Origin of the sequence: Rhodococcus wratislaviensis (assembly GCF_900455735.1) — a bacterium.
GTDB lineage: Bacteria > Actinomycetota > Actinomycetes > Mycobacteriales > Mycobacteriaceae > Rhodococcus_F > Rhodococcus_F wratislaviensis.
The window spans coordinates 1-115,343 of the sequence record NZ_UAUI01000011.1 but is presented as its reverse complement, the minus strand read 5'-3'; the positions used below and the strand labels follow the sequence as shown (position 1 = coordinate 115,343).

Here is a 115,343-nt window from a genome sequence, read left to right as displayed (position 1 = left end):
GCGAAGAACGGGGCCTTGTTCTCCCAGTAGAGACGAGCCGCTGACAACGCCGTGTTCGTCAGCCAGAACAGGGTGATGTTGTCGAGTACATCGTCTCGCGTCAAGCCTTCGGGCTGTCCCGCGAAGACCCGCGAGATCAGCGCCAAACTCGCCGGGTCGTGGTCGATCATGAAGGCCGCCAGACCGACCGGTGAATCCGCCAATCCGATCAGTGTCTCCGGGCGTGACCCCATCTCCACGGCGTAGCCGATGTGCTGATAGAAGAATGCCAGCTGGTCGCACGCAGCCTGTTCGTCGTCGGACAGATCGGATGGCACGGGATGCCCGGTGAGGAGCGCCTGGTCGATCTCGGGTGGAACCACCTTAGCCATGTTGGTGTGAATGCCGAGCAGTTCCGGCGGTGCCTGCACCGCCATCGCCTCTGTCACGATCGCACCCCAATCCCCGCCCTGTGCCACGTAGCGGTTGTACCCGAGGCGTTTCATCAGCTCCACCCAGGCACGTGCGATGCGGTCGGGGCCCCAGCCGGTCGTCGTGGGCTTTCCCGAGAAGCCGTAGCCGGGCATCGACGGAATCACCAGATGGAAAGCATCCGATGCGTCGCCACCGTGGGCGGTGGGATTGGTCAGGGGGTCGATGATCTTCAGTTGCTCGACGATCGAACCGGGCCACCCATGTGTGACGATGAGCGGCAACGCATCCTCGTGCTTCGAGCGGACGTGAATGAAATGGATGTCCAACCCGTCGATCTCGGTGATGTACTGCGGCAGAGCATTCAGCTTCGCCTCGACCTTGCGCCAGTCGTATTCCGAGGCCCAGTACTGCGCCAGTGCCTTGCTCGTCGCGAGCGGTGTGCCCTGCGACTGATCGGCGACGGTCTCCGTTTCGGGCCAGCGGGTGGCCTCGATGCGCTCACGCAGCGCCTCGAGTTCGGTTTCGGGGAACTCGACTGTGAACGGCCGGATGGTGACGTCGGTTGTGAAAGACATGGAGGTTTCCTTGCTGTGTTGGTGTTGGTCGAGAAGGGGTTTCGTTGCATTGGTGACCCTGGCGGGACCAGGGAGCGATGACGTTGGTTCGGCCCTCGGGGAGCCTTCGACGGTGCGACCGTCTACCTTGGGTTGCTGCTGATCCAGCCGTCGAGGATCTCGTTGCCGATGGTGAGTTCGGCGCGGCGGTCCTGCCTCTGCTCGCGTTGACGGTCGTGCCGGCGCTGCTGCTGCATGGGGTTGTCGTGATCGCGGGGGATGTCGTGGCTGACGACGGCCGCGAGGGGGATGGGTGCCGGTGTGCTGGTGGATGCGGCCGAGACGCCGGCGGGGATGATGCCGACTGCGGCGGCGGCGACTCCGACGGTGGCGAACCGCTTCCAGGAGGTGCCGGTGGTGTGTGCCTTGGCTTGGTGGGGGTGTGTGCTGTTCATGCCGATAAGACTCGCAATTGCTGGGCGAGTGGAACGGCGAAGATCTACGTGCTTCACTACCCGCGTTTCCTACGCAGGTACCTGCGGGGACCAGCGAAGCCTTCGATGACTTCAGCCCGATCAGCACCCAACGCATCGGGTGGTACTGCCCGAATTACGGATTTCGGGACTCGATGCTCTCCTGGCGGGCGATCCAGGCGGCAAGCTGCGCGCGGGATCGATGTCCGGTCTTCGTGAGGATCCGATCTACGTGTCCTTCTGCGGTGCGGGGCGAGATGACCAACTTTTCCGCGATCTCCTTGTTGGTGAGTCCCTGGGCCACCAGCTTTCCCACTTCTTTCTCACGAGGTGTGAGTTTCACCTTCGCTGAAGGAGTGACCGGCGCCGCTGGCTCGGACGTGCGCTTGTGCAACGCGAATTCAATCGACGCGAGGTGTTCGAGACGTTCACCGGCCCGGGATTCTTTCTCGAATGCGGCGTCACCCAGCAGCTGACGGGTGCGTTGTTCGTAACGAGTCCGCGTGCGGATCAACGTGTCGTTTCCGAAGAGTGGAGAGCTCCCCATCTCGCCGCACAGTGTGCGCCCGATACCGAGCAGGCGGGCGGATCGGACGGGGTTTGCTTCCTCGATCGCGATCCACGCCAGAATCTCGGTGCATGTACTCACGCCCAACCAGTCACTCAATGACTGCTTCAGTTCGAGCGCTTCTTTCAACGAGTCCGAAGCGTCCGGGTACTTGCGCTGGGTCCAGAGGGCAAGTCCGCGGGCCCACAGCGCCCATGACGTCGAGAAGTGCTCCTTCAGCGACTTACCTGCGGCGATGGTTTCGTCCGCCCAGGCAAGGGATTGTTCCAGGTTTCCGGACAGGCAGTGCACTAAAGCGAGCTGAGCGCCGCCCAGCAGTGTCAGAGAATTGACTTCTCCTGACTCGGCGTGAAGTGCCATGCCTGCAGTCAGGTACTCCAGTGCGACGTCGAGATTTCCGTTTCCGAGCATCTCCGCCGCACCCCGGAACTGAACTGCAAACGCCTGGGCGGTTCGATCACCGATCGCTTCCGCGACGGCGCTGCATTCCAGCAAATACTGCTTGGAGGTCGGGTTGTCGCCCTGAACCATGGCGTTCCACGCGATCACCCAGAGCGCTTTCGCCCTCTCGCTGCTCGCCTCCCGGTCTGCCTCCAAGGCCCGGGACAGCCAGTACCGCCCGTCGCGCAGCAGACCACTCGCGTTCCAGAAGAACCACAGCGCACCCGCCATCCGGAGACCGATTCGGGCCTCCCCTGGCGTGGACAGGCAGTACTCCAGCGCCGACCGCAGATTCGCCCGCTCGTGCCGCAGTCGACGGTTCCATACCAGCTGCCCTGATCCCAGTGACTGCGCCTCGCTGCGTTCGGACAAATGCAGGAAATAGTCTCGATGATTCCTGCGCCACGTGTCCTCGTGGCCTTGCTCGGCAAGTTTCTCGGCCGCGTAGTCCTTGATGCTTTCCAGCAGTTTGTATCGAACTGTCGATCCGGATTGGACGGTGGAAATGACCGATTTTTCGACAAGACTGGAGATCAGGTCAAACGCGTCCGGAACCATTTCCTGATCTGTGCAGACGCTCTCGACCGCATCGAAATCGAAGCCGCCCGCGAAGACGGACAGCCGCGCCCACAGGACTTGCTCCTCCGGCGAGCATAGATCGAAGCTCCAATCGATGGCGCCACGCAGCGTTTGATGGCGCACCGGCCCGCCACGGTTTCCTCGGGTCAGAATTTCGAACAGTGCTCCCTCGCGCGACAGGACGCGGTCGAGGGGAAGGGACCTGATCCGGACCGCTGCGAGTTCGATCGCCAGAGGGATGCCGTCCAGCCGCTGGCACAGGCGTGCAACCTCCAGGCGGCTCACGTCGTCGAGGGTGTATCCGGGGACTACGGAGGCAGCGCGTTGCTCGAAAAGATCGACCGCCTCGGAATGAAAGCTCTTGGCGTTCTGTCCGTCGGCGAGTTCAGCTTCGTCGGGGACCGGCATGGGGGGTACCTCGAACACGGTCTCACCCAGCACACCGAGAGGCTCCCGACTGGTTGCCAGGATCTCCACGCGGTCCGACCGCCGAACAATCTCGGCGGCGACGCTTCCGCTCGCCTCGATCAGGTGCTCGCAGTTGTCCAAGACGATGAGTGCATGTCTTCCACCGAGGAATTCGAACAGGAAGTGACTACCGTCCGCATTCATTCCGTCTCGAATGTCGAGCGCCTCTGTAATCGCGCTGACGACAAGGTCTGGGGTGGAGATCGAGGCGAGATCCACAAACCAGACGCCGCCGGTGTAGGTTCTGCGCACTTCCGAGGCGACCCGGCACGCCAGCCGGGTTTTCCCTACCCCACCAAATCCGGTGAGGGTCACTATCCGAGAATCCGACAGACGCGCCTTGACTGCGGCTACTTCATTGCGGCGTCCGACGAAACTTGTCACCTCGCGAAAGAATTCGTGTGCATGGGAGACGAGTTGGTGAGGCGGCGGCACCATCACGTTCTCCTTTGGCTGCACCGTTCCCGCCTCGGCGTACAGTGCCATCTCGTCGACGGGAAAACCATGGAGGCGTTGAGATGCTCGGAGTTGCTGACCGAGTTCCGTGGCGGAGGGGCGGCTCGCCGGGGTGCCGGACATGGCACGTTCGATGATCGTGCTGACGTCCTCGGGGACACCGTGCTTTCGTGGGTCCGGACCAGGCTCGGCGGCGATCCTCAGGAACTGGGCAACCACCTGCTCCCCGCTGCGGCGTTCGAAGGCAGCGTGACCGGTCACCGCAGCGAACAGCGTGGCACCGAGGCCGTACACGTCGGCAGCAGCACTCGGGGGTTCGCCGGTCACCACCTCGGGGGCGGTGAACGCCGGCGAACCCGTCACGACGCCGGCGGTGGTTTCGAACCCGCCGGCGATTCGGGCTATGCCGAAATCTGACAGTGCCGGCTCCCCGTAGTCGGTGAGCAAGATGTTCCCGGGCTTGACGTCGCGGTGCAGGATCCCGAGGCGGTGGGCGGTCTCGAGGGCACCGGCCATTTTCACCCCGAGCCGCAGCGCTTCGTCGAGCGGGAGCGGTCCGTGGCGCCGAATCCGCGCGTCGAGTGAGTCCTGGGCGTGATACGGCATGACGATGTACGGCCGACCGTTATCGGTGACACCCACATGGAGCACATTGACGACATTGGGGTGCCCGGTCAGCCTGCCCGCCGCGCGCTGCTCGCGCACGAATCGTTCCCGGTTCTGCTCGTCGAGGTCTGCGGTGAGGACCTTGATTGCCACGGTGCGGTCGAGCGCCGCCTGGGTACAGCGGTAGACGACGCCGAAACCACCGCGCCCGATCTCTCGAGCGTCCTCGAATCCGGCAGCCGCCAGGTCGGCCGTCACCGAACCCGACGCGTCGCGTTGCGTCGCGAAGGGATCGATGTCAGTCATCGACTACATCGATTCTTACGGCCCGAGCCACTGTCGAAGGAAATACACCACTGCTGGCCTCTCGAGGATGTACCAAGGATATCGCCGACTACGCCCACTCGGGGCGGGGTTCTCTCGGGATTCCCTTCAAGGGGCGACGACGCCTCCGACTTCGGGGAACGCCGACTGCATCGCCACCCGCAAAGTTCGTGTTACGCGCAACTAAACACCCGCGCACTCGTTCCCGGGGCCTCGCGCTCTCGTGCGCGTCCGGCGGGGTCACTCGGGCGAAACTTTTCCTGCCCGAAGCGAGTAGCCCCGCACGTCGGCGGGTACCCGGCATCCACGCTGCCCCGGGCTCGACGGCCCCGAGTGGCAGCCAGGCCCCCTGACCGGTCCCCCTCGGCTGGGAGGCCGTCCGCCGCTCGTGGCCGGGGACGCCCCCCTCTTCCTCGGCCGCGGGCGGCTCCTCGTGCATCGCGCGCGGTGCTGTCAGGACGAGGCACGCTGTGCTGGCGATGGGGCGAGTGCCGCCCGAACCATGTGTAACAACTTCGCCGACAACAGAAGTGGAACATTCCGGCACTACCGGATACGGTCAGGGGCGTCAGATTTTCGCCGGACTCCAGTCGGGCGCCTCGACGAGGGCGACCTGCTTCAGGAGGTTCGCCGCCCGGCCGACGCCTTCGAGGGAATTGACGAGTGCGTCCTCGTGCTCGATGTTGAGGGTGCCGTCGTATCCGACCGCGCGAAGGTTGTAGACGAAATCCGCCCAGAACGTGGCGCCGTCCGGGTGGCCGAGACCGAGGGTGACGTAGTTCCAGGCCCGCCCCAGCGGATCGGTCAGGGGCCCGGTGTCGAGGAGTCCGTCGCGCTGCGCGGTCCAGGCGTTGATGCGAATGTCCTTCGCGTGCACGTGGAAGATCGACGTTCCGAGGGCGCGAATGACGGTGGGGATGTCGGCGCCCATCCACATCAGGTGGGACGGGTCCAGGTTCGCGCCCACCACGTCGGCGCCCGCGCTGTCGATCAGCCGGAGCATCGCCGAAGCGCTGTGCACGAGTTGGCCTCCGCACGCTTCGACGGCGAGCTTGACGTTGTGGTCCCGGGCGAAGGCGGCGAGTTCCTTCCAGTAGGGGATTGCGACCTCGTTCCACTGGTAGGCGAGGACGTCGAGGTTCTCCGGCGGCCACGCCGTGGTGATCCAGTTGGGGTTCGTGTCACCCTTCGCGCCCGGCAGTCCGGACATGAGGACGACGGTCGGGACGTCGAGTGCGCTCGCGAGTTCGACGGTCTTGCGGATGACGGCGTCGTGCGCCTTTCCCGAGACCGGATGCAGTTGGTTGCCGTTGGCGTTCAGGGCGCTCAGTGTCAGACCCCGGGTGGAGATCTTCTCGGCGAACTCGGCGCGGGCGTCCGCGGACGAGACGAGTGCGTCGAGGTCGGCGTGCGGCGCCTCCGACCAGTTTCCCGTTGCGACCTCGACCGAGTTCAATCCGTGTTCCTGCGCGAGGTCGAGTGCTGTCTCGAAGGGCAGATGGCTGACCGAGTCGGTGATCAGTCCTATTTCCATACCTGTTCTTCCTCACACTCGGCGTCCTACAACTAGTACGTTCTAGTCCTCCTATTTGTCAAGACATTCTCAGCTGTGACTGTGCAGTGGTGTTCCCGCGAGAGCGAGGTGTGCCTCGCCGAGCGCTTCGGCCTGGGTGGGGTGCGCGTGCACGAGGGTGGCGACCTCGTCGGGGTAGGCACCCCAGTTGACGATCAGTTGGGCCTCGCCGATCAGTTCGCCCACGCGTTCCCCGACCATGTGGATACCGACGACCGGTCCCTCCGTCGCTCCGGCCCGCACCAGTTTGACGCCGCCGCTGGTTCCGAGGATCTGACTCTTGCCGTTGCCTGCGAGGTCGTAGACGACGGTGGCGACGTCTCCGTGCCGCTCGCGGGCCTGGTCTTCGGTGAGCCCGACCGACGCGACCTCGGGGTTGGAGTACGTCACCCGGGGGATGCCGCTGTCCTCGATCGAGGTCGGGCTCAGGCCTGCGATTGTTTCCGCGACGAAGATGCCCTGCTGGAAGCCGCGATGCGCGAGTTGTGGTCCGGCGACGATGTCACCGACCGCGTACACGTCCGGCTGTGAGGTGCGCAGCGAGTCGTCGACCGTGACGAAACCGCGGGAGTCGAGTGCGACGGAGTTCTCGGTGAGTCCGATGCCGGCGGTCCGGGGTCCGCGGCCGACCGCGACGAGGAGCAGGTCCGCCTCCATTGTGTCGCCCGATTCCACGGTGACGCTGACCGTGCTCTCGTCCTGGACCGCTTTCGCGAATCGGGTGCCGGTCATGATGGTGATGCCGCGTTTGCGGAGGGCCCGGGTGAGTTGCTTCGAGGACCACTCGTCCTCGGCGGCGACGAGCCGGGGCAGCGCTTCGACGATCGTGACGGCCGCGCCCAACGATGCCCAGATACTGGCGAACTCGACTCCGATCACGCCGCCGCCGAGTACGACGACGCGCTTCGGGAGCTCGGGAAACGTCAGTGCTTCGTCGCTCGTGAGGATTCGGCCGCCGATCTCGAGTCCGGGCAGGCTCCGGACCTGCGACCCGGTCGCCAGGACCAGCGAGGCGCCGGTGATCGTGCGGTCGCCCGCGTGGACGGTGCGGCCCCCGCCGTAGCGGCCGGTGCCGTGCACCACCTCGATCTTGTGGCTGCGAACCAGCCCCTGCAGACCCTTGTAGAGGCGTTCGACCGTCGCGTTCTTGTAGGCGTGGACACCACCGAGGTCGATCCCGTCCAGCGTCGCACCGATCCCGAGGGCCGACGCGTGCGTGACGGTGTCGGCGACCTCCGCCGCATGCACGAGCGCCTTGGTGGGGATGCACCCTCGGTGCAGGCAGGTGCCGCCGACCTTGTCCTCTTCGATCAGGGTGACGGTCTTGCCCAGTTGCGCGGCGCGGAAGGCGCAGGCGTACCCGCCGGATCCACCGCCGAGAATCAGGACGTCCGGTTGGTCGGACATGGGAGAACTCCCTCGGTCGGGCACGCCATGGGACGTGCAGCAAAGGTCGAGTGGACTGGTTTCAGCTCAGTGCGATCAGGGTCAACGGGTCCGACAGGATCTGGCCGATGGCCGCGAGGAATTTCGATCCCTGCTCGCCGTCGACCAGTCGATGGTCGAACGACAGGCTCAGTGTGGTGACCGACCGCAACGCGATCTCTCCCTGGTATTCCCACGGCTGCCTGCGGATCGCCCCGAAGCACAGGATCGCCGCCTCGCCGGGGTTGAGGATGGGTGTGCCCGCGTCGATACCGAAGACACCGACATTGGTGATCGTGATCGTGCCGTCGGCCAGATCGGCGGGCCCGGTCTTGCCCTCCTTCGCCGTGGTCGTCAGGTCCGACAGGGCGATCGCGAGGTCGCGCAGACCGAGGGTGTGGGCGTTCTTGATGTTCGGCACCATCAGCCCGCGCGGGGTGGCGGCCGCGATGCCGAGATTCACGGCGCGTTTGAGGACGATCTCCTGGGCGTCCTCGTCCCAGGACGAATTCAGGGTCGGGTTGGTGCGCAGCGCCACGAGTAACGCCTTGGCCACCAACGTCAGTGGGGTCAGCCGCACGTCGGTGAAGTGTTTCGTTTCGCGCAGCTGATCCAGTAGGTCGAGCGTCGGGGTGACGTCCACCGTGACGAACTCGGTGACGTGCGGGGCGGTGAATGCGCTGCGGACCATCGCTGCGGCAGTGTGTTTGCGGACGCCCTTGATCGGGATGCGTTCCTCGTCGGCGTCCGGCGGGACGGCAACCGGCGACGTCGTCACCGGGGTGGCGGTGCGATGGCGCTCGAGATCGTGCCTGGTGACTTCACCGCGCACCCCGGTTGCGTCCACTTCGGCGAGGTCGACTCCGTGTTGTTTCGCGGCGAAGCGCACGGGCGGAGAGGCCAACGGCCGCAACGGAGCCGGGGCAGCTGTGATCCCGGTTTCCGCCACCGGACGCCGCTGCCGGCGCCGGCTGGACGAGTCCTCGGCCACGCCGTAGCCGACCAGGACCGGGGTCCGCTCGGCCGGGGCTGCGGGCGCGCTCGGCTCGGGTGCGTCCGCCGGGTCCTCGCCGGCGACGGCGACGTCGATGAACGGGCTGCCGACGTCGACGGTCGTCCCTTCCTCGGCGCGAACCGCGACGACCGTTCCGGCGTAGGGCGAGGGCAACTCCACGGAGGCCTTCGCCGTCTCGACCTCGGCGATGATCTGGTTGAGCGTCACGGTGTCGCCGACCTTCACCAGCCAGGTCAGCAGTTCGGCGTCGGTGAGGCCCTCGCCGAGGTCGGGCAGCAGGAATGTCTTGACAGTGGGCATGGGAAACTCCTGGTCCTACGCGGTGAAGGTGCGGTCGACGGCGTCGAGGATGCGGTCGACGTCCGGCAGGAAGTGCTCTTCGAGTTTCGCCGGCGGATACGGGACGGTGAAGCCGCCGACGCGGGCCACCGGCGCTTCGAGGTGATAGAAGCAGCGCTCGCTGATGCGGGCAGCGATTTCGGCACCGATCCCGAGGAACACGGGTGCCTCGTGCGTGACGACCAGGCGTCCGGTGCGCTGCACGGACGCGGCGACGGTGTCGACGTCGAGCGGGGAGAGGGAGCGCAGATCGATCACTTCGATCGATCTTCCCTCGCCCGCGGCGACTTTCGCGGCTTGGAGTGCCGTCGTCACGAGCGGTCCGTACGCGACGACGGTGGCGTCGGTGCCCGGGGCGACCACCCGGGCCTTGTGCAGGGGGCTCGCCTCGGCAGCCGGGTCGATCTGCCCCTTTTCCCAGTAGCGGCGCTTGGGTTCGAAGAACAGCACCGGATCATCGGACGCGATGGCCTGCTGAATCATTGTCTGCGCATCGGCGGCATTGCTGCAGGTCACCACGCGAAGACCCGCGGTCGCGGCGAAATACCCCTCCGGCGACTCGGAGTGATGCTCGATCGCGCCGATGCCGCCGCCGTACGGGACGCGGATGGTGATCGGCATCTTCACGTTGCCGCTCGTGCGGTAGTGCAGTTTGGCGACCTGCGAGACGATCTGGTCGAAGCCGGGGTAGATGAACCCGTCGAACTGGATCTCGCACACCGGCCGGTATCCGCGCATCGCGAGACCGACTGCGGTGCCGATGATCCCGGATTCAGCGAGCGGGGTGTCGATGACACGGTTGGGACCGAAGTCCTTCTGCAGTCCATCGGTGATGCGGAAGACGCCGCCGAGTTTGCCGATGTCCTCTCCCATGAGCACGACCTTCGGGTCGTTCTCGAGGGCGCGGCGCAGGCCGGCGTTCAGCGCCTTGCCGAGCGGGAGCGTGGTCGGGACGGCCGCGGAGATCGCTGTGCTCATGCGTCGGTTCCTTCGAAACTGTCGAGGTAGGCGGCGAACTGGCGCCGCTCTTCGTCGACGAGGGGATGGGGTTCGGCGTACACGTTGTCGAACAAGGACATCGGCTCGGGTTCGACGGTCTCGAGGCAGCCGCGGCGCAACGCCGCTGCGGTGTCGTCGGCGCGCTGCTGCACGGCGGCGAGGTAGTCGTCGTCGATCGCGCCTGCCGAGTCGAGAAGGGCGCGGATGCGGTCGAGGGGATCCTTGCGTTTCCATTCCTCGTCGAGCGCGGCCGGCCGGTACCGGGACGGGTCGTCGGACGTGGTGTGCGGGCCCATCCGGTAGGTGACCGCCTCGATCAGGGTGGGTCCGCTGCCTTCCCGTGCCCGTTCGAGCGCGGCCCGGGTCACGGCGATCACGGCGAGGACGTCGTTGCCGTCGACGCGCACGCTGGGAACACCGAAGCCCCGGCCCCGCGCGGCGATACTCACCCGCGATTGCAGACTGACCGGTTCGGAGATCGCCCACTGGTTGTTCTGGCAGAAGAACACCACGGGCGCGTTGAAGCTCGCGGCGAACCCGAAGGCCTCGGAGATATCGCCCTGACTGGTGGCGCCGTCGCCGAAGTAGGTGATCGCGGCGCCGTCGGAGCCGTCGAACTGCATGCCCATCGCATACCCGGTGGCGTGCAGCGCCTGCGCGCCGACGATGATCGCGGGGGTCGTCATGTTGTATTCGAACGGGTTCCAGCCCGAGTGCGTCGACCCTCGCCAGAACCTGAGCATGTGGGTGGGATCGACGTCGCGGCAGTACGCGACGCCGTGTTCGCGGTAGCTGGCGAAGACGAAGTCGTCCGGACCGAGGGCGCGCGCCGACCCGACCTGCGCCGCTTCCTGCCCCAGCAGCGGAGCCCACAGACCCAGTTCGCCCTGACGCTGCAGCGCGGTCGCCTCCGCGTCGATGCGCCGCACCACGACCAGGTCTTCGTACAGCGCGCGCACCGCAGGTATGTCGACATCGTCGACGTACCGGGAGTAATCCGGATGATCCACTCGCGCACCGGCTTCGGTGACCAGCTGCACTACATCGTCATTGTCGAACACGAAAACCTCCGAAAGAGATGTCGCGGGAGAGTGGCCGCCCGCGGGTGACCGCTTCGGTCAGAATGTTGCATTCACACAATCATCAGGATTCATCATGCGCAAGTGGTGTCGTACAAAATGAGCAGAATGCTCAACTATCAAGCTACGAACTCTGGAATACTGCGCTACATGACGAAACTCGATCGGACCGACGCCCGACTGCTGCTCGCCCTGTGCGACGCGCCTCGCGCCACCGGGGTGCAATTGGCATCCCTACTGGGAATGGCACGGAATACCGTGCAAGCAAGGATGTCTCGCTGGGAAGAGCAACGCGTGCTCGCACCCGTCGACCGCTGCGTGTCACCCCGCGACCTGGGATACCCCCTGCAGGCGTTCGTCACCGCGGTGGTCGACCAGCATCGCCTCGAGGATGTCATCGAACACCTGCGGGACATCGCCGAGGTCGTCGAGGTCGTCGGCATCTCCGGTGCGGCGGACCTGCACATCGGCGTGGTCGCAGTCGATGCAGACGATCTGTACCGGGTCGCCGGTCTCATCCTCGCCGTGCCCGGGATCGAGCGCACCACGGTGTCCGTCGCGATGCGCGACGCCATCCCGTACCGAACCCGTCCACTGCTGGAGCGGATCGCCGAGGAGCAATGATGAAGGCGCGGCCCACAGTTGGGCCGCGCCTTCGCGAGTTCACCGGCTCGCGGCGACAACACTCCCGCTGATGTCTTCGTCGCTGCGAGTGGGACTTACCCGCGATCTGAGCACGAGAACCAGCACCACGGCGACGAGCATGACCGCCCCGACGACCCACAGGCCTGCGCGTGAGTTCCCGGTGGCGTCGAACAGCCACCCCGTGACGTACGGGGCGCCGAAACCGCTCATGTTGCCCACGGAGTTGACGACGGCGATACCTGCGGCGGCACCCGCGCCGGTCAGGAACGTGCTGGGCAGGTACCAGAACACCGGCAGGGCGCAGAACACACCGACCGCATTGACGGTGACCGCGATCATCGTCGTGAGCGGCGACTGCATGTACAGGGCCACCGGAATGGAGACGGCTCCGATCAGGGTGGGGACGGCGACGTGCCAGATCCGCTCACCGGTCCGGTCGGAGTGCCTGCTCCACAACACCATTGCGACGGCACCGACCGCGAACGGGACCGCAACGATCAACCCGGTGGTGAACAGCGAGAAGTCGGTGTCGAACGTCTTCTTGAAACCGGCGACGATGCTGGGCAGGAAGAAGCTGAGCGAGTACAACCCGTAGGTGATTCCGAAGTAGACGAGCCCCAGCATCCACACGCGCGAATCTGTCAGCGCCCGGCGCACCGACCCGCTGATATGGGAACCGGATTCGGATGCCTCGGATTCGAGTTCGCGAGTGAGCCACACCTTTTCGTCCTCGTCCAACCATGTGGCCTGCGAGGGCCGGTCCGTCAGGTAGAACCAGGTGACCACCGCGAGCACGAGGGCGGGGATCCCTTCGAGCAGGAACATGACACGCCAGCCGGACAATCCGAACAGCCCGTCCCAGTATTGAATGATGGCGCTCGACAGCGGGGCTCCGAGCGCCGACGAGACGGGGAGCGCGAGAAGGAACAGACCCATCAGCCGGACCCGATAGGCACGGGGAAACCACAGCGTGAGGTACAGCAGGACGCCGGGAAAGAATCCCGCCTCGGCGATACCGAGCAGCATCCGCAGCGTGTACAGCGAGCCGGCATTGGGCACGAAGGCCATCGCCGCCGCGATGATTCCCCACGTGAGCATGATCCGGGCGATCCACCGGCGTGCCCCGAACCTGTGCAGCGCGAGATTGCTCGGCACCTCGAACAGGAGATACCCGATGAAGAAGAGACCGGAGGCCAGACCGAACATGGTCTCGGTGAGCCCGAGTTCCTCGCTCATGGTCAGCTTCGCCAGCCCGATATTCGTGCGGTCGAGGTAGTTGACGAAGTAGGCCAGGCCGAGGAACGGAATCAGCCGCCGAGCGACCTTCCGGACCACCCTCGCCTCGATCTCGGGTTTCTGCAGTACAGACGACATGAATGACTCGGCTTCCTGAAGAGTGGGCGCCCGACCGGGCAACGTGATGCAGACCACTGTATGAGCCGGATCGCGTGGAAACCATGGAGAAATCACCCACACCGCGACAGGATCAATGGAGAGAATCACCGCCTTCGGCGACCAGGGTGTGCATCACGCCGTCGAGGCGTCGGAGTCGCCGCGTCCGACGAGCCCGTGCAGGAGTGAGTCGACGAGGAGCTCGGGTAGCTCCGGGTCGAGAGGTTCGCGGGTGAGCACGACCTTGAAGTGCATTGGGGCGACCAGCATTTCGATGGCGAGTCGGACATCGGTGGTCTCGGGCAGCTCACCCCGTCCGATTGCCCGCTTCACGATCTCACTCGACCGCGCGAAGCGCGTCTCCCAGTACCGGTTGCGCGCCTCGGTGGCGGCGGGGTCGTCGCCGGAGGCAGCCAGCGCCCTGTCGAAGGCGGAGCCGACCGGGCTGGTCAGGTAAGTCACGAGCCGACCGGCGTAGGCGATCAGATCGTCGCGAAGCGATCCGGTGTCGGGCACCTGGCCCCATTCTTCTGCTTCCTCGAGCAGCGCCTCGATCATCAGGTTCTCGCGCGTGCCCCACCGACGGTAGATGGATGTCTCGTGTACGCCCGCCCGGGACGCGACGTCCGCGACCGCCATGCCCGCCATGCCGTGCTCGTGCAGCGCGTCGAGAGCGGCATCGAGGACTGCGCGGCGGACTCGAGCGGAACGGCCACCGGGTCGACGCTGGGCTCCTTGATCACTCATGACCCCACCTTAACGCAAGACCCTTGCGTTTATGACGTGACTCAGCTCATACTGTTAATGCAAGTTTCTGGACTTAAGAAGGTGGGTAGTCATGACATCGCAAACCAGTGCGGAGATCACCGAGCGCAGCGAGACGGCGGACGGAATGCGCATCGACTGGGACGTACCCGTACCGATGGCGGACGGCACGATCCTGCGGGCCGACGTCTTCCGGCCCGACGACGAGGGCCGACACCCGGTGCTGATGACTCTCGGGCCGTACGGCAAAGGCTTGGCGTTCCAAGAGGGATTCGGGCCGATGTGGCAGCAGCTGATCAGCGCGTATCCGGAGGCAGCGGCCGGGTCGAGCAACCGCTACCAGGTGTGGGAGACCGTCGATCCGGAGAAGTGGGTTCCGGACGGATACATCTGCATTCGGGTCGATTCCCGCGGCGCCGGCCGCTCGCCCGGACTGTTGGACATGCTCAGCGAGCAGGAGGCCCGCGACTACTACGAGGCCATCGAATGGGCCGGCACCCGAGACTGGTCGAACGGCCGGGTGGGACTGCTCGGGATCTCCTATTACGCGGCCAACCAGTGGCTCGTGGCGGCACTGCGTCCGCCGCATCTGACGGCGATCTGCCCGTGGGAGGGCTTCACCGACTTCTACCGAGACCTGAACCGGCACGGTGGCATCCTGACCCGGTTCGGCCAGGCGTGGCAGGAGCACCAGATCTTCACCGTCCAGCACGGGGCCGGGGAGCGGGGCCGACGCAATCCCAACACCGGTGAGTTGGTCGCCGGACCGCCGACACTGACCGACGACGAACTCGTCGCGAACCGGGTCGACTCGATCGGGGAGGGGAAGCGCCGGGCGCTGCTCGACGAATTCGCGCAGGCCCGCACCCCGGACCTGACGCGGATCGAGGTCCCGGTGCTGTCGGCGGCGAATTGGGCGCACCGGTTGCACACCCGCGGCAATTTCGACGCCTACGCCCAGGTGTCCTCTTCACAGAAGTGGCTGGAGGCGCACGGTCACGAGCACTACGCGGAGTTCTACACCGACTACGGCGTCGACCTGCAGAAGCGATTCTTCGGCCACTTCCTCAAAGGCGAGGCGACCGGCTGGGGAGACCAGCCCCCGGTTCGACTGAACGTGCGCCACCTCGACGGCTCGTTCGAGGGCCGCGACGAACAGGAATGGCCGCTGGCCCGCACGCAGTGGACGCGGTTCCACCTCGACGCCGCGTCCGGAGCGATGAGCCCGACCGAACCACCGGCCGAGGGCACCGCCGAGTTTGCGGCGCTGGGGCCCGGTGTCGACTTCTGGACCGCGCCGCTGACCGGGCCGTTGGAGATCACCGGACCGGCCTCCGCCCGCGTACGTCTGGCGTCCTCGACCACCGACGCCGACCTGATCGTCACCCTGCGCGTGCAGGACCCCGACGGGAACGAGATCTCGCTGGTGGACGCGATCGATCCCCACGGTGCGCTCGGCGTGGGCTGGCTGCGCGCATCCCACCGCGAGCTGGACGAGGAGGCCAGTCTGCCGTACCGCCCGTGGCACCGGCATACGAGCAAGCAGCCGCTGACGCCGGGCGAGGCCGTCGATCTGGAGGTCGAGATCTGGCCTACTTCCATCGTCGTGCCCACCGGCTACCGGCTCGGCGTCACCCTCGCCGGCCGCGACTTCGACATGCCCGGCGACGGACCGTGGCCGGTGATCTACGGCATCGAGATGCGCGGCAACGGATTGACCCCGCACGACGATCCGGACGACCGGCCCGCCGGCATCTTCGACGGCACCACCACAGTGCACACCGGCCGGGACGCCGGCACCTCCCTGCTCCTTCCCGTGATCCCGCAGTAAGGGCCCGAAATCATGCGACGAATCATCGATCTGTCCGTGTCATTGCAGGCAGGTATTCCCTCCGACCCACCCGGTCATCGACCCGAGATCGACTACCTGGACCACGAACACACACGTGGTGATCTGCTGCAGTTCTTTCCCGGCGCTCGGGTCGACAACCTTCCCGACGGGGAAGGGTGGGCCATCGAGCGCGTCCAGCTGTCCACCCACAACGGCACCCACCTCGACGCCCCCTACCACTACGCGTCCACCATGGACGGCGGCCAGCGGGCCATCACCATCGACGAAGTCCCGCTCGAGTGGTGCTTCGGGCGCGGCGTCAAACTCGACTTCCGGCACTTCGACGACGGCTACGTCGTCACCACCGCGGACATCGACCGCGAACTGGACCGGATCGGACACACCCTCTCCCCGTTCGACATCGTCCTGGTCAACACGAGCGCCGGCGCCCGCTACGGCCACGACGACTACGTGAACACCGGCTGCGGCATGGGCCGCGAGGCGACACTGCACCTGCTGCGCCAGGGCGTGCGGGTCACCGGCACCGATGCGTGGGGTTGGGACGCACCGTTCGTTTACACCGCCCAGCGGTACGCCGAGACCCAGGACGCCGGCATCATCTGGGAGGGCCACCGTGCCGGCCGCGAAATCGGGTACTGCCACATCGAAAAGCTCGGCAATCTCGAGTCGATCCCGTCCTCGGGTTTCCAGGTGGCGTGCTTCCCCGTGAAGATTCACAAGGCCTCGGCCGGATGGACCCGCGCCGTGGCCATCTTCGACGAGGAGCCGGCATGAGAATCGGTTCCCTGGTCGTCGACGGTGTCCAGCGCTACGGCATCGTCGACGGTGACCACATCACGCTGCTGGCGGAATCCGCCGACGTCTTCGGCGTGCTCGCCGCCGACGACCCGAAGGCGGCCCTGACCGGTCACCGGCTGCCCTGGGATCCGACCACCGAACTGGCGGTGCCGGTTCCGGTCGGCAGCATCCGTGACTTCATCACCTTCGAACAGCACACCGCCGGTTCGCTGCGCGCGGTCACCGGAGCCGGCGCGATCCCGGACGCCTGGTACGAGGCACCCGCCTTCTACTTCACCAACCCACATGCGGCGATCGGCTCGGGCGCAACGGTGCCGATGCCGCCGGGCTGCGAGGTACTCGACTTCGAGCTGGAAGTCGCCGTCGTGATCGGCGCAGCCGGTTACAACCTGACCGTGGATGAAGCCTTCGATCACGTTGCCGGGTTCACCATCCTCAACGACTGGTCCGCCCGCGACCTGCAGGGCCGGGAGATGCGTGTCGGGCTCGGACCGGCCAAGGGCAAGGACACTGCCACCACCCTCGGACCGGTGCTGGTCACCGTGGACGAGTTCGTCGACCACGAGGTCGATGGTCGCTTCGACCTGAACATGGACGTCTTCGTCAACGGCACCCGCATCGGCGGCGACACCCTGGCGAACATGGCGTGGACCTTCGCCGAGTTGATCGCCTATGCCAGCCGCGGCACCTGGGTGCGGCCCGGTGACGTACTCGGATCCGGAACCTGCGGGGGCGGCTGCCTCGCCGAACTGTGGGGATGGCGTGGAAATCGACAACCACCGCCGCTGCGCATCGGTGACACCGTCAGCATGACCGTGGAAGGCATCGGCAACATCCACAACACCGTGATCGCCGGACCACCACTCCACGAGGTTCCACCAGCGCGCCGCCGGCCCTCTGTCAGTGCGTCGTTCGGCGACGACCGCCGCGGAGAGGCTGCTCGGCTGTGAGCCGTGGGCTTCTCGCCGCCCGCTGATGGGCGGCGAGAGGCCGAATCAGAGAGTAAGGGCAGGCTATGCTCGCCCCATGGAGATTTCCGACTCTCCCTCCCCGCGGCTCGGCGAAGGGCTGTCCCTGCGCCGGATGCCTGCCCACTGGATGCTCGGGCGACTCGGCAAACGCGTCATGAGGCCGGGCGGACTCGGCCCGTCCCGGCGCATGATCGACACACTCGGCATCAGCGCGGACGACGACGTCGTGGAGATGTGGCCCGGTCTGGGACAAACCACCGCACTGGCGCTCACCGGCGAACCTCACTCGCAGCCTTCCTCGGCCGCGCCCTCGCACACCCCACCGTGCTGCCACGACTCGCCGACATCTGGCGGACCTTCCACCGTTACCGCGACCACCTGGGCGCCATCACCCTCGTCGCCGAACGAACAGAAGGAAGCTAGACGGACTACTCGAAGATCTTCCCGGGGTTCATGATTCCGCGCGGGTCGAGGGCGTTCTTCACCGCTCGATGCATGCCCAGGACGACCGGATCGAGTTCCTGGGCGAGGCCGTCCATCTTCAGGAGACCGACACCGTGCTCGCCGGTGACCGTGCCGCCGAGTTCCAGTGCCGCGTCGATGATGTCCGCGAAGGCGGCCTGTGCCCGGGCGCGGGCCGCCTCGTCGTCGCGGGGTGTGATGAGCAGCGGGTGCAGGTTTCCGTCACCGGCGTGTGCGATGTTGGCGATGGTGGTCGCGTGGGCGATGCCGATCTGTTCGATACGCGCAAGCATTTCGGGGACAGCCCGTTTCGGCACGCACACATCTTCGGTGAGCACCGGTCCGAGTCGCTCCATCGCGGGGTAGGCCAGACGACGCGCCGCGAACAACGCGTCCGCCTCCTCCTGGTCGGTGGAGACGGCCGACCACGTGGCTCCGGCTTCGTCGAAGCACGACAGCATCTTTTCCGCTTCCTGGTCGCCGACGACTCCCGCGGTGTCGATGCGGCCGAGCAGAACGACGTTCGCCTCCACCGACAGGCCCATCTTCTTCCAGGCGTCGACGGCGATGAGGCACTGCTTGTCCACCAGTTCGAGCGCCGACGGGGTGAGCCCCGCCGCGGCCACCGCGCTGACGGCCCGGCCCGCGTCGACTATGGAGTCGAAGTAGCCGGCCACCGTGCGCTGCGGGTCCTGGAGTGGGCGCAACTTGACGGTGATTTCGGTGATGACGCCGAGCGTTCCCTCGGAGCCGACCATCAGGCCCGCCAGATCGTAACCGGCCACACCCTTGGCGGTCTTGCGTCCGAGGCGCACGAGGTCACCGGTGCCGGTGACGATCTGCATGCCGAGCACGTAGTCACGGGTGACGCCGTACTTGACGCAGCACAGTCCGCCCGCGTTGGTGGCGACGTTCCCTCCGATCGTCGACCACGGTGAACTGGCCGGATCCGGGGGATACCAGAGTCCGTGTTCGGCGCACGCGGCGCGGAGATCGTCGTTCACCACGCCGGGCTCGACGACGGCGTACCGCTCGAGCGGATCGATCTCCTTGATCGCGTTCATGCCCTCGAGCGCGAGGACGACGCAGCCGTCGGTCGCGTTGGCTCCGCCGGACAGGCCCGTGCCGGCACCCCGCGTGACGACGGCGGTGTCGTGGTCGAGGCAGGCGCGCACGACCGCCTGGACTTCGAGGGCCGTTCGGGGCCTGACGACCGCGACCGGGGCGGCGTACGGCGCCCACTCCGCTTCGTCGTGCTGGTACTTGGCGACAACGTCGGGGTCGCGCACGACGCGATCCGCGGGAAGGGCTGCCAAGAGCGCATCGATCAACATGACGAAAACCGGTCCTTTGCGGGCGAGAAGGTGATGTCTCGAATCTAGCTGTGATCTGGATCTCGGCCAATGTAGATTTCATCTATCAAATCCAGTTGCCCATGGATGGAGGCACCAGTGAGTACTGCCGATCGCGGCTGGATGGAACTGCTGCTCGACGACGCACCGATCGACGAACTCGATGCCCTCCGGCGCACGTTGATCGAGGAATCCGGCGCGTCCGACCGGGCCGCGGTCGAACGCGAAGCCAACGCCGCACTCCGGCTCCGGGCGCAACTCGACCAGCGCCAACAGCGCAGTAGGGAGTTGGCGGCGCTCAACGACATCGCCGTCCGTTTGACGACGGTTCGCGACGACCGGGTGTTGCTGCAGGAAGTGGTCGATCAGGCGCGGCAACTGCTCGGCGTGGATCTCGCCTACATGGGATCGGTCTACGACGAGGAATTCGTCATCGAGGTCACCAGCGGGGCCTTGACCCCGAACCTCGTCGGAATCCGACTGTCCCTGGACGAAGGACTCGTGGGCCTGATCGTCCGCAGGTCCGCGCCGGAGTGGACGCCCGACTACCAGAGCGAACCGGCGGTCCGGCACATCACCGGAGCCGACAGTGCGGCGCGGTCGGAGAACATGCGCGGCCTGCTCGGGGTGCCCCTGCGCGTCGCCGATCGCGTCATCGGCGCACTGTTCGCGTGCAAGCGTCAGGAACGGGCCTTCACCGAATCCGAGATCGCGCTGTTGTCGGCACTGGCAGCCCATGCGGCGATCGCGATCGAAAACGTGCGCTCGTTGGAACGTGAGCGAGACACCGTCGCACGGCTCGAATCGGCGAACACCGAATTGTCGCAGCGCACAATCGAGCTCGAACAGATATTGCAATGGGATCGGACCCTGACTCAGGTGGTGCTGCTCGGCGCGGGGGTGCAGCGGCTGGTCCAGGAGGTCGCTCAGCTCTCCCGGCAACCGGCCTATTTCGTGCAGGACGAATCCGCGTTACCCGTCGACCTGATACCGCACGCCGACGACGTGTCCGCGGCGGTCGGTGAACTACGCGCGGGCGGGAAGGACCACGTCGAACGCGGCGAGGTGATCGCGCAGCGCGTCGCGGCGGCCGGCGAGATGCTCGGCGCACTCCTGTCCGTGGGAGCCGGGCAGCCGACCACGCGCCTGCTGCTCGAACGCGCGGCACCCGCGATCGCACTGTCGCTCGCCGAGGAACGTGCCGCGGGGGAGGCGACGCGGCGCGCACGGGATGCGTTTCTCGTCGACCTGCTGACCCATCCCGCCGCCACCGCACAGGACGAGCGCCGCCAACTGCGGTTGGCCGGGCTGAACCCCGACACGACGTACTGCATTGCCGTGGCGATCACCACGGGCCAGAACACGTCGGTCCGCACCGCCCTCGGGACGTTGCCCTTCCCTTCGGGAACCGTTGCAGCGGAACATGGTTCACGGGCACTGGCAGTCGTACCCGCCAAGGATTCCGCCTCGGTCCGGGGGGTGTTCACCGCCGGACGGCTCGACGCGACGATCGGCATCGCGGAGCCCGCACGCGGTGCGAAGGCGCTCGCCGACGCGTACGTCGAAGCCCAGCAGACCGTCGACGTGCTCGACACATTGGGTCGCGCGGGCGAGGTCTCGTCCGCGCGCGGTCTGGGCATCTACCGGATCCTGCTGAGCCACCTGGCCCGCGAGCACCTCGACGAACTCACCGAGGCCCAACTGGGGCCGCTGATGACGGAGCAGGCCAAACGCGGAGTGCCACTGCTGGAAACACTGTCGGAGTATCTGGCTCACGGCCGCCACCATGCGGCGACCGCGTCGAGTCTCGGCGTGCACGTCAACACCCTCTACCAGCGTCTCGACGCGATCGATCGCCTCCTCGGCCCGGACTGGCGTAACCCCGACAAGGCTCTCGATCTGCAGGTGCTGATGCGGTTGCGCAGAACCGCGGAACTCCTCGGCACTCGCACTCGGTGACCCGGTTCAGGCGCTGATGCCGCCGGTGAGGATGGCCGCGAGTTCCGCGTAGGCGTGCGCGTCGTCGAGTCCGGTGCTGTCGCGGACCCCGCGCTGCTGGATGCGGACCATCATGGTGGCGGCGAGATCGGCGGCGAACGCGGCGTGCACGTCGCGGAAGTCCCCGCCGGCGACACCTTCGGTGATCAGCTCCTGGACCCGCGCGGCGGCGAACTGGGTGTTCCGTTCGTACACCTCCCGGGCCGGCGGGAAGGCGTCGAGGTCGGCCATGAACTGGTCGGATGCGGCGGAGAGGGCGTTGCCCACGGCCGACAGATAGGCGGTGATCCGCGCACGGGCCCCGGTGATCGGCTCGATGTGAGACTCGACGTCCTCGGTCGCGCGGCGGAAGAAGTGCACCGTGGCGGCCCGGACCAGCTGTTCTTTGCTGCCGGCGAGGGTGTACAGCGTCGACTTCGAACAGCGCAGCCGGTTCGCGATCTCGTCGAGCGTCAGGTGGGCGAACCCCTCGACCAGGATGAGGTCGACGAGGGCGTCGAAGAGCTGGGTGCGCCGTCGGGTGGCGAAACCGGTTCGGGTGGGCTGCTCCATGACAGAAATAGTACTGGGCGATGCCTTGCAGTACTATTTCGCAATCAGTACCCTGGGGCGTAATCCAGTACTGTTTTCCGTAGCCTTCTCGAGGAGAAACCGTGGCCGTCGATCGCTTGCTGCCTACTGACGAAGCCCGTGACCTGATCCAGCTCACGCGGGACGTCGCCGACAAGGTCCTGACGCCGATCGTCGACGAGCACGAGAAGGCGGAGACCTACCCCGAAGGGGTGTTCGCCACCCTCGGCGAGGCCGGACTGCTGAGCCTGCCGTACCCGGAGGAGTGGGGCGGCGGCGCACAGCCCTACGAGGTGTACCTGCAGGTGCTCGAGGAGATCGCCGCCCGCTGGGCCTCCGTCGCGGTGGCGGTCAGCGTCCACAGCCTCGCCTGCCACCCGCTGATGGCGTTCGGCACCGACGAGCAGAAGCAGCAGTGGCTCCCGGAGATGCTGGGCGGCAACACCGTCGGCGCCTACAGCCTGTCCGAGCCGCAGGCCGGGTCCGATGCCGCTGCACTGACCTGCAAGGCCACCGCGACCGACGGCGGGTACGTCGTCAACGGCGCAAAGGCATGGATCACCCACGGCGGCATCGCCGATTTCTACAACCTCTTCGCCCGCACCGGTGAGGGATCGAAGGGAATCTCCTGCTTCCTGGTCCCGAAGGGCACCGAGGGACTGACGTTCGGCAAGCCCGAGGAGAAGATGGGCCTGCACGCCGTGCCGACGACGTCCGCGCACTACGACGACGCCTTCGTGCCCGCGGAACGACGGATCGGCGCAGAGGGTCAGGGTCTGCAGATCGCGTTCAGCGCACTCGATTCCGGCCGGCTGGGCATCGCCGCGGTCGCCGTCGGTCTCGCGCAGGCCGCCCTCGACGAGGCCGTCGCCTACGCCCAGGAGCGGACCGCGTTCGGGAAGAAGATCATCGACCACCAGGGCCTCGGCTTCCTGCTCGCCGACATGGCCGCCGCCGTCGACTCCGCGCGCGCCACCTACATCGACGCGGCCCGCCGCCGCGACGCCGGCCTGCCGTACTCGCGAAACGCGTCCGTCGCCAAGCTCGTTGCCACCGACGCCGCCATGAAGGTCACCACCGACGCCGTCCAGGTGCTCGGCGGCTACGGCTACACCCGCGACTTCCGCGTCGAGCGGTACATGCGGGAAGCGAAGATCACGCAGATCTTCGAGGGCACCAACCAGATTCAGCGCCTGGTCATCAGCCGCACCCTCGCCGCGAACTGACGCACCCACCACCCGAGAAAGGCTCTTCGCCTCATGCCCACCTCCGTGATCGTCGCCGGCGCCCGTACCCCGATCGGCCGTCTGCAGGGTTCTCTCGCCGGTTTCTCCGGCGCCGACCTCGGCGCCATTGCCATCGAGGCGGCGCTCGGCAAGGCCGGTGTCGCCCCGGACCGGGTGCAGTACGTCATCATGGGGCAGGTCCTCACCGCCGGCGCCGGGCAGATGCCCGCCCGTCAGGCCGCCGCGAAGGCCGGCATCCCGATGAGCACCCCGTCGCTGAACATCAACAAGGTGTGCCTGTCCGGGGTCGAGTCGATCATCCTCGCCGATCAGTTCATCCGGTCCGGCGCGTTCGACGTGATCGTCGCCGGCGGCATGGAGTCGATGAGCCAGGCACCGCACCTGCTGCCCGGTTCACGCAGCGGTTTCAAGTACGGCGACGTCACCCTCGTCGACCACATGGCCCTCGACGGTCTGCACGACGCATTCACCGATCAGCCGATGGGGCTGCTCACCGAGGCCGGCAACGACAGGGACGTCATCGCCCGCGAAGACCAGGACGCGTTCGCTGCCCGCTCGCACCAGTTGGCCGCCAAGGCCTGGGACAACGGGATCTTCGACGACGAGGTCGTCCCGGTCGAGATCCCCGCCCGCAAGGGTGAGAGCACCTGGCTGCGCCGCGACGAGGGCATCCGCCCCGACACCACCGCCGAAACGCTGGCGCGGTTGCGCGGCGCGTTCCGGGACGGCGGCACCGTCACCGCGGGGAACGCGTCGACGATCAACGACGGCGCCTGCGCCGTCGTGGTGATGAGCAAGGAGCGCGCCGAGGCCGAGGGACTGACCTGGCTGGCCGAGATCGGCGAGCACGGCATGGTCGCCGGACCGGATTCGGGTCTGCAGCTCCAGCCGTCCGGCGCCATCACGAAAGCCTGTGATGCAGAAGGTATCTCGGCCTCGGAGCTGGATCTGATCGAGATCAACGAGGCGTTCGCCGCGGTCGGGATCGCCTCCACCCGCGAACTGGGTGTCGACCCCGACCGGGTCAACGTCAACGGCGGTGCCATCGCCCTCGGTCATCCGATCGGCATGTCCGGCGCCCGCATCACCCTGCACCTCGCGCTCGAACTGCAGCGCCGCGGCGGCGGCACCGGCGCCGTCGCCCTCTGCGGCGGCGGCGGACAGGGCGACGCCCTGATCCTGCGCGTCCCCTGACTCCCCCTTTCCTATCACTGCCGCAACCACATTCGAGGAGAACTTTGTGAAGATCGATGGAGCCGTCGCTGTCGTCACCGGCGGAGCATCCGGGCTCGGGAACGCCACCGCCCGTGCCCTGCACGAGCGCGGCGCCCAGGTCGTGCTGCTCGACCTCCCGTCGTCCGACGGGGAAGTGGCCGCCAAGGAGATCGGGAAGGGCGCCTACTTCACGGCCGCCGACGTCACCTCCGCCGGTGACGTCACGTCCGCGATCGACTTCGCCGCGTCGCTCGGCGACCTCCGCGTGCTGGTCAACTGCGCGGGAATCGCCACGCCCGGCAAGGTTCTCGGCAAGGCGGGCGCCCTTCCCCTCGCGGACTTCGAACGCGTCGTCCGTATCAACCTCGTCGGCACCTTCAACGTCCTGCGCCTCGCCGCGGAGAAGATCGCCCAGACCGAACCCGTCGACGGGGAACGCGGCGTCATCATCGACACCGCCTCCGTCGCCGCGTTCGACGGCCAGATCGGCCAGCCCGCCTACGCGGCATCCAAGGGCGGCGTCGCGGCGATGACACTGCCGATCGCCCGCGAACTGGCCCGCCACCTCATCCGCGTCGTCACCATCGCACCCGGAATCTTCGAAACGCCCATGATGGCCGGGCTCCCCGAGGAGGCGCAGAAGTCCCTCGGACAGCAGGTGCCGCACCCCTCCCGGCTCGGCAAGGCCACCGAATACGCCGCCCTCGCCGCGCACATCATCGACAACGCCATGCTCAACGGCGAAACCATCCGCCTCGACGGAGCCATCCGCATGGGTCCCAGGTAGGCGACCGGCGGTTGCTGCCGGCGGCACCGAGTCAGCGGGTGATCTGATCGGGCAGTGTGCGGGTGATGATCTGCCGAGCCTCGGTGAGGATCGAGCCGACCACCTCCTCGCAGCTGCCGATGTCGTCGATCAGGCCCTGGGCCTGACCGGCCCACCACATGCCGCCTTCGACGTCACCGTTGCCGTACACCTGCTCGCGGCCGCGGGCGCCGCTGGCCAAATGGGCGATGTCGTCGAAGGTCGCACCCGGTTCGCGGGAGAGGGTCGCGATTTCTTCGGAGACCGAGTTGCGGGCAACGCGGGCGGAGTTGTGGAACTCGCGGAAGACGATGACGGTGTCGCGTTCGGTGTTATCGACGATCTGTTGTTTGACGTTGTGGTGGATGGGCGCCTCGGTGGTCGCCATGAAACGGGTACCCATGTTGACCGCGGATGCGCCGAGCGCGAGGGCGGCGACGAGTCCGGCGCCGGTGGCGATTCCGCCGCTGGCGATGATCGGGATCGACAGTGCCCGGGCCGCGGCGGGGATCAGCACGAGCCCGGGGACGTCGTCCTCGCCGGGGTGCCCGGCGCACTCGAAGCCGTCGATGCTGACGGCGTCGACCCCGACTTGCTGCGCTTTGAGGGCGTGCCTCACCGAGACCGCCTTGTGGATCACCTTCACACCGGCCGCCCTGAAGGTGGGTAGGTGCGGCCCAGGGTTGCCGCCTGCGGTTTCGACAATCCGGATGCCGCTGTCGACGATGGCGTCGCGGTATTCGTCGTAGGGCACCGGCTGGATGGTCGGCAGGATCGTCAGATTGACCCCGAACGGCTTGTCGGTGAGGTCGCGGCAGCGGGCGATCTCCTTGACCAATGCCTCGGGCGTGGGCTGGGTCAGGGCGGTGAGGAATCCGAGTGCCCCGGCGTTGGCCACGGCGCTGATCAGATCCGCGGTGCCGACGGCGGTCATGCCGCCGCACACGATGGGGTGCTCGATCCCGAAGGTCTCGGTGAAGGTGTTGGTGAACATGTGCTTTCCTAGCTGTTGCGTTGTCGGTCAGGAAGGGAGTTTGAACGCACGGATTGCGTTGTCGCGCAGGAATGCTGTGCGGGTCGGCTCGTCGAGTTCGAGTTTGTCCAACCCCGCGAGGCAGTCGGGTGCCGGCCAGGCGGGGTGGTTGGAACCGAACAGCACCTTGTGCCGGCCGTGCCCGCGAAGGTAATCGACAATCTCCGCCGGATAACGGGACGTCTTGTACGCGGAGGTATCGATGTAGACGTTCGGGTACTTCGTGGCCAGAGAAATCGCTTCACCTGTCCACGGCACGCCGATGTGACCGGCGATGATCCGTAGTTCGGGGAATTCGAGTGCCACGCGATCGAGATACGGAATCGGACGCCCGGGTTCGGAGGGGCACAGCGGGCCGGTGTGGCCGATCTGGGTGCAGAAGGCGATGTCGAGGTCGCAGCACGCCGCGTACAGCGGGTAGTACCGGCGGTCGTCCGGCGGCAGGTCCCACAGCCACGGCAGGATCCGCAGTGCGCAGGCACCGAATTCCTCGACAGACCGGCGCAGTTCCCGGACTGCTTCCATCGGCTGGTGGAGGTTGACCGAGGCGACCATGACGAAGCGGTCCGGGTGCCGTTTGACGATGTCCCCGACCTCGTCGTTGCTGATCAGCGGTCCCGTGGGGCCGTGCCAGGCGCTGAGCAGGCCCAGGTCGACGCCGGCTTCGTCCATGCGGTCGAGCGTCCACGACACCGGCGGTTCGGCATCGGGGATGGTTCCCTTCGACCAGCGTCGCAGGGAGTCCAGGAACGGCATGTCGAGCCATCGCCGGGTCGGGTGTTGCATCCAGGAATCGATCGTGTCGGTCATCATATTGACTCTCGAAGTGCCTTCTTCTCAAGCGGTTTCGGCAACCGGACGGGACGCTCGGCTGACGTCCCCGGTTCCGATCTCTTCCATGTCGCGGTGCCGAGTTTCGGGCAGGGCGAGCGCGCAGGCGAAGCTGAGGAGGCCGAAGCCGGCGAGCATCCACCCGACCGCGGTGCTGCCGTATCGGGAGGTCAGTTCCGCGGCGAGCATGGGTGCGGTACCGCCGCCGATGACTCCGGCGATGGCGTAGGCCATGCCCGCGCCGGTGTAGCGGTATTCGGTGTGGAACATCTCCGGCAGCAGTGCCCCGGCAGGCCCGTAGGAGACGCCCATGATGACCAGGGCGAGGGCCAGGCCGGCGAGGAACGCGAGCGGGGAGCCGGTGTCGAGGAGGGGGAAGAGCACCAGCCCGCCGGGGATCGCCACGAGGCAGGAGGCGAGCACCATCTTGCGGCGGCCGATTCGGTCGGAGTAGATGGCGGACAGGATGATCGCGGCACAGAAGACGGCGGCGGCGATCAGGCCGAGGGAGAGCACTGTGGTGCGGCTGAGACCAAGGGTGGCGGTGCCGTACGACGTGAGGTACGCGGTGCCGATGTAGAAGAACGCGAACATCATCGCCAAGGATCCGGCGGCGACGAGCAACTCGCGGGGCTGGCTCTTGAAGACTCCGAGGAGCGGCCCCGCACCGGCGCGGCGGGCCCGGGTGGCCTGCCGGGCGAACATCGGGGTCTCCTCCACCTTCAGCCGGACATAGAGGCCGATCAGCACGAGGAGGGCGCTGGCGATGAAGGGAATCCGCCAGCCGTAGTCGAGGAACGCCTGCGAGGTCTCGCCGACGAAGAGGTTGACCGCAAGGAAGGTGCCGTTGGACAACGCGAAGGCCAGTGAGGGCCCCAGTTGCGGGAACACCGCGTACAGGCCCCGTTTGCCGGTGGGGGCGTATTCGGTGGCCAGCAGGGTTGCCCCGGCCCATTCACCGCCGACGGCGAGGCCCTGCGCGATCCGAAGCGCGATCAGGGCAAGTGGTGCGGCCACGCCGATCGTGCCGGCGCCGGGCAGGAGTCCGATGAGGACGGTGCTGATCCCCATGAGCAGCAGTGTGCTGACCAGGGTCTTCTTGCGGCCGATCCGATCACCGAAATGGCCGAAGATCGCGGCGCCGAGGGGGCGGGCGACGAACGCGACGGCGAACGTGGCGAAGGAGGCGACGGTGCCGGCGGCCGTACCGAGGGCGGGGAAGAAGACCTTCGGGAAGACCAGTGCCGCCGCGGTGCCGTAGATGAAGAAGTCGTAGAACTCGATGGTGGTGCCGGTGCAGCTTGCTATGGCGACGCGACGCATCGGGGTGGTCGGTGGGTTTTTCACCGGATCGACGGTTCGGGACATCTGAGATCTCCTGCTCGGTGGGCCCGTCCGCCCGCTGGCGGAGGACTGAGTACGACGAGCAGTGTGAGCGCCGTTACACCCAGCGCAACACCCTCCTAAGTGGGTTGCATACCGGGACAGCTACTTTCGGGGGTACGGTCCACGCTGCGCCACGCCCGCATCGCGGCAGGGTCAGCGGAGGAAACCGCGCTCGCGGGCTGCGAGGATCGCCTGCACACGGTTGGTCGCGTGCAGTTTGCGCATGGCGCTCTTGAGGTAGGACTTCACCGTGTTGGGCAGCAAGCCGAGGGCCTCGGCGACCTCGCGGTTGCTCAGACCACGCGCCACGTGTTCGAGCACGTCGATCTCGCGGGGCCGGAGCAAGGTCGGTGGATCCTGGGATCCGGCCGGCGTCGGGACGGGTGCGAACCGGTTCCCGACGGCCTCGACCCGTGCGCGCAGGGTGTCGTCCTCGATCTGGCCGGCCAGGTCCGTCAGTTCCTCGGCGATATCGTGCAGGTCGGCTCGGCTGAGCACCATCCGGTCGGAATCGGTGTTGTTTCGCATCAAGCTCAGCCGCCGCCGTACCTCGTCCTCGACCGCGATGTCGCGCTCCAGCCGACGGACCAGCGGTGTGAAGCTGTCGAACCAGCGGTCGCCCAAGCGCACGTGGGTTCGGGCCGCCAGGTAGACGAGGATCCGGGGTACACGGTCGACGATGATCGGAAGCGCGGCCAGGGTCTCGATCGCCTCCGGTCGCACGGCGTGGTCGTAGACGTGGGTGATGCCTTGCGCCGTGAAATAGTCGGCCACCGACACCGGTCGCGCGAGCATCAGGGCCTTGCCGCCGAGTCCCTCGCCGTTGCGAACGATCAGGTTCACCGCCGAGCGAGTGCGGACCCCGGTCAGGTCGGTGATCTCCATCGCCGCTGCCCCGTGATGCACCGGCCCACCGAACACCATGTCCATACCGGCGTGCTTGCGGAGAGTTTCCAGCGAGCGCGCGAGGATGCGCCGTTCGATCGGCGTATCGGTTTCGAATGACATGGTCACGTCGGCCTCCAACTAAACATCTGATGCCGAGGCTAGTGAGTGTCGTCACACCGTGGCAACGTCGTACCCACGAAGGTGGGTACGACATTCCCCGACCTACCTTCGGGGGTCCCGCTCCGTTCGTTTCACAGGTCACATTCCTCCCAGAACGGAGGAACACACATGAACACCAGGCTGAGTCATAGCGTCGGTCCGACCGAGCGGGCGCTGCTGGAGATGACGATCGGCGACAACTTCGACCGGACCGCCGCGAGATTTCCCGAGCGCGAGGCTGTGGTCGACGTTCCCACGGGCCGGCGGTGGACGTACGCCGGCCTCCGCGCCGACGTCGATGCGCTGGCTTCTGCCCTGCTCGAAGAGGGGATCGTCCCCGGAGACAGGGTTGCGATCTGGGCCCCGAACTGTCCTGAATGGGTGCTGGTGCAGTTCGCCGCGGCGAAGGTGGGTGCCATCCTGGTGACCCTCAATCCCGCATACCGCTCCCACGAACTCGAGTACGTCCTCACCCAGTCTGGGATCCGGCTGGTGTTCGCGGTCCCGTCGTTCAAGACCTCCGACTACGAGGCGATGGTCACTGAGGTTTCGCCCCGCTGCCCGGGCCTCGATCGGGTGATAATTTTCGGCAGCGACGAGTGGGATTCATTGCTGATCCGCGGAGATCAGGCCTCATCGGAACGGCTCACCGCAGTGCAGGCGGGCCTGTCACCGGACGACCCGATCAACATCCAGTACACGTCGGGGACCACCGGTTTCCCGAAGGGCGTCACTCTCTCGCACCGCAACATCCTCAACAACGGGTTCTTCGTCGGCGAGTTGCTCGGCTACACCGAGCAGGACCGGATCTGCGTGCCGGTGCCGTTCTACCACTGCTTCGGCATGGTCATGGGCAACCTCGGGGCCAGCACGCACGGCGCGTGTGTCGTCATTCCGTCACCGTCGTTCGACCCGGTCGCCACGCTGACAGCCTGTGCGCACGAGCAGTGCACCTCGGTGTACGGGGTTCCGACGATGTTCATCAGCATGCTCGATGTCCCGAATTTCGCGTCCTACGACCTGTCGTCGGTCCGCACCGGCGCGATGGCGGGCTCACCGTGCCCGGTGGAGATCATGAAGCAGGTCACCCAGTGGGTACCGGAGGTGGCAATCGCCTACGGAATGACCGAGACATCCCCTGCCTCCACACAGACCTGGGTGGACGACTCCCTGGACCGTCGGGTGTCCACCGTCGGCCGCGCCCACCCCCACGTGGAGGTCAAGGTCGTCGATCCTGCAACCGGCGAGACCGTGCCACGGGGGCGGTCCGGTGAATTGTGTATCCGGGGCTACTCGGTGATGCTCGGTTACTGGAACGAACCCGAGAGGACCACCAAGGCCATCGACGCCGACGGCTGGATCCACAGCGGCGACCTCGCGGTCATGGACGAGGACGGGTTCGTCGCCATCACCGGGCGCATCAAGGACATGGTGATCCGCGGTGGGGAGAACATCTACCCGCGGGAGATCGAGGAGTTCCTCTACACCCATCCCGACATCCTGGACGCGCAGGTGATCGGGGTACCCGACTCCAAGTACGGGGAAGAGCTGATGGTCTGGCTGCGGCTGCGCGAGGGAGCCGAGAAGATCGACGCGTCGAGCCTGCGGGAGTTCTGTAAGGGCAGAATCGCGCATTTCAAGGTCCCGCGCTACGTGCACTGCGTCGACCAGTTCCCCATGACCGTCAGCGGCAAGGTCCGCAAGGTGGAGATGCGGGAACAAGCCCTTCAGATCCTCGGGCTGTAGGCCCGAACACGCCCATACTCGAACCACATTCACGACAATCTGTACGGAGGAATTTGCATGAGCTGGACAATCGAACGGCGTGGTCGCGTCGCCGTGGTGACGATGAACACCAACCCGGTCAACGCGCAGAACCGCGCATTCTTCGCCGACCTGCACGACGCGTTCGACCGACTCGAACGCGACCACCCGCAGTCCCCGGTGGTGCTGACCGGGACTGGTACCCGATTCTCGGCCGGACTCGATCTCGGAGAACACTTTCCGCTCTTCGCCGGGGACACCGAGGCGGTCGCGTCCTGGTTCCAGGACTACCGGGCGACGAACATGCGGCTGTTCACCTATCCGCGGCCGACGGTGGCCGCGGTGAACGGGCACGCGTTCGCCGGGGGCCTGATCACCGCCGCCGTGTGTGATCGCCGCGTCGCCGTCCCCGACGGCGCCCGATTCGGGATCAACGAGGTGCCGATCGGAATCCCGATGCCCGCGGTGTATCTGCGGATGCTGGCCTACGCCTGGGGAGAACCCGTGGCGTCGCGCACCTGCTTGCAGGGCGAGATCTTCACCTCGGACGAGGCGTACTCCATGGGCATCGTGCACGAACTGGTGCCGGCGGAGGAACTACTCGATCGGGCCGTCGCCATCGCCGAGTCGACCCCCGAGGACTGCATCGAGAACTACGCCTACACCAAGCGGGCCCTGCAGGCCGCAGCCCTGCGCGACATCGCGGACCTCTCCGACCCACTGGACCGGAACGAGCTGGCCGCAGGCATGACGAGCGAGCCGTCCCGGCGCGCCCACCGCCGGTACTGGGAACAGCTCAAGGGCCGCCCCGCGGAGTGGTGAGCGGGGTGGACAGCGGCGCGGATGAACGGTTGCCGGACTGGGTGATCTGGCGGCAGCGGCCGTTTCCCGATGCCAACCTGCTGCTGATCGACGGGCGGGAACCGGCGCTCGTCGACAGCGGCTTCGTCGGGCACGCGCAGCGGACAGCCGAATGGGTGCGCGCGCACAGCGGCAACCTCACCCGGGTCGTGAACACGCACTGGCACGCCGACCACGTCGGCGGCAACGGTCTACTGCAGGCGGGGGGCGCCGGCATCGCGGCCGGCGCCCCGGACGCCGACGCCATCGCCCGACGTGACCCGGGCTGCTGTGCAGCGGAGTACCTCGACCAGCCGGTTGCCCCCTATACCGTCGACGAGCCGCTCGACGACGGGCAACTACTCCGGCTCGGTGACGCCGACTGGGAGGTCCTCCACACGCCGGGCCACACTCCCGGCCACGTGGCGTTGTGGCAACCCGAGGAGCGACTACTGGTGGTCGGAGATGCGCTGTCCGACTACGACGTCGGCTGGGTCAACCTCGCCCTCGACGGGCCTGACGCCGCGACTACCGCTGTCGCCTCGCTGCAACGACTGGCCGACCTCGAGCCGCGGGTTCTGTTACCCGCCCACGGCCCGATTCCCGCCGAACCCACCGCCGCATTCGCTGCCGCACTGCGTCGCGGCCGGCGTCTCGTCGACGACCCGGACGGCGCAATATGGTACGGCGCCCGGCGAATATTCGCCTTCGCGTTGATGATTCGCGGCGGCATCTCCGCCGACGAGGTCGAGTCCCACCTGCTCGCGCGTGCGTGGCTCGTCGACGCGGCCGCGCTGCTGCGCAGGACACCCGAAACCCTGGCCGCCGAACTGATCGACACCATGATCCGCAGCGGCGCCGTCGTGGTTCGGGACAACCGACTTCACGCGGCCGCCGAATACAGCCCGGTCATGCCGGAAACGCTGCAGGCTCCGTTCCCTCGGGCCTGGCCGGCGCCGGCAGGCCGGCGAGGCCTGTGAACATACCGCTGTCGCCGAGGCTATCCGGCCACGCGCTCGAACAGCAGCACTACACCGATCACGATCATCGCCGCCCCCGACACCCAGGTCACCACCCGCGCCGCGGCTGGTCGTGCCCGCAGCACCACCCGCGCCCCGGTCCCCACCCCCGTGTAGACGACCGCGCAGCTGGCCGTGTGCACCAAACCCAACAGCACAATCTGCAGCGCGAGCGGCCACCGCGCGCCCGCGTCGGTGAACTGCGGCAGCAGCGCCAGAAACAGCAGAAACACCTTCGGGTTCAGTCCACTGATTCCCAGTCCTTTGACCGCCTGCCGAACCCACGATTCCGACGCCTGTTCCGCCCCTGCCTGCGGCAGCGCCACGGGGTTTGCGAGCATCGCGATCCCGAGCCACACCAGGTACGCCGCCCCGACCGCCGTCAACGCGGTCAGTACCAACGGCGAGCGGGCCACCAACGACGCGACGCCGGCGGCCACCACCACAGTCATCGCCACATGGCCCGTCAACAGTCCACCCACCGCGGGCACCACGGTGCGATGCCGCAGCCCCGCCGCGATCGCGTACGCCCAATCCGCCCCCGGCGTCAGCACGAACAGAAAAGACACCGCCCAGAACGCAGCAACGGTACCGATCGCCATGATCTCACTCATCCTTCACACTCTCCGAACACCAGAACGCCCGGCGGTCCCGATAAGAAAGATTAGAAAGAACGGGGGAGAAAACGTTGCCAAAGATTCCCTGAACACCACCGTGATGGGGGAAAATCTTCCACATGGATAACGTAGACAGGAAAATTCTTGCCGAGCTCCAGCAAGATGGTCGACTCACCCTCACCGAACTCGCCGATCGAGTCCGACTCAGCATCTCGCCCTGCCACCGCCGCCTGCGCGCACTGGAGAGCTCCGGCGCGATCAGCGGTTACCGCGCACAACTCGACGCCCGCGCACTGGGCCTCACCTTCGAGGCGCTCGTCTTCGTCACCATGCGTGCCGCCGACCGCGACACCATCGAGGAATTCGAACAGGCCGTCGCCGCCATTCCCCATGTCCTGCAGGCTCAACGATTGTTCGGCGACCCCGACTACCTCCTGCGGGTCATCACCCGCGACCTACCCGGCTTCCAGACGCTTTACGACGAAAGCCTCGCCACCCTCCCCGGCGTCCAGCGCCTCAGCTCCACCCTCGTCATGAAGAGCGTGGCCGACAATCGACCCTTGCCTCTCTGAGGGATCGATCAGCTTCAGCGAATCACGCGGACAGGGCTGATCGAACCCGACCCCATGGCTACCGCGTGATCGTCGGGAGCATCGGCCGGGACCGGTCAGCGACCTTCAGTTTCGAGTTGATCGAGGATCCAGGCGGCGGCGTACGGACTGGAGCGCAGGCTGGAGTGGTCGACCGCGGGCGCGTCCGGGTAAGCCTCTTCGAACAGCGTGTTCGTCACTCCGGGCTCGGTGATGAACGAGCACGTCCCGGCGGGTGTCGCGATCTCGTCGTTCGCAGTGGCCAGCACGGAATAGCTGACACCGGGTTGTGTGATCGGCCCGTCGCCGAACACCGTCGTGTGCACTTCCGAGCCGGGTGCCAGTTGCAGGGCGACCGCCAGCTCCGATGAGGCGTGCCCGAGCAGCGGCGACAGAAACGGCAGCGCCTGCAGCGCCTGCACCGGGGTGATGGGCGGATTGTGGATGCCGAACGTGGCGAGGAAGCCGGTACCGTCGCAGTCCCGTCCCTCCGGTGCCAGGAAGACAGCATGCGTCACGTCTTGCGCACCGCCGAGCACCTTCAGGTAGTAATTCGACACGACCGTGCCGGCCGAATGCGCGACGAGGTCGACGGTATCCGCACCCGTCGCGTCCTTCACCGAAGTGACGAACGTCGCGAGCTGGGCTGCCTCGTCGGGAATGTTTCCGGCCCAGCGTCTTCCGTCGACGACACCACCCTGGAACACCAGGGTGCAGGTACCTGATTCGCGCAACGCTGACGTGACCGTCGACCACTGGTCCGCGGTATCGGACGTAGTGCCGTCCGCGCCTGGCAGCACGATCACCGGGCGTGGATTCGCGGCGCTGAGACTGCAGTCGATCAGCGGAGTCACCACCTCGCCCACAGGCAGCACGACCGGATCCACGGATCCCGTGGATGGCGCCGCCTGCGCGGCCCCTCCCGCAGTCACAACGAATCCGACCACCACTGCAATGAGAACACTCGTGCGTCGCCCACCCATGTTTCGAAGCCTCCCCACCTCGTATTTCACGCCCAGATGGTAACCCGAACCCACGGGCATCTCGGGTGTGTTCAGTCCGGCACAGCCAGCAGGATTCGCGAGCGGGTGCCGCGGTCGACAAGGTCGTGAGCACGCGCGGCCTGATCGAGGGGGACGGGTTCATCGATGGTGATCGACAGGGCACCGTCCGCCGCGGCGGCGGTCAGATCGGTGGCGGCCTGCTGTTTGGCTTCGGCCGGAAAATCGTCACTACCCAGCAAGCGAATGGTGATGTTGTCGAACAGCATCGGTCAGAACGGGAGACTGGGCCTGCCCTCGCCGGTGCCGTAGGCGGCGATCACGGTCGCGCCGCCCCACCGGGCCAGTTGTGTGGCCATCGATCCGACGCCGCCGAGCACACCGTGCACCAGGACCGTGCGGCCGCGGATCGGGCCGTCGCCGAAGACCCGGGTTCCGCCCTTCCATCGAAGGACGGAACCCGTTGCAGCCGAAGCCTAGAAGCTGGTGCGACCAGCGTCGACGAGTTGTGCGAGTAGTGGTGCCGGGGTCCACGTTCGACCGTGTACGTTCTCGAAGTCGCGGATCTTCTGCAGGGTGACGTCCAGACCGAGGGATTCGGCGTAGTACATCGGCCCGCCGCGGAAGGCGGGGAATCCGTATCCGTCGACGTAGACGACGTCGATGTCGGAGGCGCGTTGGGCGATTCCTTCACCGAGCAGTGTGGCGCCTTCGTTGACGAGGGCCAGTACGCAGCGGTCGATGATTTCCTCGTCGGTGATCGTGCGGCGTTCGATGCCGTCCTCGGCGGCGCAGGTGCGGATGATCTCGTCGACGGCGAGGTCCGGAACCGGTGTGCGGCTGCCCTTCTCATACCGGTAGTAGCCTGCTCCGCTCTTCTGCCCGAACCGTCCGTTCTCGCAGAGGGTGTCGGCGACCCGCGAATACCGGACGTCTTTCGGGCGGGTCGGGGCCAGTCGCTTGCGCGCAGCCCAGGCGATGTCGAGGCCGGCCAGGTCCGACATCGCGCACGGTCCCATGGCGAACCCGAACTGGTGCAGGGCCGTGTCGATCTGCTGCGGAGTCGCACCCTCTTCGAGGAGGAATTCGGCTTCGCGCCGATAAGGGGTGAGCATGCGGTTGCCGATGAAACCCTCACACACCTGCGACAGCACCGGGATCTTCCCGATCTGCTGCGCGAGCGTCAGGCCGGTGGCGACGACGTCGTCGGCGGTGGCTTCCCCGCGGACGACCTCGACGAGTTTCATGATGTTGGCGGGGCTGAAGAAGTGCAGACCGATCACATCGGACGGACGGCTGGTGGCACGTGCGATCTCGTCGAGGTCCAGTCGGGACGTGTTCGACGCGAGGATCGCCCCCGGCTTGCAGACGGCGTCGAGTTTGCCGAACACCTCCTTCTTCACGGTCATGTCCTCGAAGACGGCTTCGACGACGAGGTCGGCCTCGGCGGCGGCGTCGAGATCGAGGTTCGGTTCGATCAACGCGATGCGGTCGCGTGCCTGCGTCTCGGTGAGTTTGCCTTTGGTGGTGGATGATTCGTAGGTCTTGCGCACCAGGGCCGTTCCTCGGGTCAGGGCGTCCTGGTTCTGTTCGATCAGCGTGACCGGGAGTCCGCCGTTTGCGAACGCCATGGCGATCCCGCTGCCCATGGTGCCGGCGCCGATGACCGCCACCCGGGAGATCGGCCGTGCGGACGCGGCGGGAACGCCGGACAGTTTGGGGGCGGTCTTCTCCGCGAAGAACACGTGCCGCAGGGCCGCGGATTCCGGGCCCCGGAGCAGGCCGAGGAAGGCGGCCCGCTCGAAGGCGAGCCCGGCGGCGGTAGGAAGCCGGGTCGCGGTCTCGACGGCGTCGATGGCGGTGAGCTGGGCCAGGCCGTTGCGGGTGCTGGGCCGCACCGTACGGCGGGCGGCGTCGAAGTCGACACCTGTTGTGTCGGCGGGCGGCAGACTGTCGACCGCCGGTCCCGAGGTACCGGTGTCGATCTGGGTGCGGAGAAAGTCGACGGCGGCGCCGAGCGGGTCGCCGTCGAAGCAGTCGTCGGCGATACCGAGTTCGGCGGCCCGGGTGCCGAACACCGGCGTGCCCTGCTGGATCATCCGCAGCGCGGCCGCGGCGCCGATCAACCGGGGCAGACGTTGGGTGCCGCCGCCGCCGGGAATCAGGCCCACGTTCACCTCGGGCAGGCCGAGTTTCGCGTCCCGGTGTGTGATGCGGTAGTGGCAGGCGAGAGCGAGTTCGAGTCCACCGCCGAGGGCGTCACCGTGGATGGCGGCGATCACCGGTTTCGGTGAGTGGGTAATGGTGGTGAGGACGTCCGGCAGGGTGGGGTCGGCGGTCGCTGCGGGGGTGCCGAATTGGCGCAGGTCGGCGCCACCGCAGAATCCCTTGCCCTCGCCGACGATGATGACGGCGCGTATGTGGTCGTCGGCGGCGGCACGGGCGACAGCGGAGGCGAGTCCGGCGCGAACGGTGTCCCCGAGGCCGTTGACGGGTGGGTTGGCGAGGCGGATGACGGCGACTCCGTCGCGTACCTCGTACCGCACTGTCGGTGATGGCTGGTGTTGCTGGGACGTGCTCATGGACCCTTTTCCTCGGATGCTGATTGCGGGTGTCGCGGTCTTCTCCGATATCGCCTCTCCGTCGTGTCCGATTCCGCGGCGCCCTGGTGTTCCGATTTGGAACAACCGGATGTCCCCTCGCTGACCGATCCTGGAAGCACCCACCACACGCCGCACCCGGCGTACCGAGGCTCGCCGGCCGCGTGAGCTGACGATCAGTTCGATTTTCAGGAGACAACCGTGACCGCCACCGTGACCAGTGATCCGACAGTGCAGTTGGACGACGACGACTTCCGCGACATCCTGGCCCACACCCGGACTTTCGTGCGCAACGTCGTTGTCCCGCGTGAGCAAGAGATCGACGAGACGGACGCGATCCCCGCCGAGATCCGGACCGCGGCCAAGGACATGGGCCTGTTCGGGTTCGCCATCCCCCAGCAGTGGGGCGGCCTCGGCATGAACCTGGTGCAGGACGTCGAACTCGCGATGGAGTTGGGGTACACCACCCTCGCGCTGCGGTCGATGTTCGGGACCAATAATGGCATCGCCGGTCAGGTACTGGTCAGCTACGGCACCGAGGAACAGAAGACGACCTGGCTCGAGGGTATTGCGTCGGGTGAGGTCGTTGCCTCGTTCGCCCTCACCGAGGCCGGCGCCGGCTCCAACCCGGCCGGCCTGCGCACGAAGGCGGTACGCGACGGCGACGACTGGCTGATCACCGGGGAGAAACGCTTCATCACCAACGCCCTGATCGCGAACCTGTTCGTCGTGTTCGCCCGTACCCGGTCCGCCGACAGCGACGGCCCCGGCATCGCCGTGTTCCTGGTGCCGTCCGACACCCCCGGCGTCCAGGTGGGGAGCAAGGACCGCAAAATGGGGCACGCCGGATCGACCACGGCGACCGTGCACTTCGACGGCGTGCGGGTGCCGTCGTCGGCGCTGGTCGGTGGCAGTGAGGATGTCGGCTACCGCGCCGCGATGACGTCGCTGGCCCGCGGCCGGGTGCACGTCGCGGCGCTGGCGGTCGGGCAGGCGCAGCGTGCGCTCGACGAGTCGGTGGCCTACGCGGCGACCGCGACCCAGGGCGGCACCGCGATCGGGGACTTCCAGTTGGTCCAGGCGATGCTCGCCGACCAGCAGACCGGCGTCATGGCCGGGCGGGCCCTGGTGCGTGACGCCGCCCGCTCCTGGGTCGAGGACACCGACCGGCGCCTCGCCCCGTCCATCGCGAAGCTGTATTGCACCGAGATGGTCGGCAAGGTCGCCGACCTCGCGGTGCAGATCCACGGCGGCAGCGGGTACATGCGCGAGGTCGCGGTCGAGCGGATCTACCGCGACGTCCGACTACTTTGCCTGTACGAGGGCACCAGTGAGATCCAGCGCCTGATCATCGGCGGCGGGCTGGTCAAGCAGGCCCGCAACACCGCAGGCGGGCAACGATGAGCAACCAGCTACCCGGTCTACTGCCCCTCGACGGAATCACCGTCGTCAGCTTCGAGCAGGCCGTCGCCGCCCCGATCGCCACCCGGCACCTGGCCGATCTGGGTGCCCGTGTCATCAAGGTCGAACGCATCGGTGAGGGCGATTTCGCCCGCAACTACGACAGCGCCGTGCACGGAATTGCCTCGCATTTCGTCTGGCTCAACCGCGGCAAGGAATCGGTGACCGTCGACCTGAAAGCGGCCGAGGGCGTCTCGGTCATCCGCAAACTCGTCGGCCGGGCAGACGTCGTCGTCCAGAACCTCGCACCCGACGCCATGGACCGGCTCGGTCTGGGCGCGGAGGTACTCCGCCGGGATCGTCCCGAGCTGATCGTGGTCAACATGACCGGCTACGGCACCGACGGGCCACTGAAGGACCGCAAAGCCTACGACATGCTCGTCCAAGCCGAGACCGGGCTGTGCTCGATCACCGGCACCCCCGAGACCGCCACGAAGACCGGTGTCCCCGCTTCGGATATCGCCGCCGGCATGTATGCCCTGACCGCCGTGCAGGCGGCGCTGTTCCGCCGCGAGCGGACCGGCGTCGGCGCCGTTGTGAATGTGTCGATGTTCGATGCCACCGTCGAATGGCTCGGTCACCCGATGTACTTGCAGATGTACCAGGACACGCAGGTGCAACGGATGGGACTGAGCCACGCCTCGATCTCGCCCTACGACGCCTATCCGACCATCGATGGCCGGATACTCATCGGCGTGCAGAACGACCGCGGCTGGCGGGCCCTGGTCACCGACGTGTTCGACCGCCCCGACCTCGCCGAGCACCCGAAGTTCGCGACCAACATCCTCCGGGTCAGGCACCGAGCCGAGACCGACGCGGTCGTCGCCGAACACACCCGCCGGTTCGACACCGGAGAACTCGACAAACGGCTCGCCGCAGCAGGGGTGCCCGCCGCACGGCTGAACGACATGCGTGATCTCATCGACCACCCGCAGCTGTCCGAGCGCGACCGGTGGCGTCGGATCGACACCGAGTCCGGCCAGGTCCGGGCCGTATTGCCACCGATGACGTTCACCGACGTCGAACTGCCCATGGGACCGGTCCCAGCCCTGGGGCAGCACACCGACGCCGTGCTCGCCGAACTCGGCCTCACCGACGCCGCGATCGCCGGACTGCGTACCGGAGGGACCGTCGGGTAGATGCCTCCCTTTCCCGATATATCGCCGGTCGATCCGTTACCGATGACACCGACCCGCTTGCCGGTCAGGTCCAGGTCCTCGGGCCACGCGCCGGTATGCACCAGGCGGCCCTCGAATGTCTCGATGCCCGGGAAGCTGGGCATGTTCGTCGTGGACAGCAGGCCGAGGCCGGTGAACAGGAACCGGCACCGGTACGTGACTCCGCGGTCGGTCCGCACGGTCCAGGTGCCCGAGGACTCGTCGAATTCGGCGTCGGTCATACCGGTTTCGAGCTGAATACTCTCACGCAGGCTGTACCGGTCGACGACACCGTTGAGGTATTCGAGGATCTCGGGCTGGGTCACGAACTTCGTCTTCCACGGGGTCTGCTCGTACAGGCCGCGGTCGAACGAGTACTGGTAGACGAAGCCCTCGGAGTCCGAGAGCGCTCCGGGGTACTTGTTCCAGTACCAGGTTCCACCGACTCCGCCGACCTTGTCGATGGCGACGGCGTCGAGGCCTAACTCGTTGCGCAGCTTGTACAGCATGCAGATCCCGCCGAATCCGGCTCCGACGACGAGGGCGTCGAGCTCGTGGATCTGCTCCTGGGCGGTTCCATTCATGGCACATGTTCCTTCGGTCGCGCGTGGTGTGGCATGCGCCACTTGCTTGGACTCATCATGGAAGGGAACACAGGTGCCGCAGTTGTTCCACTGTGACACAACGGGCGAACATACGCTGCGACCTGCGCCGATACTCGAGTTGTGCGCTCGAATTCCTCGCCGGCCTGATACTCGCGGTCGACGGGGGTGAACCGGTTGCGGTGCAGCCGGATTAGGAAACGAAGGTGATCTGCAAGAGCCACCGCACTGGCTGTGAGCGGACGGCTGATCCCGCAAATGGCGAGCGGTCAGAGTCCTTCTGACGCATGAAGTCCGCGCGTCGCGGCCTCACGGAAGACCCGTCCGCTTCGTTCTAGGACGGGCACGTCTGAGCAATGAAGGACGCTGGGATGGACGGCCATTCGGGCATGACGGCAGCCTGCATCGGCTCGAATCGGTGCAGCAGGACGTTGGCCCATGCCACGAACATCTGGAGCCGGGCCCGGTTCTGTGCGAGCGATGCGGGCAGTTTCGCGACCAGAGCGAGGACCGTGCCCATCTTCGAACTTTCGACGCGACGGTGAACTTGCCGTACCCAGCGTGCGCATGGATGTGCACCAGCCGACGCCGCCTCGCTGCCCGCAAGACGTCGAGCAGCCGTGCCCGGGGCACCAGGGCCTTCGGTGCGGTGGGTGGCCGGAAGTAGATGCTTTCGCCCGGGCGCGCGTATTGTCGTTCGCTGTATTGCGGGACCTCGCTCAGCAACGGCGGGCACGCAAATCACGACGAGCCAGCTCGCTGCCCTGGCTGGTCCATGGTCAAGGTGCGCGCACGCTCGAGGCTGGTCACCGACCGCGGTGGCCAAGGCTGCGGCGATCGGACATACACCAGGCGGACGAAACGGTTAGACCGGCAGACGGCGGGGCGTTCGTCGATCATTCCCCGAGTACGCAGCACCCGGCCCGGCCTTGTCTCACACCCGAGCAGGGACCGGTAATGACAACGCGATGGCGGAGGCGTTCAGGACTGACACGAGATCGACTAGGACGAACTCGTCAGTGTGGGTGGCAAGGTATCTGCGGATTCGCACACCGTTGCGGTCCAATTTCGCGTGTTCGGAGCGATATCCTGGTGGGACGTTTTCGTGAGGTGAGCGCCGTGCTGCATCGTCAAGGGTGTCGCGGATCGGGTGAATCGGCGTAGCCGATGGTTGAAGCCGATCCGTACCGGACGCAGCGCGAGGTTGGCGCTTCGGTCACAGCGGAGCTAGCAGCCGCCGGGTTCGAGGACGCCCAGGAAATCGGCCGCGGTGGCTTCGGCGTTGTCTACCGGTGTATCCAGACTGAGCTGGACCGAACGGTCGCGGTGAAGGTCCTCACCGCCGACGTGGAAGCGGAGAACCGGGCACGGTTCTTCCGGGAACAGCAGGCGATGGGCAGGTTGACCGGTCACCCGAACATCGTCCCTGTCCTGCAAGTCGGTGCCACCGCCACCGGCCGCCCCTACATCGTCATGCCCTTTCACCCGCAGGACTCCTTGCAGGTGCGGATCCGAGACCACGGTCCCCTGCCATTGGGCGACGCGCTGCGGCTCGGAGTAAAGCTGGCTGGCGCGGTGGAGACGGCGCACCGGCTCGGCATCCTGCACCGCGACGTGAAACCGGCGAACATCCTGCTCACCGACTACGGCGAACCCGCGCTGACCGACTTCGGTATCGCCCACATCTCCGGAGGATTCGAGACGGCCACCGGCACCGTGACCGGCTCGCCGGCATTTACCGCGCCCGAAGTGATCGCGGGCGATCCGCCGACCTCCAGTTCGGATATTTACGGTCTCGGGGCGACGCTGTTCTGCGCGCTCACCGGCCACGCCGCGTTCGAACGGCGCAGCGGTGAACAGCTGGTTGCCCAGTTCCTGAGGATCACAACACAGCCGGTACCGAATTTACGTGAGCGGGGAATCTCCGCCGACGTGGCGGAAGTGATCGAGCGGGCGATGTCGGCGAATCCGCACAAGCGCCCGTCCGCCGTCCAATTCGGCGACGAACTCCGCGAGATCCAGCTCCACCGGGGATCTGCGGTCGACGCGATGGCCCTGCGAGGCGAAACGGGGTCCGCGCCCCGGAAACTGCCGGACTCTGTCGTGCAGCGCCTGACGATGGCGCGCACCGTCGGGGACGTCAAGACGAACATTCGCCTGGAACTCACCAGTTTCGTCGGCCGACGGAACGAGGTGACAGAACTCAAGAACCTGTTGTCGGTGTCCCGTTTGGTGACGCTCACCGGGATCGGTGGTGTGGGGAAGACGCGTCTGGCGTTGCAGGTCGCGACCATCACGCACCGCGATTACGCCGACGGAGTGTGGCTCGTGGAGCTGGGCGAGCTGCGTGACGAGTCGTTGCTCGTCGACATGGTCGCCGCAACTCTCGGATTGGGTGATCACTCGGCCAGGCCGTTGATCGAGGTGCTGGTGGAGTTTCTGGTGCCGCGCGAGCTGCTGCTGGTCTTCGACAACTGCGAGCACATCCTCGGCGGGGTCGCGGGGTTGGTCGAGACGCTGCTGCGGACGTGTCCGGGATTGCGAATCCTCGCTACCAGCCGCGAGCCCCTCGGTATCGGCGGGGAATCACTTCTCCGGGTGCCCCCGCTCACTGTCCCCGACCCCGACCGACCGCCCTCCCTGCAGGGCCTGCCCAGCTACGATGCGGTGACCTTGTTCGCCGATCGCGCAGCCGCAGCTGTGCCCGGATTCGAGCTCACCGAGGACAACGGTGTCGCGGTGGCCGGGATCTGCCATCGACTGGACGGATTGCCGCTGCCGATCGAACTGGCGGCGACACGGTTGCGGGCGATGTCGCCCGAGCAGATCCTTCAGCGGCTGACCGACCGTTACACGCTACTGACCCGCGGCAGCCGAGGCGCACCCTCTCGTCAGCAGACCCTTCGGCTGTGTATCGATTGGAGCTACGATCTGTGCACCCCGCAGGAGCAACAGTTGTGGTCTCGGCTGTCCGTGTTCGCCGGTAGCTTCGAACTCGATGCGGTGGAACAGGTCTGCGGTATGGGCCTGGCATCGTCGGATCCACTTGACGTCGTGGCCTCCCTGGTGGACAAATCGATCGCGATCCGGGTGGAATCCGGCTCGGCCGTGTGCTTTCGTCTGCTCGAGACCCTGCGAGAGTACGGGCATGAGAAGCTCCAGGCCACCGAGGAGTATGTCGAACTGCGTCGACGGCACCGGGACTGGTATGAGCAACTGACCGCCCAGGCTGAGGCCGAGTGGATCAGCTCCCGGCAACTGGACTGGATCGCACGATTCGAGCGAGAACAAGCGAATCTACGGGAGGCGATGGAGTTCTGCCTGTCCGACAGCCCCAATATCGGACTTCGCATCGCCGCGAACTTGCTCCCCTTCTGGCTCTCCCGGAGCTTGCTCAGCGAGGGGCGATACTGGCTGGGCCGCGTCCTTGCACACCTGCCAGCGGAGCCGACCCTGGAGCGGATCAAAGCGGTGTATGCCGGCAGCGTCCTGGCCGAATTGCAGGGCGACCTCCCTGCGGGGGCGGCACTGGTGAAGGAGGGCCGCGGGTTGGCCGAGCAGACTACCGACGCGGTGAGCCACGCATACATCGAGTACGCGGACGGCCTTCTCTCCCTTTTCAGGGGTGATCCGACTCGCGCATGTGCGCGACTGGAAAGCGCCGGCACCGTTTTCGGCACGCGGGAGGACGCTTCACACGTCGGGGTCCTGCACCGGCTGGGGATGGCCTACGAACAACTCGGCGAATCAAAGCGGGCGAGTGACTGTTACGAACAGATCGTCGCGATCACTCAGGCGCACGGTGAATCGATGTACCAGTCGTTCGCCCTCTGGGCGATGGGTGACGCGGTGTGGCGCCACGGTGATGCCGATCGGGCAGTTCGGCTACTCGAACAGTCACTGCAGTTGACCCGGCGGGTGAACACCCCGCGCACCGCGGTCGCGTGCCTCGAGACACTGGGCTCGATCGCCGCCGAAGCGCACGACGCGCGACGCGCGGTCGTCCTGATGGCGGCCGCCGAGGAGCTCGGGCGCACGGTGGGTAGCCCCACGGTGGGGTTCCCCAATCTGCTTGTTTCCCGTGAGGAGTCCGAGCAGAGGGCGTATGGGACGCTCGGCAAGAGCTCCGTGGAGGCGGCGCGCCGAGAGGGGCGGCGCTTGGGCTTTGACGCCGCCATTGCCTATGCCCTCGGCGAACGGCTTCCGGACGCGTCGCCTGATTCGTCGGTGAAACTGACCAAACGTGAACGGCAGGTCGCCGAACTGATCGCCGCCGAGGGCCTGACCAACAGGGCGATCGCCGCACGATTGGTGATATCGCCTCGCACTGCGCAAGGTCACGTGGAGCACCTACTCACCAAACTCGGTTTCACGTCCCGTGCGCAGATCGCAGCGTGGGTCGTCGAGCAGGACCGGCAACCATGACACAAGGAAATGGCGAATGACGTCGGGGACGGTGAATTCCTCGATTTCCCTGCCCCGGTAGATATTCTGCAGCAGTGGATCCGTCTATCCGCGCCAAGATGAGTAGGGATGAGTGCTGCTGGGCGACCGGTGATCGGGTCGCCCAGCAGGCGATCAGGTGTCAGGCCGGGCGGTCGCCTCTGAGGGTGACGCGGTGCATGCGCCTGTAGTGCGGGTGGTAGTCGCCGACCGCGTAGTGTTGCGTCGACCGGTTGTCCCAGATCACGAGGGAGTTTGGCTCCCAACGGAATCGGACCTGATACTCCGGGGTCTTGGCGAGGCCCGTGAGCATGTTTCGTAACGAGTCACTCAGCTGCGGAGGAACCCCCGAGATGCGTGAGGTGAACAACTCGTTGACGTAGACAAGTCTGCGACCGGTTTCTGGATGCTTGCGCACGACGGGGTGGGTCATCGGAGGATACTTTCGGCGTGTTTCCTCGTACCGTGCTTCCCCGTCATCTCCCTGGCGGACAACGCCGGTCAGTTCCTTTTCCCAATCGTGCACGGCTTCGAGCCCGTCGATGAGATTCTTCATCGTCTCCGGTAGCGCGTCATATGCGGCAGTCATGCTCGACCACAGTGTGTCACCGCCGCAGGGTGGGATCTCCTGGGCGTGGAGGCAGGTCGCGGAATTGGGAGTCGCCTGCCAGGTCAGATCGGAGTGCCAGACGTCGGTTCCGGCTGCGCGACCGCGAGATTCGAGCACCTCGATGAACGGGTTTCCCGGAAGGGAGGGAAAGAATGCACTTACTTCCTGGGGGTCTCCGAACACCTTCGCGAATCGGAGCTGATCTTCTGGCTCGAGGTGCTGATCGCGGATAAACAGGACCTCGTGTTGCAGGAAGGCTGTGCGGAGTTCAGTCTGGCACTGCGGTGTGATCTCGTCGCGAAGATCCAGGCCGTGGATGAACGCCCCGATGGTCGGTGTTGCGCGTTCGAGGGTGAATGTTTCGTAGCGGCATTCGTTGCTGCTCACAGTTTGTCCTTCCTTCAGCGTGTTATCTGTTGTTAGCGTGGGCGCATTCTGCGCCATGGGGGCACCTACATGCGGGGTATCACTCCGAGTAGGTGGGAGTGCGGAGCCCGCTCGCGTTATCGGTGCCGATTCCACTATCGGCTTGCTTGGCTTTTTTCCGGTTCGTCCGTCCGAGCACCAGCACGCAGACGAACGACATTGCTGCGGTGACGAAGACATACAGGGAAATGGAGATGGACGCATGAGTTGCGCTGAGTAGTGTGCCGGCAATGAGAGGCGCAATAGCGCTGCCCAAGAGGTTGCCGAGGGTGGTGGCCAACGACAGCCCGCTGTAGCGGACTCGCGCGTCGAACGCCTCGGAAAAGTATGCCGGCTGCAGCGCCCACGGGATGTATACGGCGATGGTCGCGGCGACGTAGCAGACAGCGATGAAGCCGTACGAGCCCGAGTCGAGCGCCCAGTAGAGCGGGAAGGCGAGAGAACCGATGAGGGCAAGGCCCAGCAGGAAGAGCCGTTGCCGGCCGAACCTGTCGGAGAGCGCACCTGCGATCGGGGTGACCACGAATCCGACCGCGGAGGTGACGATCACCAGAATCAGCATGGAGCTTTGGCTCAGGCCGCCCGCCTCTTGCGTGTAGACGAAGTTGTACACGGTCAGGAGGTAGAAGAAGATGCCCGGCGACAGGCTGGCGCCGGCGACCAGGAGCACCTGCTTCGGATGTGTGCGAAGAACTTCGATGATCGGCAGGCGCACGACCGCGTGCACATCCTTGACCCGGTCGAACTCCGGACTCTCGGCGACCTGTACCCGGATGATCAGTCCGGTGATCACCAGTACCGCACTGAGCAGGAACGGAACACGCCACCCCCACGCCATGAAGTGATCATCGGCCATTGCATCGAGGGGTAGGTACACGGTCATCGCCAGGATCAGTCCGACCGCCACCCCCGCCTGCGGCCAGCTGCCGAAGAAACCACGTCGGCTGTTGGGGGAATGCTCCGTGGCCATGAGCGCAGCGCCACCCCATTCGCCGCCGAGCGCGAAGCCTTGCGTCAGTCGCAGCAGCACCAGCAGCACCGGAGCGAAGGCGCCGATGGTGGCATAGGTCGGCAGCAGGCCGATCAGCACGGTGGCGACGCCCATGATCAAGATGGTGACGACCATCATCGATTTTCGGCCCACCCTGTCCCCGAAGTGACCGAAGACGATGGCTCCGATCGGACGGGCGACGAAGCCGGCGGCGAAGGTCGAGAAGGCCAGCAGCGTTCCGATGGCCGGGTCGAAGCTGGGGAAGAAGTGATGGTTGAAAACGAGCACCGCTGCGGTGCTGTAGATGAAGAAGTCGTACCACTCGATGGTTGTGCCGATCAGGCTCGCTAGCGCGACCTTCTTCGGCGAGCCTGCGCCCGCTGGTCGTGCGACTGCACCACCCATATTGTGCCTCCCGGCTATTTGACGAACATGCGATCACGCGGCGCGTGAACCGCGTGGCGAATCAGAGCGTTCTAGAGAGCCTCTGTTTCTGAATAACGAGCACAGTTGCAAATCTGCAAATTACTTAAGTGGTCAATATCTTAATGCTGAGGCTAGTTGTGCGCAAGCTCTCATTTTTACAGTTTGAGCCCTCAACCTGCTGTTATGCCGAACCGCGAGACCGCAAGATTCAGGCACTGAGTGACATATGAAATAAAGCGGAAAATGGATTCCCCGGCCCGAAACGCCGCTACAGACCTCGGCGGAATCAGCCACGCATGGCTCGCACGAAGAAATAGACCGTGTGCACAGTTAACGATTTCCACTCGTGGGCGGAAAAGCAAGAGAAGTCCACGCGGGATCAACTTGCGAAACATGGCCAGCGGCACGCTGGCACACCACGAACAGAAATGTCCGGAGAGATGCGGATCCTGACGGGGTTGCCCGGCACTCACCCAAGCCGCGGGTGCGATCGTGTGGGACGTCAGCGTGGATTCGACCATCGCGCAAGCTCACCAGCATGCGGCGGGCGTGCGCCGGGCTCCCGAGGCACAGTCCGTGCCGCCCGGCGAGGTCGAGATCGAGCCCGCCGACCACGCGTTGCAGCGCTCCCGAGATGGGTGGACCACCAGGACGCATCTGGCCTACCTGGCCGCAGCGGCACCTGATCACCTCGGCCGCGGCGTCAGCGTAGTCGTCCAGGTGCAACCGACGTCCGAAATCCCCGCTGCGCCCGGAACCGGGGGCGTCCCACGCGAGCAGCCTCAGGGAACTGTCGAGCTCTCCGAACTGTGGTGCGAACCTGTCGGCGCTACCCCCGATTCCGCGCAGCAGGAGAGCGCGACCGGTGCCAGCCCCAACTACGTGCGCCACAACGCCCGCCCGCTGGACGGCACCTTCCTCACCCCTGACTGATTGTGTCCACATGCATCGACCTCGACTTCGTGGGCCGGGAGTCCCGGTTGCGCAACTCGCGCTCAACCACTCTGAGTGGCGCACCTCACGAGACCTGGGTTTTGGCCGATATCCATAATTTTTAGGGCGATAATGTCCAATATGACGTCTCAGGCTGCAGCTGAACTGGACCTTGCAATTATCGGCGCGCTGCAGCTCAACCCACGCGCTGACTGGGCGGACTTGGCGGAGGCACTTCAGTACTCGCCGAAGACACTCGCCCGAAGATGGAAGCTGTTGTCCGAGAGCGGCTCGGCATGGATCGCGGTGGCTCCGGGCCCGACCTTCCTGCAATTCGGATGTGCCGCATGGCTTGCGATCACCTGCAGACCCCAGAGCAAGCATGACGTTGTAGAAGCCCTGATTGCCGAACCAGCAGTCGACACGGTATCGAGCACATCCGGGACGTCGGACTTCCATGTGATCGTGTTCGTGTCCAGCATTGGCGACCTCACCCGTCTGCTCACCGACCGCATCGAGGTGATCGAAGGAATCAGATCGGTGGCAACGACGGTCGTGCTCACCAACTACACAGAAGGCGCGCGGTGGCGCGTCCAGGCGTTAGACCTGGAACAGGCCCATCTTCTCCAATTGCCCCAGGCAGCGCCCACACGCAGGAAAACGATTCCATTCCTGGACGATCTCGATCGTTCTCTGCTCGGAGCTCTGGCGAAAGATGGGCGTCAAGCATGGACCACACTCGGCGAGCAATGCGATGTGACCGGACCGACCGCGCGACGCCGCGTCGAAAGGCTGATCGACGGGGGCCGCGTGGCCCTGCGCTGCGAGGGAGCGAACACACTTGTCGGACCAGTCGTTGAGACGACTTTCATGATCACGACCGCACCGAGCGAGTTGAACACGGTCGGCAACCTTTTGAGCCGAATTCCAAAATGCCGAATTGCGAACGCCACTACCGGAACCTCGACAATCGTCGCCACGATGTGGTTTCAGACGATTAGCGAGATCGCGCCATTCGCGGCTGCACTCACGCGAGAACTTCCGTCCATCACCATTTCGGACCGGTTCATCAGCCTCCACACATTCAAGAGGGCAGGACATGTCCTGGATCAGGATGGACGAACCACCGGATTGATCCCACGGGCCATCTTCTAGCGGGAACCGAACAACCCGTAACCAGCCGACACCCGGAGCTCTTGGGGTGACCGGTCATCGATCCGCTTCCGGAAGAGCAGGTCATTGACATCGACAACCTTGTTGGCGCCCTCCTGCTCGGCGCCAACGACGCCAGCCCGAACGCCACCGCCAGCACCAACCAGTCGCTGAAGATCTCGGGTCGGGCGGCGATCCGGCTCTCCAAATTGGCAGGCATGACAGGCCGCGACGGCCTGCGAGATGCGGGCGTCGCAATGACAAGGTTGGATAATCGGACAGTCCCTGTCGAGACGCCGAGAGCTACATCGCTGCCGGTGAGGGCTGGGTGGGACGGGGACGACTGAAAGAGCATCGTGACGGCATGCTCGATGCTGCCTCTCCTGCGGCCCGTGAGTTGATGCTCACGCTGCTCGGTGGTCCGCCCGGCGGGATCTATGTCGAGGGCCGCGACGATCGGCCCTGGTTGGACCCGATGATGATTTCGGCCGCAATGGAGATTGCGGTCTCGGCTGGTCCACGGTTGCCGATATCGAGGCCGATCGGGCTCGATAGGGCGGTGAGGTGTTCGGGGCGGAGACCGGCTGCGGTGAGTGCTTGTCGTCGGTTGGCGTCGGCGGTGAGTGACCCCATGGCACCGATATAGGCGAGGGGGTGTGCCCATTTGGCCTCGTCGAGGCATTCGAGGAGGACCGGGATATCGATCTTGGGGTCGTGGGTGAGGACGACAACGACTGTGCGGGAATCGAATCGGCCTTCGTTGCGTTCGCGTGCAATCCAGTCCGACGGCCATTGGCATACGACTTCGTCGACGTCGGGAAACCGCTGCGGTGTCGTGAACACGGGGCGGGCATCGCAGATGGTGACGCGGTAGCCCATTCTGGTGCCGAGTAGCCCGGTCTCGGCGGCGAAGTCGGTGGAACCAACGATCACCATCCGTGGCCGCGGTTCGAAGCGTCGTAACAGTGTTCCGGAGGGGGTCAGTCCGGTTGCAGTGTCGAGTTCGTGTGCGATGCGGTGGGTACCTGCTTCCGGTCCGGTGAGGACCGTCTCGAGGATGACGGTTTCGTCGCGCAGTGTCCGTTCCATGAGGTCGGCGAGTTGCGGCATGGTCTCGCGGTCTACGCGTTCCACGAGCACGGTCAGCGATCCGCCGCAGGTCAGTCCGGGTGCGAGGATGTCGCCGGTGGGGCCGTAGTGCTCGATTCGGGGGTGGCCCGTGGTGAGGACGTCGAGGGCGGTCTCGTAGAGGGCGCCTTCGACGCAGCCGCCGGAGATGCTGCCGACCACGGTTCCGTCCTGATGGACTGCGAGCATGGCGCCGGGGTCTCGCGGGGATGACCCGTGGGTGGCGATGACGGTGGCGACCGCGACAGCGCGGTGTGCTTCCCATTCGGTGTGGATGTCGCGCAGGACGGTGTTCACGGGTGCCTCGCAGTTCTGTTGGCATCACGGTTCCGGCGACCGGGGCTGGGGAGCCGTCGCGGGTGGTGGCGAGGATCGTACAATAGTTTTGCGCAAAGATAAGTCCTGAAATTGTCGTTGAGTCGGTCGCCGGTAGGCGAGACTGATTCGCGGCACCGTGCCAGTATCGAATCTGGAGTGTGAAGTGGCCGAATCGAATCGGGCAGATGGGGTCGGTGAGATCATCCGGCAATGGGCCCGGACGCGTCCCGAGCTGGACGTGTCGGCGCTCGAGATTTTCGGACGGCTGCATCGCAGCTTCTTGCTGTACCGGTCTCAGATCAACGAGCTGTTCGAAAGCTTCGGTACGAACGAGGCCGGGTTCGATGTTCTGGCGTGCCTTCGGCGTGCGGAACCGACGTTTCGGCGCACCGCGGGGGAACTGGCGAAGCAGACATTGATCACCACCGGTGGCCTGACGATGCGGGTGAACCGGCTCGAGGATGCAGGCCTGGTGCTGCGTGAGCGCGATGACATCGACTCACGCGTGGTGTATGTGACGCTGACAGAGGCGGGCCGAGAACTTGTCGATGCTGTCTCGGATGCGCACTTCGCGGAGTTGGCGCGGATGCAGGGTGGACTGGGTGGTGGTCAGCGCGAGCAGCTCGCCGATCTCCTGATGATTCTCGAGGGATCCTTGCAGGCTGCCGCATCGGAGAATTCTGCAAAGTCACTCGGCGCGGAGTCTGCGTAGGGGCTCGAATCCCAGAAGAGCGACCTCGGCAGCGTGTTTCCGCGCAGACCTGCCGTGTGCCCGGGGTAGCGCCATCATGCTCGCAGATGGCGCATCGGTGGCAACGCTGGCTGTGACCTGCTCCTCTTCGGGGAGCGTGGTGCTCGGGTTCAGTAAGCCCCGAAAGCATCGGTCCGGCGACTTTGGCCGAGCTATTGACCTCGGGGAAGCGAGAACGTAGAACTATCTTATAGCAAAGATACTTTGTGCTGAGTGTTCTTGCGCCGGCATCCGTAGTCCTTTCGAATGGAAAGATCCACATGAAAAAGAGCGGCTGTGCCCATGTGGCGGCGGAGGGCGGCGGCACCGTGACTGCCGTACCCGTGCGCGGTGATGCGACCCCCGAGCAGGACGCCGCAGACAGCAGGCGCGCGTCGTGTGACGGCGTGGCCACCGTCCTGTTCCTGACCGACTGGTCGGGCGCCTACGACCACGTTGATGACGGAGATCCGATCGTCGTCCGTGACCATCTTCGGGGCCGGACTCGGCGTAGGTTCGACTACACCGGATTCTGTTCGGTAGCCGTCCGCACCTCACTCGATGTCGTCTCCGTGGCCGTCGAGCGGCGCGCCCTGCCCTCGCGACGAGGGGTGAACCAGCAGATGCCCAGAACCACACGCCGCAGCACGACACCCGCGCTCGGTGGCCACGTCAGACCGCGTCTCGCACTCGTGCGGGGAGCCCGCTGATGCGCACCCAGGCCCTCGGCGCCGGGTTGGTGGCTCAGACCCAATTCGCGATGGCCCCTTTCCGGCTCCATCGCCCCACCACCATCGAGGACGCCCTGGCGATCGTGTCCGAACATCCGGATGCCGTCATCGCCGCCGGCTGCTCGGATCTGGTCGCCCAGATCCGTGAGGGCTGTGCCCCAAACACGTTGGTGTCGCTGCAGAAGGTCGATGCGCTACGCGCAATCAGACACGAGGCCGGCGTACTTCATATCGGCCCGATGGTGACCCACCACATGGGTGCGACGGACGAGATCGTCGCCGCCGCGATCCCGAACCTCGCGGCGGCATGGGCATCGATCGCCACGGTCCGGATCCGCTACACCGCGACCGTCGGCGGAAACCTGATGGCGCGGCGGTACCGCTACGAGATGCCGCTGCTTCTCGGGGCGCTCGACGCGGACCTGATCTACGACGCCGGCGCGCTCTCCCGCCCGGTCGCGTCGTTGTGGGCGGACAGCGGAACCGCTCAGCGCAGCGTGTTGACCGACATAACCGTACGAACGGACGACCTCGTCTGGTTCGGATATGAGCGTTCGATGCGTCCGACGGCGACAGTGGCGCTTGCGGTGCGGCGCAGCCCCGACGGCACCCTGCAGGTGCGCGCGCAATCGGGCTCCGAGTACCGCCACGGATTCGCTCTGACGGCCGACACCGGCGCCAGCGAACTCGATCCGCTCGAGGTGAGTGCGCAGCTTGCCCAGCAGCTACCGGACGAGTGTGCCGATTACACCGGCTCGGCGGAGTACCGCCGGCACCTGGTGCGTGTGTTGACGCGCCGCCTGCTCACCGCGGCGTGTGCTCAGCTGAAGGGAAAGACAACGAGATGACCGAGTACCCCGATCGCGAGACCGATCGATCCGCTGCCGCGGACGGAGAACTCGACACCTGCATCGAGTTCGCCCTGAACGGCGTCAAGCAGACCGTGCGCGTCGCCGCCAACGCCATCCTGCTCGACGTCCTGCGCAACAACCACGGCTGCAACGGCGTTCGCGGTTCCTGTGAGCGCGGGGTCTGTGGAGCGTGCACCGTGCTCGTGGACGATCTGCCCGTCGCCTCCTGTTCGACGTTTGCGTTCAGCGTCGACGGCGCATCGGTCGAGACAGTGGAAGGGTTGGCCGCGCCCGACGGCGCGCTGTCCCCTCAGCAACGTGCATTCTCCGAGTGCGGGGGTTTCCAGTGCGGCTTCTGCACGTCCGGGATGTTGATGCTCACCACCGGGCTGCTGCGTCAGGACCCACAACCCGATCGCGGCACCATCCGCGAATGGATCAGTTCCAACACCTGTCGCTGTACCGGATACGAGATGATCCTCGAATCGGTCGAGCGCGCTGCCGAACTGACCGGTGAGACGAACGGGGAATCCGCGTGAGAGCGACACCCGAGTCCTTCACTCACGACGTCCACTCCGACGCCGCGAGCGCCGGATACACCGTGTATTCGCTGCCGACCGCCTCTCCGGACAAGCGGGTCACCGGACGCGATCTGCCGCGCGCAGACGCCGCGGTCAAGGTGACCGGCAAAGCGGTTTACAACACCGACATCGTGCGACCGGGCATGCTGCACGCGAAGGTGCTGCGTAGTCCGCACGCGCACGCTCGAATCGTGTCCATCGACGCGAGCGCCGCCCAGGCACTGGACGGCGTCACCGCGGTGCTCACGCGCAACGAAACCGACGGCCTGGCGTGTTACGGCACCATGGTCAAGGACCAACCGGTCGTCGCGACGGACGCCGTCCGTTATGTCGGCGATATCGTCGCCGCCGTCGCTGCGGTCGATGAGCGCACGGCCCTGGCTGCACTGGACCTCATTCAGGTCGAATACGAGATCCTGCCCGCGATATTCGACGTCGACGAGGCCCTCGATCCGTCGTCGCCGACAATCCATCCGCTCGAGCCGCGCGGCGGTCTGCCCCCGTACCGGAACGGCGCGTCGGCGTCGCTCCGCAGCGACCACAACGTCAGCTACGAATTCCGGTACAGCACTGGATCATCCGAGGTGTGGGAGGAGTGCGACCACATCTTCGAGGACACCTTCCTCTTCTCCCGGATGAACCACATGCATCTCGAACCGTTCGTCACGGTCGCGGAGGCAACCGACGAACAGATCGAGGTCTGGACGGCGACACAGAGCCCGTTCAACCTCCGCCAGGAACTCGGGCACGTATTCAACCTCCCCGAAAACCGGATCCGGGTGCACGTCGCCCTGCTCGGTGGAGCGTTCGGCGCGAAGAACGGCCCGAAGGCCGACCCGGTCGCCATCCGCCTGTCCCAGCTCAGCGGCGGGCGGCCGGTGCGGTTCTGCATGAGCACCGAAGAGGGCTTCCTCACCGTGTCGCAGCACGCGGCGAAGCTGATCGTCAAGGCCGGCGTCAAGGCGGACGGCACCTTCATCGCCCGCCAATCCACGGTGCTCCTCGACAGCGGAGCGTACGCCGAACACAGTCCGGCGGTGGCCGAGAAGGCCGGCTACCGGATGCCGGGCGCGTACCGCTGGCAGCACATCGACACCGTCTGCAAGGCCGTCACCACGAACACTGTGCCCGCCGGCGCCATGCGCGGCTTCGGGGCCACCCAGACCACGTGGGCCGGCGAACGTCAGATCGACCTCATCGCGCAGCGACTCGGCATCGATCCCTACGCACTGCGGTTGAAAAACCTCAAAAAGCTCGGCGAAGAATTCGTCCCCGGGGATGCGGGGATCGACTCCGACCTCGCCGAGGGAATGCGTCTGGTCGCGGACGCTATCGGCTACCACTCCAGGGATCGCAGCGGAAACCGAGGCATGGGGGTATGCGTCGGGCTCAAGGACAGCGGCGGCGGCAACAAGCCCGCGATGGCGCGGGTCAAGGTGACCGCCAACGGCGACGTCTTCCTCAATTGCGCGCTCACCGAAATGGGCCAGGGCGGGCACTCCGCGATGTCCCAGATCGTCGCCGACGTCCTGCGCACCAGCCGCGACCGCGTCGCGTACACGGGCATCGACACCGACCACACCCCCTTCGATCAGGGCACCAACGCCTCGTCCGGAGTGGTGGTGATGGGACAGGCCGTCCGCAACGCCGCGGAGAACCTGCGTAGCCAAGTGCTCGCGTGGGCCGGTGAACAATTCACCCTCGACCCGGCCACCGCTGTGCTCGACAACTGGACAGTGCGCACCCCCACGGGCGAGGTATATCCGCTGTTCGAACGGATCATGGAGTTCTTCGGCCACACCGGGTTCGAATTTTCTGCCGACGGCTACTACAAGGTCCGCAACGACGCCGACGCGCCCTTGGCCGCCCGATGTGTCTTTTACGAGATCGGGTGGGCGGCCGCCGAGGTCGAAGTCGACCCGGAGACCGGAAAGGTCACGGTCCTACAGCTCGCGGTCAGCGGTGACGCGGGCAAGGTGATCAACAAGATCGGCTGCCGCGGACAGGACGAAGGCGCCGCCGTGCTGGGACTCGCGCAGGCACTGTTCGAGGAAATGCGCTACGAGAACGGTGAACTCCTCAACGCAGAGGCACTGCTGTACCGCGTCGCACTCGCGGAGGACCTCCCCGAGCGGTTCGTCTCGATCACCCAGGAGCAGGGACACGGCGCCGGCCCCTTCGGCGCCAAAGGCATGGGGGAGGGCGGCATGCTCCCCATCGCCCCGGCTATTGCCCAGGCCATCGCCGACGCGGTCGGTGCCCAGCTTACCGAGTTGCCGATGACACCAGAGCGCGTCTTTCGTGCACTCTCAACCGGCGGCGTGCCCGGTCTCCCGCCGTTGTCGCACGCCTGAATGCAACCGGACCTCAGACCACCGGTCGTCGGCACAGACGCCGACGACCGGAACGTCGACAGGAGCAGGACCCGACGGCGGCATCCTCACGTGCAACGTCGCTGTTCCTGGTGAGCTGCCGTTTCGTCCACTTCGGCGAACGGCCCGCCTTCCTACCGAGAGGCAGCAGCGGCACCAACCACGCCCATTGCACGTCGGCAACATCCGCCCGCCCCGGCACCGCGACGCTGGGCACGAGGTCTCCGATATTCAGGCTTTTCTTGGTCGCTGAACCCACCGGTGCGAGCGGATCGAATTCGGTCATCGCACGCCCCATCCCGGTCGGCGTCACCCCACCGGTGGCCGGCTCGAGTCGTCCCGTCGTCGGCGGACAGTGATCCCAGCGTATCCCCGCACAGACACCGGGGGTACCGATCGCGGTGGGTGTTCCGCTCGCTTACTCGGAGAGGAACTCGGCTACGAGCTTGCCGAACCAGGCCGCTGAGGAGGAGTCGGTGCGGACCGTCGCATCCGCGGAACGTCGGTAACGGATCGCGCGTGCACGGATTCGAGCGGTCGACGCTCACCGCGGCGGAATCGACGGCTGTGCTTTCGCCGGTCCCCTTCAGTCATGCCACCCCACACACCGTACGGTTCGCCCGACACGAGCGCATAATCGCGGCACTGCGCGAGCACGGGGCAGGGCTGACAAATCTGCCGCGCCTGCGTTTCACGCCGGTTGCGGGCGTGGCCGCGTTCATCGTCAGGCGAGAAGAACACTGCGAGTTCGGCGCCGCGGCACGCGGCACGCGTCCACCAGTCACCGGAGTGGAGTGCCGCGTCGATCTCCCGCCCACGCGGAACCACCGCGTTCCGCACGAACGCCCGGGTGTGGTCCAGGACGTCGCGACAGTCGTCGTCGTCCAGCTGGGTGCTCGGATCACGGGTCACGATGGCGGTCACGCTTGTCTCCTGAAAATCGAAATATGGACTGCGGCCTGTGGTGGGTGCTTCCAGGATCGGTCAGCTACCCAGGTGTCGTGGTGTTCCAAAGCGGAACACAGGTGGGTTGGAACATGCTCTTACGTTTGATCCACACGCCGTGGCGGCCATCACAATGCCGCCCATCGGCTACCGAGGGTCACACAGCTCTCGGGCCACGCCCTGCCACCACCGAGTCTGTTTCAGGAGAAACACATGACAACTGCACCATCGTCGCCGCCCACGATGACGCCCCGTCGTGCGGCGACGGCCGCGCTCCTCGGCAGCGCACTGGAGTACTACGACTTCTTCGTGTACGGTGCCGCAGCCGCTCTGGTCTTCAACGTGCTGTTCTTTCCCTCCGGCAACCCCGCCGTCGCGCTCATCGCATCATTCGCGACATTCGCTGTGGGGTACGTGGCCCGACCTGTCGGCGCGGTGGTGATGGGACACTTCGGCGATCGACTCGGCCGTAAACGCGTCATGCTGGCCACAGTCGTGATGATGGGCGTCGCATCCTTTGCCATCGGGTGTCTTCCGACATACGAACAGGTGGGCCTCTTCGCCCCGGTACTCCTGGTCGCCCTCCGCGTCGTTCAAGGATTCTCCGCGGGATCGGAATCGGCGGGAGCGTCGACGTTGACCGTGGAACATTCCCCGGTCGGGCGCCGGGGATTCTTCACCAGTTTCGTCATGGTCGGCTACGCCGTCGGCTGCTCACTGGCCACCGTCGTGTTTCTCCCGGTCGCGATGCTGCCCCACGACGCGCTGTACACCTGGGGCTGGAGAATTCCCTTCTGGCTCAGCGCCGTAGTCGTCGTCATCACCTATTACGTGCGAAGCCATCTGGACGAAACTCCGGCGTTCACCGAAGCAAAAGAGGGAAGCCGGGTCCGGAAGCGCCCGCTGAACGACGTGATCAAGCATCACTGGCGCGACGTGATCCGGGTCGCCGGCGCATCCTTGATGGCGTCGATGCAAACCTTGTTCGCCGTGTTCAGCCTCTCGTACGCCACGTCGGTCGGGGTGGATCGGGGCGCCATGCTCGCCATCATTTCCGGGGCAATAGCGTTGTCGATCTTCGGGATCCCTGCAGTCGGCTACCTCTCCGACGTCATCGGCCGTAAGCGGACGATGCTGATCGGCGCTGCCGGCTGTGCGCTCACGGTCTTCGCGTACCTGTGGTCGATCTCGATAACGAATGTCTTGCTGATCGCGATCTTCGCGTTCGTCAACATGTCACTGTTCTTCAGTTGCTACAACGGCGTGTGGACGTCGTTCTTCGCCGAGCAATTCCCTGCGCCCGTTCGCTTCACGGGTATGGCCGTCAGCAACCAGATCGGTAACCTCCTTGCAGGATTCGCTCCGTTGATCGCGGCCCTGCTTCTCGGCTCGGGTCCGTCGGGCTGGCTTCCGGTTGCAATGTTCGGCGCGATTGCCACCGGAATCGCTGCGCTCGCGGTTATCGGAATGCGTGAGACGTCGAATACTCCCGCAGAATTGCTCGGCGGTCCGAGAAGCGCAGAAACGCTGGATCGATCGCACTCCGAAGACCGCGAGCGATCCGCAGCCGCCACGACGATTTAGTCCTTTCGAGGACAATGAACAGACCCCGGACACATTGTCTGGGGTCTGTTCAGTCATGGCGCCGCTTAGTCCCGAGATCACGGTCCGGGGGCGATCATTCGTTCGTCGGCATCAATTTTCAGGGCCCGCATCTTGCGGTACAGGGTGGTGCGGCCGATACCGAGAATCTTGGCGGCGCGAGCCTTGTTGCCGTCGGCTTCGCGCAGGGCGCCCTCGATCGTCTCGCGCTCTGCCTGCTCGTAGCGGCTCAGCGACGACCAGGCCGTCTGCCGCATGGGGGCGGGCAGGTCTTTGGTCTGAATGAGGCCGCTGCGAACCGGGTACGGGAAGGCGGTGAGGAGCCGGCTCAGCTCGGCGACGTTGCCGGGCCAACGCCAGGCCAGCAGACACTGGAGCGCGGCGGGGGAGAAGCGTAGCGCCGGCGCGCCTGGGAAGAGCTCGGCAGCGACCGCGCGCACGATGTCGGGCAGCTCGTCGCGCAGTTCTGTGAGGGCGGGGACGCGTACCACCGGCGGATCGGCGTCTGCTCCGTCTTCGTTTGCATCGCCGGCGCGTTCGGTGAGGATGACACGGGCACCCGCGGGGGCTCCCGGGCGCGAGAGCCTCGCGAAGGCGCCGAGACGCGCACGCAGGTCGTCGGAGAGATCGCCTCCTCCCACCACGACGACGCCGCGGCCTTCCCGCAACGCGGCTTCCCCGCCGGCCCAGATCGCGTCATCCGCAGCGAGATCGCGGACGGCGACGACCTCGGGCTCTTGGCTGGTGTGCTGGCGCAGCCACCTCGAGGCCTGGTGGCGTTTGCCGGTGCCGGGGCCTCCGACGACGCGGATGAGCCCCTCGACGTCTGCGGAAGCTGTGAGCTGCCGTTGCACGTCGCTGTACGGAGTCGGCCGAGTCCGGTGGGACGCCACGCCGTCCACCGCAACGCCACCGGCGGGTGCGGCCGCACTGTCCTGGCTGTCGGCGACGGTCACCTGTCCGGCTGCGGCCTGCGACGTGAACTCCAGCGCGAAGATCGCGTCCTGGCCGGCGCGGCCGAGGCGCCGGACCATCGCCTCGGCTCCGAGTGTGGGCAACTCGACCTGAAGTTCGTCCTGATCCCAGCGGTGGCGGCGTAGCTTTTCCCACAGGTCGGCGTGGGACTCCGCGTCGAAGTGGGCGAGGGCGGGCAGATCCGTCATCACCGTTTCCGAATTCATGACCAGGACCGGGTGCCGGGACGACCGGAACAGGCGGTAGGTGCGCGCCAGCTCGAGGTCCCGGGAGTCGGCCATCAGCTCGAGCGCTTCGGCGATCTGATGTCCGGCCTGCCGCACCATCGCGACCATCAACGGGCTGGCGACGTCGATGTGGGAGGCGATGGAGAGTGAACCCACGATCCGCCCGGTGATGGGGTGCTTGATGGGAGCGCCCGCGCACGCCAGTTGAGCGAGGGCATCGTTGAAATGCTCGGTGCCTCGGACGAATACGATCCCACGTGACTCGATGGGGGTGCCCAGCCCGTTGGTGCCCAAGGACTGTTCGGAGAAGTCGAAACCTTCCACCGCGTTGGCCTGATCCAGTGCCCGCTCGTCCTGTGTGTCGACGATACGGCGCGAAACGATGCGACCGTCCTCGTCGGCGAGGAAGAGGGTCATCCGTGAGTCGGTGAGGTTGGTCTGCCACTGGTCCAGGATCCGGCCGGCGGCACGCAGGATGGCGCTGTCGGGGTCGATCTCCCCCAGAATGTGGGGTCCGACCCCGGGATCGACGCGATGTGAGACCGAGCGGCGCCAGCTCTGCTCGATCTCCTCGGCGACGAGGGACGCGGGAACGGAAGCCCGGACCAGCCCCTGCGTGATCAGCAGTTCGCGGGCACTCCGGACCTCGTCCTCGCGGCGTGACTTTTCCATCACAATCCCAGTGTCAAGCAGTCAGGACGATGCGTCCAGCAATGCCCCCGGCGGTGAGGTCGTCCAGGGCCCGGGAGACCTCTGCCGCGGACAGCGACCGTTCGACGACCGGGATGTTGGGCAGCTTTCCACTTCGCGCGATCCGCACCAGGTCCTGCAGCTGGGCGAGAGTACCGACGAAGCTGCCCTCGATGTGGATCATGCGCAGGGCCAGCAGTGCGGTCGGGATGGTGACTTCGCCGCCGAATAGTCCGACCTGGACCATGTGCCCCGCCTTGGCCAGGACCTCGAACGCCGACGTGGCAGTGACGCCGTTGTTGACGAAGTCGACGACGGCGCTCGCCGGTCCGCCGACCGCGCGTCGGATGTCCTTGGCGCCGCTGCCGGGCCCGGAGAGGACTGTGCTCGAGGCGCCCATGTTCCGGGCCAGGGCGAGGTTCCCCTCGGCGACATCGACCGCGCAGATGTTGCGGTGACCCCGGGCGCGGAGCAACGCGACGGCGGTGAGCCCGAGACCTCCCGCGCCGAACAGGACGACCGGCTCATCCGGTTCGAGGGGAAGGATCCTGTCGACGGCGCTGTAGGCGGTCAGACCCGAACAGGCCAGGGTGGCAGCCCAACTCGGGTCGATGCCCTCGATGTCGACGAGGTACTTCTCGTCGGGGACGAGAATGTATTCGGCGTAGCCACCGTGGCGGGCCACACCGAGATTTCTTCCTGCAGCACAACGGTTGTCGCTTCCTTCGCGGCAGTGGCGGCATTCGCCGCAGCCGATCCACGGGTAGATCAGCCGCACGTCGCCCGGGCGAACGGATTCGACGTCGTCACCGACCTGTTCGACGATGCCGACGACCTCGTGGCCGAGCACCATCGGGTACTCGATGCCGCGGTCTTTCATATTCATCATTCCGCGGCTGCCGAGGTCGTATCCACCCGCACGCAGGTGGGTGTCGGTGTGGCAGACGCCGGCCCGCGTCACTTTCAACAGGACCGTCCGGCCTTCGGGGCTCGGGGTCGGGATATCCAGGTCATGGATCGTGCTGTCGTCGGGAAGGACGGCGAATGCATGCATCGGGGGACTACCTCGTTCGGGGTGGGCTGTCAGGTGTCCCCTCATCATGTGCAGATATTCGAGGCCCACTGTGTTTCACATCGGAACACAGGGGGGTCGAAACATCCTTCTACGTTTGATCCAGGAGCCGTGGCGGCCATCACATCGGGGCGGCCGCGGCAGGTAGGACACAGAACACGGACGAGGCATCAATCCCTGGTCCGAAATCGAACCAAAGGCAACCATGACCACCAACATCTCCGAACAGTTCAGCGTCACTTCCGCCGATGCCGAGGGCCGGGACGTGCTGCGCGACCTCTACGCCGATTGGTCCCAGATCATGGCGGCGACGCCGGACCTGACCATGCGCCTGTTCCGTTCCATGTTCGACGAGTGGCACCAGCCGACCGTCGAGCCGGAGGGCGTGACGTACCGCGAGGACGCCGTCGGCGGAGTCCCGGGCATCTGGTGCCTGCCGGAGGCAGCGGCCACGTCCGAGGTGCTCCTGTACACACACGGCGGCGGATTCGCCGTCGGGTCGGCGTCCAGCCACCGCAAACTCGCCGCCCACGTCGCGAAGGCCCTCGGCGCCGTCAGCTTCGTGGTGGACTACCGCCGGGCCCCCGAGTTCCAGCACCCGGCGCAGGTCGAGGACGGGGTGGCCGCGTTCGATGCGCTCGTCGCCTCCGGCATCGCCCCGCACAACATCACCACCATCGGTGATTCGGCGGGCGGCAACCTCGCCATCGCCATCGCCCTGGCCTTGAAGGAACAGGGCAAGCGGGGCCCCGGCGGGGTCGTCGCCTTCTCCCCGTGGCTCGACATGGAGAACAAGGGCGAAACCCTCGTCACCAACAACGACACCGACGCGCTGATCACCCCGGAACTGCTCGAGGGCATGATCGCCGGCGTCCTCGGGGGCATCGTCGACCCGAAGACACCGCTGGCGAACCCGCTGCACGCCGACTTCACCGGTTTCCCGCGGCTGTACGTCACGGCCGGCAGCGTCGAGTCGCTCCTCGACAACGCCACCCGTCTGGAGGATCGCGCCACAGCAGCCGGTGTGGATGTCACCCTGTCCATCGGGGAGGGCCAGCAGCACGTCTACCCGTTCCTGGCCGGACGGTCCGCCCTCGTAGCCGAGGAGTTCGAGAAGCTCGCCGCCTGGCACCGCAAGTAACTACCTCGGCCCCTTCATCTTTCACCGCTTCCTTCCCTGCATCAGAACGACACAGGAGTTCGCCATGACTTCCCAGACCACACCCCACATCGTCGACGCCGTCGTCATCGGCGCCGGCTTCGGCGGCATCTACGCCGTCCACAAGCTGCACAACGAACTCGGCCTCACCACAGTGGGTTTCGACAACGCAGACGGTCCCGGCGGCACCTGGTACTGGAACCGCTACCCGGGCGCCCTCTCCGACACCGAGAGTCACGTCTATCGTTTCTCCTTCGACTCCGACCTGCTGCAGGACGGCACGTGGAAGCACACGTACATCACCCAGCCCGAGATCCTCGAATACCTCGAGGGCGTCGTCGACCGTTTCGACCTGCGCCGCCACTTCCGCTTCGGCACCGAGGTCACCTCTGCCGTCTACCTCGACGACGAGGCACTGTGGGAGGTCACCACCGACTCCGGCGCCGTCTACCGGGCCACCTATGTCGTCAACGCCGTCGGACTGCTCTCCGCCATCAATCTCCCGAACCTGCCCGGTCTGGACACCTTCGAGGGCGAAACCATCCACACCGCCGCCTGGCCCGAGGGCAAGGACCTCGCGGGCCGCCGCGTCGGCGTCATCGGCACCGGTTCCACCGGCCAGCAGGTCATCACGGCCCTCGCGCCGGAGGTCGAGCACCTGACCGTGTTCGTCCGGACCCCGCAGTACTCCGTCCCGGTCGGGAAGCGCCCCGTGACCACACAGCAGATCGACGCGGTCAAGGCCGATTACGACCGGATCTGGACACAGGTCAAGGATTCGTCGGTGGCCTTCGGCTTCGAGGAGAGCACCGTACCGGCGATGAGCGTCTCGGAGGAGGAGCGCCGCCGCATCTTCGAGGAAGCCTGGCAGCACGGCGGCGGTTTCCGCTTCATGTTCGCCACCTTCGGTGACATCGCCACCGACGAGGAAGCCAACGAGGCCGCAGCGTCCTTCATTCGTTCCAAGATCGCCGAGGTCATCGAGGACCCGGAGACGGCCCGCAAGCTGACGCCGACCGGCTTGTTCGCCCGCCGCCCGCTGTGCGACGACGGCTATTTCCAGGTCTTCAACCGGCCGAACGTGGAAGCCGTCGCCATCAGGGAGAACCCGATCCGCGAGGTCACCGCCAAGGGTGTGGTGACCGAGGACGGCGTCCTGCACGAACTGGATGTGCTCATCTTCGCCACCGGGTTCGACGCCGTCGACGGCAACTACCGGCGCATGGAGATCCGCGGTCGGGGCGGCCTGAACATCAACAATCACTGGGACGGGCAGCCGACCAGCTACCTCGGCATCTCCACGGCGAACTTCCCCAACTGGTTCATGGTCCTCGGACCCAACGGTCCGTTCACGAACCTGCCGCCGAGCATCGAGACGCAGGTCGAGTGGATCAGTGACACGATCGACTACGCCGAACGCAACGGACTGCGGGCGATCGAACCCACGCCGGAGGCCGAGGCCGAATGGACCGAGACATGCACCGAGATCGCCAACATGACGGTGTTCACCAAGGTCGACTCGTGGATCTTCGGCGCGAACGTCCCGGGCAAGAAGCCCAGCGTCCTGTTCTACCTGGGCGGGCTGGGCAACTACCGTGCCGTCCTGGCCGACGTCACCGCCGACGGATACCGCGGCTTCGAGTCGGCCGAGACGATCGCGGCCTGACACCCCTCATCACCACACAGGAGAACCCCATGGGTGTCTACACCACCATCGACCCGGTCACCGGGGAAGAGAACGCGCAGTACCCGGAGATCTCGGATGCGGAGCTGGACGCTCTCATCGGACACAGCACGGCCGCCTACCGCTCCTGGCGCACCACACCGCTGGAGCGGCGCCGCATCGTCCTCACCCGGGCCGCCGAGATCCACCGCGAGCAGGCCGACGAGCTGGCCAAGCTTCTCACCCTGGAAATGGGCAAGCCGATCGCCCAGGCCAGGGGTGAGGTGCAGTTGGTCGCCTCGATCTACCAGTACTACGCCGACCATGTCGAGGAGTACATGGCGGACGAGCCTCTCGACATCACAGGGTCCGGCACGGCCGTCGTCCGCACGGAGCCGATCGGCCCGCTCGTCGGGGTGATGCCGTGGAACTACCCCTACTACCAGGTGGCTCGTTTCGCGGCGCCGAACATTGCCCTCGGCAACACGATCATCGTCAAGCACGCGCGGAACTGCCCGCAGTCAGCCCTCGCCATCGAACGGGTCCTGACCGAGGCGGGGTTGCCCGCGGGTGTGTACCGCAATGCCTTCATTTCCTCGGTGCAGGTCGCGAATGCCGTTGCGGATCCGCGTGTCCAGGGTGTGTCGCTGACCGGATCCGAGAAGGCCGGGTCGGCTGTCGGCGAGGTCGCGGGCCGGCACATGAAGAAGTGCGTGCTGGAACTCGGCGGCTCGGACCCCTTCATCGTGCTCGACGACGCCGATGTGGACGCGGCGGCTGCCGCTGCCGTCGTCGGGCGGCTCGGCAACGGCGGGCAGGCGTGCACCGCGTCGAAGCGGTTCCTCGTCGATGAACGTGTGTACGAGGAGTTCGTCGGGAAATTCGTCGACGGGATGGCCGGCTGGCAGCCCGGCGACCCGACCAGCCCCGACACGAAGCTCGGACCGATGGCATCGAACGCGGGTGTCGAGGAACTGGACGAGCTTGTCCAAGAGGCGATCTCCCGTGGGGCCGACGTCCTGTTGGGCGGTCACCGGCCGGACGGGGTCGGCGCGTACTACCCGCCCACCGTGCTGGCAGGTGTCACGCGTGAGATGCGCGCGTTCAGCGAGGAGCTGTTCGGCCCGGTGGCGGTCGTGCACCGCGTCGGATCGATCGACGAGGCAATCGACCTGGCCAACGACTCCCAGTTCGGCCTCTCGCCCAGCGTGTTCACCTCGGACCCGGACAAGGCCGACCGCATCGCCGAGGAACTCGAGACCGGCATGGTCTGGATCAACGGCATCAGCAAGAGTTCCCCGGACCTGCCGTTCGGCGGTGTCAAGGGGTCCGGCGTCGGCCGCGAGCTGGCCCGATATGGGTTCAACGAGTTCGCCAACAAGAAGCTGGTACGAAACCCATAGGTACAGAGATAGTTACACCACCGGGTGTCACCGCCCGGTGGTGTAGCGCAAACCCTTCTCCGACAAGCTGATGAGGAATACCCACATGGCCACAGATCGCTATCAGCGCGGCCTCGACCGCATGATGGAGCTCGTCTCCCCCGAGCACACCAATACCTTCGACCATGTCAAGCTCGTCGAGTCGTACCAGAGTCTGGACGCGGATCTGTCCGACTACATCGTCTCCTTCGCCTTCGGAGACATCTACTCCCGGACCGGCCTGACCCAGCAGGAGCAGACGATGGTGACCATCTCCACACTGGTCGCCCTGGGCACCGAGCCCCAGTTGAAGTTGCACATCAACACCGGCTTCAACGTGGGCCTGACCAAGGAGAAGATCGTCGGTGCTCTGATCCACTGCATCCCCTATGTCGGGTTCCCGCGCGTGCTCAACGGCCTGACCCTCGTCAAGCAGGTCATGGCAGAGCGGGGTCTCGTCCCGGAGTCCCCCACGGTCTGAGCCGAATTGCCATGCCGGTCCGGCATTCTCTTCCACACCTGCTCGCTCACACACTCGAGGAACGCTCATGCACTTGGTAATTGGACTCGGACCCATCGGCGGAAACATCGGCGCACATCTCGCCCAGCTGGGGCAGGAGGTGTACGGCTACGACTTCAACGCGGAACGCGTCCGCGAGTGGTCGGACGAGACCCAGTCACCGGCCGGAAGCGACCTCGCGGCACTCGACTGGCCGTCCATTGACAGCGTCCACGTCGCGGTGCGGCTGGCCGAACAGGTGTCGTCCGTGTTCGCGGCGCTCCAGGACCACACCGCGCGGCCGCTGACCGTCTTCGTCCACACCACGCTGGCACCGGAAGATGCCCGGAAGATCATGTCTTCGGCCCCGGACAACTGGCGCGTCTTCGAGGCCCCCGTGTCCGGCGGCCCCCAGGGTGCCCGTCAAGGCTCGATGACCATCTTCCTCGCCGGACCCGACGCCACCCCCGCCGAGGACCGGCTGCTGGCCGACATCTCCGGCCGCGTGTTCAGCATGGAGTCCTACGGTCAGCCGGCCCTGGTGAAGCTCCTCAACAATGCGCTGGCCACCTACAATCTGGCCGCCACCGCGCGGATGCTCACTCTCGCCGAGCATCTCGGCACGCCCGCCAAGGGCCTTTTCGACGTGATCGCCGTGTCAACCGGACAAAGCTGGATGAGTGACAACCTCGTCGACATCCAGTACGACCTGCTGCTCAAGGACGTCGGACTGCTCCGCGGCGAAATCGGTGCACTGCCCGCCGGAGGCCTCGACGACGACGTCGAGCAGGCCATCCTTCAGGCGCGTGCGCTGCTGAGTATCGACTAGGTTGCGCCCCCCGGGAAGAGATTCTTCACCGTCGCCCACCGCCACGACGGGTTCCAGCCCGATGCGCCCCGCGAATTCGATTCCGCTGCGGACATCATTGATCGGGGCACACGGCAACCGTGCCTCGGTGACGATGTCGAACCAGTCGGACGCGGGCTTGGCGGCCAGAAGTTCCTGCAGGATGGGGCGCAGTGTCGCACGGTTGTGGCTGCGGTCCGGCGGTGTCGCAAACGCGTCTGGCCCGGCCGTCCCGACGACGCGGCCCCGCAGGAGTAGAGCGGCCACGGCGACCGCGGCAATCCACAGAGTGGCAACGATATACGGCGTCACGTCGGCCAGGCGGTCCGCCACGTCGGCGACGATGTTGGGAAACCCTGCCCGATCGAATACCCATCCGACTGCTGCTGCCGCGGCGAGTACGGCCGCGGTTACCCGGACGGGATGGTAGATACGGGTCCGCGCGAGCACGATGAGCGGCGGCAGCACGACAGCGACGACGGCGAGTTGCATCAGCTCGATGCCGATATTGAAACCCAGCAGGCTGACTGCGAGTTGCCCACCGGTGAGATCGAGTTCGGTGAGCGTCGCCGAGAACGCGAGACCGTGGACGAGACCGAACATCCCCGCTATCAACGCTTCACGGCCGAAGAAGATCGGCACGATTGCGTGAACGGCAGCGACGAGAATGCTGATCGCAATGAGAACCTCGACGGTCTGCTGCGGAACCGGAAAGCCGATCGTGCCCAACGCGAGGGTGACCGAGTGGCCGACGGTGAACGCCAGCGTGATCGCAGCTATCTTGCGCACCGCCACTACAGGCCGCGCAGGACCACCCCATCGCCGGGCGGCGACGAGCAACGGAGCGGGTAGCAACAACGTGAGCAGGAACAGCTGGTGATCCGTTCCCTCCCGGATATGGGTGATACCGAGCGAGACCATACTGACGAATCCCTGCCAGGCGCTTCCGTCGTCGAGGCGCACTGTCAGTGGCGTGATGTCTCCGGTGACGGAGTCCACTCCGACAGTGCCGATCTCTCGCCCGGAATCTATTGTTCCCGTGGACCAGTCGGATCGTACGGTGACCATGACGACATGGGTGACCACGCGATGGATCACCGCGTCGTAGCCGAGATCGAACGAGCGTTCATCGGTGCCGGCAGGTGGAACAAGATGCGCCGTCGTCGTGAGCGTGTCATAGATTCCGGTACCGAGGTCCTCCGACGAACCCACGGTGGGTTCGTCGAACGTGACCGCCCACGGCCGGCCGTCCAGCGTGGTGGGCGCGAAATGGTCCTCGAGATAGTCCAGCAGTTCGCTCGAGTGCGCGTCGACGTCGCTCTGGCCTCCGGATCCGAGGTCGATCCCGCTTGCGGCCTCCAGGTCGCTCTGTGGAATCGTCAGTGCGGCAGTGATTTCCGACGCGTGAACGTCGAGCTCGATCGTGGTGGTCGGAAGAACGTGAGCCTGTGCGGTACCGCCGATCAGCCACACTCCGATCGATGAGAGCACCACCATCAACCCCGCAATCGACTTGCACAGCCGAGGGATGATCACTCCTGCGTTCCGCCGTAGTCCGTCGTCCGATCACGCCACACCGAGTGCGGGTGGTTCCCGGACAGCACGATGCCGTGCTGCATCGAGAACTCGATCCAGACCGACGGTCCGTCGATTCGCACGTAGTCGTTCTGCTCGGTCACGCCGGTGCTACCCGAGTACGAGACGTACGTCTGGTCCAGCTCGCTTTCGTACTTCGCCAAGATGGTCGCCGCGTCCGCGTCGTCGATGTCGTCGACGTAAGTGGCGATCGCGGCCATGACGAGTTGCTTCTGTTCCGGAGTGAACGTCGAGACCTGCACGCCTTCCTTGGTCGTCGGGAATGCCCAGTCGTTACCGGGTTTGAGCACCAGATCGCTGTACACGGAATCGAGTTTCGCTGTGGCCAACTCCTCGGTGGACAGTCCTGCGAGCAGCGCCGCAAACGAAGACTGCTCGTTGGCGAGAGGGGAATTGGACGTGCCGTTCTGCTCGAACGTGCCGAACGGTTCGACCCCGCGGAACGACGGGGTGGCACCGACGAGCGCGCCGTCGACGTAGGTGTTCGCGAACGCCAGATGGTGTCCTCCGAACTGCAATTCCCACGTCCCGGAATCGGACGGGGTGCCGAGGAAGGCGATGTAGTAGTTACCACGGCCGTAGTCGGTTCCGCCGCCGTTGGCCGCGAGATAGTCATCCGCGTTGAGCAGCTGTTGGATCTCGTCGTACCCGTCGCCCGCCGCCGAGCCGGTGACCGCCTGCAACAGGGTGTCGAGCGCGGCGATCTGAGTGTCGTCGAGCTCGCTCAGTTGCAGGCCGATCCGCCCCTGACCGCCCCGGAGCAGTGCCTGCGGCAGATTCGACCACTTCTGCGCATTCTCGAGCGAATACTCCTGTTGCAGTGACGCTTTCTGATCGTCGGTCAGAGTAGCCGCGAATGCCTCGGCGCCGGCGGCGACGCTGCCCGCGTCGGCGGTGGCCATAGTCGCTGCGACAGAACTCGAAGCGGAGCCGGGCGCCGGGGTGGTGGTGTCGCTGTCGGTCCCGCACGCAACGAGTGAGAGTCCGAGAAGCATCGTCATCGAGGACGCGACGATCAACTTCTTCGGCGAGGTGACACGGGAGTTCTGAGTTCGCATGGAAGGAGCGTAAGTAGACAGAATCCGGTCGACCCGTGAAGTCGCTGGCACTTTCCTGTGAACCGCCGGACGTTCACATCAACAGCATGCATGTTCCTATATGCACAATATGAGTTGGATTTATGTGAGTGGAGTCACTTCACTGGGTGCATGACCAGCACACCCGCGAGTTCCGATATCGACCTCTTCGCCGACGAGATCCTGATCGACCCCTACCCGACGTACGCCGAACTCCGCGATCTCGGCGCGGTGGTGCATCTGCCCGCCAACGATGTCTATGCCCTGACCCGATACGACGCCATCCGCGACGCTCTGGCCGACCCCGGCACGTTCTCGTCCCGGACGGTCGGCTTCAACCCCATGGTCAACGAGGCACTGCAAGGCACGTCCCTGGCCTCCGACCCGCCGATCCACACCGACTTGCGCGCGACTCTCACCGAGAACCTCTCCCCACGGGCGCTGCGGGGAATCAGGGACCAGATCCGGACCAAGGCCGATGCGCTGGTCGCGGACCTGGTCGACAGGGGATCGTTCGAGGCCATCGACGCGCTGGCCCGCGCCCTTCCGCTCGAGGTCGTCGCGGACCTGATCGGATTCACCGGCGAGGTGCGCGACAACATGCTGCGCTGGGGACAGGCCGCGATGGAGGTCATCGGCCCGATGAACCAGCGGACTGCGGAGAACTTCCCGATCGCAGGCGAACTCTACGGTTGGTGCACCGGGGTCCGGGCCGAGGATCTGGCGCCGGGATCGGTCGGTCGCGGCATCTTCGATGCCGAGGATCGGGGCGCCATTCCTCCCGGCACCGCCGGCCACATCATCCACCAGTACCTGGGCGCGGGAGTGGACACCACGATCGCCGCGCTCGGCAACATCGTCGCGCTCTTCTCGGCCTTCCCCGACCAATTCGACCTGGTCCGAAGGGATTCCGCCCTGGTTCCGGCAGCCTTCAACGAGATACTCCGATATTGGGCGCCGGTACATGCCTGGGGGCGCCTCGTCACCCGGGACGTCATCATCGACGGCACCGTGGTGCCGGCCGGATCCCAGGTGGCGATCCTCTTCGGTGCGGGCAACCGCGACCCACGGCACTACGAGAACCCGGACGACTTTCTGGTCGAACGGAACCCGGTCGACCATCTCTCCTTCGGCTACGGCCCGCACGGCTGCGCAGGCCAGGGCCTGGCCCGCTTGGAAGCCCACGCCGTCATCGGGGCACTCGCCGTCCACGCACAGCGTCTGGTGGCCGCCGAGCCGGTTCGGTTGCCCAGCAACATCACCCGCTCCATCGACACACTCGAGATCCTGAAGGTGGTCCCGGCATGAGAATCGTGATCGACCGGCCTCGGTGTGAGGGCCACGGACTGTGCGAAGAGATCGCCCCCGACCTGATGCATCTCGACGACGAGGGCGAACTGATCCTCGACGTCGAAGAGTTCCCCGAGGGGAGCCCTGAACTTGCTGACGCCGGCGCCGCTGTCCGGGTTTGCCCCGTGGCCGCCCTCAGACTCGCATGAAACTCACCGAAGCTCCCCGGCGAATTCTGGTCGTCGGCAACGGGATCGCCGGCCAGACCGCGTGCGACAGCCTCCGTGCCGCAGGTTTCGACGGCGACCTGACCATCGTGGGCGACGAACCCCGGGCGACGTACTCGCGACCCGCGCTTTCCAAGACGCTCCTGGTCGACGGCGGTTCCCACGAACTGGCGCCGCCCACGCACGAGGCCGCCGAGGTGCTCGGGGTGGCGGTAGTCGGCCTCGACGTCGAGTCCCGCCGCGTGTGTCTCGACGACGGTTCGGACCTGCCCTACGACGGACTGGTGATCGCCACCGGTTCCAGGGCCCGGCGTCTGGGTGGCGACGGCAGCGTTGAGCTGACCCTGCGCACCCTGGACGATGCCCTGGTTCTCCGGGAACGGCTGGCAGCCCGGCCGTCGGTGGTGGTCGTCGGAGCCGGCCCGCTGGGCATGGAGATCGCGTCCGCTGCCCTGTCGGCGGGATGCCGGGTCACGCTGGTGGCCGACGGCCGGCCGATGCTGTCGCATCTGGGGCCCTGCCTGTCCGACGCGTTCACCGCGGCCGCGGTCGCCCGGGGACTCACCATCGTCGCCGGCGCGGCCGCCGGGATCGACACTGCGCGTGGGCTGGTTCTGCGGGACGGATCACGGGTCGAAGGCGACGTGCTCGTCAGCGCGATCGGCGACATCCCCAACACGGGATGGCTGGCCACCAGTGGACTGATGACCGGCGGCCGCCTCGAAGCGGACTCGCGGGGACGAATCGGGCCCGGCATCGTCGCGGCCGGGGACGTCGCGGCCGTCCCGACGCGGACGGGAGTACGCCGGATTCCGCTGTGGAGCAGCGCCATCGAACAGGCCAAGGTCGCTGCCCTCGCACTACTGACCGGCGACGAGGCGCCGGAACTCGACTTCGATCCGTACTTCTGGACCGAGCAGTTCGGGTTGAACCTCAAGGCCACCGGTCATCTGCCGGCCGCCGGTGAACCGAAGTTCCTCCTCGGCGACAGCCCGCGCGGTCCGTCGGTGATGCGCTGGACTCACGACGACGGTCACGGTGTCGCGGTCGCCGTCAACCACCGGATCCCGATCCCGAGACTGCGCCGTATGGCCTCGGCCGAGGCATGACGCCGACGCTTTCCAGAGGAGGACGCGTAACTTCGTGTGGATGAACCAACCCGGGGATCATTCGAGTGATCTCGGCCTGGAGCGGCTCGCCTCGGTCAACCTCAATCTGCTGGTGCCGTTGCTGGCGCTCCTCGAGGAGGGATCGGTCACCCGCGCCGCGGCCCGGGTGGGCATGTCCCAACCCGCGATGAGTCATGCCCTGGGACGGATGCGCCGAATGATCGGTGACGACCTGGTGACCCGGCAGGGCAGCGGCCTGGTGCTCACCCCGCGCGCCCTGGAACTCATCGCGCCACTGCGTGAAGTACTGCGGCAGACCGCCCAGGTGGTGAACTTTCCGGGCTTCGACCCGGCCCACGACAGCCGCACCATCACTGTGGCGATGACCACCAGCACCGCATTCGTCGTCGGGCCCGCTTTGGCTCGACTGATCGCCGAGCGGGCACCGAATGCGACCCTCCGGGTGCGCAACTTCGTCGAGCCTCAGGCAAGCGACTTCACCGACGACGGGGTGGACGTCGTACTCCTGTCCGAGGCGTTCGCGTCGCCGCACCCGCGCGAGCGGCTGTACGAGAACCGCTGGGTGGTGATCGCCCATCCGGACAGCGATCCCGCGGCGTCTGCACTGGACCTGCTCACCTCGGTGCCCCACGTCACCTACGACTCCCGGCACCGGGTGGCGCCGTATGCAGCGTTGGACGCGCACGGCGTGCAGTACCGGATCGGGCAACTCGTCGCCGACCACCTGCTCATCCCGCATCTGGTGGCGACGGCCGGTGGGGTGGCGGTGCACACCCTGCGGGTCGCTGTCGCGATGCGCGAACGGGTGGACCTCCGGATCGAGGAGTTCCCCCTGCCGATCTCGCCGTTGAGGGTCGACATGGTGTGGAACCCGCGTCTGGCAGATGCGGCGTTCATCGGCTGGTTGCGGGAGATCCTCGTCGAAGCGACGACTTTCGAGGCTCAGTTGTCCGACGCGAGCAGGTGGCACCAGGAGTCGGTGAGTTCGTCGAGGCAGACCTCGCGGGGAATCCGCCAGCCGACCGAGAAGTAGCGGCGCGAGAGGTACTCGAGCTGGCCGAAGGCGAGCACGCACCGGACCTGGCGACGGTCCGGCGGGAAGCGCTTCGCCCGGTCCAGCCCGTCGGTCATCTGACCGACCGCGTCCTCGAACCACTGCTCGGTCTTGGCTGCGACGTCCGGCTCGTGTGCGGCCTGGAAGGACGCGGTGAGGTAGGGCTTGATCTCGTCCCATTGCGAGAACTTGCGGTCCAGCCACTCCCGGATCAGGTCGCGCGAGCCGGACGCGACCACCGCGGTCAGCGTCGGGTCGTCGGCCGTGGTGAGGATCGCGTCGACCTTCGTCAGGAGCGCGCTCATCACCTCGGCCTTCGACGAGAAGTGCAGGTAGAAGGTGGTCCGGGTCGAGCCGGCGGCGGTGGCGATGTCGTCGATCGTGGTCGCGGAGTAGCCCTTCCCGCCGAACAGCTCGAGCGCCTTCGCGAGGAAGAGCTCGTAGGTCATCTGCTTCTGAGCGGCACGGAGCGACATGGCCCGGATTCTATCCGCAGTACAGCCACGAATCCTCCTGACAAGTCACCTGTCTACCAATTCACTCACTTGACAGTCTGTAATGTTAATCCCTACCGTGATGCGCAGCACGTCATGCAGACATGACGCTCACGAAAGGAAGTGCCGATGACTGGCACCCAGACCGCCGAGAACAACACCGTCAACACCGTCCTCGGCCCCGTATCCGCCGGCGATCTGGGGATCGTCTCGGTTCACGAGGCACTGCTTTCCGTGGTTCCCGGCGCGGAGCATGCGTTCGACATCGCCATGGACCGCGCCGAAATCTTCGAGATCCTGGCGGCGAAGGTGACGGATTTCCGGGACCACGGCGGACGGACGATCGTCGACAGCACCGGCATGTTCCACGGTCGCGACGTGAGGCTGTACGAGGCACTCTCCCGCTCGACCGGCGTGCACATCGTGGCGTCGACGGGCATGGGCCCCGAAGAGATGCTCGGCGGCTATTTCCTTACGCCGCAGACCAACCCGCCTACACCGTGGCCCGCAGAGAAGTTCGCCGACCTCTTCACCAAAGAGATCACCGAGGGCATGGTGATCCCGCGTGTCGAGCGACGGGGTGCCGCGGGTCTGGTGACCACCACCGCGACTCGCGAAGGCATGACACCCACCGACGAGAGCCTGTTCCGTGGCGCTGCCCGGGCCGCGCTGCAGACCGGAGTCGCAGTCTCCCTCCGCTACGGGAAGGACGCGGCGGCGGACCTCGAGATCGTCGTGGACGAAAAGCTGCCGGCCCATCGCGTCGTCGTCGGCGGTCTCGACCGCAAGGATGCGGTGGCCGACGGCGCACCGCTCGAGATCGCCCGCCGCGACGCGTACGTCGCCCTGGACCACGTGGGATCGGAAGGCGGTTCCCACATCACCGACGACGAGCGCGCCGCCGTGGTGCGCGAACTGGTCGAGGCCGGCCACGGGAACCGAATCCTGCTCTCGAGCAATGCGATCGGAGTGGCCAAGGGTCAGCCCGAGTGCGACGTGCCGTTCAGCTACATCCTGTCGACGTTCGTGCCCCTCCTCACCGCGCGGGGGCTCGGGTACGCGGACGTCCAGCGCATCCTCGTGGACAACCCCCGCGAACTGCTGTCGGTGCGCTGACCGCGCGAAATCCACCATCGAAGTGTCGTCTTTTCCGAAGGGGAGTGTTGTGTCGAGAGTCAATACAGTCCTGGGGCCGATCCCGACCGAGGAGTTGGGCATCGTCGCCATCCACGAGCACATCGGGTACGGCATGCCCGGCTCCGAGTTGGACACGAGGTGGTGGAAAACCCCCGAGGAGCGGTACGCGGAGACCGTCCCGAAGCTGCGCACGTTCCACGAGTACGGGGCCGGGACCTTCGTCGACGTCACCGGAATCTGCAACGGTCGTGACGTCGACTACTACAAGTCGCTGTCCGCGAAGACCGGCGTCCACATCGTCGCCTGCACCGGATTCGTCGGCGGCGACACCGCCCTGCCGTTCTTCGAGCGGGCGAGCGTGGACTACCTGACCCGGCAGTTCGTTCACGAGATCACCGTCGGCATCGGGAACACCGGCAGCCGCGCCGGCGTCATCAAGGTCGGGGTGAGCCGCGGTGGCCGAATGACAGAGCTGGACAAGCGAATCTACCGCGCCGCGGCTCGCGCCGCCCTGAGCACCGGTGTGCCGATCCTGACCCATCTGGCGATCGACGCCGAGAACGCCATCGCCATCTTCCACGACGAGGGCCTCCCGCTGGACCGCGTGCTGTTCGGACATGTCGACGACGGCGTGAACGCCGAGAAGACGCGCGACACCTGGATCGCCGAGCAGGGCGGTCGCGTCGGCTTCGACACGTTCGGGTACGAGACCGAACTCGAGGATCCGCCGTTCTGGGCCCGCCCCCGCAAGGAGCGCCTGGACCACTTCCTCCGGTTCCTCGGAGCCGGCCACCTGGACAGGGCGCTCGCCGGCGTCGATGCCAACTGCAGTCCGCTCGGGTGGCCGGGAGTCAAGGGCCACACCGTGAACTACCTCTTCGAGGACCTCATCCCCGACCTGCGGGAGGCCGGGATCGACGAGGCCACGATCACCCAGCTGTTCGTCGAGAACCCCGCCGACTTCTTGACCATCCAGAACTGACAAGGACGAGAACCATGCAACCAACAGAGCTGAAGAACCTGAACATCGCCATCGTCGGCGCAGGGTATGCCGGCGCTGCGGCGGCCAAGGCCCTGAGCCTGCTCGGCGCCGACGTCACCGTGTACGAGCAGGCCACCGCGGTTCGGGAGGTCGGCGCCGGCATCGGTCTACGTCCGTCCACCATGGACCGCTTCCGCCGGTGGGGGATCTTCGACGCGATCGCGAACGTCAGCTCGCCGAGTGACTACTTCGAGATCCTCACCGCCACTGATGATCCGATCATGAAGGAGGCGTGGCCGGGCATCGACGACTTCGCCGAGGCGACCAAGACCCACCTGATCCACCGCGGGGACTTCATCGACGCTCTCCTGGGCGTGCTCCCCGAGGGCATGGTGCACCTCGGTCACAAACTCGAGTCCGTCGAGGACCGGGGCGACCGCTCCGTCCTCACGTTCGCCAACGCCGAGACCGTCGAAGCCGATCTGGTCATCGGCGCCGACGGCATCAAATCGGTGGTGCGGCAACAGCTTTTCAGCGACAAGGGCCCGGTGTTCTCCGGGGAGCACGCCTACCGCGCGGTGATCTCCGTCGACGACGCCCACGGCATGATCGTCGACGACAACCTCCGGATGTACATCGGCAGGGGCACGAAGGTGTACCTGCTGCCGTTGCGCCACCGGGGCCAGGTGTCCTTCGACATCACCGCGCTGTGCCCGGACGGTACCTGGGCGCCGCAGATCACGAAGGACGACATCGTGGCAACCGTCGAGGGCTTCGACGAGCGGATCGTGAACATCGCCCGCGGCCTCGACCTGGACACCGTCAGCATTCGAGCGGTCTACGACATCGACCCGGTCGAGCGGTGGCACTCCGACTCGGTCGTCCTCGTCGGCGACGCAGCGCACTCGATGCTGCACCACCAGGGGCAGGGTGCGAACTCCGCGATCCTGGACGCCGGCGCGCTCGCCGACGCCCTGCAGGAGGCCGACTCCGTCAAGGACGCGCTGGCGTTGTACCAGGCGACCCGCAAGCCGGTGACGGACGAGCTGCAGCGCATCTCGCGTCAGGGGTGGACCGAGGACGAGGTCGACGACGTCTTCCCCGGTCAGAAGCCCGCCGCTCAGCAGCCCGCCACAAAGTAGAAACGAGGTCACCGTCATGCCGTTGCACCCCCAGATCGCCCAGGTGATCGCCAACCTGCCCGCCCCGCCCGAGGGCCCACTCGACCCGTCGGCCATGCGCGCCGGCGAGGAAGCACAGGTCGCGCCCGTGGAGGAGCGCCTGCCGCTCCACGCGGTCGAGGACACCACAGCCGGGGACGTGCCGGTCCGGATCTACACGCCGGTCGACGCCGACTCGTACGGACTGCTGGTGTACTTCCACGGCGGGGCGTTCTTCCTCGGAAGCCTCGACACCCACGACCATGTCGCGCGGTCCCTGGCGAAGGAGTCCGGGCTGAAGGTCGTCTCCGTCGGGTACCGCCGGGCGCCCGAGGCTGCGTTTCCGGCCGGCCTCCAGGATTGCCTCGGGGTGGTGCGGTGGGTCGCCGAGAACGGCGGGGCCCTGAAGTGGGACGGCTCGACGCTCGCGCTGGCCGGCGACAGTTCGGGCGGCACCTTCGTCGCCGCCGTCGCCGCGATGGCACACGACGAGGGTTTCGATCGCATCACCCACCAGGTCCTGTTCTACCCGTCGCTGGACCTGGACTTCGACATCGACCGCTACGCCTCGCTGCGGGAGAACGCCGAAGGGTACGGCGTGGAGACCGCGGGACTGAAGCCCTTCAATGCCTTCTATGTCGACAGCGGCGCGGATCCGGCGGACCCGCTGGTCTCCCCGATCAAGCGCGAGGATCTGACCGGACTGCCCCCGGCGCTGATCGTCACCGCCGAGTTCGACCCCATGCGCGACGAGGGCGAACTCTACGGCGCGCGGCTGAACGAGGCCGGAGTGCACGCGAAGGTCAATCGCCGTGCCGGAGCCAACCACGGGTTCGTCCAGAACTTCTCCTGGATCCCGGAGTACCAGAAGGTGTTCGAGGAGACGGCCGAGTTCCTTCATTCCGCTCCGGGGAAGTGACATGACGCAGGACGTGAAGATTCACCCACTCGTTTCGCCCTGGGGCCGATTCGGTCTCTACAGCTTCTTCATCGACGCCCCCGAGCCGGCGATCGTCGACACCGGAATCGCATCGTCGCCCGCCGAGGGAATGGCCCCCGCGCTCGAGGCTCTCGGGCGCCGCATCGAGGACGTCCGGTGGATCCTGTTGACCCACGGCCACATCGACCACCTCGGCGGGGCGCACGCCCTGTGGGAACTGACCGGCAGGCGTGCCCAGGTGGTGATCCACGAGGCCGACGCGCACCTGTTGCGATCGCGGCAGGCGCACGTGGACGAATACGTGGCGGTGCGTGGGCAGTATCTGAACGACCCGCAGGGCGCCGCGAAGCAGACGGCGACGGCGCAGACGGTCATCTCCGGGGAGATGGAGCCGTCCATCGTGGTCCGGGGCGGCGAGACCTTCTCCCTCGGTGGCGATGTCACCGTCGCGGTGCATTCCATCCCGGGCCACACCGCCGGATCGGTGGCCTATGTGGTGAACGGCCAGAACTCCGTGTTCGTCGGCGACGCCGTGCAGGTCCACGGCGCCGCGAACGGCTTTCCCGGTTACGAGGATCCGGTCGCCTACCGGTCGAGCGTGCAGTACCTGCGCGACGAGATCCGTCCGCAGCACCTGTATCTGGGGCATCCGTACCGCCGGGCGGACGGGGTGGCCTACGGGGTCGAACTCGACAGCGAGCAGGCTCGGCAGGCCCTCCAGGAGAGCTTGGACATCCAGTCACGGGTCAGCGACGCGGCCCATCGGTATCTGCAGGACGGCCTGCAGGTAACGCACTCGGCGTACTCGCCGTTCGCCCGGGTGGCGGAGGAACTCGGCTACGAGGGGGACCCGGCACTCGAACCGTCCCCGTTCTTCACGACGCTGCACGGCTACCGCACGCAGTTCAACCAGAAGCTCTGACAGAGAAAGAGAGTCGCGCACTCATGACGGATTTTCGAACTCTTGACGCGGGTGGGCAGAAGATCGCCGTCCGCAAGGACCTCCGGGTGCCGATGCGGGACGGTGTCACGCTCGTCGCCGACTCGTACTCCGGTGTGGAGGACAAACCCCGGCCCGCGCTGGTCGCCCTGAGCCCGTACGGCAAGGAGTTGCAGGCCCTCGCCCTCACCACGCCGCCGCAGCGGCGCCCCAGCCCGATGTGGGACGGCTGCATCGAGGCGGGCGACATCGCACGCGTCGTCGAAGAGGACTACGTCCACGTGATCGGCGACCTCCGCGGTTCCGGCGCCTCCGAGGGCGAGCACATCGGCAACTACAACGCCGGCGGTGTCTCACTGGGCCAGGACGCGTACGACTTCATCGAATGGGTTGCCGAGCAGCCGTGGTGCGACGGCAACGTCGGGATGATCGGCATCTCCTACTTCGGGTCGATGCAGGTGCTCGCCGCCGCGGAGCGCCCGCCGCATCTGAAGGCGATCTTCGTCAGCGGCGGGCACTACGACTTCTACGAGACCACCTACCACGGCGGCATCATGTGGTTCATGCCGCGCGCCGCCCGCGAGGGCCGCGGCGGCGACTCCGGCTGGGCTTTCACCGACAACGTCAAGTCCCGCATGCTCGAGACGTACTCCCCGGAGGAGATCACGAAGCGCGTCGCCGAGCGCCTCGCGGATCCGGATGTCGCTGCCTGGCCGAACCTGGTCCACGTGCTGAACTACCCGAAGCATCACGAGGCCTGGTTCGACATCGTGACGAACGACCTGGACGGGGACTGGTACGAAGAGCGCAACCCCGTCACCCTGGCTCCGAACATCGACATCCCCGTCTATCTGCAGATCGACCAAGGCCGCGGCTGGACGGTCGACGGCACGATCGAACTCTTCGACGCACTGAAGGGGCCGAAGAAGCTGGACATCGGCCCGTACCCGCCCATGCAGTCGCGCCCCTTCATCGAGGAGCACGACAAGATGTTCCGGTGGTACGACTACTGGATCAAGGGCATCGACAACGGGATCATGGACGAGCCCGCGGTGAACGTCTTCGTCGAGGGCTCGCGTGAGCGGGTGACCGGCAGCCAGTGGCCACCGAAGGACGTGGAGTACCGGTCGCTGTACCTGCGCCCGCGCGGCACGCTGTCCACGGAGCCCGAGCGAATGGGTGCGGAATACGCCGCACCGGACGGTTTCTACCAGGCGCCGCTCACGGTCACCGACACGGTGTCGATGCTGCGCTGGAGCACCGAGCCGTTCGAGGAGCCCACGGAACTGATCGGCACCGGCGCCGCGCACATCTTCGCCGAGATCGACCAGGACGACACGAACTTCATTCTGCGTCTGTGGGATACCGCCCCCGACGGCAAGCGCCAGCTGATCACGTCCGGGTACCTCAAGGCCTCGCACCGCGAGCTCGACGAGCGCACCACCGAGGGCAACCCGTACCACCCGCATACCCGCGCGGTGCCGGTCGAGCCCGGGACGATCGACGAGTATGTGCTGCGCCTCTACCCGTTTGCCGCGACGTTCCGGCCGGGACACCTTCTGACGGTGGAGCTCTCGAACAACGAACCGCTGGCCGACGCGCACAACGCACTGCTGCCGCCCGATGCCTTCCACCTGCCGGTCGGCCGCCCGGTCACCCACAAGATCTACCGGGACGCCGCGCACCGGTCCCGCCTCGTGCTGCCGTTCACGACCCACAAGGCGACGTAAACGTTCCGGTGGCGGCGCGGGGGTGGCACTGGCGGTCCGCCTGCGGATCGGTCACGATCGACGGGTGGACCGCACCGCCAGACTCGCCCTCGCCGTCGACCGGCAGGGCGGACGTTGCCTGTGGTGCGGTCGTCGTTTCGGACCGTTGATTCCGCCGACCACCGAACACCTCGTGCCACGACTCAAGGGCGGTCCCAGCATCGCGGCCAACGAGGCCGCCGCATGCCCGCGGTGCAACGCGGACCGCGGCCACACCGGTCCTGTCGACTGGCTCGCGCAGTGCCGGAGCCGACACGGTTGGGCTCCGCAGGCGAGCCTGCTCGCGACGCTCCTGAACGCGTTGGACGTCGAACTCGACAATGTGGGTGGACATCGCCGCGCCAAGCGATATTTGTCCGGCCAACTGCGGCGCTGCCGGAGCGGTCACTGATCACCGCAGGAGCGTGCTGGCGTCCTGTGTGGCCCCGCCCGGGGCCGGGCACTCTCTCCAGTATGGGATCGAACGCAGGCCGCCCCACCAGCTCGACGGCCGCAGCTCTCGGCGGCCGGCTGATGCAAATGGTCGGTGACCGCGACGCCGCCCGGTTCTCGTTCGAGATATCCCGAGTGTGCGCCGAGCCGCACCCCGCCGGACAGCGGCCGGCATACGGCGATGTGCTGTCCTGGGTTGTCGATGCCATCGTCGGCGTGGTCATCGCGCGCCTCGGCGCCGCAGGCCCAGGGGAGAGGTTCATCCTCGACCTCCGCTTCACGGACGGCGGATACGTCGACGTCGACACCTTGCCCGCATCGGCGCGCTGGGTGCTGCGGACGGTGTCGGCCGTCCTCGCCGAGGATCACGCGGAAGTGGAGCGGTCGCTCACCGCCGCCGAGCGCGAGTTCGACGTGACCATGCGCGCGGAAACACTGGCCGACGCGCTCATCTGGCTCGACTTCGTTCTCGGAGTCGACCTTCCCGACCCGCCCGACGTCACCACCGAATAGCGAAATCCCGGGTCGGGGGAGGCGGTTGCCGCGGGGGTCGCCCGTGAGTCAGTCCTGTGCCCCTGCCGGGGTGCCGGGCAGCTCGTGTGCGGTCAGGAGCAAGTGGTCGAACCGGGCGCGAAACGACTCGGGCAGGGTCGCCTCGGCGGCGAGGGCGGCGACGAAGCGCTCGGCGAGGGTGTGAAGTTTGGTGTTGGTCTCCTGGGAGCGCCAGGTGAGGATGCCGAAGGCGCGTTCCGAGGAGATGCCGTAGACGAGCATGAGCGCACCCTTGGCCTGCTCGATCACCGCCCGCGATTGTTCGAGTGCGGCGACGGCCTCGGTGATCGCCGCGTTGAACTCGCGGAGGTCGGTTTCCAACGTTTCGGTGACGTCGATGTAATACCCGGATGTGCCGATGACCTGGCCGTCCTCGTCGAGCATTCGATCGCCGACCACGATGACGTGGTGGATGCGGCGTTCCGTGTCGATGATGCGGTGCTTGCTGCTGAACGGCTCGGCGGCGTGGATCATCCTGTCGAAGAGCGCAGCGACTTGCGCGTGGTCGTCCGGATGCTTGTGGGAGAGTAAAAGTTCGGTGGTTGGGGTGATCTCGCCTGGTTGGTAGCCGTGCATCCGGGCGACAGGGTCGGACCATTCCCAGCGCTGGCCGTCGAGGTAGAAGCGGAAACTCCCGCCCTGTGGGGGTGCGTTCGAGCCGAGTAGCTCTTCACTGTCCACAACGACACCCACGGCCCTGCGTGCTCAACCATCCGCGCCTTGCAACCACTGCCACAGTATGCCGCGCACTCACATCGGAGTGCGCGGAAATCACGTTCATGGCATGACGGGCCACGCAGTCCGGGGCCGACGACCCCGCACTGCCTCTTTCCGGTCAGTTCGGACCTTGGCTGTGCTTGCCCTCCGTCGCCGTAGTAACGGCCGCCGGTTCCGTCGTCGTCGGAGTGCGGCCCGCAGCTTCCTCCAGTGACACTCCGTTCGTCGGGGCACTCGTGTCGGTGCTGCGGTGGGTAGCCTTCTTCGCCAGTTCCCCGACCTTGTGCTGTACCTGCGGCGCCTTGTCCTTCACGGTCTCCGTCGCCTCGCTCACCTTCTCCTGCACGGTGGGGTTGTGCCAGAGTTCGAGGGACTGATGCCTCATCTTCTCGTAGGTCTGTCGGCCCGACCGAGTGCCCAGGACGAACCCCGCGGCCGCGCCCGCTGCGAAGATCAACACTTTTTGCATGACATCTCCTGATTGTTGTGTGGCACGAGCGGCCGGCCGAATCGTCGTCCGAACGCCCTCCCTGCACAGCTTGCCCTCAGCTGCCGAGCCCAAACCACCGGACCGGGTCGTCTGTCCCGCCCATTACTAACTCAGACCTCATCTGCACGTAACCTACGGTTGCGTAACTTGCCCTACCGTAGGGTTATGGCGATTTCGGATGTCAGGATGTACACCCACCTCACCGAGGCGGATGTCGAAGCTCTCGGGATCGAGTTCGACACGATCCGACGCGACATCGAAGCCTCTCGCGGGGAGAGCGATGCCCGGTACATCAGAAACGCGATCCGGCTGCAGCGGTCACTCGAAATCGGCGGGCGTGCACTCCTGTTCGCGAGTTTGTTCCCGCCGGCATGGCTTGCGGGCACCTCGATGCTCGGCACCGCCAAGATCATCGAGAACATGGAACTGGGTCACAACGTGTTGCATGGTCAATGGGATTGGATGAACGATCCGGAGATCCACTCGTCGTACTGGGAGTGGGACATCGCCGGCCTGTCCGAGCATTGGAAGCAGACCCACAACTACGTTCACCACAAGTACACGAATGTGCTGGGGATGGATGACGACGTGGGTTACGGCATGCTGCGGGTCACTCGCGATCAGCGGTGGACACCGTTGAGCGTCGGCAACCCTGTCTACAACCTGTTGCTGCAATTGTTCTTCGAGTACGGCGTCGCCCTCCAGCACCTCGAGCTCGGCAAGGTGGTTGCGGGCGGTGTCGATCGTGGGGAGTTCGAGCGCAGGGGCCGCGAGGTGCTCGAGAAGGTCGGCCGCCAGGTGCGCAAGGACTACGTCATCTACCCGGTGCTCACCGGTCCGGCGTTCCTGACGACCTTCACCGCGAACCTGACGGCGAACATGATCCGCAACGTGTGGACGAACGCCGTGATCTTCTGCGGTCATTTCCCCGACGGTGCCGAGAAGTTCACAACGAAGGACCTCGAAACCGAGACACGAGGCCAGTGGTACCTGCGGCAGATGCTGGGTAGCGCGAATTTCGAGGCCGGCCCGGTCATGGAGTTCATGAGTGGCAACCTCTGCTACCAGATCGAGCATCACCTGTTCCCGGACCTGCCGAGCAACCGCCTGCGCGAGATCTCCGTGCGGGTGCGGGCGCTGGCCCAGAAGTACGACCTCCCCTACACCACGGGTTCGATGCCGGTGCAGTACTTCGAGTCGTGGCGGACCATCGCCAAGCTGGCGCTGCCGAACAAGTTTCTCAGGGCAACCGCCGACGACGCGCCCGAGACGGCGTCGGAGCGCAAGTTCACCGACCCGCGGCCGCAGATCGATCCGGTCACGGGTAAGCGCCGTGGACTGCTGACAGCCCTACGCGCACGGGCGGGAATCTGATATCGCCGGAGGTGGGGCAGGTGCCGGGTCTCATCTGCGTTCGGTGATCCGCTGCGCGATCACACTCAACCGGGTGTTGGTTTCCTGAGAGAGTCGGGTGAGCAGGTCGAACGCACGGATCGCGTCGATGTCGAATCGCTCCATCAGCATTCCCTTCGCCTGCCCGATGACGTCGCGTGAGGCGACCGCTGATCGCAGCTGCTCTTCGGTGCGTGCAGCGGTGAGGGCCAACGCGGCGTGGGCGGCGAGTACCTCACCCGCCACTTCCTCGTTGGGACCGAACGCGTGGGGAGAGAACGCAAACAGGTTGAGTGCGCCCATCTTTCCTTCGGAGGTATACAGCTGAAAGGACATCGAACTGAGAAGTCCCACGTCGACAGCGGCCGCAGCGAACTGCGGCCATCGCGGTTCCGAGCGAAGGTCCTCGCTTCGCACCAGGAGATGGTTGAGCGCCGCAGCCACACACGGTCCCTGCCCGAGTTGTTGCTGAGCGTGGTCGAGCTTTCTGAGCAGCTCGGATGTCGGCGCGACGGTCTCGAATTTCTTGCCACCGGAGATGAGCAGGATGCCCGCGCACGTTTCGTGCGGCATCAGTTCGACAACTGCGGCGGTGACAGCGCGCAGACGTTCGTCGAGGGTGCGTGGGCCGGAGAGACTGCGGGCAAGTTCGGCCATGGTGCGACTGAGGTCCCCGGCGCCGGAATCGCTCATTACCGCTCCTCGGTTCGATCGAAAGGATGGCTGTAGGAGAGTGCCCAGTCGGCACCCGTCCACCCACCCCACCATAGGCACCGCAGAGCCGGTCCACACCCCCACCGGCCCGTGGGCGGTTCACGCGGGCCACCCTCGACACGGGCCGTGTTAGCGAACGGCGCGGTGGGGTACAGCGTAGGGACGACACTGCGCCCGCCGATCAGCGATGGGCAACGTGCACGTCCCGACCCAACTGTGAGGTATCCATGTCGACCGATGCGATCGTGCTGTTGAAGAACGACCACAAGGAGATCCGGAAGCTGTTCCGCGACTTCCGCGGTGCCGGGCCGAACGCCCGCGTGGAAAAGGGTCGCATCGTCGACGAGATCATCGAAGCCCTCACGGTGCACACCTACATCGAGAACGAGGGCATGTACCCGGAGGTGCGTGACCTCGCCCCCGACCTCGAGGACGACATCCTCGAATCCTACGAAGAGCACCACGTCGCGGACGTGCTGGTCGTCGAACTGGCAGCGATGAAACCCGACGACGAGCGGTTCGACGCGAAGACCACCGTGCTGATCGAGAGCGTCGAGCACCACATCGAAGAAGAAGAGCAGGAGTGGTTCCCCAAGGTCCGAGAAGAGCTGGGGCGCAAACAACTCCGGGAGATGGGTGCGCGGATGCTGGAACTGAGGGACAAGGCACCCAGATCCCCCGCCCAGCCGTCGGCCCTGAAGAAAACGGTCGACGCGGTGATCAAATAGCGACGACCGCGTCGAGGCCGCGGATCATCGGCGACCGCGGCCCCGCCCTGTAGTCGGCGATCAGATCAGCGTTGCCCGTTGGCTGCCGTCTCGTTGCGACGCTTCGCCTTTTCCGCTTCGGCCAATTTCTCCACCCGGTCGGCGCGAGCGCGTTTGCCGGCTGCCTCGTCCTGTTTGTTCGCGGCGTCCTTCAGTTGGGCCTTGGCCGGCGCTGCCGCCGCCTTCTCCGCTTCCCGGAGTCTGGTCTGCTCGGCACGGTGCTCGGCCTCCGCAGCCTGAGTGCGCTGGGCGGCAAGCTGGTCGGCGTTCTTCTTCGCGACCTGTTTGCGTTGCAGGGCGTCCCGTTCGGCGGCGTGTTTGCGCTCGTCCTCACGCCGGCGTGCCTGTTCGACGTCGCGCTGCTTCGCCTCGCGCGCTGCCGCCTGCTCGTCGTGGACCTGCTTGCGCTTGGCTTCCAGTGCGGTGTCGGCCTCGGCCTCGGTGCGTGCCGCCTCCTCTTCGAGTTGCGCCGCCCGGGTCAGTGCGTCGCTGCGCTCGGTGAGTGCGTTGCCGCGTCTCTCGGTGTCACGGTCGCCGAGTGCACTACCGACGGCGCCGTCGAGCACGCCGAGCGTGCGCTCGTACATCAGCCTGGCCGGGGATTCGGTGGCCAGCCGGGACATCAGCTGGTCTTCGACGAGTTGCAGGGGAATACGCAGGATCGTGTACTGCAACCGCAAGAGCGTGATGGGGACGGTGAGGATGTTCATGGAATCTCCGATGATTCGTGGGGAGTGGATCAGGACAGGCCGGCGTCGCCAGTGAGGCCCTCGGCGGCGCGCCGCACTCGTTCTGCCTCGTCGCGGGCGGCGGTTGCGTCACGGACCACCCGCCGGTGTTCGTCGGTGGCGTCGACGGCTTCTTCGGCGGCGGCGGCCGTCTTCGATCGCTCGAGGGTCTCGGCCCGGGCCGCTTCGTCGCGGGCGTCGGCCGCCGCGCGGGACTGCTCCTGCGCGACCTGTCGGTGCTGTTGTTGCTCCGCGGCCCGGTGCTCTGCGTCCTGCCGGTTCCGGGCAGCTTCTTCGGCGGCCGCGGTCTCGGCACCGATCGCAGCGCGCTCCTCGGCACTCTCGCGACGCACCTGGCCGAGTTCCTCTGCGGCCTGCGAGGTTTCCGCCCGGGCCACCGCCTCGGCATTGTTCGCCTCTTTACGTTGCTGCGCCTGCGCCTGTTGCAGCTGTCCTTCGGTGGCCAGCGAGTCGTTGCCGGTCACGGCTCCGGCCACTTCCTTCACCTTGCCCTTGACCGAGTCGAGGAGACCCTTGCGCGCTTGTCCGGACGTGTTCTGATCGTTCATGAGAATGTTCTCCTGGTATTCGGGCGGGCGACGGTACCGCCACCCGCATGTTCGGTGGCTAGTTGATGCCGACTACTTCCTGCGCGATGGCGGTGCGGTGTGCGCCGGCCGGACGCCTGGTGGCGTCATCGACGCCGGCCCTGCGGCGGGCGAACCGTGAGATTCCGAGCAGCCCGCGCGATGTGGTGGTCGGTTTGCCGGCGCGGCGTTCGAGGTGGTTACCGAGTCGGGACAGTACGGTGGCCACGAGGGGAAGAGCGAGAACGATCATCTTCCATCGCCGCAGCAGACGGCTGACGAGAATCAACATGGGAAGAACCTTTCTTATCGAGCAGTCAGGCTGCGACGCAGCGCAACCCGGGCACCGACCACGGTGAGCAGCCCGAGGGTCGCAACCGAGAGTGATGTCGTCGCGGCCACGGCACCCGACAACATGGTGAGCGCCGCGAGGTCGAGGACACGTCGGACGCCGGGCAGTTCGACCAGGGAGGGGTGCGCCCCGGCCGGGACGGAAGGACGGGTATCGACGCTGCTCGACAGTAGACTCGAGTGGTCAATATGGTTGAGGGAGAATGTGTCTGACAAGATTTGGCCCAACTATCGGCGACACCGACCCCGCTGATTTGGTGCGGAGGCGTGTCGCAGATTCGATCGACAAACGAACGTAACGCGGCGAGAGTTAGACGCCGGTATGCCGATCGGTGTCCGTGTAGTGCTCGCGGCTGCCGGACTTCGCAATGCCCCGGCTGACGATGTAGGCGATCGTCAGAATGACGATGTAGAACCAGGCGCGGTCCGCCCGGAAATAGTCCTCGTGCCCATCGGTCGTCTGCACCAGATACGAGGCGATGAGGACTCCGATGACTGCGGCGATGTAGACGAAGAACTCGGTGGTCTTGAACGCGGCCTTCGTCTCGGTGCTGCGGCGCGGATCGAGCTGAGCGCGCGGGCCGGGAGTGACGGCTCCGGGGGTGGTGTGGGCGGCAGGATTAGTGGAGGTCATGGATGACTCCTTCAATGGGGTGCCCGGCTTCGCAGATTCGGGTCACCACGTACGTCTCCTCGAATGAGGTGGACGTTGGTGAGCGCGACCCTCTGCTGGAGCGAACCCATACGCCGCAAGTATACCCATTAGTAACTACAGCGCAATTCTACAGCGTAGGCACAGACGGCAAATTTCCCCAGTTACGCTGCCTCGCTTCCGAACTCGACGATCATGACGGTGCACAGGAATTCCGACGAGGGCCTCGACATCACCATCGGCGGTGTCGGGACCCTCGTCCAGACCGTTTACTTCACAACCCGGTCACCCACGGTGACGTCACACCTGGCGCTCCCAAACCCGGTGGGACTTCATCAGTGCTGTGATGCCGTCGAACAGTGCGGACGCGTCGTCGGCGATCAGAATGCCCGGGGCCTCGGCCGGGATCCCGGCCGCTTCGAGGAGACCACGGCCGGCGGCCCATCCCCCGATCGCCTTGCAGTGCCGGAACGCTTCCGCCAGCAATACGTGCACCCGAGGGTCCGACGCCGGCGCTGCGACGAGAATGGCGTCGAACTCCACCGACCGCATCGTGAGGAACGTCCGGGACACCGGCACGGCGCCCTTGCCCGACCCCAATTCACCGCCGTGCGGTCCGATGACGAGCGGCACCATGCCGTTCTTGCCGATCATCTCGACCGCGTCCGCCACCTCGGACAGATCCGAGTCGTCGTCGGCGACGATGCCGATGATCCGGCCGTCCAGCGGCCACTCGGCACCGACCTGCGACAGCGCGGGACTGGGTGTGGGCGCCGCGTCGTAGGCGACGGTCGGCGCGGGCGCCGGGAGGCCGAGACCCGCGGCCACCTGCTCGCACAGACCGGGGTCGATGTTCGCGACGACCTCGAGTGCGCGCTCCTTGATCACCTGCTCGTAGCACTTGCCCAGCTCGAACGTGTAGGCCTCTGCGACGTGCGCCTGCTCGACCGGGCTGAGGCTGGCGTAGAACAGTCGTGCCTGTGAGAAGTGGTCGTCGAAGCTCGCGGGTGCGGCGCGCAGTTTCGTCGACTCCGGCATCGGCACCGGCACCTCGACGAACGCCGTGTCCGCACCGGCCAGGAACGGGCAGCCGGCGTCGAGGGAATTGGGACGGTACGGCGCGACACCCGGGTGGACTCCCGTCTGGTGCATGCCGTCGCGCAGCATGTCGTTGACCTCGGCGTGGGGCCGATTGATCGGTATCTGCCCGAAGTTGGGCCCACCGAGCCGGCTGATCTGGGTGTCGAGGTAGGAGAACAACCGCGCCTGTAGAAGCGGGTCGTCGGTGACGTCGATTCCGGGAACGAGGTGCCCTGGATGGAACGCCACCTGCTCGGTCTCGGCGAAGAAGTTCGTCGGATTCGCGTCGAGCGTCATCAGCCCGATCGGCTGGACGGGGGCTAATTCCTCGGGCACCATCTTGGTCGGGTCGAGCAGGTCGATGCCCTCGAACGTCTGGTCCGGGGTGTCCGGGAACGCCTGGATGCCCAGTTCCCATTCCGGGTACGCGCCGGACTCGATCGCGTCGGCGAGATCGCGGCGGTGGTAGTCGGGGTCCATGCCGTTGACGATCTGCGCTTCTTCCCACACCAGTGAGTGCACACCGAGTTTCGGCTTCCAGTGAAATTTCACAAGCGAGCTCTCGCCCGCCGCGTTCACCATTCGAAAGGTGTTGACGCCGAAGCCTTCCATCATCCGGTACGAACGGGGGATGCCGCGATCGGACATGTTCCACAGCGTATGTGCGGTGGCTTCGGTGTGCAGAGACACGAAGTCCCAGAACGTGTCGTGCGCGCTCTGCGCCTGCGGAATCTCACGATCCGGGTGCGGCTTGGCGGCGTGAACGACGTCGGGAAACTTGATGCCGTCCTGGATGAAGAAGACCGGAATGTTGTTTCCCACCAGGTCGAAAGTGCCTTCGCCGGTGTAGAACTTGGTCGCGAACCCGCGGGTGTCGCGGACGGCGTCGGCCGACCCTCGGGAGCCGAGCACGGTGGAGAACCGGACGAAGACCGGTGTCTCGACATCCTTGCCGAGGAACCCCGCCTTGCTGATCGGTTCGGCGGAACCGTATCCGCGGAAGACGCCGTGGGCGGCCGCACCGCGCGCGTGCACCACCCGCTCCGGGATCCGCTCGTGATCGAAGTGCGTGATCTTCTCACGGAGATGGTGATCCTGGAGCAGGGTCGGACCCCGGGTTCCCGCCTTCAGCGAGTGATCGGTGTCGTACAGCCGCGCGCCCTGCGCCGTGGTGAGGTGCTCACCCTGCTGGCCGCGGGCCGTGTCCGGACCGTCGACGGGTTGCCCGGTTGCGGTCCCCAGCGCGGGAGCCCGCTGATCGGGCTTGGGGGGCAACGGCTCGGTGGGTTCCGTGGGCTCGGCGAGCGTCGGGGTACCGGAACCGGGTGTTCCGGGAATGGGCGGGTTCTTCTTGGGCACGGCGTAGCTCCTCGCTGAAAATCCGTGGGATCGGCGCCGCATCGTTGCTGTACGGTCCGCTCTTCTCGGAGTGCCCAAACGGTCGCACAACGAATCAGGGTGGGCGCAGCACCAAAACAATGCCTCGATCGAGAGACGCGGTTTCGCATTCGCGTCCCAGGGCATAGCTACAACAGATGTCAAACACACACGAGTAGGAATCCGGCGTTCTGCTGCGTCGGGAAGGAGTGATCATGGGTACCGAACCAGGCACGCAGTTGCACGAGGAACCACAGTCCGAGCGTGGCCCCCAGGGCTCACGAGACGCGGGCCCGGACCAGGCCGGAGCAGGCCAGACGGACCGCAAGCCGGGGTCTCTGGATCAGGAAGAAGTCACCTCCTCCGGGGAACCGGGCACGAACCCTACGCCCGCCGGCGGCTCGCTGCCTCCCGGCGACGCGGAGCCGGCGATACCGCCGTACGACGGCCGGACCACCAGCACGAAGGAAGGACGCCCGGAGCACGACGCCCACGTGGACTCCGGCGGAATGCAGTCGCCGAAACCCGGGCAGACCCCACGTGGCGCAGTGGCCTCGCCGGCCGAGGAGAAGCCCGCCGCACAGACCGCCGAGACCGAGGGCAGCGACTCCGGAGTGGGACCCGCGCATCAAGGAGGCGTCGGCAAGGCCGAAGACAAGAAGTGATTGCCGCCGGACGCAGCGACACCTCTTGGTCTCTCGCGCAGGCGAACTGGTGTTCCTAGGACCTTTTCGGCTCGTACCGCATCGCCACCGCACCCGAGCTGAACTCCGACCGGCTCACGAGCTTCAAGTCGACATGCTTCGACAGCCCCGCGAACAACGTCGGCCCGTGGCCCGCGAGCCTGGGCTGCACCACGAACTCGTACTCGTCGATCAATCCCAGCTCCGTCAACGCCAGCGGGAGCTTCACACCGCCCACGAACAGTCCCTTGCCGGACTCCCGCTTGAGCTGCCGGACGGCCGTGTCCAGATTCCCGCGCACGAGTTCGGCGTTCCAATCGACCCGCTCCAGGGTGCTCGACACGACGTACTTCTTTGCCGCGTTGATCGTCTGGGCGAAGGGTTCCATCCACTCGGGTCTCGCTCCCGGCGGCGCCGGCGGCCGCCACGCTTCCTCCATCATTTCGTAGGTCACCCGGCCGAAGAGAAGCGCATCGGCCTGGGTGAGGTTCCCGACGTGGTGACGATGCAAGTCTTCGTCCGCGGGGATTGCACGATGATCGCAGCACCCGTCCAATGTGACGTTGATGGAGTACCGAAGGGGTCGCATTTGGCAAGAGTACGAGGTACACGGGGCAGGTGTCGCTCGAATAGCGGGTGACGGGACACGACGCGGTGGTTCGGCTCCTTACCCCGGGGAGAGGGACGACACGGGGTAAGGAGCCGCGCTTCGGGGTTGTCTCACAGTGAGGTGGTCACCGGTGCGCGCCTGGCCGTGGTTGTGCGGGCGAGTGTTGTTCGCGCAGCATGCACTAGGCGGTCCACTGTGAAGCCGAACCGCTCGAAGAGCTCGGGTCCGGATGCGCTTGCCCCGAAGTGTTCGAGGCTGACGATTTCGCCTGCATCGCCGACGAATTCTCGCCACGGGGTGGCGATGCCTGCCTCGACGCTGACTCGCGCTGTCACTTCGGCGGGCAGGACCTGTTCCCGGTACGACGGGTCTTGGCCCAGGAACCATTCGATGCAGGGCATGGAGACAACTCTGGTGGAGATTCCCTCTCGGTGGAGTTCCTCCCTGGCGTTCATGGCGAGTTGGACCTCGGATCCGGTGGCGATGATGATGAGGTCGGGTTCGCCGTTCTCACCCTCGGCAAGTATGTAACCGCCACGTGCGGTGCCTTCTGCGGAGCCGTGAACGGTGCGGTCCCAGGTCGGTACGTTCTGCCGGGTCAGGGCGAGGCCGGCGGGGCGATCGCTGTTCGTGAGGATGGTTCGCCACGCGACGGCAGTTTCGTTGGCGTCGGCGGGCCGGACGACGTCGAGGCCGGGGATTGCGCGCAGGGCCGCCAGGTGTTCGACGGGTTGATGGGTGGGTCCGTCCTCGCCCAACCCGATCGAATCGTGGGTCCAGACATAGGTCACCGGCAGTTTCATCAAGGCTGCCAGGCGCACCGCCGGACGCATGTAGTCGCTGAAGACGAGAAAGGTTCCGCCGTACGGCCGCGTTCCGCCGTGCAGGGCGATGCCGTTGAGGATCGCCCCCATGGCGTGCTCGCGTATCCCGAAATGCAGCACCCTCCCGTAGGGGTTTCCTGAGAACGCCGAAGTCTGGCGGTTCTCCGGCAGGAACGACGGCTCACCGGCAGGTGTGGTGTTGTTCGACTCGGCGAGATCGGCTGAGCCGCCCCACAGTTCAGGAAGTTCGGGGCCAGCGCCGACAGCACCGTCCCGGATGCCTTGCGGGTCGCCATGCCGGTCGCATCGGCGGGGAAGGAGGGCAGTGCGTCGTCCCAGCCGGCCGGCAGCGTACGGGTGCTCAGGCGGCCGAGAAGGACAGCCCGTGCGGGATTCTGCGCTTGCCACCGGTCGAAACGGCGAATCCACGCCCCTTTCGCGTCGCGGCCGCGAGCGATGACACCGCGAGCGTGCGCCAGCACGTCCGGATCGACGGCGAACGACTTCTCGGGGTCGAGCCCCATGACTGCCTTCGTTGCCGCGACCTCGTCCGCTCCGAGTGCGCTGCCGTGCGACTTTCCGGTGCCCTGCAAGGTCGGGGCCGGGTAGCCGATGACGGTGCGCAGTGCGATGAATGACGGGCGATCGGTGACGGCTCGGGCGGCGTCCAGTGCGGCGGACAGAGCGGCAACATTCTCTCGGTAGCTGCCGTCGTCGCTGAGCCAGTCGACGCGCTGCACATGCCAGCCGTACGACTGGTAGCGCGCGGCGACGTCCTCGGTGAAGGCGATGTTCGTGTCGTCCTCGATGGAGATATGGTTGTCGTCCCACAGCAGGATCAGGTTGCCGAGCTGCTGAGTGCCGGCAAGTGACGACGCCTCGGCGCTGACACCTTCCTCGAGGTCGCCGTCGGAGGCGATGCACCAGATGGTGTGATCGAAGATGCTTTCTCCGGCGGGGGTTTCGGGGTCGAGGAGGCCTCGGGTTCGCCGGGCTGCCATGGCCATACCGACCGCGTTCGCCACTCCTTGGCCGAGGGGTCCGGTGGTGGTTTCCACGCCGGGGGTATGGCCGTACTCGGGATGCCCCGGCGTCAGCGATCCCCAGGTCCGTAGTTGTCGGAGGTCGTCGAGTTCGAGTTCGTAGCCGGAGAGGAACAGCTGGATGTACAGCGTCAGGCTCGAATGACCGCAGGACAGAACGAACCGGTCACGGCCGATCCATTGCGGGTCGGTCGGATCGTGCCGGAGGTGCCGTTGGAACAGCAGGTAGGCGGCGGGGGCAAGGCTCATCGCGGTTCCGGGGTGGCCGTTGCCGACCTGTTGGACTGCGTCCATCGCCAACGCGCGGGCGGTGTCGACTGCTTTGGTGTCGAGGGCGGTCCAGGAAAAAGCCTGTGTGCTCACGGGTGGGATCCTCTTCTTACAATGCTCGGTTGGGTCGCCGCGGGGCTCATCGCGGTCGAGATGGGCGTCTCGTTCGACTGGAGTGCCTACTCCGCGTGACGTTTCGGCGTGAGTCGCGTCGAGATTGCTTCGGTCAGAGCAGTCCAGGCGGCGACGAACTTCTCGACACCTTCGGCTTCGAGCGCGGTGAAGACTGCGGGCAGATCGATACCGACGTCCGTCAAGGCGTCGAAGATTGCGCGGGACTGTTCCGCTGTGTCACTGATGTTGTCGTGTGCAGGAATGTTCCCGTGATCGGCGACCGCGTTCAAGGTTGCCTCCGGCATCGTGTTCACCGTGTCAGGTGCGACCAGTTCGGTGACGTACAGGGTGTCCGGGTAGTCGGGGTTCTTCACGCCGGTGGATGCCCAGAGGGGACGTTGCAGGCGAGCGCCGGCGTCGGCGAGTGTGACCCATCGATCGGAGGCGAAGTTCTGCTGGAAGGCGTGATAGGCCAGGCGAGCGTTCGCCAGCGCCGCGGTACCCCGCAGCGCCAGAGCGTCCGCGGTGCCGATCTTCTCGAGTCGTGCGTCGATTTCGGTGTCGACGCGGGAGACGAAGAACGAGGCCACCGAGTGGATCGTGGACAGGTCACGTCCGGCGGCTCGTGCTGCGTCGAGACCCGCGAGATAGGCATCGATGACGGCTTGATAGCGCTCGACCGAGAACACCAGGGTGACATTGACGCTGATTCCCTCCCCGATTACCGCTGCGATGGCAGGGATGCCCGCTCGGGTGGCGGGGATCTTGATCAGCAGGTTCGGTCTGTCGACGAGCTTCCACAGTTCGATGGCCTGCTCGATGGTCGCGTCGGTGTCGTGTGCGAGCCGAGGGTCGACCTCGAGGGAGACGCGGCCGTCGACGCCGTTGCCGGCGTCGAACTGTGGGGAGAGCAGGTCGCAGGCGCGGCGGACGTCGTCGGTGGTGAGCGTTCGGATCACGGAGTCGACGTCGGCGCCGTCGGTGTCGAGCCGGCGGAGTTGTTCGATGTAGGCCTCGCCGGTGGTCAACGCGGTGTGAAAGATGGAGGGGTTGGTGGTGACACCCACGACGCTGCGGGTGGATACCAATTCGGCGAGGTTCCCGGACTGCAGGCGGTCGCGGGAGAGGTCGTCGAGCCAGACGGACACTCCGGCTGCGGACAGTTGGGCAAGGCGGGGATTTGCAGACATGGGTCTCCTGTCGAAGGCAGGTGGGAGGGGGCGACCGCCCAGTAGGTCGCCGGCACAACCCTGGGTGTCGAAAGGTGTTTCCTCAGAATGGGTTTAGCGTCATCTGATGGTGTAGCCGCCGTCGACGAGCAGGTCGGCGCCGTTGATCATGGCGGAGCTGTCGGAGGCGAGAAAGAGCGCGGCTGCGCCGATCTCCTCGGGGTATGCGAACCGTCCCGTGGGGATGAGTTTCTTCATCTCGTCGCCGCGGGCACCGTCCCAGGCCTTGCGGCCGAGATCGGTGAGGACGACGGTGGGGGAGATGGTGTTGACTCGAACGCCGCGACCAGCCCACTCCGAGGCGAGAACTTTCGAGAGTCCGACGACCCCGAATTTGGACGCGCAGTACGCGGCGTGTTGGTCGAGGGCAACGGTCGCCGCTTGTGAGGCCAGGTTGATGATCGTCCCCTTGCCGGCGTCGAGCATGTGCCTGCCCACGGCCTGACACATCAGGAATGTGCCCTTGAGGTTGACGTTCATGGTGCGGTCCCAGGCATCGGCGGTGAGGTCCTCGGCGGGGGCGAGCATGACGATTCCGGCGCTGTTGACGAGGATGTCGATGCGGCCGTAGATGTCGACGACGGCGTCCACGGCCTGCTCAACGGATGCGGGATCGGAGACGTCGACGCCGAATCCGCGGCTGTTCCCGCGGAGCCCGCAGGCTGTGGTCGTGGCCGCCGACTCGGACAGATCCAGGAGGGCGGTCTCGGCGCCCTTGGCGGCGAATGCGGAGGCGATGGCGGCCCCGATGCCCGAGGCTCCGCCGGTTATCACCGCGACCTTGCCGTCGAGACCGAAGTTGAGATCGACAGAGTGGTCGGTCATGTCAGCATCCCGTCCCGGGCAGCGCCGCGGCCTGCGGTTCGCTCTCCGTCTCGACCGCGTCGATCGCGGCCACCTTCTCCGCCGAAGCGGAGTTCGTGTCGAATCGGTATCCGAGCCACTCCCGGGCGAGGCGCCGGGCGAGTTCGAGGCCGATGACCCTCTGACCGAAGCACAGCACCTGTGCATTGTTGCTCAGAACGGAGCGTTCGACGGAGAAACTGTCATGTGCGGTGACGGCACGAATCCCAGGAACCTTGTTCGCACTGATCGCGACGCCGAGTCCGGTGCCGCAGACCAGTAGCGCCCGATCTGCCGTCCCGTCGGCGATCAGCCTCGCGGCAGCGACCGCCACATGCGGATATGCGGTGCTCGGATCGATTCCGTCCGTTACGTCGATGACCTGCGCCACTCTCGAATCGGCCGCCAGGTCCCTCTTCACTGCGTCCTTGTACAGCACGCCCGCGTCGTCGCAGCCGACGACGATGCGCCACTTGTCGGTCATGTCTGTTTCTCCTGCCTTACCTCGGGCCGATTCGCCGCCGAGGCCGTGAGACGCGGGCCGGAGCCGAAGCGTCGATGTGAATGTCAATGTGATTTATATCGTGATCCATGTTTTAGATCTCGTCAAGAGGGTTGTTTTTCACATGATTGACGTTTACTTTGTGTTACATCACGTTAGAATGTGACTCAGAACACGATACGAAGTGGAGGATGATCCCTGATGGCGTCAGCACTGGAAGTGCGCAACCTTGCCAAGGGCTTCGGCGGAGTACCGGTGCTGCGGGATGTCTCGTTCTCGGTCGAACCCGGCAAACTCACCGTCCTCGCCGGTGAGAACGGCGCAGGCAAGTCGACGCTGATGAAGATCGTGACCGGGCAGTTGCGCCCCGACCAGGGGGAAGTGCTGATCGAGGGACAGCCCCTGGAACAGGCAAGTCCGCAGCACGCGCGGGCTCAGGGCGTGGGAATCGTTCCACAGGAACTGGCCCCCTATCCGGACATGCTGGTGTACGAGAACCTCTTCGTCGGCCGGGAGCTGCGAACCAAGGCCGGGTTCCTGAACCGGCGAGCGATGATCACCCAGGCCAGAGCGATGCTGGAAATGTTCGGAGTCGACATCGACCCCAAGACTCCGATGCGGCACCTGTCCCTCGCGCTGACCCAACTGGTGGAGATCGCCAAAGCGACGACGTGGGGCGCGCGAATCCTGCTGCTCGACGAACCGACCTCGTCCATCCCCGACCGGGAAGTTGCCCGGCTGTACACCGTCGTCCGGCGACTCAAGGACCAGGGCGTCGCGATGATCTACACCACCCACCGGATGGCGGAGATCGAGGAACTGGCGGACCAGGTGATCGTGCTCCGAGACGGGACGCTCGTCATGGACGAGCCCATCAGCGCGGCACCCGAGCAGGAAATCGTGCATGCCATGATCGGCCGGCCACTCGACACCCTGTTCCCCGACACTGCGCCCCCGACCCCCGACATCGGACTTCGCGTCGAGGGATTGAAGCTCGAACGAAGTGGTCCCGCAGTCGATTTCTCGATCCGCAAGGGCGAAATCCTGGGCCTCGGCGGCCTCGTCGGCGCAGGCCGTACGGAAATCCTCGAAGGCCTCTACGGGATCCGGCGCACGACCGCCGGCTCGGTGGAGGTCGACGGGCATCCCCTCCGGCGCAACGCACCCGCCGAGGCGATCCGGGCGGGCCTGGCGATCGTGCCCGAAGACCGCAAGGGTGCAGGTCTGGTCCTGAGCCGCTCCGTCCTCGACAACGGCAGCCTCCCGCACCTGTCGTCCTATTCGCGGGGCGGCTGGCAACTGGGCAACCGTCGCGCTCGCGTCGACGAAGCGATGAAATCGGTCGCCCTCAAATCGCGCGGCTTGGACCAACTCGTCGGCACCCTGTCCGGCGGCAACCAGCAAAAGGTCGTCCTGGCCCGGTGGCTCACGCACAACTGCTCGGTGCTGCTCCTCGACGAACCCACCCGCGGCGTCGACGTCGGAGCACGGGGAGAGATCTATTCCATCATCCGCGACCTCGCCGCTTCAGGTCTCGCGGTACTGCTGGTCAGCTCCGATATGCCCGAACTGATCGGGCTGAGTCACCGCGTCCTGGTCGCGCGAGCGGGCGGCATCGCCGGCGAGCTCGGCCGCGACCAACTCGATCGGGCGGACGCCCAGGAAACCATCTTCCGTCTGGCCAGCGGCCAGGCCACCCCAGGGAGCGCCGCCGCATGACAGACATTCGACCGACACCCCGACCAGTTCTCTCTCATCAGTACGGAGCATCCGATGACTGCCGCAGTTAACACCCGACCAGAGCTACCCGCCCCCGACCTGGGCGAAGGCAGAGGCCGATTCACCCGCGCCCGGGTCGAAGAACTCCTCATCCGCAATTCGATGGTGCTCGTCCTGTTGCTCGTGATCTTCTACTTCAGCTACGAGAGCGCACGTTTCGCGACCCTGGACAACTTCCGCACCATCATGATCGCGGCGGCCCCGTTCGCGCTGGTCGCCCTCGGTCAGACGCTGGTCATCCTCACCGGAGGAATCGACCTGTCCGTCGGCAGCGTCATCGCGGTCAGCGCAATGACCGGGGCGAGTGTCGTCGTCGGCCACCCGGAACGGTTGTGGCTGGCGGTGGCCGCAGCGGTCGGTGTCGGAATTCTCTGCGGTCTGATCAATGGCCTGATCGTGAGCCGACTCGGCGTAGCGCCATTCGTGGCAACGCTGGGAATGCTCACCGCCGCATCCGGTTTCGCCTACGTCATCGGTGACGGCGCCCCCATCAACGGGCTGCCGGACGAGTACGGCAAGATCGCGAACACCGAGATCCTCGGCCTGCAGGCACCCGTGGTCGTGATGATCCTCGGGTTCGTCATCCTCGCCGCCGTCATGAAGCGCACCTCATTCGGTCTGCGCATCTACGCGGTCGGCGGCAACCGGACGGCAGCCGAGGTGGCAGGCGTCAAGACCCGCCGCATCCTCACCAGCGTCTACGTGCTCAGTGGTGCCCTGGCCGGGTTGTCCGGAGTGATCTTGTCCTCACGGGTCATCTCCGGCCCGCCCAATCTCGGTGCCGGCTACGAACTCGACGCCATCGCCGCCGTCGTGATCGGCGGCGCGAGCCTGATGGGCGGCCGGGGCACCGTCTGGGGAACACTGCTCGGACTGCTGCTGATCCAGACCCTCAACAACGGTCTCGACCTGCTCGTCGTGCCCGCGTACTGGCAGGCTGTCATCAGCGGCGTACTGATCGTGACCGCCGTGGCCGTCGACGTGTGGGCGACTTGTCGCCGCACCGCGTGAACGGAAACTGACATGACACACGACACTGCTCCACGACAGGGACGGTCACCCGGGCTCCTGACGCAGGCGCCACTGCGAGTGCGATGGATCGCCGCGCTGCTTCTCGGTCTCTTCCTGGTCGCGACGACAGCGTGCGGGGCAGGTGACGAGGACGCCAAGAGCGGCAAGCTCCGCGTCGGTGTCACCGTCTACGACATGAGTTCGTTCATTGCCCAGGGAAAAGAGGGCATGGAGGCGTACGCGGACGCGAACAACATCAAATTGCTGTGGAACTCGGCGGGAAACGATGTTTCGACCCAGGCCACTCAAGTCGATCAACTGGTCAACCAGCGTGTCGACGCGATCATCATCGTCCCGGTGCAAGCCGACTCGCTGGGGCCGCAGATTCAGGCGGCGAAGAATGCCGGAATCCCGTTGTTCGCAGTCAACACGACCCTGTCCGACGAGGATGCAATCACCTCATCCGTTCTTCCTGACGACGTCTCCGCCGGCGCCCAGGAGATGGAGATGATGGCCCAGCGCCTCGGAGGCAACGGAAACATCGTCATCCTCCAGGGCCCTCTCGGGTCCTCACCCGAGCTGGACCGCACCCGGGGAATCGACTCGGTTCTGGCGAGATATCCAGGGATCAAGGTGCTCGTGCAGGACACGGCGAACTGGAAACGCGACGAGGCGGTGAACAAGACCAAGAACTGGCTGTCGAGCTTCGGTGGACAGATCGACGGAATCGTCGCCGAGAACGACGACATGGGGCTCGGCGCCGTGCAAGCGTTGTCCGAGGCGAACCAGGACATCCCCGTCGTCGGAATCGATGGCATCCAGGACGGGCTGGCTGCAGTGAAGAACGGGGCCTTCATCGGTTCGTCGCTCCAACACGGGCGCGTCGAGATGGCCACCGGACTGGCAATCGCCAAGCGCGTGATCGACGGCGGGCCGGTCGAGAAGGAATACACCTACACGATGCCTGCGATCACGCAGGACACCGTGGACGAGTACACGAAAAATGTTGTCACCGAAAAGGATGCCTTCCTCGAGCAGCTCCCGCAGCTGATCGAGGCCAACCTCCAGTCCGGTGACATCGCCAACGAGGAACGGATCAACCCATGACCAAAGTATTCGGGCAGCCGACGGCGTTCGTCGACGATGCACTCGCCGGTTTCTGCGACCTCAACGCCGAGTTCGTGCGACCGGTGACCGGCGGCGTCGTCCGGTCGACCGCCTCCGCATCGGGGAAGGTGGCGGTGGTAGTCGGTGGGGGATCCGGGCACTATCCCGCCTTCGCCGGCTACGTCGGATCCGGGATCGCTGACGGCGCCGTGATCGGTGACGTGTTCACCTCGCCGCCGACCAAGCGGGTCGTCGACGTCGCCCGCGAAGCCTCCCACGGCGGCGGCGTTCTGCTCAGCTTCGGGAACTACGCCGGTGACGTGCTGAACTTCGGCGCCGCAGCGAAGCAACTGACCGCCGAAGGCATCCCCACCAGGGTCGTGGCCGTGACTGATGACATCGCGAGCGCAACGGCCGACGAGGAGGCACGGCGACGCGGAATCGCCGGCGACGTCGTCGTCTTCAAACTCGCTGGTGCCGCCGCCGAGGCGGGATACGACCTGGACGGAGTGGTCCGCATCGCCGAGACCGGCAACCGCCGCACCCGATCCCTGGGCGTCGCGTTCGCCGGGGTCACCCTGCCCGGCAAGCAAGAGCCACTCTTCACCGTCGAACCCCGGACGATGGGTGTCGGTCTCGGCATTCACGGCGAGCCGGGTGTCTCGAACGAGCCGCTCACCGATGCCAGCGGACTCGCGCAGATGCTCGTCGACAAGGTTCTCGCCGCCGCACCCGCTGATGCGAGCGACCGCGTCGCAGTGCTCCTCAACGGCCTCGGATCGACCAAGTACGAGGAGTTGTTCGTACTCTGGAAACATGTCGGAGCGCTGCTGCGGGACCGCGGGCTCGAACTGATCGCCCCCATCGCCGGCGAATACGTCACCAGCCTCGACATGGCCGGGTGTTCGCTCACCGTCTGCTGGCTGGACGACGAACTCGAAACGTTGTGGACCGCGCCGGCGCAGACCCCCGCAATGCGATGCGGTGCGGCCGTGCCGACCGAACGACGGGAGGCCGGCCAGGCGGCCGTTCCGGCGGCGTCCGCGGACGTACTCCCCACTGCGACAGACGAATCCCGGTCCTCCGCCGCCCGCATTGTCGCCGCCCTGTCCCGGATCGCCCACACCCTCAGTGATTCCGAAGCCGAACTCGGCCGCATCGATTCCTTCGCCGGCGACGGCGACCACGGCTTCGGAATGGCTCGCGGCTCCGGTGCAGCGTTCGATGCCGCCGAGAATGCATTTGCGCGAGGGGCTGGGGCGTCGACGGTACTGGCCGTCGCCGGAGATGCCTGGGCCGAGCGGGCGGGCGGAACATCAGGGGCTCTGTGGGGGCTCGGGCTTCGCGCCGCCGGTGGCGAGTTCAGTGACACGGGGGCGGTGTCGACGGCGGACGTCGTTCGTGCCGCCCGCGCGGCACTGGATGCGGTCGTCGAGGCCGGTGGGGCGAAGGTAGGCGACAAAACCCTCGTCGACGCGCTCGACCCCCTGGTACGAACCCTCGAGGAGAAGGCCGGCGGCACGCACAACGGGTACGAATTGTGGGCGGCGGCCGCAGAGGCCGCGACTGCCGCGGCCGAGGCCACCGCCGAACTCTCACCACGGCTCGGGCGGGCGCGTCCACTGGCTGAGCGCAGCGTGGGGCATCCCGACGCGGGAGCCGTGTCGTTGGCCCTGTGTGCCCGCACTGTCGGGTCGGAAGCGGAGAAGTAGGCGCACGATGACGTCCCGGAACGTCGCCGAGCGCGCCATCGTGGGTGTGAGTCTGAAGATGTACTTCGGACCCGCACAAACCCGATTCTGGCTCGAGAGCCTGCGTGAGATCGTCGAAGAATTGCACGCCGACGACATCCTCGATGTGTTCGTGTTGCCCTCGTTCCTGTCGATCCCGACCGCACAGGAGGTGTTTTGCGGGAGCCGGATCGACTACGGGGCCCAGGACGTGCATTGGGAGGATCGCGGCGCGTTCACCGGGGAGGTCTCGGCCGCAGATCTGGAGGAACTCGGCTGCACCGTCACAGCAATCGGGCACGCCGAACGCAGGCGGTTGTTCGGGGAGGACGACGAGACCACCGCGCGAAAGGCCGAAGCCCTCGTCCGGAGGGACATCACCCCGATCGTGTGCATCGGTGAGGCGACGCAGGAATCGGTCGACGAGGCCGTGGCCGCGTGCCGCCGCCAGATCGATCCGGTCGTCGCGGCGATCCCGGACACCACCGATCTCGTGTTCGCCTACGAGCCCGTCTGGGCCATCGGTGCACCCACACCCGCGTCACCCGAGCGCATCGTCGAGATCGCCCGGCGCCTGCGCGCGGTCACCGGCGAGCGCGGTGGCCGGACCCGGCTCATGTACGGCGGCAGCGCCGGACCCGGGCTGTATCCACAGATCGCCGACGCCGTCGACGGTCTCTTCTTCGGCCGGTTCGTGCACGACACCGGCAATCTCCGGGCAGCGATCACCGAGATCGTCCGCGAAGTTGCAGGGCGGCCAGGATAGACCGCTCGACTACCCTCGATACCGAGACCTGCGGATCCGGCGCGCACCGCCCAGCCGGATCCGCAGGCGGAACGGAAAGGCGGATGAACAAGCGCATGACCAGTGCCCAACGCTCGGAGAACCTGAACCAGAGTGAACGACACGACGCCATCACCGAGCTCGTGCTTCGCGCCGGGTCCATGCGTATCGAAGAGCTCGCCGACCGTTTCGGCGTCAGCGTCATGACGATTCACCGGGACCTCGATACTCTCGCCGCCAAGGGCATCCTGCGTAAGTCGCGCGGTAGCGTCACCGCCGTCGCGACAAGCCTCGTCGAGGCAAGCATCGAATACCGGACCCGGCAACACCAACCGGAGAAGCAGGCGATCGCCCACGCTGCCTTCGAGCTGGTCGAGCCCGGGCAGGCAGTCATCCTGGACGACTCCACGACCGGACTCGCCCTCGCCGACCTGTTGCCACAGCGCCGCCCGTTGACCGTCATCACCAACTCGCAACGAGTGCTCACCACCCTCAACGACCAGGAAGGCATCGCCCTCATCTCCACCGGGGGTCAGTACTACCAGTGGTGCGACGCCTACATGGGGGCGGTCACCATCTCCGCGTTGCAGGCCCTGCGGGCCGACGTGTTCTTCATGTCCACCCCGGCGATCATCGGCGACGTCTGCTTCCATCAGCATCACGAGACGGTCCAGGTCAAAAGGGCCATGTTCGAGGCCGCTCAGAAGCGAGTGCTGTACGCCGACCACACCAAGTTCGACCAACGCGCACTCCACGCGATGGCACCGTTGTCCGATTTCGACACGGTCATCGTCGACGCGGCAACAAATCAAGAACACATCGATCGACTTCGTGATGCCGGCAACGACGTCGTCGTCGCGAAACCGCCTCGCCGCCACTAGCGGCCTTCACCGTCCCGCGCTGAATCTCCGTCGGCCCCGGCGACGTTGGGTGCAGGTGCCGCCCAACCAGCAGCTCGGGCGACACCTGCACTCCACCCCTCGCGTGAACCGACTCGTGTGCCCGAGACGTCCGCGTCGTCATGTGACCACCATGACGGAGCAGACGTTACCAGAAAACGGGCCAATCGGTTTGTTTCATTTCCGGCACACACGCTTATCCGGCGCGCCCGACATCACGTTCCGCGATCCGATCGGTCAGGGGCGTTCGACGACAAGCGGTTCCAACTGAGCGGCCAAGCGGGCGCGCAGCCGCTTCGGAAAGGTTTCCAGCGTGAAGTGACGCGCCGGAGATCGTGTGATCTCGTGGACGTAGAAGCCATTGCAGTTCAGGGCAACAGTGGCGGCGTCGACACCGCCGAACAGCTGCCCGGCCTGCTGGCCCTCGCGGACGATCCCGGCAACTGCGGCGATGATGCGGTCCCCGTACACCATGGATTCGGCCTTGAAACTCGACGACGAATCCAGGCCTTCACGTACGAACGCGGTGACGTTGTCCGGATCGGTGAGGTAGAGCTCGGCACGCCCGTCGTAGATGCGATAGATCCGATCGATATAGGACCGCCCGTCACTGCGCGAGCCGGATTCGGCTTCCGCGATCAGGCGATCGACGGAGTCGGCGATTCGGTCCCCGACGACCAGTAGCAGCAGTTCCGTCTTTCGATGCACGTAGCGGAAGAGAGTCGCCTCGCCGACGCCGGCACGTTGCGCAACTTCACGCGTGGTGACCTGCTCGTATCCCTTCTCGGCGAACAGTTCCTGCGCCGCGGTACGGATGAGATTCATGCGGTGCACGCGGCCGCGCTCGCGAAGTCCGGCGACCGGCTCGTCAATCCGCACCATGTGCTCCTCTCCACTCTGTTGCTCCTGATCTTCTCAAATCGATATTGATAGTGCACTCCGTTCGAAGTATGCTCTCAAAAAACGTCGACATGTGGTCCAGGCCACACGGAAATTGAATCGTTTCATACCGGCGATCGGTGCGTACCGACCCGACCAGCGAGGAGAACTCGTCATGTTCCCAACCCAACGTCCCACTGCGGCGTCACCCAAGCCGTGGTGGGTGGCCTTCGTCGCCGGGATGGCGTCCTATATCGACGCCGCCGCCATCACCGCGTCGGGTGTGGCACTGGTGATTTACCAGGATGTCTACGGCCTGACCGCGGCGAACGTGGGTGTGCTGTCGGCCCTGCTGACCAGCTTCATCGGCGTCGGCGCGATCGTGGGCGGCCGGGTCGGCGACCGGTGGGGTCGCAAGCGGGTCTTCGTGGCCACCATGGTGATGATCGCCGTCGGTGCGGCCCTGCTGGTCTTCGGGCGGGACTTCACGCTTCTGGTGGTGGGCTCCTGCCTCATCGGCTTCGGGACCGGGGCCGACTTGCCGGTATCGCTGGCGACAGTCGCGGAGGCGGCCGCGCAGGACAACCGGGGCAAGCTGCTCGGTTTCTCGCAGATCCTCTGGAAGCTGGGTGTTCTCGGAAGCCTCGGTCTGAGTGCCCTGGTCGGTGACCATGGGCTGATCGGAGGCCAGATCCTGTACGGCCACATCGGTGTCGTCGCCCTGGTCGTCCTCGTCCTCAGGCTCGGCATCCCCGAGTCCGCCGATTGGCGTCGAGCCGCCCTGGCCAGGAGTGCACACCGTGAGGACCCGTCGACACAGCCGAAGGCGAGCCTGCGGGAGTTGCTGCGCCCACCGTATGCGCACTCGTTCGCGGCCCTGCTGATCTTCTACATGTTCACCAACCTCGCGGCGAACACCAACGGCCAGTTCGGCACTTACCTCATGGTGAATGTGGCGGGGATGCCGGTCTCCACACAGGCCACCATCACGCTCATCGGCAATCCGATCGGCATCGCGCTGGGATTCTTGTTCATGCGTACAGTCGACGGCCCCAATCGGATGAAGTGGTTCTATTTCGGCGCGACGATGGGTGTCGTCGCCATGGCTATCCCCGCGGTCTTCGGCGTCACTTTCGTGACTCTGCTGATCAAGAGTCTGCTGGTGTACTTCTTCTACGGTTTCGCCTTCGAGGCGATCATGAAGGTCTGGGCGCAAGAGTCGTTCCCCACCCTGCTGCGTTCCACCGGGCAGGGAACCATCATCGCCGCCGGCCGATTCGGCGCCGCCGCACTGGCGGGTGTCACGCCCTGGATAGTCGAACAAGGGCCGCGGTACCTGTTCGTGTTCCTCACAGTTGCCATCCTCCTCGGGGTCACCGCCGCAGCGCTGGTCTTCGGCCGCCGGGGCCACCACACCGAGTTCGACGAGCCCGCCCCCGAACCTGCACCGGCACCGGCGGCCACGTCCGCGGACTGATCCGTGCCGCACTGCACACCAACGGAATTCGACACAATGATCAGGAGAGTGCAATGCCCGATCTGAATGCCGCGCCCTCGGCGACCGGCGGACGCGCGTGGCCGGTGCAATGGCAGGGCCATTGGATCTCTGCGCCCGCCCCCGCCGGCGAAGAACCAGCGCAGCGGACCGCGATCACACCGGATACTCCCCGGCACCCTTTCGAACGCGTGCTCTTCACGCACACCTTCGACCTCGCCGAAGCGCCGAAGACGTTCCCCGCCCGGCTGACCGCGGACTCACGGTACGTCCTGCTGGTGAACGGGCGGACGGTGGGCCGTGGTCCGGTCCGATCCCAGCCGGACCGGTTGCACTTCGACGACCACGACCTCGCACCTTTCGTCATTGCAGGCGAGAACCGAGTCGAGGTGATCGTGACGTATTACGGCCGCCCCAACTCCATCTGGGCACCCGCCCGGCAGGGTTCCGGCCTCGGCGACCGGGCAACCCTGGTCTTCGAAGCCCACGACGGCGATCACTGGCTCGTCACTGACGGCGACTGGTCCACCCAAATACTCGGGCAGTGGTCGACGCTGCCCGCGACGGAAAGCCGGGCCCGGGTACCGTTCGAATGCCTCGACGAAACACACCGACCCGGGCGGGTTGAGTTTGCCGAGGTGCGAGCGGTAAACCACATGGGCGGACTCGCCCGCTCCCAGCCACCGACGATGCCGTACGGGCGGCTGCTTCCCCGGCCGATCGGCACACTCGACGGTGACAACATCACCCCGGTGTCGGCCGGTGCGACGACGATCGCGTCAGCTGCGGTAGATGCGCTGGCGCCGCTGTACCGCATTCAACAGCTCACCGCCGACGCGAGCGCACCGGAGTTCACCGCGTACGCCTGGGGTGCGACGCTGTCGGTGTCTGCGGACCGGCCGGCGCTCGTCGCGGTGGACATGGGCCGCATCGTCTGCGGATATGTCACAGTGTCGGCCACGTCGAGTGAGCAGGCGCGGATCGGTACGGCGCTCACCGAGAAGGCCGTCACCTTCACCCCGGACGACCCCAATCAGCATGTCGCCGGCAGCATCTGGGTCAAGAAACCCGGCCACTCCACCTTCCGGGCGCTCGAGAAGAACGGCTTCCGCTACGCCTACCTCTTGATCGAAACCGATCGCGATGCCGAGGTGAGCTTGCGCGACTTCGCGGTGCGTGAGGATCTCTATCAGCTCACCGGTGACGCCCGATTCTCGTCTTCGGACATGGAGCTGAACCGGATCTACGACGCCGGACGCCGGACCGCCGTTTTGAATTCGCACGACGCCTTCGTCGACTGTCCCACCCGCGAGCAGCGAGCATGGACCGGTGACCTGTACGTCCATGCCCTGGTGCACTTGACGTGTTCCGACGACTGGCGGCTCGTCCGCCGGAGTCTCGAGGTGGCCAATTCCCCCCGCGGCGACGGGATCCTTCCGATGGCGGCTGCCGCCGACCTCGAGTACATCGACAACGTCACGATCCCGGACTGGTCGTTGTACTGGGTGCACGGACTCTACAGCTACTACCGGTATTCCGGTGATCTGGAGTTCGTGCGCACCACCTTGCCGACGGTCTCCCGCATCATCAGCTGGTACCTCGCCTATCAGGACCCGGCCACCGGTCTCGTCGGCTACACACCCGAATGGAATCTTGCGGACTGGAGTGCGATCTTCCTCGACGGGTACAGCTCCATCCTCAACGGCATGCTCGGGCGCACACTGACCGAGTTCGCCGAGATGAGCCGGGCCATCGGAAACACCGGTGATGCGGACTGGGCCATGGATCGACACGCACGGATTCGTGCTGGTTTCGAACGGTTCTGGGACCCCACCCGTCGCGTCTACAGAGACCACATCGGCAGCGAACACGGCCTTGACGCGACGTCGCAGCTGGCCAACAGCTGCGCGGTCCTGTCGGGCTTCGCGCCGCTCGAGCGGCACGCCGACATCGTCGCGGCACTCACGCTCGACGACCGCAGTGTCTACCGCAACTGGATCGGTGAACCGGGTCGTTACTCTCCGGAGCGTCGCCGGCTGCATCTGCTGGGTATCCAGCAGATCGACTGGGACACCGAAAACGAGATCATGCGGGCCGAACCGTTCGGCAGCGCACTGGTACACGATGCGTTGCACGAACTCGGCGCGCACGACGAACTGCTGCACAGCATCCGACAGTGGTCGGCCTTTCTCGCCAACGGCTACGACACCTTCGGAGAATGCTGGGGCTTCGGCACACCCTGCCACGGCTGGAGCTCCTACCCCACGGTCAGCCTGATTCGGTACATCCTCGGCGTCACCCCCGCATCACCCGGTTTCGATGACGCCACAGTCGCACCCCGGTACGACCTGCTGCCCTCAGCCAGAGGCACGGTACCGACTCCCCACGGATCGATCACTCTCGACTGGTCAGAGACCTTCCTGCGCATCGACAGCCCGGTCCCGTTCCGCGTCGTCCACCCGGACGGCACCGACCTTCTGCTGTCTGCCGGCCGGCACGAACTCTCCCGCGCGGACACACCCTGCGGCGGTTGACCCCCCACCGCGGATCAAGACGCAATCGACTACCGCGCTGCCGTCCAGGCGCAGAACCACGAAAAGAGAAACGCGTAGATGACCATCAATGCACAGCACACGGACCCGAGCAGGAACCCGATCGCGCACGCCACGGTTTCGTCGCCGGCCCGGCTGACGGCACTCGCCCTCGAGGAACCCGATCGACCGGCGGTCACCGACGACACGGACACCATCACCCGTAGCGAACTGGACCGCCGCACCAACCAACTGGCTCGTCGCTTCGCCGCTCTCGGGGTGACCGCCGGATCGATGGTGTCGATTGCTCTTCCGAACAGCATCCGGCACCTCGAGTCGTCGATCGCGGCGTGGAAGCTCGGCGCCATCCCGCAGCCACTGTCACACCGGCTTCCCCGGGATGAGATGGAGCGGATACTCGAGGTCGCCGACCCGGCACTGGTCGTCGGACTGGAACCACCGAACGGCCGGCCGTGGTTCGACGGCGACGCCGACGTCTCACAGGAATCCGGTGCGCCGTTACCCGACATCGTTTCTCCGGCATGGAAAGCACCGACCTCAGGAGGAAGCACCGGAACTCCCAAACTGATCGTCTCCGGTCAGCAAGCGACAATCGAGGGCGTGCTCCGCCGCGCCGACGCGCTTCGCCTCGACCGCAACGGGGTCATACTCACCACCGCGCCGATGTACCACAACGCACCGAACATGTTCAGCCTGATGGCTTTGCTGCAGGGCCACCACGTGGTGCTGATGCGCCGATTCGACGCCGAACGGACCCTCCGACTGATCACCGAGTTCGCCGTCACCTGGCTGTACGTCGTACCGACGATGATGGGCCGCATCCTTCGACTGCCCGAGGAAATCCGCCGCGATGTCGATGTCTCGACGCTGCGGACCGTGCTGCACGTCGGTGCGCCGTGCCCGGAAAAGGTCAAACGCGGATGGCTCGACTGGATCGGCCCGGAGAAGGTGTGGGAACTCTACTCCGGCACCGAAGCGCAGGCCAGCTGCATGATCGACGGCAACGAGTGGTTGGCCCACCCGGGCTCCGTCGGGCGGGTCGGATCCGGTGCGATGTCTGTGCGCGACGGCGCCTTCGAGCCCGTTTCGGCGGGAACGGTCGGCGAAATCTGGATGCGGCCGGAACCCGGAACCCCGGCCACCTATCGATACCTCGGCGCCCACGCTCGTACGCGGGACGGATGGGATTCCCTGGGCGACATGGGATATTTCGACGAGGACGGCTACCTGTACCTGACCGACCGGATCAGCGACATGATTCTGGTCGGTGGCGCGAACGTCTACCCGGCCGAGATCGAGTCGGCGCTCGCCGAACACTCTGCCGTGCTCACCTGCGCGGTCATCGGGCTGCCCGACGAGGACCTCGGCAACACTGTCCACGCCGTCGTCCAATCAGCCCACCCGGTCAGCGAGGACGAAATCCTCGACCACCTGCGAACGCGACTGGTCTCCTACAAACTGCCCCGGAGCGTCGAGTTCAGCGACACCCCACTGCGCGACGACGCGGGGAAGGTACGGCGCGGAGCCTTGCGCGAGGCTCGATTGCGGACCCCGGCGTCCTGACCTCGGCCTACTCGGGGATGGCTGCACTGGCACGGGCGGCGTCCACGCTGTCGCGGGCGTCGCCCGGGAGCAGGACACCGGAGTCGACCGCGGCGGTGGTGGCCTGCTCGAACCGGGTCAGGTAGTCCTGGCGTGTGGGGTACAGCGCGTGCAGTTCGTCGGACGTGAAGGGAACCGAGCGACCGAAGAGGGTGGAACAGACGTCCCCTCCGCTGTTGTCCCGATTGTTCGTGGCGACGGGGACGGCGAACTCGGGCAGGCGGATCCCGCCGAATGCGTTGCCGTACCGATCGCGCAGGACAGTTCCGTCCGCGGCGTAGTCCATCTGCGGCTGGACCGCAGGCGCCGGTCCGCCCCGCGCCCAGCTCTTCACGGCGTCGAGCGCCGCGTTCTGCACGTTGCGGAACGGGATCCGGCTCAATGGCGGCGCCGCACACGGATAGGGCGTGGGCTCACGGCCGAGGTCACGGCGGGCGACGGCCTCGAGATAGGTTTGTGCGTCGTGGTCGGAGTGTGTTGTGCCGGCGACCTCCCACAGCCGGTACCGATCGGTGTCCGGCGGGCGGAACTGGGCCGAGTCGGTCTCGGTATTCAGTTGCAGCACCGGCACACCCGCTGCTCCGGCGACCGGCTGCGGCAACGCGGCCGAAGGCGTCGCGGGCCCAATCGAGGCGGTGCTCAACGCGGTCAGCAGGTAGCCGTCGACAGCGCCGTACAGCGGCCCGACGGTATTGGCATAGATCGTCAGCGCCGCTGCCGACTGTGAGCACCCAGTCACCAGCTGCTGCTTCACCGTCAGGTCACCCAGTGGGGCGACGCCGTCGGGGGAGCGAACCTGCCGCAGTGCCTGACCGAATATTTCATACGCAGCGGGCTCGGCGACAAAGGTGCCGACCGCAGGTAGGCGGAGGCGGTCGTAGCGCTGGGGATTCCACGCTGTGAGGCCGGTATCAGGGTGGTCGACCCCGACCGTCTGGGCATCGACGGCGACGTAGGCGTCACCGGATCGCAGCAGGTGATCGGCCGACCGCGCCCACAGGCAGTCCAGATCGAAGTTGTTGGAGACGTTCTGCCACTCGGTGACGACCGTACCGCTGAACTTCGCCGGATCCGCGGGTCGCCGCACCAACATCCGGGAGGTGTAGGGCCCGGCCGGAGTGTGCCCGGAGAAGAAGAACTCTTCCTCGACGTAGCCGTACGCCGCGACGTCGGTCACCGAGGCGCCGAACGGATAGGCCCGCGACGGATCTCCCACCGCCCCTGCGGGGATCGGTCCGTCTACGACCGCCGCCGAAGACAGCCGGTCGAGTGTCTCGGCGGCGGCCGTCCCGGCGCCCATCATGACGGCAACGGCCAACACGATCAGCACGAGACGGTGCGGATGCCCGAGCGCGGCGGACAACTTCGTCGTGAATGGCATATCGAGGTCTCTCATCGGTCTCGTCGAAGATGGGCGCGAGGAGCGGCAGGTGATTACGAGAGCGGCATCGAACACCGATCGACCTCGTTCGTGAGGGGCGGCGCGGGAGGAGGCGGACACCACGGTATATCGAGTGTCGTCAATAATCAACACATCGTCGACAATTTTCGGATGTGCGCCCGTCGAGTGCGTTGCGCTGCGACATCGGGGTGGGCAGTCGCTTTCAGCGGTCGAGCCGGGGAGTCGCGCTAGCCTGTACCTCTGTCGAGAGTTATCGACAGCATCACACTGCAGGTCGGCTGATCCGACCGTGAGGAGAGCGGCACGATGGCACGTCCGGCGAGTTCGAGTCCACCCGTCGCGAGCGGGCGCCGACGCGGACCCAGCAAGGGCGACCGGACCGAGGCCGCCATTCTCGACGCCGCGTGGGACCTGCTGCCCACCAAACCGCTGAGGTCGATCACGATCGCCGACCTCACTCAGGGGGCAGGCATTTCCCGGTCGTCGTTCTACTTCTACTTCGATTCCAAGGACGCGGTGATACTCGCCCTCGCTCAGCGGGTGGGCGGCGACATTCGGAGCAAGATCGCCGGCTTCACCACCGCACCCGACGGCACGATCCCCGACATCCGCGCAGGCATCGAGGGCTATCTGACTCGGTGGCGCGAACTGGGGCCGGTGTTGCGCGCCATGACGGTGCTCGTGGAGTCCGACGAGGCGTTGCGCACCTTCTGGACCGGGATCACGAACGACATTCTCGACGAGGTGGCCACATCGATCGAACGCGCGCAGCAGGCCGGGACCGCCGCCCCGGCGCCGCCCGCAGCCAGGGACCTGGCGAGAGTGCTGTTCGCGATGCTGTGGCACACCGCCCACGACTACTCGCTGGCGCCGGGCTCGCGCGCCGAGCAGCAACGTCTCGTCGACACCCTCACGACCGCATTTCAGAGGACGCTGGGCCTGACTTCGGTCTGAGCGCCGCCCCCTGAGCCGGTCGGCTCCCCGTCACGACGAGAGTGTCGTGCAAAATAATCGACATAGTGTTGATTATTGACGACGTCGAGTATAGCGTGGCCGACATCACCGATGCCGCGGCGTGCCGCACCACGAAAGGGTTGGCCGATGCCCGACCGCAACACCGGCGTTCACGCCAAGCTCAGCCGACGCAGCGTCCTGATCGGCGGTGCAGTTGCCGCCGCGGGCGCCTTCATCGGCACCGTCGTGCCCCGGGCCTTCGCGGCACCGGGATGGCCGTCGGCCCGCTTGGATGCTGCGGCAGCCACGAATGTGGATCCGAGCCAGTTCATCTCCGAAGCCCAGTTCCGTTCGTGGGGGCAGGAACTGGACGACATCGGATTGCGGGCAACCGGATCCCCGGCGCACGAACGTTACGTGCAGACGCTGGCCGATCAGTTGCAGGCGGCGGGCGTGTCCGACGTGCACCTCGAGGGCGTCTCCCTCAAACGCTGGCTCGCCACCAACTGGGCGTTGAGCGTGGACGGCACGTCGCTGCCGGCGCCGTCGTATGTGCCCTACAGCGGCAACACCGGCCCTGACGGTGTGTCGGGTCAGCTGGTCTACCTGGACGACCAGGCGTTCTCGAACCACGCGGGGCTGCCGCGGCTCGACGGCAAGATCGCCGTCTACGATGTTCCGCTGACGTCCCTGCCGATTCTGGCGTTCAAGGCGCTGCAGTACCCGGGGTCGGTATACGACCCGCAAGGCAACTTCTCCGATTTCGACTTCTACAAGCGACCGTGGTTCAACGGCGTCCCTGATCGGTTGAAGGAGCTGAAGGACGCCGGGGCGATCGGCTCGATCGGCGTCTTGGACCTGAACCAGCACTGGGCGACGGGCCAGTACTTCCCGTACGACGGCGTGTTCCGTGAGTTCCCCAGCTTGTACGTCGACCGGGACACCGGTGCGGAGCTGAAAAGGCGTGCCGGGGCGTCGGGTGTGGGCACGATCGTGCTCGAGGCCGACATTGCGGACGTGACCACGAACAATATCGTCGGATTCATTCCCGGTATGTCCGAGGAACTGACGGTGCTGCACACCCACACCGACGGCACGAACGGCCTCGAGGAGAACGGCCAGTACGGCATCCTCTCTGCTGCACAGTATCTCGCGCGACTACCCAGGACATCGATTCCCCGCACGATCATGATCGTGCTGGCGACCGGCCACTTCGCGGACGGCGTCGGCACGTTGGGATTTCTGGCCCGGCACCTCGACGATCTGGTACCA

The 115,343-nt window shown here is 66.1% G+C and carries 98 protein-coding genes and 3 pseudogenes (1 of these 101 running past the window's edge); 54 read left to right on the top strand and 47 right to left on the bottom strand.

Annotated features, from left to right (window positions below):
* The 8 genes from DTA22_RS14275 to pdhA all read right to left on the bottom strand — a co-directional run.
* Nucleotides 1-989, bottom strand: the 5' portion of a protein-coding gene (locus DTA22_RS14275) for an epoxide hydrolase family protein (RefSeq protein ID WP_112299833.1). Its footprint begins 199 nt before the window's first position; the window shows 989 of its 1,188 coding nt (coding positions 1-989); its start codon is at nt 987-989; the stop codon falls past the left edge of the window.
* Between the two features lie 122 nt (nt 990-1,111).
* A complete protein-coding gene (locus DTA22_RS14270; protein WP_112299832.1) occupies nt 1,112-1,423 on the bottom strand; it encodes a hypothetical protein in 312 nt (103 codons plus the stop codon).
* Nucleotides 1,424-1,577: 154 nt separating this feature from the next.
* Complete coding sequence (locus DTA22_RS14265) at nt 1,578-4,865, bottom strand: protein kinase domain-containing protein (protein ID WP_112299831.1); 3,288 nt, start codon at nt 4,863-4,865, stop codon at nt 1,578-1,580.
* Between the two features lie 586 nt (nt 4,866-5,451).
* On the bottom strand, nt 5,452-6,417 hold the full coding sequence (locus DTA22_RS14260) for a sugar phosphate isomerase/epimerase family protein (protein WP_112299830.1): 966 nt from the start codon (nt 6,415-6,417) through the stop codon (nt 5,452-5,454).
* 69 nt (nt 6,418-6,486) lie between these two features.
* Nucleotides 6,487-7,863 carry a dihydrolipoyl dehydrogenase gene (gene lpdA, locus DTA22_RS14255; protein ID WP_112299829.1) on the bottom strand — a complete coding sequence of 459 codons (1,377 nt, stop codon included), beginning with the start codon at nt 7,861-7,863 and terminating at the stop codon, nt 6,487-6,489.
* Between the two features lie 61 nt (nt 7,864-7,924).
* Nucleotides 7,925-9,196: a dihydrolipoamide acetyltransferase family protein gene (locus DTA22_RS14250; RefSeq protein WP_112299828.1), complete on the bottom strand. Its 1,272-nt coding sequence runs from the start codon at nt 9,194-9,196 to the stop codon at nt 7,925-7,927.
* A gap of 15 nt (nt 9,197-9,211) precedes the next feature.
* Nucleotides 9,212-10,213: an alpha-ketoacid dehydrogenase subunit beta gene (locus DTA22_RS14245; RefSeq protein WP_112299827.1), complete on the bottom strand. Its 1,002-nt coding sequence runs from the start codon at nt 10,211-10,213 to the stop codon at nt 9,212-9,214.
* Nucleotides 10,210-11,295, bottom strand: a complete 1,086-nt coding sequence (pdhA, locus tag DTA22_RS14240; RefSeq protein ID WP_037242952.1) for a pyruvate dehydrogenase (acetyl-transferring) E1 component subunit alpha — start codon at nt 11,293-11,295, stop codon at nt 10,210-10,212. Before pdhA ends, DTA22_RS14245 begins: the two co-directional genes overlap by 4 nt.
* Nucleotides 11,296-11,463: 168 nt before the next feature.
* On the opposite strand from pdhA, the gene DTA22_RS14235 reads away from it, so the two are divergent.
* A complete protein-coding gene (locus tag DTA22_RS14235; protein ID WP_016881876.1) occupies nt 11,464-11,937 on the top strand; it encodes an Lrp/AsnC family transcriptional regulator in 474 nt (157 codons plus the stop codon).
* A gap of 39 nt (nt 11,938-11,976) precedes the next feature.
* Here DTA22_RS14235 and DTA22_RS14230 read toward each other — a convergent pair whose 3' ends face one another.
* Nucleotides 11,977-13,332 carry an MFS transporter gene (locus DTA22_RS14230; RefSeq protein ID WP_112299826.1) on the bottom strand — a complete coding sequence of 452 codons (1,356 nt, stop codon included), beginning with the start codon at nt 13,330-13,332 and terminating at the stop codon, nt 11,977-11,979.
* Between the two features lie 153 nt (nt 13,333-13,485).
* Entirely contained in the window at nt 13,486-14,097 is a 612-nt protein-coding gene (locus tag DTA22_RS14225; protein ID WP_112299825.1) for a TetR/AcrR family transcriptional regulator, read from the bottom strand.
* 91 nt (nt 14,098-14,188) lie between these two features.
* Here DTA22_RS14225 and DTA22_RS14220 point away from each other — a divergent pair, with 91 nt between their 5' ends.
* Genes DTA22_RS14220 through DTA22_RS14210 form a run of 3 tightly spaced genes read left to right on the top strand, consistent with a single transcriptional unit; the run spans nt 14,189 to nt 17,715 of the window.
* Nucleotides 14,189-15,946: a CocE/NonD family hydrolase gene (locus tag DTA22_RS14220; protein WP_112299824.1), complete on the top strand. Its 1,758-nt coding sequence runs from the start codon at nt 14,189-14,191 to the stop codon at nt 15,944-15,946.
* 12 nt (nt 15,947-15,958) lie between these two features.
* The gene (locus tag DTA22_RS14215) at nt 15,959-16,741 is read left to right on the top strand and encodes a cyclase family protein (protein ID WP_112299823.1); all 783 of its coding nucleotides are present in this window, start codon (nt 15,959-15,961) and stop codon (nt 16,739-16,741) included.
* The gene (locus tag DTA22_RS14210) at nt 16,738-17,715 is read left to right on the top strand and encodes a fumarylacetoacetate hydrolase family protein (RefSeq protein WP_112299822.1); all 978 of its coding nucleotides are present in this window, start codon (nt 16,738-16,740) and stop codon (nt 17,713-17,715) included. The genes DTA22_RS14215 and DTA22_RS14210 overlap by 4 nt, the downstream gene beginning before the upstream one ends.
* Nucleotides 17,716-18,164: 449 nt before the next feature.
* On the opposite strand, the gene DTA22_RS14205 is transcribed toward DTA22_RS14210, so the two are convergent.
* Nucleotides 18,165-19,532, bottom strand: a complete 1,368-nt coding sequence (locus tag DTA22_RS14205) for an FAD-binding oxidoreductase (protein ID WP_112299821.1) — start codon at nt 19,530-19,532, stop codon at nt 18,165-18,167.
* Nucleotides 19,533-19,637: 105 nt separating this feature from the next.
* Here DTA22_RS14205 and DTA22_RS14200 point away from each other — a divergent pair, with 105 nt between their 5' ends.
* Entirely contained in the window at nt 19,638-21,509 is a 1,872-nt protein-coding gene (locus DTA22_RS14200; protein WP_174233800.1) for a helix-turn-helix domain-containing protein, read from the top strand.
* 6 nt (nt 21,510-21,515) lie between these two features.
* Here DTA22_RS14200 and DTA22_RS14195 read toward each other — a convergent pair whose 3' ends face one another.
* On the bottom strand, nt 21,516-22,100 hold the full coding sequence (locus DTA22_RS14195) for a TetR/AcrR family transcriptional regulator (protein WP_037242963.1): 585 nt from the start codon (nt 22,098-22,100) through the stop codon (nt 21,516-21,518).
* 101 nt (nt 22,101-22,201) lie between these two features.
* Here DTA22_RS14195 and DTA22_RS14190 point away from each other — a divergent pair, with 101 nt between their 5' ends.
* Genes DTA22_RS14190 through DTA22_RS14180 form a run of 3 tightly spaced genes read left to right on the top strand, consistent with a single transcriptional unit; the run spans nt 22,202 to nt 25,367 of the window.
* The gene (locus DTA22_RS14190) at nt 22,202-23,344 is read left to right on the top strand and encodes an acyl-CoA dehydrogenase family protein (RefSeq protein ID WP_112299819.1); all 1,143 of its coding nucleotides are present in this window, start codon (nt 22,202-22,204) and stop codon (nt 23,342-23,344) included.
* Between the two features lie 33 nt (nt 23,345-23,377).
* Complete coding sequence (locus DTA22_RS14185) at nt 23,378-24,559, top strand: acetyl-CoA C-acetyltransferase (protein ID WP_112299818.1); 1,182 nt, start codon at nt 23,378-23,380, stop codon at nt 24,557-24,559.
* 46 nt (nt 24,560-24,605) lie between these two features.
* Complete coding sequence (locus tag DTA22_RS14180; RefSeq protein WP_037242969.1) at nt 24,606-25,367, top strand: SDR family NAD(P)-dependent oxidoreductase; 762 nt, start codon at nt 24,606-24,608, stop codon at nt 25,365-25,367.
* Between the two features lie 31 nt (nt 25,368-25,398).
* Here DTA22_RS14180 and DTA22_RS14175 read toward each other — a convergent pair whose 3' ends face one another.
* The 4 genes from DTA22_RS14175 to DTA22_RS14160 all read right to left on the bottom strand — a co-directional run bounded on the left by DTA22_RS14175 (nt 25,399) and on the right by DTA22_RS14160 (nt 29,643).
* On the bottom strand, nt 25,399-26,379 hold the full coding sequence (locus tag DTA22_RS14175) for an NAD(P)H-dependent flavin oxidoreductase (protein WP_112299817.1): 981 nt from the start codon (nt 26,377-26,379) through the stop codon (nt 25,399-25,401).
* Nucleotides 26,380-26,406: 27 nt separating this feature from the next.
* Nucleotides 26,407-27,228, bottom strand: a complete 822-nt coding sequence (locus tag DTA22_RS14170; protein WP_112300341.1) for an amidohydrolase family protein — start codon at nt 27,226-27,228, stop codon at nt 26,407-26,409.
* Nucleotides 27,229-27,255: 27 nt separating this feature from the next.
* Nucleotides 27,256-28,617: an MFS transporter gene (locus tag DTA22_RS14165; protein WP_112299816.1), complete on the bottom strand. Its 1,362-nt coding sequence runs from the start codon at nt 28,615-28,617 to the stop codon at nt 27,256-27,258.
* 171 nt (nt 28,618-28,788) lie between these two features.
* Complete coding sequence (locus tag DTA22_RS14160; RefSeq protein ID WP_112300340.1) at nt 28,789-29,643, bottom strand: helix-turn-helix transcriptional regulator; 855 nt, start codon at nt 29,641-29,643, stop codon at nt 28,789-28,791.
* Nucleotides 29,644-29,811: 168 nt separating this feature from the next.
* Here DTA22_RS14160 and DTA22_RS14155 point away from each other — a divergent pair, with 168 nt between their 5' ends.
* Genes DTA22_RS14155 through DTA22_RS14145 form a run of 3 tightly spaced genes read left to right on the top strand, consistent with a single transcriptional unit; the run spans nt 29,812 to nt 33,266 of the window.
* On the top strand, nt 29,812-31,428 hold the full coding sequence (locus tag DTA22_RS14155) for an AMP-binding protein (RefSeq protein WP_037242975.1): 1,617 nt from the start codon (nt 29,812-29,814) through the stop codon (nt 31,426-31,428).
* A 57-nt stretch (nt 31,429-31,485) separates the two neighbouring features.
* Nucleotides 31,486-32,268 carry an enoyl-CoA hydratase/isomerase family protein gene (locus tag DTA22_RS14150; protein ID WP_037242977.1) on the top strand — a complete coding sequence of 261 codons (783 nt, stop codon included), beginning with the start codon at nt 31,486-31,488 and terminating at the stop codon, nt 32,266-32,268.
* Nucleotides 32,265-33,266 (top strand): MBL fold metallo-hydrolase, encoded by a 1,002-nt coding sequence (locus DTA22_RS14145; RefSeq protein WP_218027706.1) that lies wholly within the window; start codon nt 32,265-32,267, stop codon nt 33,264-33,266. The genes DTA22_RS14150 and DTA22_RS14145 overlap by 4 nt, the downstream gene beginning before the upstream one ends.
* 20 nt (nt 33,267-33,286) lie before the next feature.
* Here DTA22_RS14145 and DTA22_RS14140 read toward each other — a convergent pair whose 3' ends face one another.
* Nucleotides 33,287-33,919, bottom strand: coding sequence for a LysE family translocator (locus DTA22_RS14140; RefSeq protein ID WP_322789949.1), 633 nt, complete (start codon nt 33,917-33,919; stop codon nt 33,287-33,289).
* Between the two features lie 122 nt (nt 33,920-34,041).
* Between DTA22_RS14140 and DTA22_RS14135 the strand changes: the two genes are divergently transcribed.
* Nucleotides 34,042-34,494 carry an Lrp/AsnC family transcriptional regulator gene (locus DTA22_RS14135; RefSeq protein ID WP_037242979.1) on the top strand — a complete coding sequence of 151 codons (453 nt, stop codon included), beginning with the start codon at nt 34,042-34,044 and terminating at the stop codon, nt 34,492-34,494.
* A 95-nt stretch (nt 34,495-34,589) separates the two neighbouring features.
* Here the strand turns inward: DTA22_RS14135 and DTA22_RS14130 are convergent, their stop codons facing one another.
* The 3 genes from DTA22_RS14130 to DTA22_RS14120 all read right to left on the bottom strand — a co-directional run bounded on the left by DTA22_RS14130 (nt 34,590) and on the right by DTA22_RS14120 (nt 38,095).
* The gene (locus DTA22_RS14130) at nt 34,590-35,444 is read right to left on the bottom strand and encodes an esterase/lipase family protein (RefSeq protein ID WP_160118504.1); all 855 of its coding nucleotides are present in this window, start codon (nt 35,442-35,444) and stop codon (nt 34,590-34,592) included.
* A 122-nt stretch (nt 35,445-35,566) separates the two neighbouring features.
* Entirely contained in the window at nt 35,567-35,782 is a 216-nt protein-coding gene (locus tag DTA22_RS36430) for a hypothetical protein (RefSeq protein WP_176582585.1), read from the bottom strand.
* 207 nt (nt 35,783-35,989) lie between these two features.
* The gene (locus DTA22_RS14120) at nt 35,990-38,095 is read right to left on the bottom strand and encodes a 3-hydroxyacyl-CoA dehydrogenase NAD-binding domain-containing protein (protein WP_112299813.1); all 2,106 of its coding nucleotides are present in this window, start codon (nt 38,093-38,095) and stop codon (nt 35,990-35,992) included.
* A gap of 219 nt (nt 38,096-38,314) precedes the next feature.
* Here DTA22_RS14120 and DTA22_RS14115 point away from each other — a divergent pair, with 219 nt between their 5' ends.
* Nucleotides 38,315-39,517, top strand: coding sequence for an acyl-CoA dehydrogenase family protein (locus DTA22_RS14115; RefSeq protein ID WP_174233799.1), 1,203 nt, complete (start codon nt 38,315-38,317; stop codon nt 39,515-39,517).
* Nucleotides 39,514-40,713: a CaiB/BaiF CoA transferase family protein gene (locus DTA22_RS14110; protein WP_112299812.1), complete on the top strand. Its 1,200-nt coding sequence runs from the start codon at nt 39,514-39,516 to the stop codon at nt 40,711-40,713. The genes DTA22_RS14115 and DTA22_RS14110 overlap by 4 nt, the downstream gene beginning before the upstream one ends.
* A gap of 29 nt (nt 40,714-40,742) precedes the next feature.
* Here the strand turns inward: DTA22_RS14110 and DTA22_RS14105 are convergent.
* Nucleotides 40,743-41,315, bottom strand: a pseudogene (locus tag DTA22_RS14105) (flavin-containing monooxygenase); the annotation flags it as partial.
* A 352-nt stretch (nt 41,316-41,667) separates the two neighbouring features.
* Nucleotides 41,668-41,853, bottom strand: coding sequence for a hypothetical protein (locus DTA22_RS37030; RefSeq protein WP_037243003.1), 186 nt, complete (start codon nt 41,851-41,853; stop codon nt 41,668-41,670).
* Nucleotides 41,854-42,500: 647 nt separating this feature from the next.
* Between DTA22_RS37030 and DTA22_RS14095 the strand changes: the two genes are divergently transcribed.
* A complete protein-coding gene (locus DTA22_RS14095) occupies nt 42,501-45,758 on the top strand; it encodes a protein kinase domain-containing protein (RefSeq protein WP_112299810.1) in 3,258 nt (1,085 codons plus the stop codon).
* 160 nt (nt 45,759-45,918) lie between these two features.
* Here the strand turns inward: DTA22_RS14095 and DTA22_RS14090 are convergent, their stop codons facing one another.
* Together DTA22_RS14090 and DTA22_RS14085 are read right to left on the bottom strand one after the other, a co-directional pair.
* Nucleotides 45,919-46,830 (bottom strand): TauD/TfdA dioxygenase family protein, encoded by a 912-nt coding sequence (locus DTA22_RS14090; RefSeq protein WP_245973427.1) that lies wholly within the window; start codon nt 46,828-46,830, stop codon nt 45,919-45,921.
* A 22-nt stretch (nt 46,831-46,852) separates the two neighbouring features.
* Entirely contained in the window at nt 46,853-48,208 is a 1,356-nt protein-coding gene (locus DTA22_RS14085) for an MFS transporter (protein WP_037243009.1), read from the bottom strand.
* Nucleotides 48,209-48,736: 528 nt separating this feature from the next.
* Between DTA22_RS14085 and DTA22_RS14080 the strand changes: the two genes are divergently transcribed.
* Nucleotides 48,737-49,162: a transposase gene (locus DTA22_RS14080; protein ID WP_217999499.1), complete on the top strand. Its 426-nt coding sequence runs from the start codon at nt 48,737-48,739 to the stop codon at nt 49,160-49,162.
* A gap of 141 nt (nt 49,163-49,303) precedes the next feature.
* Nucleotides 49,304-50,317, top strand: coding sequence for an Lrp/AsnC family transcriptional regulator (locus tag DTA22_RS14075; RefSeq protein WP_037243010.1), 1,014 nt, complete (start codon nt 49,304-49,306; stop codon nt 50,315-50,317).
* 432 nt (nt 50,318-50,749) lie between these two features.
* On the opposite strand, the gene DTA22_RS14070 is transcribed toward DTA22_RS14075, so the two are convergent.
* Nucleotides 50,750-51,739 (bottom strand): XdhC family protein, encoded by a 990-nt coding sequence (locus tag DTA22_RS14070; protein WP_112299809.1) that lies wholly within the window; start codon nt 51,737-51,739, stop codon nt 50,750-50,752.
* Between the two features lie 184 nt (nt 51,740-51,923).
* Here DTA22_RS14070 and DTA22_RS14065 point away from each other — a divergent pair, with 184 nt between their 5' ends.
* From DTA22_RS14065 to DTA22_RS14045, 5 genes are all read left to right on the top strand, one after another.
* A complete protein-coding gene (locus tag DTA22_RS14065) occupies nt 51,924-52,472 on the top strand; it encodes a MarR family winged helix-turn-helix transcriptional regulator (protein ID WP_112299808.1) in 549 nt (182 codons plus the stop codon).
* A 299-nt stretch (nt 52,473-52,771) separates the two neighbouring features.
* Nucleotides 52,772-53,200, top strand: coding sequence for a hypothetical protein (locus DTA22_RS14060; protein ID WP_081792740.1), 429 nt, complete (start codon nt 52,772-52,774; stop codon nt 53,198-53,200).
* The gene (locus DTA22_RS14055; RefSeq protein WP_112299807.1) at nt 53,200-54,069 is read left to right on the top strand and encodes an FAD binding domain-containing protein; all 870 of its coding nucleotides are present in this window, start codon (nt 53,200-53,202) and stop codon (nt 54,067-54,069) included. Before DTA22_RS14060 ends, DTA22_RS14055 begins: the two co-directional genes overlap by 1 nt.
* On the top strand, nt 54,066-54,611 hold the full coding sequence (locus DTA22_RS14050) for a (2Fe-2S)-binding protein (RefSeq protein WP_037243015.1): 546 nt from the start codon (nt 54,066-54,068) through the stop codon (nt 54,609-54,611). Before DTA22_RS14055 ends, DTA22_RS14050 begins: the two co-directional genes overlap by 4 nt.
* The gene (locus tag DTA22_RS14045; protein ID WP_081792741.1) at nt 54,608-57,007 is read left to right on the top strand and encodes a xanthine dehydrogenase family protein molybdopterin-binding subunit; all 2,400 of its coding nucleotides are present in this window, start codon (nt 54,608-54,610) and stop codon (nt 57,005-57,007) included. The genes DTA22_RS14050 and DTA22_RS14045 overlap by 4 nt, the downstream gene beginning before the upstream one ends.
* Nucleotides 57,008-57,463: 456 nt before the next feature.
* Here the strand turns inward: DTA22_RS14045 and DTA22_RS14035 are convergent, their stop codons facing one another.
* Nucleotides 57,464-57,865 (bottom strand): WhiB family transcriptional regulator, encoded by a 402-nt coding sequence (locus tag DTA22_RS14035; protein ID WP_112300337.1) that lies wholly within the window; start codon nt 57,863-57,865, stop codon nt 57,464-57,466.
* 318 nt (nt 57,866-58,183) lie between these two features.
* Here DTA22_RS14035 and DTA22_RS14030 point away from each other — a divergent pair, with 318 nt between their 5' ends.
* The gene (locus tag DTA22_RS14030; RefSeq protein ID WP_245973428.1) at nt 58,184-59,554 is read left to right on the top strand and encodes an MFS transporter; all 1,371 of its coding nucleotides are present in this window, start codon (nt 58,184-58,186) and stop codon (nt 59,552-59,554) included.
* A 77-nt stretch (nt 59,555-59,631) separates the two neighbouring features.
* Here the strand turns inward: DTA22_RS14030 and DTA22_RS14025 are convergent, their stop codons facing one another.
* Both DTA22_RS14025 and DTA22_RS14020 read right to left on the bottom strand, forming a co-directional pair.
* Entirely contained in the window at nt 59,632-61,446 is a 1,815-nt protein-coding gene (locus DTA22_RS14025; protein ID WP_112299805.1) for a sigma-54-dependent Fis family transcriptional regulator, read from the bottom strand.
* Nucleotides 61,447-61,459: 13 nt separating this feature from the next.
* Nucleotides 61,460-62,518 carry an alcohol dehydrogenase gene (locus DTA22_RS14020; RefSeq protein WP_112299804.1) on the bottom strand — a complete coding sequence of 353 codons (1,059 nt, stop codon included), beginning with the start codon at nt 62,516-62,518 and terminating at the stop codon, nt 61,460-61,462.
* Nucleotides 62,519-62,741: 223 nt separating this feature from the next.
* Here DTA22_RS14020 and DTA22_RS14015 point away from each other — a divergent pair, with 223 nt between their 5' ends.
* The 5 genes from DTA22_RS14015 to DTA22_RS13995 all read left to right on the top strand — a co-directional run bounded on the left by DTA22_RS14015 (nt 62,742) and on the right by DTA22_RS13995 (nt 68,107).
* On the top strand, nt 62,742-63,677 hold the full coding sequence (locus tag DTA22_RS14015; RefSeq protein ID WP_112299803.1) for an alpha/beta hydrolase: 936 nt from the start codon (nt 62,742-62,744) through the stop codon (nt 63,675-63,677).
* 64 nt (nt 63,678-63,741) lie between these two features.
* Nucleotides 63,742-65,361, top strand: a complete 1,620-nt coding sequence (locus tag DTA22_RS14010; RefSeq protein ID WP_112299802.1) for a flavin-containing monooxygenase — start codon at nt 63,742-63,744, stop codon at nt 65,359-65,361.
* Between the two features lie 29 nt (nt 65,362-65,390).
* Complete coding sequence (locus DTA22_RS14005; RefSeq protein WP_112299801.1) at nt 65,391-66,761, top strand: NAD-dependent succinate-semialdehyde dehydrogenase; 1,371 nt, start codon at nt 65,391-65,393, stop codon at nt 66,759-66,761.
* Nucleotides 66,762-66,846: 85 nt separating this feature from the next.
* Nucleotides 66,847-67,260 carry a carboxymuconolactone decarboxylase family protein gene (locus DTA22_RS14000; protein WP_112299800.1) on the top strand — a complete coding sequence of 138 codons (414 nt, stop codon included), beginning with the start codon at nt 66,847-66,849 and terminating at the stop codon, nt 67,258-67,260.
* Between the two features lie 67 nt (nt 67,261-67,327).
* Nucleotides 67,328-68,107, top strand: a complete 780-nt coding sequence (locus DTA22_RS13995) for an NAD(P)-binding domain-containing protein (RefSeq protein ID WP_112299799.1) — start codon at nt 67,328-67,330, stop codon at nt 68,105-68,107.
* Between the two features lie 468 nt (nt 68,108-68,575).
* Here DTA22_RS13995 and DTA22_RS36745 read toward each other — a convergent pair.
* Nucleotides 68,576-69,046 (bottom strand): annotated as a pseudogene (locus tag DTA22_RS36745) (HupE/UreJ family protein); the annotation flags it as partial.
* 611 nt (nt 69,047-69,657) lie between these two features.
* Nucleotides 69,658-70,779 carry a DUF3500 domain-containing protein gene (locus DTA22_RS13985; protein ID WP_245973429.1) on the bottom strand — a complete coding sequence of 374 codons (1,122 nt, stop codon included), beginning with the start codon at nt 70,777-70,779 and terminating at the stop codon, nt 69,658-69,660.
* A 150-nt stretch (nt 70,780-70,929) separates the two neighbouring features.
* Between DTA22_RS13985 and DTA22_RS13980 the strand changes: the two genes are divergently transcribed.
* From DTA22_RS13980 to DTA22_RS13965, 4 genes are read left to right on the top strand one after another with little or no spacing between them, the layout of a single operon-like run.
* The gene (locus tag DTA22_RS13980) at nt 70,930-72,105 is read left to right on the top strand and encodes a cytochrome P450 (protein WP_112299796.1); all 1,176 of its coding nucleotides are present in this window, start codon (nt 70,930-70,932) and stop codon (nt 72,103-72,105) included.
* On the top strand, nt 72,102-72,296 hold the full coding sequence (locus DTA22_RS13975; RefSeq protein ID WP_112299795.1) for a ferredoxin: 195 nt from the start codon (nt 72,102-72,104) through the stop codon (nt 72,294-72,296). The genes DTA22_RS13980 and DTA22_RS13975 overlap by 4 nt, the downstream gene beginning before the upstream one ends.
* On the top strand, nt 72,293-73,423 hold the full coding sequence (locus tag DTA22_RS13970; RefSeq protein ID WP_112299794.1) for an NAD(P)/FAD-dependent oxidoreductase: 1,131 nt from the start codon (nt 72,293-72,295) through the stop codon (nt 73,421-73,423). Before DTA22_RS13975 ends, DTA22_RS13970 begins: the two co-directional genes overlap by 4 nt.
* 40 nt (nt 73,424-73,463) lie before the next feature.
* Nucleotides 73,464-74,477 (top strand): LysR family transcriptional regulator, encoded by a 1,014-nt coding sequence (locus tag DTA22_RS13965; protein ID WP_245973430.1) that lies wholly within the window; start codon nt 73,464-73,466, stop codon nt 74,475-74,477.
* Here the strand turns inward: DTA22_RS13965 and DTA22_RS13960 are convergent.
* Nucleotides 74,387-74,974, bottom strand: a complete 588-nt coding sequence (locus tag DTA22_RS13960; RefSeq protein WP_112299793.1) for a TetR/AcrR family transcriptional regulator — start codon at nt 74,972-74,974, stop codon at nt 74,387-74,389. The two genes, DTA22_RS13965 and DTA22_RS13960, sit on opposite strands and share 91 nt — an antisense overlap.
* Nucleotides 74,975-75,121: 147 nt before the next feature.
* Here DTA22_RS13960 and DTA22_RS13955 point away from each other — a divergent pair, with 147 nt between their 5' ends.
* The 8 genes from DTA22_RS13955 (at nt 75,122) to DTA22_RS13920 (ending at nt 82,865) form a co-directional block, all read left to right on the top strand.
* Nucleotides 75,122-76,108 (top strand): phosphotriesterase family protein, encoded by a 987-nt coding sequence (locus DTA22_RS13955; protein ID WP_112299792.1) that lies wholly within the window; start codon nt 75,122-75,124, stop codon nt 76,106-76,108.
* 49 nt (nt 76,109-76,157) lie between these two features.
* Nucleotides 76,158-77,111, top strand: a complete 954-nt coding sequence (locus tag DTA22_RS13950) for a phosphotriesterase family protein (RefSeq protein ID WP_112299791.1) — start codon at nt 76,158-76,160, stop codon at nt 77,109-77,111.
* Nucleotides 77,112-77,125: 14 nt separating this feature from the next.
* Complete coding sequence (locus DTA22_RS13945; RefSeq protein ID WP_112299790.1) at nt 77,126-78,253, top strand: FAD-dependent monooxygenase; 1,128 nt, start codon at nt 77,126-77,128, stop codon at nt 78,251-78,253.
* A gap of 16 nt (nt 78,254-78,269) precedes the next feature.
* Nucleotides 78,270-79,190, top strand: a complete 921-nt coding sequence (locus DTA22_RS13940) for an alpha/beta hydrolase (protein ID WP_112299789.1) — start codon at nt 78,270-78,272, stop codon at nt 79,188-79,190.
* A 1-nt stretch (nt 79,191) separates the two neighbouring features.
* Nucleotides 79,192-80,133 (top strand): MBL fold metallo-hydrolase, encoded by a 942-nt coding sequence (locus tag DTA22_RS13935; RefSeq protein WP_112299788.1) that lies wholly within the window; start codon nt 79,192-79,194, stop codon nt 80,131-80,133.
* 23 nt (nt 80,134-80,156) lie between these two features.
* On the top strand, nt 80,157-81,881 hold the full coding sequence (locus DTA22_RS13930) for a CocE/NonD family hydrolase (protein WP_112299787.1): 1,725 nt from the start codon (nt 80,157-80,159) through the stop codon (nt 81,879-81,881).
* A 64-nt stretch (nt 81,882-81,945) separates the two neighbouring features.
* The gene (locus DTA22_RS13925; protein WP_112300333.1) at nt 81,946-82,311 is read left to right on the top strand and encodes an HNH endonuclease; all 366 of its coding nucleotides are present in this window, start codon (nt 81,946-81,948) and stop codon (nt 82,309-82,311) included.
* 62 nt (nt 82,312-82,373) lie between these two features.
* The gene (locus DTA22_RS13920; protein ID WP_112299786.1) at nt 82,374-82,865 is read left to right on the top strand and encodes a hypothetical protein; all 492 of its coding nucleotides are present in this window, start codon (nt 82,374-82,376) and stop codon (nt 82,863-82,865) included.
* Nucleotides 82,866-82,913: 48 nt separating this feature from the next.
* On the opposite strand, the gene DTA22_RS13915 is transcribed toward DTA22_RS13920, so the two are convergent.
* Nucleotides 82,914-83,597, bottom strand: coding sequence for a PAS and ANTAR domain-containing protein (locus DTA22_RS13915; protein WP_112299785.1), 684 nt, complete (start codon nt 83,595-83,597; stop codon nt 82,914-82,916).
* A gap of 142 nt (nt 83,598-83,739) precedes the next feature.
* Nucleotides 83,740-84,090: a YtxH domain-containing protein gene (locus DTA22_RS13910; RefSeq protein WP_037243094.1), complete on the bottom strand. Its 351-nt coding sequence runs from the start codon at nt 84,088-84,090 to the stop codon at nt 83,740-83,742.
* A gap of 186 nt (nt 84,091-84,276) precedes the next feature.
* Between DTA22_RS13910 and DTA22_RS13905 the strand changes: the two genes are divergently transcribed.
* Entirely contained in the window at nt 84,277-85,485 is a 1,209-nt protein-coding gene (locus DTA22_RS13905) for a fatty acid desaturase family protein (protein ID WP_112299784.1), read from the top strand.
* A 30-nt stretch (nt 85,486-85,515) separates the two neighbouring features.
* On the opposite strand, the gene DTA22_RS13900 is transcribed toward DTA22_RS13905, so the two are convergent.
* Nucleotides 85,516-86,196: a GAF and ANTAR domain-containing protein gene (locus DTA22_RS13900; RefSeq protein ID WP_037243098.1), complete on the bottom strand. Its 681-nt coding sequence runs from the start codon at nt 86,194-86,196 to the stop codon at nt 85,516-85,518.
* A gap of 248 nt (nt 86,197-86,444) precedes the next feature.
* Between DTA22_RS13900 and DTA22_RS13895 the strand changes: the two genes are divergently transcribed.
* A complete protein-coding gene (locus DTA22_RS13895) occupies nt 86,445-86,945 on the top strand; it encodes a hemerythrin domain-containing protein (protein WP_112299783.1) in 501 nt (166 codons plus the stop codon).
* A 65-nt stretch (nt 86,946-87,010) separates the two neighbouring features.
* Here DTA22_RS13895 and DTA22_RS13890 read toward each other — a convergent pair whose 3' ends face one another.
* From DTA22_RS13890 to DTA22_RS13865, 6 genes are all read right to left on the bottom strand, one after another.
* Nucleotides 87,011-87,694, bottom strand: coding sequence for an IF2 family translation initiation factor (locus DTA22_RS13890; protein WP_112299782.1), 684 nt, complete (start codon nt 87,692-87,694; stop codon nt 87,011-87,013).
* A 29-nt stretch (nt 87,695-87,723) separates the two neighbouring features.
* Complete coding sequence (locus tag DTA22_RS13885; RefSeq protein WP_112299781.1) at nt 87,724-88,281, bottom strand: CsbD family protein; 558 nt, start codon at nt 88,279-88,281, stop codon at nt 87,724-87,726.
* A 58-nt stretch (nt 88,282-88,339) separates the two neighbouring features.
* A complete protein-coding gene (locus tag DTA22_RS13880) occupies nt 88,340-88,591 on the bottom strand; it encodes a hypothetical protein (protein WP_112299780.1) in 252 nt (83 codons plus the stop codon).
* Nucleotides 88,592-88,605: 14 nt separating this feature from the next.
* On the bottom strand, nt 88,606-88,866 hold the full coding sequence (locus DTA22_RS13875) for a hypothetical protein (RefSeq protein WP_146777766.1): 261 nt from the start codon (nt 88,864-88,866) through the stop codon (nt 88,606-88,608).
* Between the two features lie 94 nt (nt 88,867-88,960).
* On the bottom strand, nt 88,961-89,284 hold the full coding sequence (locus DTA22_RS13870; protein ID WP_112299778.1) for a hypothetical protein: 324 nt from the start codon (nt 89,282-89,284) through the stop codon (nt 88,961-88,963).
* Between the two features lie 318 nt (nt 89,285-89,602).
* A complete protein-coding gene (locus DTA22_RS13865) occupies nt 89,603-91,783 on the bottom strand; it encodes a catalase (protein WP_112299777.1) in 2,181 nt (726 codons plus the stop codon).
* 191 nt (nt 91,784-91,974) lie between these two features.
* On the opposite strand from DTA22_RS13865, the gene DTA22_RS13860 reads away from it, so the two are divergent.
* Nucleotides 91,975-92,424, top strand: coding sequence for a hypothetical protein (locus tag DTA22_RS13860; protein WP_112299776.1), 450 nt, complete (start codon nt 91,975-91,977; stop codon nt 92,422-92,424).
* A 55-nt stretch (nt 92,425-92,479) separates the two neighbouring features.
* Here DTA22_RS13860 and DTA22_RS13855 read toward each other — a convergent pair whose 3' ends face one another.
* The 5 genes and pseudogenes from DTA22_RS13855 to DTA22_RS13835 all read right to left on the bottom strand — a co-directional run bounded on the left by DTA22_RS13855 (nt 92,480) and on the right by DTA22_RS13835 (nt 97,859).
* The gene (locus DTA22_RS13855; protein WP_112299775.1) at nt 92,480-93,031 is read right to left on the bottom strand and encodes a dihydrofolate reductase family protein; all 552 of its coding nucleotides are present in this window, start codon (nt 93,029-93,031) and stop codon (nt 92,480-92,482) included.
* A gap of 131 nt (nt 93,032-93,162) precedes the next feature.
* A pseudogene (tkt, locus tag DTA22_RS13850) lies at nt 93,163-95,282 on the bottom strand (transketolase).
* Nucleotides 95,283-95,368: 86 nt separating this feature from the next.
* Nucleotides 95,369-96,493 carry a transaldolase gene (tal, locus tag DTA22_RS13845; protein WP_112299774.1) on the bottom strand — a complete coding sequence of 375 codons (1,125 nt, stop codon included), beginning with the start codon at nt 96,491-96,493 and terminating at the stop codon, nt 95,369-95,371.
* 99 nt (nt 96,494-96,592) lie between these two features.
* Complete coding sequence (locus DTA22_RS13840; RefSeq protein ID WP_037243119.1) at nt 96,593-97,357, bottom strand: SDR family oxidoreductase; 765 nt, start codon at nt 97,355-97,357, stop codon at nt 96,593-96,595.
* 1 nt (nt 97,358) lies between these two features.
* Nucleotides 97,359-97,859 (bottom strand): ribose-5-phosphate isomerase, encoded by a 501-nt coding sequence (locus tag DTA22_RS13835; RefSeq protein WP_037243122.1) that lies wholly within the window; start codon nt 97,857-97,859, stop codon nt 97,359-97,361.
* A gap of 219 nt (nt 97,860-98,078) precedes the next feature.
* On the opposite strand from DTA22_RS13835, the gene DTA22_RS13830 reads away from it, so the two are divergent.
* The 6 genes from DTA22_RS13830 (at nt 98,079) to DTA22_RS13805 (ending at nt 105,169) form a co-directional block, all read left to right on the top strand.
* Nucleotides 98,079-99,596, top strand: coding sequence for a sugar ABC transporter ATP-binding protein (locus tag DTA22_RS13830; RefSeq protein ID WP_112299773.1), 1,518 nt, complete (start codon nt 98,079-98,081; stop codon nt 99,594-99,596).
* Nucleotides 99,597-99,650: 54 nt separating this feature from the next.
* Entirely contained in the window at nt 99,651-100,667 is a 1,017-nt protein-coding gene (locus DTA22_RS13825; protein WP_245973431.1) for an ABC transporter permease, read from the top strand.
* A gap of 12 nt (nt 100,668-100,679) precedes the next feature.
* The gene (locus DTA22_RS13820; RefSeq protein WP_112299771.1) at nt 100,680-101,774 is read left to right on the top strand and encodes a substrate-binding domain-containing protein; all 1,095 of its coding nucleotides are present in this window, start codon (nt 100,680-100,682) and stop codon (nt 101,772-101,774) included.
* Nucleotides 101,771-103,486 (top strand): dihydroxyacetone kinase family protein, encoded by a 1,716-nt coding sequence (locus DTA22_RS13815; RefSeq protein WP_037243128.1) that lies wholly within the window; start codon nt 101,771-101,773, stop codon nt 103,484-103,486. The genes DTA22_RS13820 and DTA22_RS13815 overlap by 4 nt, the downstream gene beginning before the upstream one ends.
* 7 nt (nt 103,487-103,493) lie before the next feature.
* Nucleotides 103,494-104,270: a triose-phosphate isomerase family protein gene (locus DTA22_RS13810; RefSeq protein ID WP_112299770.1), complete on the top strand. Its 777-nt coding sequence runs from the start codon at nt 103,494-103,496 to the stop codon at nt 104,268-104,270.
* Between the two features lie 95 nt (nt 104,271-104,365).
* Nucleotides 104,366-105,169, top strand: coding sequence for a DeoR/GlpR family DNA-binding transcription regulator (locus DTA22_RS13805; protein WP_245973432.1), 804 nt, complete (start codon nt 104,366-104,368; stop codon nt 105,167-105,169).
* 255 nt (nt 105,170-105,424) lie between these two features.
* Here DTA22_RS13805 and DTA22_RS13800 read toward each other — a convergent pair whose 3' ends face one another.
* A complete protein-coding gene (locus DTA22_RS13800; protein WP_052033743.1) occupies nt 105,425-106,069 on the bottom strand; it encodes a TetR/AcrR family transcriptional regulator in 645 nt (214 codons plus the stop codon).
* A 172-nt stretch (nt 106,070-106,241) separates the two neighbouring features.
* On the opposite strand from DTA22_RS13800, the gene DTA22_RS13795 reads away from it, so the two are divergent.
* The 3 genes from DTA22_RS13795 to DTA22_RS13785 all read left to right on the top strand — a co-directional run bounded on the left by DTA22_RS13795 (nt 106,242) and on the right by DTA22_RS13785 (nt 111,676).
* A complete protein-coding gene (locus DTA22_RS13795; RefSeq protein WP_128970066.1) occupies nt 106,242-107,543 on the top strand; it encodes an MFS transporter in 1,302 nt (433 codons plus the stop codon).
* Between the two features lie 53 nt (nt 107,544-107,596).
* Entirely contained in the window at nt 107,597-110,095 is a 2,499-nt protein-coding gene (locus DTA22_RS13790) for an alpha-L-rhamnosidase-related protein (RefSeq protein ID WP_112299768.1), read from the top strand.
* Between the two features lie 78 nt (nt 110,096-110,173).
* On the top strand, nt 110,174-111,676 hold the full coding sequence (locus tag DTA22_RS13785) for an AMP-binding protein (RefSeq protein WP_112299767.1): 1,503 nt from the start codon (nt 110,174-110,176) through the stop codon (nt 111,674-111,676).
* Between the two features lie 7 nt (nt 111,677-111,683).
* Here DTA22_RS13785 and DTA22_RS13780 read toward each other — a convergent pair whose 3' ends face one another.
* Nucleotides 111,684-113,096 (bottom strand): alpha/beta hydrolase domain-containing protein, encoded by a 1,413-nt coding sequence (locus tag DTA22_RS13780; RefSeq protein ID WP_112299766.1) that lies wholly within the window; start codon nt 113,094-113,096, stop codon nt 111,684-111,686.
* Between the two features lie 327 nt (nt 113,097-113,423).
* Here DTA22_RS13780 and DTA22_RS13775 point away from each other — a divergent pair, with 327 nt between their 5' ends.
* Together DTA22_RS13775 and DTA22_RS13770 are read left to right on the top strand one after the other, a co-directional pair.
* Entirely contained in the window at nt 113,424-114,071 is a 648-nt protein-coding gene (locus DTA22_RS13775) for a TetR/AcrR family transcriptional regulator (RefSeq protein ID WP_052033746.1), read from the top strand.
* A 147-nt stretch (nt 114,072-114,218) separates the two neighbouring features.
* Nucleotides 114,219-115,343, top strand: a 1,125-nt coding sequence (locus tag DTA22_RS13770; RefSeq protein ID WP_112299765.1) for a PA domain protein, incomplete at its 3' end; no start/stop codon positions are given.

What these genes read in the sequence shown, in the direction of transcription:
- DTA22_RS13965 (WP_245973430.1), top strand. Translation starts at nt 73,464, where the DNA reads ATGAACCAACCCGGGGATCATTCGAGTGATCTCGGCCTGGAGCGGCTC.
- DTA22_RS14160 (WP_112300340.1), bottom strand. Translation starts at nt 29,643, where the DNA reads ATGTCATTCGAAACCGATACGCCGATCGAACGGCGCATCCTCGCGCGC.
- DTA22_RS13855 (WP_112299775.1), bottom strand. Translation starts at nt 93,031, where the DNA reads ATGCGACCCCTTCGGTACTCCATCAACGTCACATTGGACGGGTGCTGC.
- DTA22_RS13945 (WP_112299790.1), top strand. Translation starts at nt 77,126, where the DNA reads ATGCAACCAACAGAGCTGAAGAACCTGAACATCGCCATCGTCGGCGCA.
- tal (WP_112299774.1), bottom strand. Translation starts at nt 96,493, where the DNA reads ATGTCTGCAAATCCCCGCCTTGCCCAACTGTCCGCAGCCGGAGTGTCC.
- DTA22_RS13970 (WP_112299794.1), top strand. Translation starts at nt 72,293, where the DNA reads ATGAAACTCACCGAAGCTCCCCGGCGAATTCTGGTCGTCGGCAACGGG.
- DTA22_RS14185 (WP_112299818.1), top strand. Translation starts at nt 23,378, where the DNA reads ATGCCCACCTCCGTGATCGTCGCCGGCGCCCGTACCCCGATCGGCCGT.
- DTA22_RS13980 (WP_112299796.1), top strand. Translation starts at nt 70,930, where the DNA reads ATGACCAGCACACCCGCGAGTTCCGATATCGACCTCTTCGCCGACGAG.
- DTA22_RS14225 (WP_112299825.1), bottom strand. Translation starts at nt 14,097, where the DNA reads ATGAGTGATCAAGGAGCCCAGCGTCGACCCGGTGGCCGTTCCGCTCGA.
- DTA22_RS13775 (WP_052033746.1), top strand. Translation starts at nt 113,424, where the DNA reads ATGGCACGTCCGGCGAGTTCGAGTCCACCCGTCGCGAGCGGGCGCCGA.
- DTA22_RS14195 (WP_037242963.1), bottom strand. Translation starts at nt 22,100, where the DNA reads ATGGAGCAGCCCACCCGAACCGGTTTCGCCACCCGACGGCGCACCCAG.
- DTA22_RS14075 (WP_037243010.1), top strand. Translation starts at nt 49,304, where the DNA reads ATGACGTCTCAGGCTGCAGCTGAACTGGACCTTGCAATTATCGGCGCG.
- DTA22_RS13900 (WP_037243098.1), bottom strand. Translation starts at nt 86,196, where the DNA reads ATGAGCGATTCCGGCGCCGGGGACCTCAGTCGCACCATGGCCGAACTT.
- DTA22_RS14265 (WP_112299831.1), bottom strand. Translation starts at nt 4,865, where the DNA reads ATGACTGACATCGATCCCTTCGCGACGCAACGCGACGCGTCGGGTTCG.
- DTA22_RS13985 (WP_245973429.1), bottom strand. Translation starts at nt 70,779, where the DNA reads ATGCGAACTCAGAACTCCCGTGTCACCTCGCCGAAGAAGTTGATCGTC.
- DTA22_RS13920 (WP_112299786.1), top strand. Translation starts at nt 82,374, where the DNA reads ATGGGATCGAACGCAGGCCGCCCCACCAGCTCGACGGCCGCAGCTCTC.
- DTA22_RS13800 (WP_052033743.1), bottom strand. Translation starts at nt 106,069, where the DNA reads ATGGTGCGGATTGACGAGCCGGTCGCCGGACTTCGCGAGCGCGGCCGC.
- DTA22_RS37030 (WP_037243003.1), bottom strand. Translation starts at nt 41,853, where the DNA reads ATGGGCACGGTCCTCGCTCTGGTCGCGAAACTGCCCGCATCGCTCGCA.
- DTA22_RS14250 (WP_112299828.1), bottom strand. Translation starts at nt 9,196, where the DNA reads ATGCCCACTGTCAAGACATTCCTGCTGCCCGACCTCGGCGAGGGCCTC.
- DTA22_RS14215 (WP_112299823.1), top strand. Translation starts at nt 15,959, where the DNA reads ATGCGACGAATCATCGATCTGTCCGTGTCATTGCAGGCAGGTATTCCC.
- DTA22_RS14270 (WP_112299832.1), bottom strand. Translation starts at nt 1,423, where the DNA reads ATGAACAGCACACACCCCCACCAAGCCAAGGCACACACCACCGGCACC.
- DTA22_RS14170 (WP_112300341.1), bottom strand. Translation starts at nt 27,228, where the DNA reads ATGACCGACACGATCGATTCCTGGATGCAACACCCGACCCGGCGATGG.
- DTA22_RS14055 (WP_112299807.1), top strand. Translation starts at nt 53,200, where the DNA reads ATGCGCACCCAGGCCCTCGGCGCCGGGTTGGTGGCTCAGACCCAATTC.
- DTA22_RS14175 (WP_112299817.1), bottom strand. Translation starts at nt 26,379, where the DNA reads ATGTTCACCAACACCTTCACCGAGACCTTCGGGATCGAGCACCCCATC.
- DTA22_RS14110 (WP_112299812.1), top strand. Translation starts at nt 39,514, where the DNA reads ATGAGCAACCAGCTACCCGGTCTACTGCCCCTCGACGGAATCACCGTC.
- DTA22_RS13880 (WP_112299780.1), bottom strand. Translation starts at nt 88,591, where the DNA reads ATGTTGATTCTCGTCAGCCGTCTGCTGCGGCGATGGAAGATGATCGTT.
- DTA22_RS13820 (WP_112299771.1), top strand. Translation starts at nt 100,680, where the DNA reads ATGACACACGACACTGCTCCACGACAGGGACGGTCACCCGGGCTCCTG.
- DTA22_RS14260 (WP_112299830.1), bottom strand. Translation starts at nt 6,417, where the DNA reads ATGGAAATAGGACTGATCACCGACTCGGTCAGCCATCTGCCCTTCGAG.
- DTA22_RS14030 (WP_245973428.1), top strand. Translation starts at nt 58,184, where the DNA reads ATGACAACTGCACCATCGTCGCCGCCCACGATGACGCCCCGTCGTGCG.
- DTA22_RS13975 (WP_112299795.1), top strand. Translation starts at nt 72,102, where the DNA reads ATGAGAATCGTGATCGACCGGCCTCGGTGTGAGGGCCACGGACTGTGC.
- DTA22_RS14015 (WP_112299803.1), top strand. Translation starts at nt 62,742, where the DNA reads ATGACCACCAACATCTCCGAACAGTTCAGCGTCACTTCCGCCGATGCC.
- DTA22_RS13935 (WP_112299788.1), top strand. Translation starts at nt 79,192, where the DNA reads ATGACGCAGGACGTGAAGATTCACCCACTCGTTTCGCCCTGGGGCCGA.
- DTA22_RS14150 (WP_037242977.1), top strand. Translation starts at nt 31,486, where the DNA reads ATGAGCTGGACAATCGAACGGCGTGGTCGCGTCGCCGTGGTGACGATG.
- DTA22_RS13960 (WP_112299793.1), bottom strand. Translation starts at nt 74,974, where the DNA reads ATGTCGCTCCGTGCCGCTCAGAAGCAGATGACCTACGAGCTCTTCCTC.
- DTA22_RS13905 (WP_112299784.1), top strand. Translation starts at nt 84,277, where the DNA reads ATGGCGATTTCGGATGTCAGGATGTACACCCACCTCACCGAGGCGGAT.
- DTA22_RS14120 (WP_112299813.1), bottom strand. Translation starts at nt 38,095, where the DNA reads ATGAGCACGTCCCAGCAACACCAGCCATCACCGACAGTGCGGTACGAG.
- DTA22_RS14090 (WP_245973427.1), bottom strand. Translation starts at nt 46,830, where the DNA reads ATGGCGCAGAATGCGCCCACGCTAACAACAGATAACACGCTGAAGGAA.
- DTA22_RS14085 (WP_037243009.1), bottom strand. Translation starts at nt 48,208, where the DNA reads ATGGGTGGTGCAGTCGCACGACCAGCGGGCGCAGGCTCGCCGAAGAAG.
- DTA22_RS14210 (WP_112299822.1), top strand. Translation starts at nt 16,738, where the DNA reads ATGAGAATCGGTTCCCTGGTCGTCGACGGTGTCCAGCGCTACGGCATC.
- DTA22_RS14235 (WP_016881876.1), top strand. Translation starts at nt 11,464, where the DNA reads ATGACGAAACTCGATCGGACCGACGCCCGACTGCTGCTCGCCCTGTGC.
- DTA22_RS14010 (WP_112299802.1), top strand. Translation starts at nt 63,742, where the DNA reads ATGACTTCCCAGACCACACCCCACATCGTCGACGCCGTCGTCATCGGC.
- DTA22_RS13780 (WP_112299766.1), bottom strand. Translation starts at nt 113,096, where the DNA reads ATGCCATTCACGACGAAGTTGTCCGCCGCGCTCGGGCATCCGCACCGT.
- DTA22_RS14135 (WP_037242979.1), top strand. Translation starts at nt 34,042, where the DNA reads ATGGATAACGTAGACAGGAAAATTCTTGCCGAGCTCCAGCAAGATGGT.
- DTA22_RS13815 (WP_037243128.1), top strand. Translation starts at nt 101,771, where the DNA reads ATGACCAAAGTATTCGGGCAGCCGACGGCGTTCGTCGACGATGCACTC.
- lpdA (WP_112299829.1), bottom strand. Translation starts at nt 7,863, where the DNA reads ATGTCCGACCAACCGGACGTCCTGATTCTCGGCGGTGGATCCGGCGGG.
- DTA22_RS13860 (WP_112299776.1), top strand. Translation starts at nt 91,975, where the DNA reads ATGGGTACCGAACCAGGCACGCAGTTGCACGAGGAACCACAGTCCGAG.
- DTA22_RS14095 (WP_112299810.1), top strand. Translation starts at nt 42,501, where the DNA reads ATGGTTGAAGCCGATCCGTACCGGACGCAGCGCGAGGTTGGCGCTTCG.
- DTA22_RS14220 (WP_112299824.1), top strand. Translation starts at nt 14,189, where the DNA reads ATGACATCGCAAACCAGTGCGGAGATCACCGAGCGCAGCGAGACGGCG.
- DTA22_RS13810 (WP_112299770.1), top strand. Translation starts at nt 103,494, where the DNA reads ATGACGTCCCGGAACGTCGCCGAGCGCGCCATCGTGGGTGTGAGTCTG.
- DTA22_RS13865 (WP_112299777.1), bottom strand. Translation starts at nt 91,783, where the DNA reads ATGCGGCGCCGATCCCACGGATTTTCAGCGAGGAGCTACGCCGTGCCC.
- DTA22_RS13870 (WP_112299778.1), bottom strand. Translation starts at nt 89,284, where the DNA reads ATGACCTCCACTAATCCTGCCGCCCACACCACCCCCGGAGCCGTCACT.
- DTA22_RS13885 (WP_112299781.1), bottom strand. Translation starts at nt 88,281, where the DNA reads ATGAACGATCAGAACACGTCCGGACAAGCGCGCAAGGGTCTCCTCGAC.
- DTA22_RS13840 (WP_037243119.1), bottom strand. Translation starts at nt 97,357, where the DNA reads ATGACCGACCACTCTGTCGATCTCAACTTCGGTCTCGACGGCAAGGTC.
- DTA22_RS13785 (WP_112299767.1), top strand. Translation starts at nt 110,174, where the DNA reads ATGACCATCAATGCACAGCACACGGACCCGAGCAGGAACCCGATCGCG.
- DTA22_RS13790 (WP_112299768.1), top strand. Translation starts at nt 107,597, where the DNA reads ATGCCCGATCTGAATGCCGCGCCCTCGGCGACCGGCGGACGCGCGTGG.
- DTA22_RS13825 (WP_245973431.1), top strand. Translation starts at nt 99,651, where the DNA reads ATGACTGCCGCAGTTAACACCCGACCAGAGCTACCCGCCCCCGACCTG.
- DTA22_RS13890 (WP_112299782.1), bottom strand. Translation starts at nt 87,694, where the DNA reads ATGAACATCCTCACCGTCCCCATCACGCTCTTGCGGTTGCAGTACACG.
- DTA22_RS13910 (WP_037243094.1), bottom strand. Translation starts at nt 84,090, where the DNA reads ATGCAAAAAGTGTTGATCTTCGCAGCGGGCGCGGCCGCGGGGTTCGTC.
- DTA22_RS13940 (WP_112299789.1), top strand. Translation starts at nt 78,270, where the DNA reads ATGCCGTTGCACCCCCAGATCGCCCAGGTGATCGCCAACCTGCCCGCC.
- DTA22_RS13830 (WP_112299773.1), top strand. Translation starts at nt 98,079, where the DNA reads ATGGCGTCAGCACTGGAAGTGCGCAACCTTGCCAAGGGCTTCGGCGGA.
- DTA22_RS14025 (WP_112299805.1), bottom strand. Translation starts at nt 61,446, where the DNA reads ATGGAAAAGTCACGCCGCGAGGACGAGGTCCGGAGTGCCCGCGAACTG.
- DTA22_RS14245 (WP_112299827.1), bottom strand. Translation starts at nt 10,213, where the DNA reads ATGAGCACAGCGATCTCCGCGGCCGTCCCGACCACGCTCCCGCTCGGC.
- DTA22_RS13955 (WP_112299792.1), top strand. Translation starts at nt 75,122, where the DNA reads ATGACTGGCACCCAGACCGCCGAGAACAACACCGTCAACACCGTCCTC.
- DTA22_RS14155 (WP_037242975.1), top strand. Translation starts at nt 29,812, where the DNA reads ATGAACACCAGGCTGAGTCATAGCGTCGGTCCGACCGAGCGGGCGCTG.
- DTA22_RS14205 (WP_112299821.1), bottom strand. Translation starts at nt 19,532, where the DNA reads ATGTTGATCGATGCGCTCTTGGCAGCCCTTCCCGCGGATCGCGTCGTG.
- DTA22_RS14020 (WP_112299804.1), bottom strand. Translation starts at nt 62,518, where the DNA reads ATGCATGCATTCGCCGTCCTTCCCGACGACAGCACGATCCATGACCTG.
- DTA22_RS14060 (WP_081792740.1), top strand. Translation starts at nt 52,772, where the DNA reads ATGAAAAAGAGCGGCTGTGCCCATGTGGCGGCGGAGGGCGGCGGCACC.
- DTA22_RS14165 (WP_112299816.1), bottom strand. Translation starts at nt 28,617, where the DNA reads ATGTCCCGAACCGTCGATCCGGTGAAAAACCCACCGACCACCCCGATG.
- DTA22_RS13795 (WP_128970066.1), top strand. Translation starts at nt 106,242, where the DNA reads ATGTTCCCAACCCAACGTCCCACTGCGGCGTCACCCAAGCCGTGGTGG.
- DTA22_RS13835 (WP_037243122.1), bottom strand. Translation starts at nt 97,859, where the DNA reads ATGACCGACAAGTGGCGCATCGTCGTCGGCTGCGACGACGCGGGCGTG.
- DTA22_RS14050 (WP_037243015.1), top strand. Translation starts at nt 54,066, where the DNA reads ATGACCGAGTACCCCGATCGCGAGACCGATCGATCCGCTGCCGCGGAC.
- DTA22_RS36430 (WP_176582585.1), bottom strand. Translation starts at nt 35,782, where the DNA reads ATGCTGTTCGACAACATCACCATTCGCTTGCTGGGTAGTGACGATTTT.
- DTA22_RS14200 (WP_174233800.1), top strand. Translation starts at nt 19,638, where the DNA reads ATGGAGGCACCAGTGAGTACTGCCGATCGCGGCTGGATGGAACTGCTG.
- DTA22_RS14005 (WP_112299801.1), top strand. Translation starts at nt 65,391, where the DNA reads ATGGGTGTCTACACCACCATCGACCCGGTCACCGGGGAAGAGAACGCG.
- DTA22_RS13895 (WP_112299783.1), top strand. Translation starts at nt 86,445, where the DNA reads ATGTCGACCGATGCGATCGTGCTGTTGAAGAACGACCACAAGGAGATC.
- DTA22_RS13930 (WP_112299787.1), top strand. Translation starts at nt 80,157, where the DNA reads ATGACGGATTTTCGAACTCTTGACGCGGGTGGGCAGAAGATCGCCGTC.
- DTA22_RS13995 (WP_112299799.1), top strand. Translation starts at nt 67,328, where the DNA reads ATGCACTTGGTAATTGGACTCGGACCCATCGGCGGAAACATCGGCGCA.
- DTA22_RS13805 (WP_245973432.1), top strand. Translation starts at nt 104,366, where the DNA reads ATGACCAGTGCCCAACGCTCGGAGAACCTGAACCAGAGTGAACGACAC.
- DTA22_RS14230 (WP_112299826.1), bottom strand. Translation starts at nt 13,332, where the DNA reads ATGTCGTCTGTACTGCAGAAACCCGAGATCGAGGCGAGGGTGGTCCGG.
- DTA22_RS14000 (WP_112299800.1), top strand. Translation starts at nt 66,847, where the DNA reads ATGGCCACAGATCGCTATCAGCGCGGCCTCGACCGCATGATGGAGCTC.
- DTA22_RS14140 (WP_322789949.1), bottom strand. Translation starts at nt 33,919, where the DNA reads ATGAGTGAGATCATGGCGATCGGTACCGTTGCTGCGTTCTGGGCGGTG.